Here is a 112,885-nt window from a genome sequence, read left to right as displayed (position 1 = left end):
GTGGGCGAGACTCGGCTGCAATGATCGAGCTTGGCTTTGATGCCGTGGCTACTGATGGGTCACCTCAAATGGCAGCCGAGGCTTCGAAGCGGCTTGGCCGTCCTGTCAGAACGCTGCTTTTTGGCGAGCTGGACGAGATTGCAGAGTATGACGGCGTTTGGGCCAACGCTTGCCTCCTTCACGTGCCTTTTGCACATCTCCCCGACATCATCCGACGCATCCATTGCGCTTTGCGTCCCGGCGGTAGCTTCTACGCCAACTATAAGACGGGCCGAGCGGAGGGACGGGATAAATTCGGTCGCTACTATAATAACCCGACAGAGGCTGCTTTATTGACTTGCTACGCAGAGGCGGCTGATTGGGGCGCAATTGAGATCGATAGCAGCACCGGGTTAGGATATGATGATCAGCCGACAGATTGGCTGGCCATTTTCGCGAAACGTAATTCCAACGTATAGTCTGCAATTTGGAATCCCGCTGCAGAAGCTGCCATTCCGCAATCCACCCTCGATCGCCATTCGACCGTCCGAATCGCACCGAACAGCCCTAACAGTAGCCCGTCCGGTTTCGGACGGGAAAGCGGACTGGGCAAAATCGACCAGAAACGGACATAAGTAGGGCCACTTTTTATTCGCGTTATCTGCCGTTGTCCTGTCATATGGTAAGATGAAAAGCGCGCGATCTTACTTTGGTTTGTTGGTCGTGATCGTCTCGATAGCCTGTGCTTCTTGCTCTGAGCGGGCTGACCAAAACGGCGCAGAGAACGGCGGCATCGAAAAGCCGGTGACGCTCTACGCTCATCAAGCCAACGGCTTAGTGGCGGGTTTCGCAACGCCGGGATTGGAAGAATGCGATCCTAATGTCGCTGCTCGTCAAATTAGACGAGTGGATACGATGCAGATGGAGGCGCTATCGCGCTGGCATGACAAGCATCTTCCACTTGAGGGTTATCGCGAATTGGAACGACGCGACCTCATACGGCTATATGAAACCACTTTTCTGCCGCTTTCCGACGCCGACTGGGCTGAGGGCAGGAGATACACGACCGAGCAACAGAAAAGAGCAGACATTGCCATCGGTTTTGCGCGACAGCATAATCAAGCGGCGTTCCAAACCCGCAAAGCCCAAATTCTCCGTCTCTGTCCTGAGGTGCGGTTAGCACAAGGCCGTGACAAATCATCAGTCGCTGCGGATTATTGAGTCTACCCCCCCCGGAATGGCAGCTATCTGCCGAGATTTATTGCAAAGCCGCCATTCCGCTCCCCACCCACGATCGTCATTTTCCATGGCGCTTGAGCGTTGATCGTCGCGATGGCAGCCTGTCCGGTTTTCGACGGGAAAGCTGACCGAAAAAAAGCGACCAATGATGGTCATTAATACTCTTGTTGCCGGTGTCCGAAAGCGGCCGTGCTTCCGGAGATCATGGCTCTTCCATGCCAAGTTTGAAAGCGACGTTGTTGTCACGGTCCTTCGGTGGTGTCGTCAGCCAATCAAACAGGCCTTGAACGGAACGACGCCAAGCCTTCCACTTGCTACTGGCAAAGGCTCTAGATTTGTATGATTCCCATGTCGGCCCCGCTCCTCGCGGTGAATTCATCATCTCATCATTCAAGGGAAAACCCTTAAATTCTGCCAAATGCAATTTTCCGACTTGAATAGTTGCCGCTGCGCTGTTGACGTCAAGATGTAAATCTTGATCCATAAGTACAAAACCTACCTTTGTTTTGGGATTGTAAATGCGATCGGCATAAATATGAATAAATTTTATTGTTCCAATATTTCCTTTTGCAAAATTTGGACGTGCGTCAAATATATTATTTACGTTTAATTGAGGTATACTATTTATGCCATAAGAAAATGTTCCAACATGGACAGTGCCCGGGCATTCTACCTCATGCACGTTTGGCTGACCGATACGGCTCCACATCTTCCAATAGCCAGCAGATCCGGTTTCTTCGATTCCCGCGAAGCCACCTGCGCGCTGTGCTTCCCACTCGAACCAGTTGAACGGGATATAGAAAGTCGTTTCCCCGTCCCTGAATATCCGTACGTCCGCTATGCGTCCGTCTTTCAGAATCAGATTGGCGAGTTCAGGCAGGGGCGGGCAGTTCGGCGGTTTAGGGGGCGGGTTGTCCTGTCTAGCTGTCTGTTGAGTATCCTGCGCACGTCCACATGCACCCAGCCCAGAGACCGCCCCCACAAGCCCTAAGAGCAGCACTCCATTTCTCACATTGCGTACCTTCTCATCGCGGCGACGGTTATTGCTTACTGAACTGCAATCTGTACCCGTACTCAAAACAGCGGCCGCTCCGAAGCTATTCCATCACCAAAGCAGACATTCCGCTCCCCATCTGTGGACGCCCCGATTAACGCAAGTGGTATTTGGAGGTAGGCACGTAGTCGGATGCTGCCATCTGTCCGGCCTCTGATGCAGCGATGATAGCTGCGGGCCCGTATGGGAGTTCGCGGACCGGAACCACATCACCCGTAGCGTGCTGATGAAGCACGGTGGGAAGCCCTGGTTCTTCCGATCCCGTCTCGCCGACCGTTGTGCCATACCCTCCTTTGACCGACTACGTTCCGACGACCTCTGGCCTGCCTTGGCTTACGCCGTGGCTGCGACCGGAGCTTTGTAAACTTCATCCTTCGTCAGCAGCGCCCAGACGATCCGTGCCGTCTTGTTCGCCAGCGCAACCGTCACCAGCATGCGTGGCTTGCGGGCCAGCATCTGCTCGAGCCACGATCCCTTCGCCGCGCCGCGTTTGCTCGCCTGTAGGACTACTGCGCTGCTGCCGATAATCAGCAGCCTTCGCAGCGTGCGCTCGCCCATCTTCGAGATGGATCCCAGCTTCTGTTTGCCCCCTGTCGAGTGTTGGCGCGGCGTAAGGCCGACCCAGGCGGCGAAGTCACGCCCCTTGGAGAACGTCCCCGACGGCGGAGCAAGCGCGGTGATCGCCGTTGCCGTGATCGGTCCGATGCCTGGGATCGTCATCAGGCGGCGCGCGACTGCATCCTCGCGAGAGCGCCGCACAATCTCCTTGTCGAGTAGCGCGATCTGCCGGTCGAGCATGGCCAGATTATCAAGCAACACCATGCATACCGACCGCACCCCTTCGGGCACCGCCGATCGATCAGAGAGCAGCGCCCTGAGCTTTTCCAGATGCGCCAAGCCCTTCGGTGCGATCCAACCATATTCTGTCATGTGCCCGCGCAAGGCATTGCTGATCTGAGTACGCTGGCGAACCAGTAGATCTCGACCCCGGAACACCATCGCCGCTGCTTGCTGTTCCTCAGTTTTCACCGGCACGAACCGCATGCTGGGGCGCTGTGCCGCCTCGCAGATCGCCTCGGCATCGGCCGCGTCGTTCTTTTGGCGCTTTACAAACGGCTTCACATAGGCCGGGGCTATCAACCGTACATCATGACCGAGCTTGAGCAACTCGCGCGCCCAATGATGGGCTCCGCCACATGCCTCCAACACAACCAGGCAAGGCGGATGAGCGGCAAAGAATGGCAGCAGTTTAGACCGGGCAATCTTCCTGCGCAAAATCGCATGGCCTGATGCATCTACCCCATGCGCCTGAAAAACATGCTTGGCGATATCCAACCCAATTATGCTAACTTCCGACACGGACGCCTCCCTCAAAGTGGTGTTCAACACCTCCACTGTGGCACATCGATGCCGTCGGGGGGCGTCCACCCCATCACCCATGCCGGCGATTTGACCGGGTCAAAGGCGTGGCGATTTGCGCCAGTGCTGACGGTCCGGTCTATATCTGCATGAAATCGAACCCGAGAACGGCGCTGACGGGTGGATTTCGGACTGACAGCTATCGAACGCAATTTTACGATTAGCTGCCGACCTAGATGTTCGGACCGTGCGGTCGCTGCCCGTCCCATTCGGTTCCCTCTGCACAACCACCGTTCTTGCACTCAAGGGAATGATCGATCATCGCTCGAACCCGGACGATCTGGCGACAGTCCGCGCCGATTGCAGGCCTAAACACTACAATAGGCCGAATGGGGAGTTCGGATATCGCGGCCAAACGGGAGCGCAATTCAGGCCACGGGATGTCTTCGCCATCGAACAGGACTTGGTTTTCCGTTGTCAGTTCCAACACGCTTAATGCGGATAGGCCGGTGTCCCATTGAAGCTTTGTGTCCCAATGCCCCGCACGGCAAGCATTGGAAGCAGATGAGGCGATGGCGAGGCAAGCAGCTAGAGCCATCAGCCAAAACACCCCGCCTAAAATCTTCTCGCGCCGACCCACGACATTTCTCCTTGTTGGATTGGGCACTATTTACCGAATGGCCAATTTACGGCGGGCTAACAACAGAATCCGAGGACCGTTTCTGGTCGATGGGCGACAGACAGCTATTTCCGCCCTCAATCGTGCCGACTGCCCGGAAGAGGACCGGCGGCTATCGCCGCTTGCCTGCCCGTAAGCCGACATTCCGAAATCGGCCAATGTGCGACAAACGGGCTTTGCCGACAGCGACCGCTACGCGACCGCCTGCAATCCCTTGCGTTGGATAATGGACAGAAGCCGCAGGGCAGGGCCGCCGGGGCGCTTAACGCCTCGTTCCCAATCCGACACGAGATTGCGCGAGACGTTGAGATAGGCGGCGAACACAGGCTGCGAGACATGCTCGCGCTCGCGAATCGCCCGAATTTCATCGCCTGCCAGCGCAGGGGCGGGGGCAAGGCACGCATCATCGAATGTACGCAGCGTCGCGCGCGACACCACGCCCGCGTCGTGGGCGTCGCTCATCATTTCATGGATCGCGCCCGCAATCTCGCTGCGATAGCCCTTATCCTTCATCACGGTTCCCATCGTCTATCTCCACCAGAGTTCCCGACGCCACCAGTCGGTCTAATTCCCCGGCGCTCCACTCCAGCGCCTCGCTTGCCGCGTCGCGAAGCAGGGCCAGGTCCGCCTTTGTTATGTTCGCCTGCGCACTTTTGGCGAACCCGAAAGTGAATATCGCCCTGTCACCCTGCCGGAACAGGATCAGCGTGCGATAGCCGCCCGACTTTCCTTGCCCGGTGCGCGCAACCCGCTGCTTGATGACACCGCCGCCAAGATCGGCATCCACCAGACCGCTTTCTGCGCGCTCCACGGCTTCACGAAGCGAGGCATCGGTAATCCGCTCTTTTCGGGCGAAGCGCTCGAACCAACCATTCTTGAAGATGCGCGCGATGGCGGTTCTCCTATTTTCTGAGGCCGCATATAACACTGAGCGTTATATTTCAACCTGGATGGGAAGGAACGACACGGTATCGGCCTTCTTGACAGCGCATAGGCTTGCGGGTGAGCATGGGTTTGCTTCACGACGCTACCGACGGTGGTCCTTTCAAAGGAGCCTCCAATGAACGACTCGACCTAACGCCTGCTGGCTGTCCCCTGAAACGGGGCGGATGCGAAGGCTTGGCGTGAAACTTTGGTACAGGCTGGGAAAAAAACTTCGCTGATTGTCATCAGCGAGAAGCCTACGCCAAATTCCGCCGTCTTCCGCCGCCGACCGCCAACTGCCGCCAGCGTTCACCGATCCATGAAAGCGTAGCTGCCAGCACGCCCGGAACACTCTTGTCCGGGACGGCAAGGCATCCAATGCTCGTGGCCGGGGGCGCGTGCAACATCCTGATTTGAAGAGACTGCCCCATGACCAACAGTGATCGTATCATCCGCCTGAAAACAGTACTCGCCCGCACAGGGCTTTCCCGCACGACGCTTTATCGCAAGATGGGCGAAGGCACTTTCCCGCGCCAAGTGAAGATCAGCGTCCACGGCGCTGGCTGGCGCGAGTCCGCCATCAACCGATGGATTGCCGATCCGGTAAGCTATCGCGAAGAGTTGGGCGTTTGATCATGTTGCCGTGCCCAACCTGTTGCAGGCATGGGCACGGCAACATCGACGGCTTGCGATCAGGCGGCTTGGCTCTTCGCCTTACCGAACTTTCCGGTTACGACCTTCTGTCCGTCCCGCAGGAAGTCGAGATGGTCGGACCAATGCTGCATCATGCGGACCCGCTCATCCCAATATTCGCCCCGCGTGTATGCGCGACGCACGGCGTTGTTGTCGCAATGGGCAAGCTGCCGCTCGATCGCGTCGGGATGCCATAGTCCCATTTCGTTGAGCAGTGTCGCGGCCATCGCCCGGAAGCCGTGGCCGGTCATTTCATCCTGTGCGAAGCCCATGCGCCGCAAGGCGGCGTTGATGGTGTTCTCCGACATGGGCCGGTCCACCGAGCGGAGCGACGGGAACAGGTAGCGGCTATAGTCGGCATCATGTTCGATGGTGCCAAGGATCGCCAATGCCTGCCGGGAAAGGGGGATAGTATGGGCGCGGCGCATCTTCGTCTTGTGCGCCGGGACTGTCCACAGCGCCTTGTCGAAATCTAAGTCGGCCCATTCTGCATGGCGTAGCTCACCTGGGCGCACGAACACGTGCGGAAGCAGTTGCAGCGCCGCTTTGGTATTTGCAAAGCCCTCGAACGCCTCAATGGCGCGCAACAGTCCGCCCGCATTATCCGCGCTGGTGATCGCGGCGCGGTGAACTGGCTTGGGTGCGATCAGCGCCCCGCGCAGGTCCGCTGCCACGTCACGCTCCGCGCGCGCCGTGGCGATGGCGTAGCGGAATATCTGGCTGCAGGTGCTGCGCAGGCGCTTGGCCGTCTCGTAGCGGCCCTTGCCCTCCATTTTGCGCAGCATGGTCAAAACCTCCTGCGCGGTGATGGCGGAGACTGGGCGTTTGCCCAGCGACGCATTGATAAAGGCCAGCAGCCAACGCAGCTTCTTCATCGTGACGGAAGAGCGGCCTTCACGCTCGACTTTCACCAGCCATTCGTCGGCAACCGCCTTAAAGCTGTTGGACGCGGCCACGGTCGCGGCAATCCGATCAAGTCTGATCTTTTCGGCGGGATCGTTACCCTTCGCCAGTACCTTGCGGGCGGCGTCGCGCTGCTCGCGGGCGTCGGCAAGACCGATGTCGGGATAAATCCCGAAGGCCAGCGTCTTTTGTTTGCCAAGGTGGCGATAGTTCATCCGCCAATAGCGCCCACCATTGGGTGCCACATAGAGGAAAAGGCCATCGCTATCGGTGAGTTTATAGGGCTTGGCTTTGCCCTTGGCGTTTTTGATCGCAGCGGCAGTGAGCGCCATGATGGTATCTCCTTTTCGAGGAGGGCCGCGCTACCATCAGACATACCATCAAGTTGCTGGTATCCGGTGGTCCGAGACCGCTCCGTATGGGATACCTATACCATGAAAAACCGCAGAAATCCGCCGTTCCCGGCACCTTCTGATACTCTCTGGGAGAGTATTTTGGTGACCCCTACGGGAATCGAACCCGTGTTTCAGCCGTGAAAGGGCCGCGTCCTAACCGCTAGACGAAGGGGCCGTTCGTTGTCGCTACCGTGGCAGCGCTGCGAAGCGAGGGCGCAATTAGGCGGGGACGGCGAAACGGTCAACCCCCTTTGCGCAAGAAAAATGCAATCTATCTCAATCGGCCCAGGCGGCGTCCTCCAGATGCAGCTCTGCGGCGGGGCGGCTGCCCCAATCGTCGATCTTCACCTTGCCCGCGATCCACAGCCGCCGGTCGCGCGGCGCGCCCAGGATCGCCTGACCCAGATCGGTCTCGGCCTGGCGGAAGGCGATGGTCTTGATCGAGCGGCCGTCATCGCCCGCCATGATCGCGCGCAGATGGCCGTTGCCCACGACATCGGCCTTGATCACGCGCATCTTGCCCGCAGCGATCAGGGGTGCGGGCCAGCCGGCGCCATAGGGGCCACCCTGTTCGATCGCGGCGACGAAGTCCGGGTTGACGCCTGATGGCGCCAGCACCGCGTCGATCAGCAGCGCGCGGTCGTCCCGCGCCTTGGCGACGGCGGCGGACAGGCGATCGTCGAGATAATCCGCCAGCGCGTCGATCCGGTCGGCCGCGACGGTAAGGCCGGCCGCCATGGCATGGCCACCGCCCGCGACCAGCAGGCCGCTATCCTTGGCCGCCAGCACCGCAGCGCCCAGATCGACGCCGGAGATGGAGCGGCCGGAGCCCTTGCCCACACCCGCTTCGTCCACGGCGATGACGATGGCCGGGCGGCCAGCCTTCTCCTTGATGCGGCCGGCGACGATGCCGATGACGCCGGGATGCCAGCCTTCGCCCGCGATCACCGCGACGGCGCGATTGCCTTGCGCGGCGAGCAGCGCCTCGGCCTGTTCCTGCACCGTCGATTCGATGGCGCGGCGTTCTTCATTATATTGGTCCAGTTCGGCGGCGATGCGGGCCGCTTCGGCCGGGTCCGTCGTCGTCAGCAGGCGCACGCCAAGGTCGGCCTGTCCCACGCGGCCGCCGGCGTTGATGCGCGGCCCCAGTGCGAAGCCCAGATCATGGCAGAGCGGCGCGCGGGTCAGGCGGCTGGCGTCGATCAGGGCAGACAGGCCGATATTGCGGCGTTTGGCCATGACCTTGAGCCCCTGCGCTACGAAGGCGCGGTTGAGGCCCCTGAGCTGCGCCACGTCCGCCACGGTGCCCAGCGCGACGATATCCAGCAGGTCCAAGATGTTGGGCTTGGCCCGAACGGCGAACCAGCTGCGCGCGTCGAGCGCCTTCAACAGCCGGGCACCGAGCAGGAAGGCAACGCCAACGGCGGCCAGATGGCCGTGCAGGGCGGCGTCGGGATGTTCGTCCAGCCGGTTGGGGTTCACCAGCGCGAAGGCTTCGGGCAACTGGGTCGCGCATTTATGATGATCGACCACGACGACATCGACACCGGTCTGCTTTGCCATGGCGAGCGCTTCGAACGCCTGCGCGCCGCAATCGACGGTGACGATCAGCGTGGCGCCTTCCCCCGCCAGCCGGACCAGCGCCTCACCCGAGGGGCCATAGCCCTCCATCAACCGATCGGGGATATAGGGTCTGGCATTGAGGCCCAGATCACGCAGCAGCAGGATCAGCAGGGCGGCGCTGGTCGCGCCATCGACGTCATAATCGCCGAAGATGCGGACGTCTTCCCCGCGCTGGACGGCATCGGCCAGTCGCTCGGCAGCGGCATCCATGTCGCGGAACAGGCTGGGGTCGGGCATGAACTGCCGGATGGTGGGGTTGCGATGCGCCTCCAGCCCGTCGCGCGGGCAGCCGCGCGCCAGCAGCAATTGCGTCACCAGATCATCGGGCAGATAGGTCGGGTCGCGCGCGTCGGCGCCGCCCCCCCGCCAGCGCCAGGGCTGGCCGGAAATGGATCGCGAGATATTGAGCGCAAATGTCATGTTCCGCCTCTAGACCGGGTGACGTCATGAGGGAAGCCGCGCCAAATCATGTCGCAGGCGGAACCGTCGCAACAGCTTGAGCGTATTGCCTCTTTGCCGCGCATGTGGAATGCGCGGTGTGAAAGGGGCATCGCAGGTTCATGATCAGACGACAGGCATATCATGTCCGGCGCATGTTGAGCCTGTTCCTGCTGACGGCATCGCCACTGCCCCTGATGGCGCAGACGGCGCCGTCGACGGCGGAGCCCGCGACCGAAGAGCCGATCCTGCCCGATGACCAGTTTGATGCCCGCCTGCCCAAGATGGAGGGCACCGATCCCAACGCGCCCCTGCCGTCGATCGACAACTGGATCGACCAGCAGATGCCCGCGCAGGGCAGTGCAGCGACCGAACTGCCGCCCGCCACCGACCCGGCCGAAGAACAAGAACTGGCGCAGCCGCTGCCGCCGCTCGACAGCGTGACGGTGCCCGCCAATGCGGCCGCGAATAGCGATCCCAATGCCAAGCTGCCCGATATCCGCTATGCCACCAGCATCGAAGGGTTCGGCAAGACCGGGCTGGAGGATGAATTCCGCGCCGAATCGGCCCTGATCGATGGAAAGGGCAAGGCGGAAACCGCCGCCATGGTGCAGGCGCGCGCGCATGAGGATGAAAAGCTCGCCACGCGACTTTTCTATTCGCAGGGCTATTATGATGCGACCGCGCTCGCCAGCCTGGATCAGGCGGGGGACGGGACGCTGAAGGCCGTCATCTCCGTCACGCCGGGCAAGCGCTACAAGATCGGCGCGATCGTCGTCACCGCCGATCCGACCGTGCCGCCGACGCTGATCCGCGATAGTCTGCCGCTCAAGACCGGCGACTATATCATCGCCACCGATGTCGAGGGGGCGGAGGCCAATGTTGCGCTGAAGCTGCCGGAAAATGGCTATGCCTTCGCCAAGGTCGGCGAACGCGACATATTGCTGGATGCCGCGACGGTAACGGGCGACTATACGCTGCCGGTCGATGTCGGCCCGCGTGGCACCTTCCGCAAGATAACGACCAGCGGCGAGAAGCAGGCGTTCGGCGCCGACCATATGGAGGTCATCAAGCGCTACAAGCCGGGCCAGATCTATGACAGCCGCAAGGTGGACGACCTGCGCAAGGCGCTGGTGGCGACCGGGCTGTTCTCCACCGTCGGGGTCGATCCAGTGCGGACGGGCGAAGTTGCGCCGGATGGCACCGAATATGTCGACCTGAATGTCGAACAGGAAGCCGGCCCGCCACGCACGCTGGCGGGTGAGGCGGGCTATGGCACGGGGCAGGGTTTCCGCGCGGAAGGGACATGGACCCATCGCAATCTTTTCCCGGCGGAAGGTGCGCTGATCGGCGGCGTCATTGCGGGGACGCAGGAGCAGGGGGTGTCGGGCACGTTCCGCCGCTCCAATGCGGGCAAGCGGGACAAGACCTTCCAGACCGGCATCACGCTCAATCACCAGAATTACGACGCCTATGAGGCCTTTACCGCTGGCCTCAACATTGGCTGGTCGCGGGCGTCGACGCCGATCTTCCAGAAGCGCTGGACCTATAGCTATGGCGGGGAGATCCTGCTGACCAACGAACAGGTCGTGATCAATCCGGCGACGGCGGACAAGACGCGGCGCACCTATTTCATCGGCGGCCTGCCGGTGCAGATCGGCTATGACCGGTCCAACGACCTGCTGAACCCGACCAAGGGGTTCCGCGCCACGCTGCGGGCCGAACCGGAAGGATCGCTTCAGGGCAATTTCTCCCCCTATCTGCGCGCCAGTTTCGACCTGACCGGCTATTATCCGGTGTCCGACAGCCTGGTGATTGCGGGCCGGGCGAAGGTCGGCACGATCACTGGTGTCAGCCGCGACGATGTTGCGCCGTCACGGCGCATCTATGCCGGCGGCGGCGGATCGGTGCGTGGCTATGGCTATCAGGAACTGGGGCCGAAGGACGCCAATAACGATCCGATCGGTGGCCGGTCGGTCAATGAATTCGCGGTCGAGAGCCGCTATCGCTTCGGCAATTATGGCGTCGTCGCCTTTGTGGATGCCGGTCAGGTCTATGAAAGCTCCATGCCCAAATTCTCCGACATGCGCTATGGCGTCGGCCTGGGTGGCCGTTTCTACACCAATTTCGGCCCCTTCCGCGCGGACATAGCCATGCCGATCAACCGGCAGCCCGGTGAATCCAAATTCTCCATCTATATCGGCATCGGACAGGCCTTCTGATGGCGCAGGATGACACCCCGCCCGCCGCCACCGAAACCGTGGTGATCCGCACGAAGCGGCCCTTGTGGCAGAAGATCGCGATTGGCGCGGTCGCCCTTGTCGTGGGGCTGGTCGTGCTGGTCGCGGGCCTGTTGCTGGGCCTCAATACCCAGCCGGGCAAGAAATTCCTGATCCAGCAGATTGCCGCGCTCCAGATGGAGTCCGGCATGAAGATCGAGGTCGGCCGGATCGACGGGTCGATCTACAGCGACATGACGATCCACGATCTGGTGCTGCGCGATCCCAAGGGCGTGTTCGCGGTCAGCCCGAAGGTGCATGTGATCTGGCGGCCGTTCCGCTACATCAACAATCATATTTCGGTCAGCCTGCTGGAAACGCCGCTGGTCGTGCTGGCGCGCAGCCCGCAATTCAATGTGGTGGAAAGCGATCCCAACGCGCCGATCCTGCCGGATCTGGACATTGACGTCAACCGGATGAAGATCGGCAAGTTCATCCTGGCCAAGCCGGTGATCGGCCAGAAGCGCGAAATCGCAATCGATGGCGTTACCCATATTGCGGATGGCCGAGCGATATTGTCCGCCGACGCCATCGTCGACAGCGGCGACCGGTTACAGGCGAAGCTGGATGCGGTGCCCGCGCAAAATCGTCTGGCGATGAGCGGCACGCTGACGGCGCCCAAGGGTGGTGTCATCGCCGCCATGTCGGGCCTGACCGACGGCATGACCGCGACGCTGGCTGGCAAGGGCAGCTGGCAGGCGTGGGACGGCCGGATCATCGCCCATACGCCCAAGGGTGAGCTGGCGAACATCGCGCTGGCGGCGCGTAACGGCAATTTTACCGCCAAGGGACCGGTGCGACCCGGACTGGTGTTCGAGGGGCCGGTGGACCGGCTGACCGCGCCGCAACTGGACGTGGACCTGTTCGCCGGGCTCAACGAACGGCGCGTGAATTTGAAGGGCACGGTGCGTTCGCCCGCCATGACGGCGGATGCGCAGGGCCTGATCGACCTTGGCAAGAGCCAGTTCAGCGCGCTGAAGATCAACGCCGCGCTGCTGACCCCCGGTGCGATCATGGAAAAGGTGAAGGGCAGCGACGTGCGTGCCTCCATCATCCTCGATGGGCCGATGGCGACGCCTTTCATCGACTATGACATCACGGCCAAGAGTATCGCGTTCGACGCGACCGGGATCGAGAATCTGAAGGCCAGCGGCCGGGCGGTGATCGATGCCGATCGCATCCGCATTCCGGTGAACGCCACCGCGACCCGTGTGACCGGCCTGAACGCCGCGGCCGGCGGCCTGCTCCAGAATCTGCGGGTGAAGGGCGATTTCGCTTATGCCGCGGGCAAGCTGATCAGCGATAATCTGAAGATCGACAGCAACAAGATCGATGCCACCGCCATCGTGCTGGCCGACCTCGACAACGCCATTTATCGCGGCGCGCTCAAAGGCCGGGTCAATGATTACAAGATCGACGGCGTCGGCATCGTCAACCTCAATACCGATGTCGAACTGATCCCCGGCCCCAAGGGCGGTTTCGGGCTGGGCGGACGGTTCGGCGTGCGGACCGCACGCTGGGAGAACGCCTCCGTCCGCGACTTTCTGGGCGGCAATGCGGTCATGTCCGGCCGCATCGGCATGACGCCGGAGGGCAAGTTCACGCTGGCGGGTTTGAAGGGCGCAGCGCCCAACTTCACCATCCACCGTGGTTCGGGCAGTTACGACACCGACGGGCAGGTTGCGTTCGACGCGACGGCTTCGTCCAAGCAATATGGCCCGCTCGCGCTGACGGTGCGCGGGACCATGGAAAGACCGCAGGCGGTGTTGCGCGCGGCGCGGCCCAATGTCGGCGTGCAACTGACCGATGTGGTTGCCAAGCTGAACGGCGAAGCGGCGGGCTATCGGCTCGAAGCCACGGGCGGTTCGCCCTATGGGCCCTTCTTCGCCAATGTGCTGATCCGCACGGCACAGGGGCCGCTGACGATCGACGTGACCAAGGCCCGCTTCGCCGGGATCGACATGAATGGCCGCATCCAGCAGAACGCCGCCGGTCCCTTTACCGGGCAACTGGCGATGAACGGCTCCGGCATCAATGGCGCGGTCAGACTGGCGGCGGTCGGCAAGGTGCAGGGCGTGGACGTCAACGCCACCGCCAGCAATGCCAAGCTGCCCGGTGAGGCCGATATCGTCATCGGCCGGGCGATCGTCACCGCCTCCATGCTGCTGACCGACCAGCCGCAGATCAAGGCCGACGCGCAGATCGCCAATGCCGCCTATGGCGCCTATGTCGTGCGCAAGGCGCGGGCACGGGTCGACTATCAGGGCGGTCGCGGGCGCGCGCAGATGGTCGCGGATGGCTCCAGCGGGGTACCCTTCTCGGTCGCGGTCAATGCGGCGCTGCGGCCCGATCTCTATGCCGTGCATATGCAGGGCAAGGCCGCCAATATCGACTTCAAGCTGGCGCAACCGGCGATCATCCGGGTCGAACAGGGCGGCTATCGTCTGGAACCCGCAACGCTGGTCCTGCCGCAGGGCAAGGTCGATCTGGCGGGTCGCTTCGGTGACACCACGACCGCGCAGGCGCGGTTCAAGGATTTCGATCTGGCGATCGTCAATCTCGCTTCGCCGGGGCTGGGCATTGGCGGGCGGGCGACCGGCACGCTGGATTATAGCCAGCAGGGCAGCGCCTTCCCGACCGCGACCACGCGGCTGGCTATCGCCGATTTTCGCCGGTCGAGCCTGAGCGCCGTGTCCGATCCGGTGTCGATGAATGTGGAAGGCAAGCTGTCTTCGGCGGGCGGCGACATGCGCGGACTGATCCGCGAAGGCAATAGTACGCTCGGCCGTTTCGTCGCGACGCTGGCGCCTCCGGGATCTGGCGCAAGCTGGGCGGAACAGTTGCAGAATGCGCCGCTGGGCGGTGGCATCCGCTATGCGGGGCCGGCCGATGTGCTCTTCTCCTTCGCGGGAATGGCGGATCAGCAACTGACCGGCGGGCTGGCGGTTGCCGCGGACTTTAGCGGGAAGCTGGCCGATCCGCGTCTGAATGGCGTGGTACGGGCCAATGCGCTGACCTATGAGAATGAGACATTCGGCACTCGCGTCACCCAGATGAAGCTGGATGGCCGCTTCACCAACGATCATCTTGAAATCCGCGACTTCTCCGGCCGGGCCGGTGATGGCACCGTGCAGGCGTCCGGCAATGTCGGGCTGGCGGCGGACAGCGGCTTCCCGATGGCGATCGCGGTCAAGATGGACCATGCGCGGCTGGCGCGCAGCGAGGATATCACCAGCGTCGTCAGCGGTACGCTGAACATCACCAACAGCGCGCAGACCGGCGGCCTGATCAAGGGCGACCTGTCGCTGCCCGAAACCCGGTACAAGGTGGCCTGGCAGGGTGGCACCGAGATTCGCGAGCTGACCGGCATCCGGCGCAAGGGCGCTGGCCCCGATGCGCTGGACCAGCGACTGGCGGCGCGCAAGGCGGAAGCCAAGCCGGCCGACTGGAAGCTCGACATTCGGGTGCGGGCGGACAATCAGATCTATGTCACCGGCATGGGGCTGGATTCCGAATGGAAGACCGACATGCGCGTTACCGGCACCACCGCCGCGCCGCGTGTCATCGGCAAGATCGAGGTGCTGCGTGGCCGCTACAGCTTCTCGGGCCATCAGTTCGATCTGGAGCAGGGCATCATCACCTTCAACGGGCCGATGCTGAACCCGACACTTGCGATCAAGGCGGAAACGACGATCGACAGCGTGACGGCGGGCCTGCAGGTGACGGGATCGGCGCAGCAGCCGGAAATCGCCTTCATCTCCACGCCGACCTTGCCTCAGGATGAAATCCTGTCGCGCATCCTGTTTGGGGAGAATGTCGCCAACCTGTCCGCCACGCAGGCGATCCAGTTGGCTGCTGCGCTCAACGGATTGCGCGGGGGCAGCGGTGGCCTCAATCCGATGGGCAAGTTGCAGGGCGCGACCGGGCTAGACCGCATCGGTATCGTTGGTGGCGATGAAGCGACCGGACGCAGCACGTCGCTGGCGGTCGGGCAGCATATCTCCAACAATATCTATGTGGAGGTGATCACCGATTCGAAGGGCTTCACCGCAACGCAGCTGGAAATCGCCCTGTCGAAGACGCTGAGCCTGTTGTCGAAGACCGGCACCAATGCCGGGTCGTCAGCGAACCTGCGCTATTCGAAGGATTATTGATCCCGCGTCGGTGTAGCTTAACGGTGGCTGGGTAAGGCGATCATCGATATCTGCCGCCCATAATCGCTTTCCTGCGCGTGGCAGGCGCGACGATAGCTGTAGAAGCGGTCGGGCTGGCTATAGGTATCCTCGTCCAGCAGGGCGATCCGTCCGATGCCGGCACCGGCAAGGCGTGTGGCCACATAGGCGGCGATATCGAACTGGTGGTGGCCCGGCCGTCCGGGGGTGAAGAAGCGTTCATTGGCGCTATCGTCCTGTTCGAAGCGGGCAGCAAAATCGTCGCCCACTTCATAAGAGGCGCGGCCGATGCAGGGGCCGATGGCGCAGGCGATTCGCGCCGGATCGGCGCCCAGCGCGACCATTGCTTCGATCGTCCGGTCGGTCACGCCGCCGATCGCGCCTTTCCACCCGGCATGGGCCGCGCCCACGACGCCCGCATTCGCGTCGGCGAACAGCACTGGGACGCAGTCTGCGGTCAATATGCCCAGAACCAGCCCCGGATGGTTCGTCACCATCGCATCGGCGGCCGGCCGTGCGGTGTCGGCGATCGGATTGATCACCGTCACCACATCGGGGGAGTGCACCTGATGCACCGTCACCAGAGTCGCGCCCGGCAGCAGCGCATCCCGCGCCAGATCACGGTTGCGCATCACGGCTTCGCGATCATCCTGCGATCCAAGGCCAACATTCAGTCCGGCATGCACGCCCGTCGATACGCCGCCGCGCCGCCCCGCAAAGCCGTGCGGCACGTCTTCCAGCCCGTTCGCGCGCAGCAATTCGATCATAGGTCAGCTCCTTGTCAGTCTGCGCCGCTATTGGACGAGCATGTCTCATCCACGCAACATACTTGCGCGTGGCGGATTAGGCGATAGTCTCGCGTTCATAGCTCAAGGGGGGCGGCGTTACGCTGCCCGAGCAAAACAGATTGAGTGTAAAGGGCATCATTCATGATTTTCGGGCGCGTTAAGCCTCTCGACGCCATATTGGCGACGGCAGAGAAAAAATCGCTGCACCGGTCGCTGGGCGCATTCCAGCTGACCATGCTGGGCATCGGCGCCGTCATCGGCACCGGCATCTTCGTGCTCACGGCGGAGGCGGCGCAGAAGGCCGGCCCCGGCATGATGCTTTCCTTCGTCATTGCCGGCTTCGTCTGCGCCGTAGCGGCGCTGTGTTACGCCGAAATGGCGGCGATGGTGCCGGTGTCCGGCTCCGCCTACACCTATAGCTATGCCGTGATGGGCGAACTGATCGCCTGGATGGTCGGCTGGGCGCTGATCCTGGAATATGCGGTCGCGGCGGGCGCCGTGTCGGTCGGTTGGTCCGGCTATGTCGTGGGCCTCATTGAACATACATTCCATCTCGACATACCCGATCTGCTGACGCGCGGGCCGTTCGATGGTGGCATGGTCAACCTGCCCGCGATGCTGATCGCCAGCCTTGTGACCTGGCTGCTGGTCATCGGCACCAAGGAAAGTGCGACCGTCAACGCCGTGCTGGTGCTGATCAAGGTGTCGGCGCTGACCCTGTTCATCGTTCTGGCCCTGCCGGTCATCAACATGGACAAGTTCACGCCCTTCGCGCCGCTGGGCTTTTCGGGCATTTCGGCCGCGGCCGCCTCGATCTTCTTCGCCTATGTCGGTTTCGACGCTGTTTCGACGGCTGCGGAAGAAACCAAGAATCCGCAGCGTAACATGCCGATCGGCCTGATCGGTTCGCTCGGTATCTGCACCATCTTCTACATGCTCGTCGCCGCTGGCGTCATCGGCACCGTCGGTGCGCAGCCGGTCGCCGGCCCGGCCGGTGAAGTGCTGGCGCCCGGCTCCACCGCCCTGTCGCAGCAATGCGCCGCGCTGGCCGCCGCTGGTACGGAAGCCGTCACCTGTTCGAAGGAAGCGCTGGCCTGGACGCTGCGTGAAATCGGCTGGCCCCAGATCGGCAACCTGCTCGGCCTCGCCGCCGGTCTGGCGCTGCCCTCGGTCATCCTGATGATGATGTTCGGCCAGACTCGCATCTTCTTCGTCATGAGCCGTGACGGCCTGCTGCCTGCGGTCTTCTCGAAGGTGCATCCCACCTATAAGACGCCGCATGTCATCACCATCCTGACCGGCATCTTCGTGGCGCTGTTCGCCGCCTTCTTCCCGGTCGGCATCCTGGCGGACATCTCCAATTCGGGCACGCTCTTTGCTTTCGCCGCCGTGTCGATCGCGGTGATGCAGCTGCGCAAGACGGATCCGAACCGCGCCCGTCCGTTCCGCACCCCCGCGATCATGGTGACCGCACCGATCGCGATCCTGGGCTGCCTCTATCTCTTCTGGAGCCTGGGCGTCGAAACCAAGCTGATGTTCGTCGGCTGGGCCGCCGTCGGTCTGATCGTCTATTTCGCCTATAGCCGCAGCCGCAGCCATGTCGGCCGGGGCGTGGTGGATGTCGCCGAAGATGATGCGGGCATCCCCCCGCAGCCGGTGCCGCCGCTTCCCGGCGCGCATACGCCGGGCGGCAAGGACGCCTGATCGGAACAAAAAAAGGGGGCGGGAAACCGCCCCTTTTTTAATGCTCCATTTTAATGGAAGTCGACGTCGGCGTCGCGCAACGAACCCAGATTGGGGCGCGTGAACAGTTTGCCATGTTCCGCCCAGATCACGATCAGGAAGGATGCGGAGCCAAAGACCAGCAGGCCGATGGTGAAGGGCAGGGTCGTCCCGTCAAAGGCGCGCCCGACGATGCTGCCCAATGCACTCGACAGCGCCGTGGTCAGAAAGGCCTGGAAAGACGACGCAACACCGGCGCCCTTGTGGAAGGGCTCCATCGAGATTGCGCTGAAATTGGATGCGGTGAAGGCGACCGTCATCATCGTCATCGCCTGAAGCACCATGAATGTCACCAGTGTCTCATACCCGGTCAGGATCACCGCCAGATGGACCGCTGCGATCAGGATGAAGGCCAGCAAGGCGCTCTGGCTCATCCGTCGTGCGCCGAAGCGGGACACCATCCGGCTGTTGATCAGGCTGCCCAATCCCATGCAGCCGGCGATCATGGCGAACCCGATCGGAAAGATCTTCTGCGCGTGAAAGACGTCGAAGAAAATCTGCTGGATAGACAGTATGAAGCCGATCAGGCCGCCCATCACCACGCCGCTCGCCAGCATATAGCCGATCGAACTGCGCGTGCGGATGACGGTGCCGATGGTGTGGAGCAGTGCGCCCGGTGTGATGCGGATGCGATTTTCGGGCTTCAGCGTTTCGGGCAGACGCGTGATCATCCAGCCTAGGATCAGGCTGGCCAGAATTACCAGCACCCAGAAAATCCAGCGCCATGGCGCAATCCACAGAATCGCTTGACCAAAGCTGGGGGCCATCACCGGGATCAGCATGAACACGGCAAAGATCAATGACATGACTCGCGCCATGGCGTCACCCTTGAACTGGTCACGGACGATGCCGACGGTGATGACCCGGCTAGCCCCGGCGAAGAAACCGGCGCTGCCCCGCGCCACCAGCAGCATGAAGAAGCTCTGCGCGCTGGCGCAGGCGATGGTGGACAGGATGAACAGAGCCATCGCGCATCCCAGGACCCGCTTGCGCCCGAACCGGTCGGACAGCACGCCGAACAGCAGCGATCCGAACCCCAGCCCCAGAAAATAGATGCTGATGATCAATTGCCGGTCATTGGGATGCGGAATGGCCAGATCACGGCCGATATCCGGCAGCGCCGGCAGCATGGGATCGATCGACAGGGCGTTCATCGCCATGAGGCAGGCGCACAGCAGCACGAATTCGCGGAAATGGATTTCTCGCGATGGGGCGGCGGTGGAAGGTATCTGGGTCATGCGGGCGGCTATGGGGGCAACAGGCCCCTTGTTCCAGTCTTTATCTGCCACGCAATGCCGTAACGGCACCCGATCATCCCAAGCAGAGGCCCGTTTTGTCCTATGATATCATGGAAAATTTCGTGTTAACCATTTTTTATCGGTTCCCGGTCCAACCTGCTGCTCGTGGAAAAGGGGGTCCAGATCCATTGATTTAGGATTGAACAGGGGCAGACATCATGGGTAACAGCATCAAGAGCGCACAATTTCTGATGGAAGCCCGCCTGTCGCGGGCGGCTTATGGAACGGCGGACGACTGTTTCGATCTGGGCGTCGCTTATAGCTGCGGCGAAGGCGAACTGCCGATCGACCTGATCGAGGCGCATAAATGGTTCAACCTCGCCGCGCTGCGTGGCAGCGAGCAGGGGCAATCGATGCGGGCCGAGATCGCCGAGGAAATGACGGCGCGGGAAATCGCCGAGGCGCAGCGTCAGGCGCGCGCCGTGATCGCCTTCACGCAGATGCGCGCGGCCTGATCAGCCGTCTTTCCGAAACGGGGTTCGTTCGTTGAGCCATAGCCGATCGCGCTGCACGCCTTCGCGTTCGGCCGCGAGGAAATCGGCGATCGCCCGGCGGAAGCCCGGATTGGGGATATGGTGCGCCGACCATGTCGGCTCTGGCGCATAGCCGCGTGCCAGCTTGTGGCCGCCCTGCGCGCCGGCTTCGACCCTGGCCAGTCCGCGGGCGATGGCGACGTCGATCGCCTGATAATAGCAAAGCTCGAAATGCAGGTTGGGAACGTCTTCGGTACAGCCCCAATAGCGACCATAAAGCGTGTCCGCGCCGATCAGGTTGAGCGCGCCGGCGATCGGCTGTCCGTCGCGTAGAGCGAGCATCAGCAAGACCTTGTCCGCCATGCTTTCACCCAGGATCGAGAAGAAGGCGCGGGTCAGATAGGGCTGGCCCCATTTGCGGGCGCCGGTATCCTGATAGAAAGCCCAGAAAATATCCCAATGCGCTTCGGTCAAGTCGCTGCCGGTCAGGTGGAGTATCTCCAGCCCCTCGACCGCGCGCCGCCTTTCCTTGCGGATATTCTTGCGCTTCTCGCTCGACAGGTCGGCGAGGAAATCGTCGAAACTTCCATAGCCGCGATTGGTCCAGTGGAACTGGCTATCCTCGCGGATCAGCCATCCCGCCGCTTCGAATAGCGGCACCTGATCGGCATCGATGAAGGTCGCGTGGGCCGATGACAGGCCGTTGCGCTCGACCAGCATCTCCAGCCCGGCGATCAGCGCGGGCGCCTGTTCCGGATCGCGGAGCAGCAGGCGCGGGCCGGGTACGGGGGAGAAGGGGGCAGCGATCTGGATCTTGGGATAATAGCGTCCGCCGGCCCGCTCCCATGCGTCGGCCCAGCTATGGTCGAACACATATTCGCCCTGGCTGTGGCTCTTGCCATAAGCGGGGGCGGCGGCGGCGATGCGGCCGTCCGGGCCATCGATGACGAGGGGGATGGGCTGCCAGCCGCTGGTGCCGCCCACGCTGCCCGATCGTTCCAGCGCGACGAGGAAATCCCAGCTGACGAAGGGATTGGCGTCGCCCGCGCAGGCATCCCATTGCGCGCGATCGAAATCCGCCACGCCCGCGGCGATACGCGCCGTCACATCAGCCATGGGCGATCTCGAAAATGATCTGGTCGGCATGGGCCGCGGCCTGATGGCGGTCGCCCTCGCTGCGCACCGTCCATGTCAGCACGGGCAGGCCCCTTGCGCGGGCATGGCGGGACAGGGCGGAAGGCAGGTCGCGAATGTCACAGGCGATAAAGTCGGGTTTCGCGAGCCAAAGCGCAAGGGTGCGTTCGATCCGGCCGCGCAGCCAGCCCTTGCCCTGTTGCGTCACGACCAGACCGCGTATCTGTTCCGGCCGATGGCACGCAAACCAGCGCATCGTCCGCGGATTGAAGGACATCACCGCTACAGGCGCATCGGGCCAGAGTGTGAGGTCATGGGCTACCGCCCGGCAAATCGGATCGATATCGCGGCCATCCGACTTGATTTCGACAAGGAGCGGAACTCGTCCGTCGCAGCGGGCCAAGAGGGTGGACAGGCGCGGGATCATGCTGCCATCGGGCAATGCTACGCCATCCAGCGTGGCGCCTTCCAGATCGGCCAGCTTGTCGTCCCGGCCGGCCATGCGGTTCAGCCCGGCGTCGTGAAAGACGAAGGCGATACCATCCCGGCTTGGCCGGACATCGCATTCAATACCATAATCGCCAGCAATGGCGGCTTCGAAGGCCGCCATGCCGTTTTCGCTGATCCCGCCCCCATGCAGGCCCCTATGGGCGAAGGGGCGGGCGGTCAGCCAGTCGGTCGGGCGATCAGGCCGCCGGGCGGACAAGGACGACCGCGTCGATTTCGACCACCGCGCCCAGCGGCAATACAGGCACGCCCACGGCGCTGCGCGCATGCTTGCCGGCTTCACCGAAGATTTCGACCATCAGTTCGGACGCGCCATTGGCGACCTTTGGCTGGTCGGTGAAGGTCGGGGCGCTGGAAATGAAAGCGCCCAGCTTCACGATCCGCTCGACCCGGTCGAGGTCGCCCAGCGCCGCCTTCATCTGCGCGATCAGGTTGAGGCCACAGACGCGCGCAGCGGCGACGCCATAGTCCAGGTCGCGATCTTCACCCAGTCGGCCGGTCATCAGGCCATCGGGCGCCAGCGCAATCTGACCGCTGATATGCAGCAGGCCATTGGCCTCCACCGTGGGCACATAGGCGGCAACCGGTGCAGCGGCCTGGGGCAGGGTGATGCCGAGTTCGGCGATACGGGCTTCGATGCTCATGCGATAACTCCATCGGATAGGGGTGATTCGATCGGGGCTGGCCCTTGCGCCAGTCGCTCCATGATCCAGTGTTCTGCCGTGGCCCAATCATCGATCCGGGCATGGGCATAGGGCGCGGTCGGCACATGGGCGGCGATTTCGGGCTCGCCCACCAGATGCAGCCGCCACACGCCGGGAGCATGGGTGGCGACCGAATGATGATGTTCGGCCAGATCGTCGATGAACAGAGCGACGCTGGGCTGCCGTTCCGCCACGATCGCCGCCAGTGGCCGGCCCTTGCCACCCTGATTCCAGTGGACCGGCAGGGTCAGGCCATGGGTGGCGAGTTGTTGTGCCCGCGCCCCCTGATGCCGCTCGGTAATGTTGGTCAGCACTTCGATATCAGCGATGGCGGACAGCCGCAGCAAGGCTTCGACCGCGTTCGCGATTGGAGCTTGCCGATGCATTTCCGTTTCGAAAAAAGCCAGCAGCAATTCCCAGACATGCTGCCGCTCCAGCGGTTCGCCGCTATCCTTGTGCCGCAGCGCCTCGACAAAGCCGCGCTCGCGCATGTCGAAATGCACGCCATGGGTTTCGTCCAGCCATTCCCGGAACGGCACGACCATGTGCAGCAGCACTTCGTCGCAGTCGGTGATGATCAGGGGACGGGTCATGCGTTCAATCTCTGCTGCGCCGCGATCAGGGCGGCGGGGGTGGTGTCGATCGCTTCGGCGCAGGCGATCAGGTCAGGCTCATGGTCGGACAGGAAAGTGAGGACCGCGCCCAATATGGCGGGATTGTCTATCCCCGCGCGCAGGGCATCGACATCCAGGCCCGTCAGCGCCAGCAAACGATCCGCCCGGCCGCCATCGCTCAATGTCCACCCCAATGCCATCAGCGCCAGCGTTGCCGCCTCTTCAGCGCTATCCTGTCGGCTATCCGGCTTGCCATTCTCGGCTGTGGGTCGCATGATGGCCTTTCGGGGCGGGGCGGCTGACGAGTGCGCTCCAATAGGCATTTCGGACCGCGGGTGACTGGTGGCAAAGCGCGTGCTCGTTGTCGAGGACAACGAACTCAATCTCAAACTTTTTTGCGACCTGCTGCGCGCGCACGGGCATGAAGTGTTGCCGCTGCGCGACGGGCGCGACGTGCTGGCACAGGCGCGTGAGTTTCTGCCCGACCTTGTCATCACCGACATTCACCTGCCCCATGTCAGCGGGCTCGACCTGATCATTTCGCTGAAGGCCGACGATCGGCTGTCTGCCGTCCCGATCATGGCCGTTACCGCCTATGCCGGGCAAGGGGATGAGGAGCGGATTCGGGCTGCTGGCGCGCAGGCCTATGTGTCCAAACCGATTTCCGTACTGCGCTTCGTGGAGCAGGTGAACGCCTTGCTGTAACGATCGGGCAAGCTGCTTCACATTATCGTCATACAGCTTTCATTGCGTTTACATCGACCCGCCCTTTAGGCGTCATCCTCGTCTGCCACCCCCCGCAACGCAGCGGCGCGGCGCATTGCCGACAGCCGGAACGCACAGGGGTAATATTCATGTCTCATCTGACCGACGAGGCGCGCGCGGCCTATCGCGACGCGCAGCCGACCATCGATATGGGCGACAACAGCCTGGAATCGATCGTCGCGGCCAATCCGGCCCGCCGCACCATCCTGAAGAACGGCCTGCTGGGCCTGTCGATCCTGCCGATGCTGGGCGCGCTGTCCGCCTGCGGTGATGACGATGATTCGAGCAGCCCGACGCCGACCCCCACGCCTACGCCGACCCCGACGCCCAGCTATGGCATCGCCTTCACGCCGGTCGCCGCCAACATGAACGACACCGTCACGGTGCCCAACGGCTATACCGTCGACATCCTGCTGAAGGCTGGCGATTCGATCGAAACCGGCACCGCCTATTCGGGCAGCTATCCGACCCCGGCCGATGCCGAGAAGTGGGCTGGCGGCAATCATGACGGCATGGAATATTTCGAACTGTCGGGCACCGACGCCAATAGCGGCGGTCTGCTGGCGCTGAACTTCGAATATCCCGACTTCAACATCCTGATGGCGGGCGGCTATGACGCCGCGACCGCGACCGCCGACCAGAAGGCGCTGGCCCTGTCGGCCGTCGGCATCGGCGTGGTGGAAATCGCCAAGGCTTCCGACGGCAAATGGTCGGTCAAGTCGGGCTCCAAGTACAACAAGCGCTACACCGGCAACAGCAGCTACAAGGCGACAGGTCCTGCCGCTGGTCTGCTGTCCGGCACGATCAAGGGCATGCTTAACAATTGCTCGTCGGGCCGTACCCCGTGGGGTACCTATCTGACCTGCGAGGAATCGACCGACAATTATCTCGATCCGACGCAGCCGGAGGAAAATTACGGCTGGGTGGTCGAAATCGATCCCTATCAGGAACTGGATGTGCCGACCAAGCGCACCGCGCTGGGCCGTTTCGACCATGAAAATGTCGCTCACATGGTCGATAGCAATAGCCGCGTCGCCTTCTATATGGGCCATGACGGCACGCCGGGCTGCGTCTACAAGTTCGTGTGCGATCGCGCCTTCAGCAGCAGCAACCGCGCCAGCAATCGCGACATGCTCGACCATGGCACGCTCTATGTCGCCCGTTTCAATGCGGACGGCACCGGCGAATGGCGCGCCCTGGTTCAGGGCCAGAATGGCCTGACCGCCGGGGCTTCCGATCCGGGCAACACCAGCCAGAGCGCGACGCCGATCACGCCGACGACGGTCGACTTCAACAATCAGGCCGATGTCATGATCAACACCATCTCGGCGGCGCGCGTCGCCGGTGGTACGGTGATGGATCGCCCGGAATGGATCACGGTTGCGCCCGACAACAGCGCCATCTTCGTGACGCTGACCAACAACAGCAGCCGCCGTTCGACCGACGCCGCCAACCCGCGCACCGTCAACCGCCATGGCCATATCGTGAAGTTCAAGGAAACCGGCAATTCGCCGCTCGCCATGACCTTCACCTGGGAAATCTTCCTGCTGGCGGGCGATCCGTCGCTGGCCGGTTTCGGCGACAAGCTGGAAGGCAATATCAACGGCGACACCTTCTCCAGCCCCGACGGCATCCGCATCGACCCGCAGGGCCGCCTGTGGGTTCAGACCGACCATTCGGTGCCGGGCAGTTCGGGCGATTCGTCGCGGACGATCGAGCAGGTCTTCGGCCAGAATGCGATGTTCTACATTGACCAGTCGACCAAGAAGTCGATGCGCTTCCTGGTGGGGCCTGAAGGGTGCGAGATCACCGGCATCGCCTATACGCCGGACCTGACCAACTTCTTCATCAATATCCAGCATCCGACCGGTGACTGGCCGGTGTCGGGTCAGGAACCGCGTTCCTCTACCATCGTCGTGCGCCGTACCGACGCCAAGCCGGTCGGCAACTGATATCGGAAAAGGCCCCTGTCCTTCGAAGGGCAGGGGTTTCATGGGGGCGCTCCGACAGGAGCGCCCCTTTTTTCGTATCCGGCTGGCATCCGGCATTTCCGGCCAACAGCAAAAGGCCCGCTCCCTTGCAGGGACGGGCCTTTGTCCGTTCCGAAAAAGCCGGAAAAATCAGGCGCGCGGGCGAAAGGCCCGCAGCGGCTTACTTGATCTTGGCTTCCTTGAATTCGACATGCTTGCGCACGACCGGGTCATACTTGCTGAAGCTCAGCTTTTCGGTCTTGGTGCGCGGATTCTTCTTGGTGACGTAGAAAAAGCCAGTGTCAGCCGTGCTGACGAGGCGGATCTTGACAGTTGCTGGCTTGGCCATGGCCTTATTCCCTGGTCGTAAAGAGCGTAAAAAATAAAGCGGCTCGCCAATGGTGAGTGGCGGACCGCCCGTTTCAGCGGTCGCCCATGGGCCAGATTCGGTCCGCTGTCAAGGCTGGGACGATTGGAGCTTCAGGCTTTACGCGCCCTTAACCCGGGTAAGGCTATGAAGAAACGGGGCGAAACAAGGGGAGTGCATCCCATGCGACATGATCCGATGCTGGCGATTTTGACGGACCTGATGCGGCGGGTCGATGGGCTGGCGGGGCAACGTGGCCATTTGTCGGTCGCCCGCTTGCAGGATGAGGTCGACCAGATTCGCCACATCGCCCGTGCTTTCGGTCTGGACGCGGTGGAGGGGCTGGCTGCCACATTGGGGTCCGCCACCTCTCTTCATGGTCTGGGGCCGGTGGTGCTGTCCTATCTCGACCTGATGCGCGATGCGATTGCGGCCGACATGCCATTGGCCGATATCGTGCCGATCATTCCGCGCACTATCGCCACCGTCACAGCCTTGCGCGCCTGACACCGGTCGGCCGATGGACGCCCTGTTGATCGCGTTGCTCGGCTGTCTGCTTGGCGAAATGGGGGGCAAGAGCCAGTTGCTCCTGCTTGCGCTGGCGACACGCTATGAGCGCAATGGCGCGATCATCGCCGGCGTCGTCGTGGCTGCTGTCGCCAATGCGGCGATATCCGCCTTTGCGGGGGCCTGGATCGGCCCGATGCTGGGGAGCGACGCGCGGCTGCTGTTCCTGGCGCTTTCCATCCTGTTTCTGGGCGTGGGCCTGTTCTGGCGGGTGTCTCCGCCCGATATACTGGGCGGCTGGCGGACCGGCGCCTTCCTGACCACGGCGCTGGGCCTTTTCATCCTGGGCTTTGGTGACGGCCCGCAATTTCTGATCCTGGGCATAGCGACGCGCACGGCTGATCCCATCCTCGCTGGCATAGGTGGCGCGATCGGTGTCATCGTCGCCCTGGTGCCGGTGGTAGTGGTGCGCGCCCAGTTGCTGGAGGTCCTGCCACTGCGGACGATTCGCTGGGCCGGAGGGATCATACTGCTCGTCACCGGCGTCCTCATGGCGCTATCTGCGACCGGCTTGATCTGATCGAAGGCGTTGATCAGCCTGATCGGGATTTCCGTCGTGAAAAAATGGCACCAACTTGGCGCGCGATCATTATATGTCCGAAACCAGTTTCCCGAACAGGAGGACAGTGAATGACCGCGCCCGACCTCAAGACCCCGACCGACCTGAAGAGCAATGCGACCAAGTCCGTCGCCGAAGCGCTCAACGGCGCGCTGGCGGACAGCTACGCGCTGTATCTGAAGACCAAGAATTTCCACTGGCATGTTTCGGGTCCGCATTTCCGCGATTATCATCTGATGTTCGATGAGCAGGCGACCGAGATTCTGGGCGTGACCGACCTGATCGCCGAGCGCGTGCGCAAGACCGGCAATGTTACGCTGCGTTCCATTGGCGATATCGCCCGGCACCAGACGGTAAAGGATAATGACGCCGACTTCGTCAGCCCGGCCGACATGCTCAAGGAATTGCGCGACGATAATCTGGCGCTGGTCGAAACCTTCCGCGCGGTAAAGGCCGCCGCCACCGAAGCGGGCGACAACGCCACCGAAGGCATTGTCGACGACTGGACCGATCAGGCCGAACAGCGCGCCTGGTTCCTGTTCGAGGCGGCACGCGGCGCCTGATTGGCTATTACGGCAAAGAAAAAGCCCTCCGGTGGAAATCGGAGGGCTTTTTTTCATGCTTAGAGCATCGCGCGGAAAAGTGGGCACCGGTTTTCCGCATAAAGCGATGCGAAAACAAAAAACTAGAGCGCGCGACCTGCGTCAGATTTAACGCAGCGCGCTCTAATCTTCGTGGAGGACGTCGATCGCGACAATCTCGATCGCCTCGGCCTTCCCGGCGAAATCCACCTTCTCGTCGACTTCCGCATCCATCATCGCGCGGGCGAGGGGGGAGGAAAAGCTGATCCGGCCTTCATGGGGATCGGCCTCGTCGTCGCCGACCAGCGCCACCGTCTTTTCCTGCTTGTTCAGTCGATAGGTGACGCGCGTGCCGAAGGCGACCGCTTGCGGCCCCGCCACCGGTCGCAATTCCGCCGTCGCCAGCCGCATGCGCCAGTAGCGCAATTCGCGCTTATGCTTCTTGGCAGCCTCTTCCTCCATGGCGGCGGTGTCGGTGGCTTCCAGCGCCTCGACCTTGTCCCGCGTCAGCCGCAACCCGCGCGCCGTCACCCAATTGGGGCCGGGCGGGATCGGCAGCTCGAACTTGGGCTCCATATGCTCATCATCGCTCTCGCGACGAAAGGCGACACTCACGTCATCACTCTCCTGAAAACAACAATATGCCCCGCCCCGATCGATCACCGGGGCAGGGGCAAGCCACACCGATAGCGGGATCAATCTTCGTCGAACAAGCCTGCAAGCTGCTCGACCATCGTGCCGCCCAATTGTTCGGCGTCCATGATGGTTACGGCGCGACGATAATAGCGGGTGACGTCATGGCCGATGCCGATCGCCACCAGTTGCACCGGCGAGCGATTCTCGATCCAGTCGATCACCTGCCGCAAATGCCGCTCAAGATAGGTGCCGCTGTTCACCGACAGGGTGGAGTCATCCACCGGCGCACCATCGGAAATCACCATCAGGATGCGACGCTCTTCCTGGCGTGCGATCAGGCGGCTATGCGCCCAGAGCAGCGCCTCGCCGTCGATATTTTCCTTCAACAGCCCTTCGCGCATCATCAGGCCCAGATTCTTGCGCGCGCGGCGCCAGGGATCGTCGGCCTTCTTGTAGACGATATGGCGCAGGTCGTTGAGACGGCCCGGCATAGGGGGCCGTCCAGCGGCTAGCCATTGCTCGCGGCTCTGCCCGCCCTTCCACGCGCGGGTGGTGAAGCCCAATATCTCGGTTTTCACGCCGCAGCGTTCCAGCGTGCGCGCCATGATGTCCGCGCTGATCGCCGCGATGCTGATCGGCCGCCCGCGCATCGATCCCGAATTGTCGATCAGCAGGGTGACGACGGTATCGCGAAACTCGGTATCCCGCTCGATCTTGTAGGATAGCGACCGGGTGGGATCGATCACGATCCGCGCCAGCCGGGCCGCGTCCAGCATGCCTTCTTCCTGGTCGAAGTCCCAGGACCGCGACTGTTGCGCCATCAGCCGGCGTTGCAGCCGGTTGGCCAGTTTCGTCACCGCGCCCTGCAAGCTGACCAGTTGCTGGTCGAGGAAGCCGCGCAGCCGCACCAGTTCATCCTCGTCGCACAGATCCTCCGGCGCGACGACTTCGTCGAATTTGGTCGTATAGGGCTTATAGTCGAAGCCGGGCGGCAGGTCGGACATCGGGCGATTGGGGCGGACCGGCATCATGCCTTCCTCGCCCATATCGTCGGCGCCTTCGTCGCTGTCGGCGTCGAATTCGTCGCTATAGTCGGTTTCACCCTCTTCGGTGTCGCCGCCCTGATCCTCGGCACGCGCCTCGGCATTCATGTCGCTGTCGCCGGCCTCGTCCTGGCCGCTTTCGCCCTCTTCCTGCTGCTCTTCCTCGTCTTCGCCTTCATCCTGCGATTCGGGTTCTTCGGTGTCGGGCGGCACATCGGCATCGATTAACTGGAGATGTTCCAGCATCGTCGTGGTCAGCTTCTGGAAGGCGCGCTGATCGTCGATCGCCAGCATCAGCGCATCCAGATCGGTCCCGGCCTTGTCCTCGATCCACTGGTCGAGCATCGCCACGCCGGGCGCCGCATCCTTGGGGATCGCCTGCCCGGTCAATCGTTCACGCACCTTGAGCGCGAGCGCGGTCGACAGCGGTACTTCGTCAGCGGCGCGCGCGCGCCGGATCGCATCGGACTTCAGCCGCAGGTCCAGCGCATGATTGAGGTTGGCGCGCACGCCTTCCATCGCCCGCGATCCGATCGCCTCGACCCGGGCCTGCTCGACTGCGTCGAACACGGCGCGTGCGACCGCTTCCGAAGGCGTGGTGGCGGCATGAAGTTTTGCGTTATGATGGCGCAGCTTGAGGGCATGGGCATCGGCAAAGCCACGCGCCAGCGCCACCTGATCGGCGGGCAGGGCGCGGCCGGGCGTCGGCACCTTGATCGCCTTGCCCGCAGCATGAGGCGTATCGGCGGTGAAGCTGACCTCCACCTCCGCATCGCGCGTGATCGCGCGCGCCGCGCCGGACAGGACATCCTTGAAGGCATCGATGGGGGATCGTTCGGTCATGGCCGCTCCGGTTCGCCGACGCGCGGCACGGCGATCGTCTCGATCTGCGTCTCCACTTCGCTCATCAGCTTGTGCACCGGGCATTTTGCGGCCACGGCGATCAACTTGTCATGCTGCTCGTCGGTCATCGGCCCGGTCAGCGCGATGCGGGTGGTCAGCTTGTAGACGCCCTTGCGCTCCTCGCTCGCGTCGCGGACCAAGCCGACATGGATATTCTCCACCGGAATGCCGTTGCGCTGCGCATACCAGAGCATGGTCATCGCCTTGCATGCGCCCAGCGCGCTATCATACAGGTCGTGCGGGTCCGGCCCGGCGTCATGGCCGTCGGGCGCGGACATATCCGCAACGATCTCATGGCCCCGAATGCTGATCCGGTGGGCGGTTCCCCCAGCGGGGTCGATCCGTTCGACGACGATCATGTTTTGTCTTCCCGCCATGGAGGCAGGGCGAACATTCAGTTCGCCCGGCTCGCCACGCTCTCGGGAAGATCCTTCCCGAACACGCGCTGATAATATTCGGCGACCAGTGCCCGCTCCGCCTCATCGCATTTGTTGAGGAAGGAGAGGCGGAAGGCAAAGCCGACATTCTTGAAGATCAGCGCATTCTGCGCCCAGCTGATCACGGTGCGCGGCGACATGACGGTCGAGATATCGCCATTGATGAAGCCCTGCCGCGTCAGTTCGGCGACCTTGATCATATTCTCGACTTCCTTGCGGCCGCCCTCATGATCATATTCGCCGGACTTGGCCAGCACCACCTGCGCCTCGGTCGCGGCGGGCAGATAGTTCAGCGCCACCACCAGATTCCAGCGGTCCATCTGACCCTGATTGATCTGCTGCGTGCCATGATAGAGGCCGGTCGTATCGCCCAGACCCACGGTGTTGGCGGTCGCGAACAGGCGGAAATGCGGGTTCGGGCGGATCACGCGATTCTGGTCGAGCAGCGTCATCTTGCCGTCCGTTTCCAGCACGCGCTGGATCACGAACATCACGTCCGGGCGGCCGGCATCATATTCGTCGAACACCAGCGCGACCGGGCGCTGCAACGCCCAGGGAAGCAGGCCTTCCTTGAACTGCGTCACCTGCTGCCCGTCCTGCAACACGATGGCGTCGCGGCCAACCAGATCGATACGGCTGATATGCGCGTCGAGGTTGATGCGGATGCACGGCCATTTCAGGCGTGCGGCAATCTGTTCGATATGGCTCGACTTGCCGGTGCCATGATAGCCCTGCACCATGACGCGGCGATTATAGGCAAAGCCTGCGAGGATCGCGAGAGTGGTGTCCGCATCGAACACATAGGCAGGGTCCAGATCGGGCACACGTTCATCGGCCTGAGAAAAGGCCGGAATCTTCATGTCGACATCGATGCCGAAGACTTCGCGTGCGTCCACTTCGCGATCGGGTGCCTCCAGCAGAGTTTCGGCGCGGGTATCGGGCTGGACGTTGGAAATATCGGTCATCGGGTCGTCATCTTTCTGCGAGTCAATCGCGCCCTAACCCAAATTTGAAGGGCGTGTCGATAGAGTGGCGGCAGTTGCTGCGCGGATCAAGCCGCCCATTCCGCCAAATTGGCCTCCTCGCCGATCAGGGCCAGTCCATGGGCAATGGAGGTGAGTTCGCCACCGGTAGCGATGCGATCATCGCCGAAACGCTGGCGGAAGATGCGCCGGATTGCCGGAATCAGCGACGATCCCCCGGTCAGGAAAACCCGGTCGATAGTATCAGGCGTCACTCCGGCCTTGCTCAGCGCCCGGTCCACCGTCTCTTCGATTCGGGCGATGTCGGGCGCGATCCAGCTTTCGAAATCGGCGCGCGATACCGTCTGCTCGATATCGATCCCACCGCCGGAAAAGCGGAAGCTGGCGCTTTCCGCATCGGACAGGGCGCGTTTCAGGGCGCCGACCGCGTCATAGAGCGGATAGCCCAGTTCCTTTTCGATGACCGTGATCATCCGGCCGATCGCGACCGGATCCTTCGCCGCCTTTTGCAGACGGGCCAGTTCGTCCATCGTCCGCCGGTTGCGCATCAGGGCAAGGCGCGACCAGTCCGCAAAATCGGCGAAATAGCTGCGCGGTATCTCCAATTGCTTGCCGAAACTCTCGTAACTGCCGCCCTTGCCCAGCATCGGCAGCACCAGATGATCGACGATGCGATAATCGAACCGGTCGCCGGCAAGGCCGATGCCGACCGATCCCAGCGGCACGCAACGCCGCGCTGCGCCCGGCGCTTCGACCCGAACCAGCGAAAAGTCGCTGGTGCCACCGCCGAAATCGGCAACAAGGATCGTGGCCGCTTCGGTCAGCCGACTGGCGTAGCTGAATGCAGCGCCCAGCGGCTCATAGACATAATGCACCTCGCTGCCGAAGCTGCCGAACATGGAGTCATAGCGCTTTCGCGCTAGCGCCTCATCCGGGCGGGCGCCGGCATATTCGACCGGTCGGCCGACGACGATCCGTTCGGGTCGACGGTCGAGCATGCCACCAGCATGGTCGATCATCTTGCCCAGGAACATCTGTCCCAGTTCCTCGAACCGGAATCGTTTCTCGAACACATTGGCGGTTTCGAAGATCGGGCTGGCAACAACCGACTTGAACGACTGGATGAAACGGCTGTCTTCGGGAAATTCCAGATATTCTGCGATCGCCCATGGCCCCGCCTCATGCGCCATGCCGCCCTTCACATCGCTGTCATGCCAGAAGCACAGGGCCGAGCGGAACACATCGCCGGTCGCCTGCTTGCCCGCGAAGCTGACCAGTTGCGACTCTCCGCCATTCGCCAGTGCGGCGACACTGTTGGTCGTGCCGAAATCCAGCCCCAGCGCACGCGCGGTCTGTTGCATGATCTTGTCTCCGGGATTTGAGGGCCGGGCGCTATGACAATGGGAGGCCGTCTATGCAAGGCCGCATCAGGCGAAAGCGGCCGCCTTGCGCAAATGGCCATAGGCTTCGATCACGGCCTGCAAGGCGCTTTCATGGCTGCGATCGCCGCCGTTATGATCCGGGTGATAGCGGCGGAGCAATTCGGTATAGCGGCTGCGCAGCGCCTTGCGATCGGCGTCGATCGACAATTCCATCGTCGACAGCGCCTTGCGATCCTCGGCCGACAGAAATTGTCCGTCCTGCCGCATCTGGTTCTCGGCTCGCGCTTTGGCCACCCGTTCGCGAAACTTGGCGCCGATCGCGTCCAGCGGGTCCTGAAAGTCGGACCATTTGGGCGGCGGACTGGTGGCGTTTGAGGAGAAGGCGCGTGTTTCCCGCTCCCAGCCGGCATAGGGGCGCTGGGCGGCGGCGATTTCCTCCGCGCTCATGCCGGTAAAGAAATTATAGCCCTGATTGAAGGCGCGGACATGATCCAGGCAGAACCAGCGCCAGCGCGGCCCTTCATGGTTCGATCGATTGCCTTCTTCCAACGGCGCGCGAAATTCCCCCGGCTCGGGGCATCCGGGCACGGCGCACGGTCGGTCGCTTTCCACGCGGCCATGGAAACGGTTGAAACGGCGGTTCGAAAACGGGTCGGTGCTCAAGATTGTCCTGATGGCATGGCTGGCAAAGCAGCCTATATAGGCAATATGACCACCGACCTCAAAGGCCCCGTTGCCACCGAAATCGAGGCGCGCCTGCGCGCCGCCCTGTCGCCAGCCCATCTTGCCGTCATCGACGACAGCGAAAAGCATCGTGGCCATGCCGGCCATGACGGGTCGGGGGAAAGCCATTTCACGGTCGAGATCGTGGCCGATCGCTTTGCGGGGCAAAGCCGCGTCGGGCGCCAGCGTCTGGTCAATGCCGCGCTGGCCGACCTGTTGCGGGACAAGGTGCATGCCTTGGCGATCAAGGCCCGCGCCCCCGGGGAAGAGGGATGACGCCGGACGATTTCATCATTCAGGCGATCACACCGACCACCCATGATCTGGGTGATTTCAAGGTGCATCGGTCGCTGCCGGTGAAGGGACGGACCATGGTCGGCCCCTTCATCTTCTTCGATCAGGCCGGCCCGGCGAAGATCGGGGCGGGGCAGGGGATCGACGTGCGGCCCCACCCGCATATCAACCTCGCCACCGTCACCTATATGTATGAAGGCAGCTTTCTCCACCGGGATTCGCTGGGCACCGAGCAACTGATCGAGCCGGGCGCGGTCAATCTGATGACGGCGGGCAAGGGCATCGTCCATAGCGAGCGCTCGCCGGACGAGGATCGCGCGAAACTGTCGAAACTCTCCGCGATCCAGACCTGGCTCGCTTTGCCCGACCGGTTCGAGGAGATGGACCCGGCCTTCGAACATGTCAGCGAAGGCGGCCTGCCCGTGATCGAGGATGGCGCGGTGCGTGCGCGGGTCATCATGGGGTCGCTCTGGGGCGCGACTTCGCCTGTGACGACCTATGCCCACACCATCTATGCCGATATCCAGCTCGCACCGGGCGGGCGGATCGCTATCGATCCGTCGGCGGATGAGCGGGCGCTCTATGTGTCGGGCGGGGACGCAGCACTCGACGGGCTGCTGCTGGCGCCGCAGACACTCTATGTCCTGCGTCCTGGTGTTTCGGCGACGTTGATGAGCGTCGATGGCGGCCGGGTCGTGCTATGCGGCGGAGAGGCTTTCACCTCGCCGCGCCATGTCTGGTGGAATTTCGTTGCCTCGACGCCGGAACGGCTGATGCAGGCCCGCGAGGATTGGGACGCAATGCGCTTCCCGCTGATCCCCGGTGACGATCAGGAGTTTATTCCGATCCCGCAGGGGCGGCCCAAGACGGTCAGCTATCCCTGACCGATCGGGATCAGGGCACAAAAGTCAGCGAAAGATTCTCGGCATTTTTGGGAATGTCGATCCGGCTTTCGTTGATCGACGCTTCCTCGCCGGGCTTCAGTCGGCTCTTGTCCGCTTTCGTCGTCCAGCTGAACACCAGCCGGTTCTGCCGGTCGCGCAGTTGCACCAGCACTGGCGGCACGGGCAGCGTCTGTGCGCCGCTGTTCACGATCCGCGCGCCGAATGCGAAATATTCCTCGCCGGTCGGCAGCTTGCGGCGCTCGGCGGGCTTGGACAGATAGAAGAGCAGGTCCGGGTCGCCTTCTTCCGGGACGATACCCATGGCGACCATCCAGCTGGGCGGGCCGAAATAATAGAGCGCGCCACCCGCCGCTGCCACGAGCAGGAAGAAGGTCGCGGCTGCATAAGTCCACAATTTGATCGGATTGCGGCGTGGCTTGAAGGGCGGCGCGGGCGCGAAATGGCTTTCCTGTACCGGATCGACCGGCGCACCGGCATAGATGTCGTCGAAACGATTGTCGAACGGAGCGGCGCTGGCGGGGGGCGGCACGGCTTGTGCCTCTTCCGGTGCGCCCTCCGCCACGGGTGCCGGTTCGGCTTCCGGCTCGGGTGGCGCCACCGGAATGTCGGCTGCGACGGCCGGTGCAGGCGGCGGGGGTGCCGGTGGTTGCTCCGGGGCGACGGCAACGGGCGCGGCCGCGCTGACCGGCGCTTCTTCGCGCGGGGGCAGGACGGCGGGTTCCTGGAACCAGCTATGTTTGCAGGCCGCGCAGCGGACCTGGCGGCCATTCTGGCCTACGGCGCTGTCGGGGACGACATAACGGGTCGCGCAATTGGGGCACACCAGGATCATTTCGCTTCATAGGCATGGCAGGGACTCGCGCGCAAGCGGCAACAATCCGACATGCGATGCAATGCGACTCGCCTGATCGCGTGGCGCGGGCTTTACGTCGCCCTGCCCGCTGTGCCATGGCTGCGGCTTCGGGACGCAGGGAGCGCAGAGGCGCCAGATTTCAGACATGTCGGCCATCGTGCAGTTCGAAAATGTTGGCCTGCGCTATGGTCTGGACAGCGAAACCCTGTCCGACGTCAGCTTTTCGCTGGCCGGCGGCGGCTTTTATTTCCTGACCGGCGCTTCGGGCGCGGGCAAGACGTCGCTGCTCAAATTGCTCTACCTCGCCCAGCGACCCAGCCGGGGCGTCATTCGCCTGTTCGACGAAGACGTTGTGACGTTGCCACGCAAGCGACTGCCCGGCTTTCGCCGTCGTATCGGCGTCGTCTTCCAGGACTTCCGCCTCGTCCCGCATCTATCCGCTTATGACAATATCGCGCTGCCACTGCGGGTCGCGGGCATGGAGGAAAGCGAGATCGACGCGCCGGTGGCGGAAATGCTCAACTGGGTGGGGCTGGGCGATCGTGGTGATGCGCGCCCGGCGACCTTGTCCGGTGGGGAGCAGCAGCGTGTCGCGATTGCCCGCGCCGTGATCGGTCGCCCCGAAATATTGGTGGCCGACGAACCAACCGGCAACGTCGACGCGGACATGGCGCGTCGTCTGATGACCCTGTTCGAAGCGCTCAATCGCCTTGGCACCACGATCGTCGTCGCCACCCATGACCTGCCGCTGATCGCGCAGGTGAAGGGCGCGCAGATGATGAAGCTGGACAAGGGGCGGCTGGCCGATCCCACCGGCACGCTGCGTTTCCCGCCGCGTTCGCAGGAACGGCCATGATGGCGGGCCATGCCAATCGCAAGGCGGCTGCGGCCGCGCGGCATCGCCTGTTGCCCGAAGGCCGGGTGGCCGGGCCGATGCCGTGGATCATCGCGATCATGATGTTCCTGACCGTGCTGTCCGCCGCCGCCGGCCTTGGTCTGGGGGCAGCGGTCCGTTCGATGAGCGCCGACCTTGCCGGCCGGGCGAGCGTGCAGGTGGTGGAAGCGGATGCGGAGGCGCGCGATCGGCTTGCTGCCCGCACATTGCAGGCGTTGCGTGGGGCGGATGGGGTTCGCGCGGCCGATCCGGTCGATCCGGCGTTGCTGGCCGATCAGTTGCGGCCCTGGCTGGGCGATGCGGCGACCAGTGGCGACCTGCCAGTGCCGACGCTGATCGATGTCATGCTGACACCGGGCAATGCCGATGCCAAGGTCGATCGTCTGCGTCGCCTGCTCGGTGGCCTGTCGCCCAAGCTGCGGATCGAACCGCATGCGGCGTTTCTCCTGCCTTTGGCGGGTTTGCTGGGTGCGCTCGGCTGGCTGGCCGCCGGGGTCGTTCTGCTGATGATCCTGGCCACGGGGGCGGTGGTCGTGCTGGCGGCACGCGGCGCCCATGACAGCCATCGCACCACTATCGACGTGCTGCACCTGATGGGATCGACCGACGTGCAGATTGCGCGCCTGTTCCAGCGGCGCATAGGCCTCGATGCCTTTCTCGGCAGCGCATTGGGCTTCGCCTTCGCCATATTGGTGATCGTCCTGATCGGGTTGCGCCTGACGGCTATGGGGTCCGAATTGCTGGGCGCCGTGACGCTCGACACGCGCGGCTGGATCGTGTTGGCGACCTTGCCGCTGCTGGGTGTTCTACTGGCGATGCTCACTGCGCGCTGGACCGTGCTGCGAGCGCTGGGGCGATCGCTATGATCGTTCGCCTCTTCTCCGTGATTCTGCTCGGCTGGATGCTGGGCTTTGCCTGGTTCGCGATTTTTCTGCCCCAGCCGCTCGATGGGCGCCCGACCGATGCGATCGTCGTGCTGACCGGCGGGGCGGGGCGGATCGACCGAGGCCTGGCCCTGCTGGAGGATGGCGCGGCCAAGCGGATGCTGATTTCCGGGGTCGACCGGTCGGTCCGGCCGGTTGAACTGGCGGCGGAATATAAGGCGCCGGAGCAATTGTTCAGTTGCTGCATCACGCTGGGTCGGGAAGCGATCGACACCCGGTCCAACGCGATCGAGACGACGCGCTGGCTGGAGCGGCGCGATTACAAGACGGTGCGGCTGATCACCACTGACTGGCACATGCGCCGGTCGGCGCTGGAACTGCGCCAGGCGCTGCCCGCCCGCGTCACGCTGGTCTATGATGCGGTGCCCAGCCGCCCCAGCCTCAGGATGTTATTGCGCGAATATAATAAATATCTGCTGCGGCGGGTTGCCGCGCTGATCGGTATTTGAAGACAGGTCCTATGCTCACCGCCTTGCGTTCCCTCATTTTCATGGCGCTCTTCTACAGCGGCAGCTTGCTCTTCGTGCTGTGGGCGATGCTGTTCGGCTGGGTCACGCCGTTGACGGTGCAGCGCACCGCCACGGGCTGGAGCCGTTTCCATCGCGCCTGCGCCCGCTGGATATTGGGGCAGAGGGTGGTGGTGGAGGGCGACCTGCCGCACGGTCCCTATCTGTATATCGTCAAGCATGAATCGATGTTCGAGACGATCGACATGCTCTGCCTGCTCGACCGGCCGGCGATCGGCGCGAAACGGGAATTGTTCGACATTCCGCTCTGGGGCGGGATCGCGCGCCGCTACGGCCTGATCCCGATTGAACGTACGGCCGGTGCCAGCGCGCTGCGTACCCTGCGTGCAGAGGCGCGGGACCGTACGGCGCAGGGGCGGCCCATCTGCCTCTTCCCCGAAGGAACGCGCGTCCCCCATGGGGAATCGCCGCCGCTCAAGTCGGGCTTTGCCGGGCTTTACGGTCTGCTGGGCCTGCCGGTCGTGCCGATCGCGATCAACAGCGGCCGGGTGTCGCCGCGCGGCAAATTCCTGAAGCGGGCGGGCGTGATCACCTACAAGGTTGGCGAGATGCTGCCCGCGGGCCTCGATCGCAAGGAGGCGGAGATCCGCGTCCATGCGGCGATCAACGCCCTCAACTGAGAATCAGTGCGACCGGCCGAAGTCCGGCTTTGCGTCGTCCTGCCCCTGTTCGATGATCGACCGGCGGATCGCGCGGGTGCGGGTGAACAGGTTGAACAGCGCCTCGCCGTCATTCCAGCGGATCGCGCGCTGGAGCGCCGACAGATCCTCCGAAAAGCGCTGGAGCATTTCCAGCACCGCATCCTTGTTCGCCAGGAACACATCGCGCCACATGGTCGGGTCCGACGCGGCGATGCGGGTAAAGTCGCGGAAGCCGCCGGCCGAATATTTGATCACCTCGCTCTGGGTGACATTTTCCAGATCGCTGGCCGTGCCGACGATGGTGTAGGCGATCAGATGCGGCAGATGGCTGGTCACCGCCAGCACCATGTCATGATGCGCGGGGTCCATCGTTTCGACATCGGCGCCGACGCGACGCCAAAGTTCGACGACGCGCTCGACGGCGACCGGATCGGCATCGGCGGGGGGCGTGACGATCGACCAGCGGCCCTTGAACAGGGTGGCGAAGCCCGCCTCCGGTCCGCTATTTTCCGTGCCCGCAACCGGATGGGCGGGGATGATCCTGCGGCCGGGCAGCGCGGCGTTGAGCTGTGCCAGCACGTCCGCCTTGCAGGAGCCGACATCGCTGATGATCGCGTCTGCGGGCAGATCGTCGGCAATCTCGGCCGCCGCCGCACCCATGGCGCGCACGGGCACGCACAGGATGACCAGATCGGCGTCGGTCACCGAAGCACCCGCCGTGTCGGTAATGTCGTCGCACAGGTCGATGCGCCGGGCGATTTCGCGCACGGCGGGATCGGCATCATGGCCGGTGACGCGCACGGTCGGCATCTCCGCCCGGATCGCGCGGGCGAGGGAAGAGCCGATCAGCCCCAGGCCGATGATGGTGACGCGAGCGAAAGGCAGCATGGCGTCAGGCCGACTCCGCCATGGCGCGCAGCTTGTTGGCCACCGCGCGGGTCTGCGCCTTGGTGCCAATGGTGATGCGCAGACCGTTGGGCAGGCCCTGTCCGGGCAGCCAGCGGGTGGCATAGCCTTCGTCCCACAATCCCTTCATGGCCGCTTCGGCGGTCAGCTTGCCATTGAACAGGATCAACAGAAAGTTGGTCTTGCTGGGCACGACGCGCAGGCCGTGGTTGGACAGGGCGGTGATTTCACCGGCCAGCCATTCGCGCCAGCGGGCATTGTGCGTCCGGCTGGATTTGACCCATGCCGTGTCGCCAATCGCTGCGACGGCTGCGGCCTGCCCGGCGGTCGTCACGTTGAAGGGGGCACGGATGCGGTGGAGGATGTCGATCACATCGGCGCTGGCATAGCCCCAGCCGATGCGTTCAGCAGCCAGACCGTAAATCTTGGAGAAGGTGCGGGTGACAAAAACATTGGACGCAGTCCGCGCTAGTTCCAGCCCGCCATCATCCTCATCAGCGTCCAGATATTCGGCATAGGCCTGATCCAGCACGAACAATATGTCGGGGCGCAACCCGGCGTGCAGGCGCGCAATCTCTTCGCGGCTGGTCATGGTGCCGGTCGGATTATTGGGGTTGGCTAGGAAGACGACCTTGGTCTTTTCCGTCACGGCGGCGAGCAGGGCGTCCACGTCGGTCGCATAGTCGGCGTCCGGTGCCTCCACCGGGGTTGCGCCCACGCGGCGGGCGGCGATGTCATAGACCGAAAAGCCATAGCGCATGAACAATATTTCGTCGCCGGGCCCGGCATAGGCGGAAGCGGCGATATGCAACAGTTCGTCTGATCCGGTGCCATAGATGATCCGCGCGGGATCAAGCCCGTGCGCCGCGCCGATCGCTTCGCGCAGCTTCGTTGCGCCCGGATCGGGATAGGTGGCGAGATCGGCGGTGGCTGCGACCAGCGCCGCGCGTGCGGCCGCGCCGGTGCCGAGCGGATTTTCATTGGCGGACAGCTTGATCAGCGGACGGCCATCATCCGTCGCGGCCTTGCCCGGCACATAGGCGTGAATGCCGAGAATCCAGTCCTTGGGGGCGGGTTTTGCTGCTGCCTGAGTCATGGGGCGCGGCTTTAGCGGCTTTGGGGCCAAAGGCAAAGCCGCAGGATGCAGCGCCTGCGTGCTGTTATGTTAGCTCGCCCAGATTATGGAGCGGGCGGATTTCGATGATGCTGGGGCCGGGCATGGGGTTGGGGCAGCGCTTCACCCAGGCGATCGCTTCGTCGATATCCCTGACCTCCCATAGCCAGAAGCCGGCGACCAGTTCATTCGGCTGGGGAAAGGGGCCGTCGATGACGGTGCGGCTGGTGCCATCGAAGGCGACGCGCTTGCCCCGCGCGGATTCGGTCAGGCCATCGGCCATGATGAGGATGCCCGCATCCTGAAGCGCGTCGTTGAACCGGCCCATCGCCTCCATCATCGCGTCCGTTTCCGGCGATCGCTGAAAGCCCTTTTCGCTCTCCTCGGTCGCCTTCACCAATATCATCACCCGCATCATTGCCTCCTCGCCGGGGTCTGCGTCGACAGAGAGAAATGTCCGGCAAGCGGTGCGCCGACGCAAATGATTTTCGACCGGCTGACGGAACGTCGCGGGGGCGTTCCGTCAGTTGATAGGCAGCCAGTCCAGATCCATATCCTTGTGCCGATTGGTATAATGGCCGATTTCCTCCAGTCGGCCCATTTCCTTCAGCGTGATGCGGCCATTGGACCGGCTGATCAGGCCTTCCTGTTCCATCTGCCGGATCATGCGGTTCACATGGACGGACGTCAGGCCGATAGAATCGCCGATTTCCTCCTGCGTCAGCTTCAGGTCGAAACTGTCGACGATGCTGTCGTCGGTGACGCGCAGCCGGTCGAACATGTCCAGCAGGAAGGAGGCGACCCTCGCCTTGGCCGAAGTGCGGCCCAGTGCGGCAAGTCGGTCGGTCATCGACACGCGCTCCGCATTGGACAGCAGGAACAGTAGCGCGGCGACGCGCGGATATTCCTCCAGCAACCGGCGAAGCGCATGTTTGTCGAACGGACAGATGATCGCATCCGACAGTGCGACCAGAGATTCCGGGGCCTTGCTATAGATGGTGCTGGCCGATCCGATGAAGTCGCCGGGGAAGTAGACGCGCAATATCTGCCGACTGCCATCGGGCAGGATGACGAAGCTCATCACCCGGCCTTCGCGCAGCACGAATAATTCCGTGACGGTATCGTTGACGCGCTGGATCATGGCGCCGCGCTTTACCTTGCGGGGGTTTTCCTCAAGTCGGGCCAGCGCTGCCTTTTCCGCTTCCGACAGCGGCACTTGCTTGGCCAGCCTTGCCGCGAAACAGCTTGTTGCCACCAAAAACACCTTTTTCCAAAATTGTCGTTACGATGGCAAAACGCCTGACCTGCCTTTTGGCTGCATTTTCAGAATCTGCACTAAACTCGATCAAGGGATGCGGTTGCTTTGCAAATATGTTGCATGGCGTTCCGCCACAGCGATTAACTATGCCAGATGGCCGTCGAGCCGCCTTGCACGGCGCGCGGGAGGCGTTATGAACGCTGTCCAATGGACCGTATTCATATTCGCGGCGGTAAAGCCCTTTCCGGCCGCCTTCCCATCTCCGGCGCGAAGAACGCCGCCCTGACGCTGCTGCCCTGCGCGTTGCTGACCGACGAGCCGGTGACGCTGCGCAACCTGCCGCGTCTGGCCGATGTCGACAGCTTTGGCCATCTGCTGAACCAGCTTGGCGTGTCGACCATGATCGAAGGCGCAAGGCCCGAGGATTTCGGCCGCGTCATGACAATGCGGGCGGGCCGCGTGACCTCGACCGAAGCGCCCTATGACATCGTGCGCAAGATGCGCGCTTCCATTCTGGTGCTTGGCCCCTTGCTGGCCCGTGCGGGCGAAGCGCGCGTGTCGCTGCCCGGCGGCTGCGCCATCGGCAACCGTCCGATCGACCTGCATCTCAAGGCGCTGGAGGCCTTTGGCGCGATCATCGAGATCGCGGCCGGCTATGTCCGTGCCAGCCTGCCCGACGGCGGTTTGCCCGGCGGCACCTATACTTTCCCGGTCGTATCGGTCGGTGCGACGGAAAATGCGCTGATGGCGGCCTCGCTCGCCAAGGGCACCTGCATCCTTGAAAATGCCGCACGCGAACCGGAAATCGTCGACCTGTGCAATCTTCTGGTCGCCATGGGCGCGGAGATCGAGGGCATTGGCAGTTCGCGTCTGGTGATCCATGGCAAGGACCGGCTGCATGGGGCGACCTATCGCGTCATGCCCGACCGGATCGAGGCGGGCAGCTATGCCTGCGCCGCTGCCATTACCGGCGGCTCGCTCGACCTGATCGGCGCCAATGCCGAGGACATGCAGGCGATCCTGTCTGCCATGCGCGACGCGGGCGTGCAGGTAGATGTGCACAAGGAGGGCATTCGTGTCGCTTCCGATGGCAAGCTGAAGCCCCTGACGCTGTCGACCGCGCCTTTCCCGGCCTTCCCGACCGACATGCAGGCCCAGTTCATGGCGATGCTGACGCTGGCCGATGGCGCATCGGTGCTGACCGAGACGATCTTCGAGAACCGCTACATGCATGTGCCCGAGTTGGCGCGCATGGGCGCTGATATCGCAGTCAACGGCCGCACGGCGATCGTGCGCGGCGTGAACGGCCTCGTCGGTGCGCCGGTGATGGCGACTGATCTGCGCGCATCGATGAGCCTGATCCTGGCGGGTCTGGCGGCCGAAGGTGAAACCCAGGTCAACCGCGTCTATCATCTCGACCGCGGCTATGAACGGCTGGAGGAAAAGCTCTCCGCCGTCGGCGCCGATATCGAGCGGGTCAGTGATGGCTGAAGGGCGGGGGCTGGCAACCGATCGGGCAGCGCTGCTGGCGCTCTATGATCTCGACGCCGGTGGATTCCGCACGCTCGACGATATTACCGCCTTTGCGGCGCAATTATGCGACGCGCCGATTGCCCTTGTCAGCATCGTGGAGGATGTGCGCCAGCGCTTTCTTGCGCGCACCGGACTGGATGCGGAGGAGACGCCGCGCGATGTCTCCTTCTGCGCGCTGGCGATGCTGGGCGATGCGATCTTCGTCGTGCCCGATGCAACGCAAGATCCCCGTTTCGCCGACAATGGGCTGGTCACGGGTGCGCCGCATATCCGTTTCTATGCCGGCGCGCCGCTGACGGATGCGGATGGCGAACCTTTAGGTGCGCTCTGCATCATTGATACGCAGCCGCGTGCCGATCTGACGCCGCTTCAGCGTCAGGGGCTGACCCTGCTGGCGCGGCAGGTCATGGTGGAACTGGAAGGGAGGCGTCGCGATCGCGACACGATCCTCCAGCAGCGGCTGGATGCGGCGGCGGTGGCCGACAGCGATCGTATGTTCCGCACGCTGGCCGACACCATGCCGCAAATGGTCTGGTCGACGCTACCGGACGGCTATCATGATTATTATAATGCCCGCTGGTACGAATATACCGGCGTACCGGCCGGATCGACCGATGGAGAGGCATGGAACGGCATGTTCCATGTCGATGATCAGGCCCGCGCGTGGGACAAGTGGCGCCACAGCCTGAAGAGCGGCGATCCCTATGAGATCGAATATCGGCTGCGGCATCATAGCGGCGAGTATCGCTGGACGCTGGGTCGCGCGCTGCCGATCCGCGATGTCGATGGCCATATCGTCCGCTGGATCGGCACCTGCACCGATATCCACGAACAAAGGCTGATGATGGAAGAGCGCGAGATGATCGCGCATGAACTGTCGCACCGGATCAAGAATATCTTTTCGGTCATCGCCGGGCTGATCGGCCTGTCGGCGCGCCAGCATCCTGAAATCGGCGATGTGGCAGAGGATCTGCGCGATCGCATATTGGCGCTGGGCCGTGCCCATGATTTCGTGCGTCCCCACAGCGCTGAATCCGCGCCGCAGGTCGGTCAGGGGCAAGGGCAGCTATGGGGCATTCTCGATCAGATATTCGCGCCCTATCGCAACGGTCAGGAGTCGCGCATCCTGTTGTCGGGTGACGATCCGCGGATCGACGATCGATCGGCAACGCCGCTGGCGCTATTGTTCCATGAACTGGCGACGAATGCGGCGAAATATGGCGGCCTGTCTACCGCCGAGGGCCGGATTCACGTCCATATCGTGCAGGAAGGCGCCGATGTACGGATCGAATGGCAGGAAACGGGTGGTCCGACCGTGTCGCCATCCGGGGTGGCGGGCTTTGGCAGTCGTCTGATGACGCTTAGTGTCGAACGGCAACTGGGCGGCCGGATCGTGCGAGACTGGCAGCCGGACGGGCTGTGCCTCAGCCTCTGGATTCCATCCCGCTCCATGAGCCGGGTGGCGGGAAGGGCGTAAAGCCCGCGATTTCGGCGGCAAGAAGATCGGGTGCGTCGGTCGCGGCAAGTTTCAAGGCGGCGGTAATGCTGTGGGCCCGGAATGGCTTGGTGATGACACCGAGAGCCGCGACGGAGGCTTCGCCGATCTGGGCCGGGTTGGCGGTGACATAGATGACCTTGATGCCATGCTGGCTGGCCAATTCGATGCCGATCTGCGGCCCGGTCGGGCCGTCACGCAGGTTCAGGTCGACAAGGGCGATCTCGCAATCGGCGGCGCTGGCAAGTGCCGCTTCCCGGTCAGCAGCGATGGCGCCGACATCGAATCCGGCATCCTCGACGATTTGCTCGATTTCCAGTGCGACGAAAATTTCGTCTTCTACGATCAGAACCTTCTTACTCATTCCACAGCTCATCAAACCCGGTCAGGGATAAACCCGTGTGGCGGGTTAGGTTCCCTCTTTCGAGGAAAAAATGACAGGGTTCGACAGAATTGCCGGATTCAGTCCTGAACGCTGGTCCATAATGTGTCGAAAGCCGTACCTTTCATCAGCAGGACCGAGGCTGGATAGCCGGCCTCGCTTGCTTTTTTTGCCGTGTCCGTGGCGGTATCGACCGCTTCTTGTTGGGTCGGGAAGGGGCCGTAATAACTGTTGTTCAGATTGATCTTCCAGGCGCTTTCATGTTCGAGAACGATGTAGCGGGCATGGGGCAGGGGCATATGCGAAACCTCGATATCACCCGGCGCTGGTCGACTTCATGCCAGACGGCGGGTGCTGGAAGGAAAGATGATGCCGCTGGATGCGCTTCTCTTCCCCCATCGGTCAAGCGCCCGCTCGTTCCTTCTGGTTCAGGCTGTCACGCTGTGGACGAACATATAGCCTTCGTTGCGGATGGTGCGGATGACCGGTCCCTTGAGGCCGCTGGCTGACAATTTGCGACGCAGGCGGCAGAGCTGGACATCGATCGACCGATCGAAATGCTCGCTTGCCGATCCATAGACCCGATCGAGCAGGACGGCGCGATCCAGCACCTTGCGGGGGTGCTGGACGAAGACGCGCAATAGCTGAAATTCGCCGTCAGACAGGGAGATCGGCGCGCCGACCGGATTGAAAAGCTGTCCGGTGGTCAGGTCGACACGCCAGCCTTCGAAAGAGGCGAAGGCGCGGGCCGGGGTCTCCATCCGTGGGGCCGCGCCCTTGCGCCCACGCAGGGCGGCGCGGATGCGGGCCAGCAATTCGCGGGGATTGGCCGGTTTGCACAGACAATCCTCCGCGCCCATTTCCAGTGCAGCGATCCGTTCCGGCTCGCTACAGGCAGTGGAATGGATGATCACCGGCAGGCGGCGCTCGATCGCCAGTTCGCGCAGTAGGGCGGGCGCCTCATCCGGCACGGCCAGCGTGTCCAGGATCACCAGATCATACTCCTCCCGCGCCAGATGCTCGCGCATCAACGGAGCGGTCGGCGCAGGGTCAATCGCAAAGCCATAGGGCGCGAAATCATCTGCCAGGCTGGCCAGCAGGGTGGTGTCCTTATCGACGATAAGAAGGCGACTGTTGAGGCCCGTCATGAAGGTGAGGACGCTGCCGCCAGCGCAAAACCGTCTTATCTTCCTGATCGGTCCGCGCCTGCCACTGCAACCGGGCGGCGAGCAACTGTTCGCCCGGTGCGAAATGGGCGCGCAGGCGGCTGGCAAGAGCCGGATCGAGCAGGTCTTTGGTGGCCAGCGGGCGCCCGAAGCGGCCGCTGGCATTGGCGGCGCGCAGCAAGCGGCGGCTGAGGCCGTACCAGCCGGGAATATGCACCAGCCAGCCCTTGTCGGCGACCGCGCGGCGGGTGAACAGGTTCAGGCCTCTGGCCAGCCACAGCAAAGGGCGGCTGAGCGACGGATTGCGTCGGCCCCAGTCGATATGGGCCAGATCGACGTCCAGTCCGAAGCGGGCGGCATAGGCGGCGGCAAAGCCGCGCGGATCGGCCCGAAAATCCTCATAGCGAAAGACATGGACCTGCCGGGGTCCGAACAGGTTGTCATAATGATTGATCAGCCGGATCGTGTCGAAATGATCGAGGCGGAAGCCGGGCGCTTCGTCCCGCTCCGGCGCGACAGGGCTCAGGCGATCGCGCCCGAACATATAGCGTTTCAGGCTGAAGGTGCCGCCGCCCTTCACATATTGCAGCCAGGCGGAAATGATGGCGGACAGCGGATCGCGGACGAAGATGACGATTTGCGCGTTGGGCAGGGTGCGCAGGATGCGGTCTGCGACATCTTTCGACAGATTGCCGGCCAGGCCGCCATTATGCAGCCCGCCGCTCAGATTTTCCTCGCACAGGATCAGCTTGTCGGGCGCCTCGCCCAGTCGCGCGCGGGCTTGCGCCGGATCGAAATGCAGCGCGCCTGCGTCGAGGAAGGCCGAGCGGACGGTCGCGCGGGGGATATAGCGGCGGTTGCGGACGGCGGGATAGAAGCTGTCCTGAAACCAGGTGGTGCCTGTCTTGTGGTAGCCGATATGGACGATTGGTCCCATCAGGCGGCCTCCGCCAGCGAAGCGGGCGGTGGGCTGGCGGCTTCGCCCAGCGACAGGCTGCAATGCCGGTCCCAGGACAGATTTTCCGCGGCCCATTGGCGTGCCCGGTCGCCCAGGCGGCGGCAGAGCGTCGGATCGGCGACCAGCATGTCGATCGCCGCCTGTATCGCCTCGACCGAACGGCCATCCACGACAAGGCCGGTGACGCCGTCACGGACCAGTTCGGACGGACCGCCATCCTGCCCGACGATGCACACCAGCCCCTGCGCCATGGCATCGGCAATGGACAGGCCGAAGCCTTCGATTTCCGCGCCATCCTCCAGCGCGATCTGGGGGTGGAGGAAGATGTCGGCGCCGGCATAGGCGGCGGCCAGTTCCGCGTCCGAGACATAGCCCGCCATCGTCACCACGCCATCCAGCCCGCAATGGCGGATGGTTTCGCGCACCCGCACGGAATCGACGCCGCGCCCGATGATGACATGGCGCAGGCGCGCGCCACCCTGTACGCAACCGGCAATGGCGCGGACGGCGGCGGAGACATTCTTGCGCGCGACGAGGCGGCAGACGGTGAGCAGTTGCGCGCCGCCATTGCCGCGCGCGAAGGCGGTGGCGGGGCGTTCGGCCGGCATCACCACGCCATTCCAGGCAGTGACGGTGCGGCTGGCAAGATCGGGCAGGCGCTCCAGCAGCAGGGTGCGGGTCACGTCGCTGACGGCGACGATGCGGCGTGCCCGCTTCAACGTCATGCGCAGCAGCGCGAAGGCGATGCCGCGCGGGCGACCCACTTCCCGGCCATGGATGGTCACGACCAGCGGGCGGGGAAAAAGCAGAGCGGGCAGCGCCGCGCGCCAGGTACAGGCGTGGATCAGATCGGGCCGCTGGCCACTGACCCAGGCCAAGAGCATCGCGCGGAACAGGCGCCAGTAGACAGTCAGCATCGACGCATCACCGACGTCGATCAGGCTAATGCCGCTCTCCTGCACGCGGCGGGGACCGGCCGAGCTTTTGGCGAAGATGGTGGCGCGTCGCCCCTGCATCGCATAGGCGCGGCCGACTTCGCGGGCATAGGTCTGCACCCCGCCTTCATCGGGTTCATAGACGCGCGCGACCAGCCAGATATGAGAGAGTGCAGAGGCGGGTGTTTCAGCCATGGGCGAACTCCAGATGCGGAAGGCCTTCGACATGGGGCCGGGAGGATGGGGCGGTGCGGGCCAGGAATGCGGCTACTGCTTGCGCGGCGCGGGCACCGGCGCGATCCAGGGTGGGATCGAACGTATGGGCGACGCCCTGATATTGCGCGGCTTCGTAGCTGGCATGATCGGCGATGGCGCGGGCGGCTGCATCGACAATGCCGTCCGGCGTTTCCAGCACCGGGCCGTAGCGCCAGTGGCCGTAGCTGCGGTCTTCCTGCCAGTCTGCGCGGTGACTGTTCAGGAACAGGCAGGGGCGCGGGCGGGCGAGATATTCGTAAATCTGGCTGCTGACATCGCCCAGATAGAGCGAGGCCATATGGACATAGCGCATGTCGACGCTGGCCCGGCTGCCCAGATCGATATGGACATGGGGCAGGCACGCAAAGGGGGCCAGCCGCTTTTCCATGGCGGCCCTTTTGCGACGATTGTCGAACAGGCGGATGTGCGGCGCGACGATCAGGTTGAAACGGTCGTCCTGCGCGAACTGGCGGATGATATCTTCGCCCATCGACGCCCAGGAGGAGAGGCTGGTCGAAAAATGCGGGTTGTAGAGGATGGTGGGGCGTTCCTGCGGGAAGAGCCGTTGCCGTTCGCCATGGCGGCGGGTCAGGTCGAACTTGCTGTAACCGGCGATGGCATAATGGCCTTCGCGGATCAGTCCTTCCTCCAGCATCCGGCGCCGCTGCTTTTCGCCCGCGAGCAGGACGAAATCGAACTGGGCGATGCGCCGGTCATAGCCGACCGCCCGGTCGCCCGCGCCATGGCAGGTGTGGATGAAGCGGGTCTGCGACAGGCCCAGTCGCTTGAGCAGCAGTGAGGTGCGTTCCGGCACTACGATGGCGTCATAGTGGCGCAGCGATCGGCGGGCGGCGAGCAGGGCGGCGATCTTGGGCGGGGTCGATCCGCCAGTGACGGCGGACAGCGCATCGAGCCAGCGGCCGCCACAGCGCAGGAAGCGGATCGGGCCTGCGCCGCGAGTGGTGGCGATGTCGCGGGCCAGCGCAAGATGGTCGTCGGTCGCGGCCATGACGTCGATCGCGAAGCCGGGGTCGCGCGACAATTCGATCGCCATCGGCAGGGCGTGGAATATCTGGTGGATTTGCGCGTTGAAGAAAAAGCACAGCCGTTGCGGCCGGAACTGGGCGACGGGCGCGGTTTCGCTGTGGACGAGCCAGGGGCGTCCCATATGTTTCTCCGTTGGTGCAGACCCGAACGGAGAGAATGAACGGCGATTATCGCCGGGGGATTTCAGAGTGCGTCAGTGCGCAGGAGGCTTGCAACAAAGCGGCTACGGAATGGCCGGGTCGCGTAATAAAATGCGCGCCCGGCCGATCCGTCCGTTACATAGTGAAGTCGATGGTGCCCGACTTCATCGCGATCATCAGTCGCGCAGCAGTTCGTTGATGCCGGTCTTGGATCGGGTTTGGGCGTCGACGCGCTTCACGATCACGGCGCAATAGAGGCTGGGGCCGGGCGTGCCGTCGGGCAGGGGCTTGCCGGGCAGCGAGCCGGGGACGACGACCGAATAAGGCGGGACTTCGCCGATGAAGATTTCGCCGGTGGCGCGGTCGATGATCTTGGTCGACATGCCGATGAACACGCCCATCGACAGCACCGAACCCTTGCCGATGCGCACGCCTTCCACGACTTCCGAACGGGCGCCGATGAAGCAGTCATCCTCGATGATGACCGGGTCGGCCTGAAGCGGTTCCAGCACGCCGCCAATGCCGACGCCGCCCGACAGATGGACATTCTTGCCGATCTGGGCGCAGCTGCCCACCGTCACCCAGGTGTCGACCATCGTGCCTTCGTCCACGAAGGCGCCGATGTTGACGAAGCTGGGCATCAGGATGACATTCTTGGCGATATGCGCGCCGGCGCGCGCGAAGCTGCCCGGCACGGCGCGGAAGCCGGCAGCGCGGAAGGCGGCCTCGTCCCAGCCGGCGAACTTGCTCGGCACCTTGTCCCACCAGTGGCCCGCGCCCGGACCGTTATCGATCATGGCATTGTCGTTGAGGCGGAAGGACAGCAGCACGGCCTTCTTCGCCCACTGATTGACCTGCCAGCCTTCCGCGGTCGGTTCAGCCACACGCAGTTCGCCCTTGTCGAGCAGGGCGAGCGCGGTGTCGACCGCCTGGCGGACGTCGCCCTGGGTCTGGAGGTTGACGTTGGCGCGGTCTTCCCACGCGGCGTCGATGGTGGCGATTAGGTCCTTTGGCAGGTCGGTGCTCATGGTTCAGTCCCCAATGATGTCGGCCAGAAATGGCGTCAGATGGTCGGTTTCGAAATCGATGAAATCGGGATGATGGTCATGGTCGCCCGCTTCGGAGCCGTTATTGACCCAGATGGTGGTCATGCCGATCGCCTTGGCCGGGCGCAGGTTGCGGGCCATATCCTCGAAAAAGGCGGCGCGGGTCGGATCGATGGCATGCACGCGGCAGAGCTGGTCATAGCCCGACGGATCGGGCTTGGGCACATATTGGCAGGCGTGGATGTCGTGGATCAGCTCGAACGCGCCGGCGAGGCCGAGCTTGTCGAGCACGCGCCCGGCATAGGCGGCGTCGCCATTGGTAAAGATCAGGCGGCGGCCGGGCAGCGCGGCGATGCGGGCGTTGAGATCGATGTCGACCGTCAGCCGCTCCATCGAAATGTCATGGACATAGTCGAGAAATTCGCGCGGCTCGATCCCATGATGGTGCATCAGCCCCGACAGGGTCGTGCCATGCTCCATGAAATAGCGCTTCTGGGTCTGGCGCGCGATCACCGGATCGCAGCCGAGCAGGCCCTGAATATATTCGCCCATCTTGACGTCGATCAGCGCGAACAGGTCCGCCTTCGCCGGATAGAGCGTATTGTCCAGATCGAAGATCCAGCTATCGATATGGGCCATATCCGCGCGCATGGCCGCGCCCTAGTCTTACCGGGCGGGGAGGGCAAGGGTGCGCGTATTCCTTCTCTCCCACCACCGTCATCCCCGCGGAAGCGGGGATCCATCTCCCGGCCTTGCATCAATCGGAGGGGTTGGGAGATGGGTTCCCGCTTTCGCGGGAATGACGTTGCTATATTGTTAGCCGCAGGCCGGGGTCTCGCTGTCCTGATAGAAGCGCTGGACCGCGGCCCAGGCGTCTTCGGCGCTTTCGACCCATGTCAGCAGATTGAGGTCGCTCGGCGCGATCACGCCTTCGTCGGCCAGCGCTTCGAAATCGACCACCCGGTTCCAGAAATCCTTGCCGAACAGCAGGATCGGGATCGGCTTCATCTTGCCGGTCTGGATCAGGGTCAGCAGTTCGAACATTTCATCGAACGTGCCGAAGCCGCCGGGGAACACCGCCAGAGCGCGGGCGCGCAGCAGGAAGTGCATCTTGCGCAGCGCGAAATAGTGGAACTGGAAGCTCAGCTCCGGAGTGACGAAGCGGTTGGGCGCCTGCTCGTGCGGCAGGACGATGTTCATGCCGATGGTGGTCTGGCCGACATCCTGCGCACCGCGATTGGCGGCTTCCATGATGGAGGGACCACCGCCGGAGCAGACGACGAAGTGGCGGCACCCCGCCTCGTTCACCGGATATTGGGCGGCGATGCGGGCGAGTTTGCGGGCTTCTTCATAATAGACCGCCTTCTTGCCCAGATTTTCGGCGATGCGCTTTTGCTGCGGGGTGGTGGCGGCGTCGATCCGCGCCTCCACCTGTTCGGGCTGGGGGATGCGGGCGGAGCCGTAGAAGACGAAGGTCGATTCGATCTTGGCTTCATCCATCAGCAATTGGGGCTTGAGCAATTCGAGCTGGAAGCGGACGGGGCGCAAATCCTCGCGCAGCAGGAATTCGGCATCCTGAAAGGCCAGCTTATAGGCTTCACTGCGGGTCTGGGGGGTGCCGGTCTGTTTTGCGGCATCATCGGCCTCTTCGCGGGCCGGGCGGAACTTGCGTTCTTCAATCTCTTTTTTCGTCATTTGCACAAACTTAGTAGCGGACAATGGCAAAACCAAGTCCGCAATGGCGCGGGGACGGAAATAGGATTGCGCGGGCTTAACTTCGCATATGTCCCGCGAATCGTGAAATATTGTTACGGTGACGTGATCCTATCGGAAAGTCGGCTGCTGGGCGGGCGATGGTCCATTCATCGCAAAATCCGGCCGTGTAGGACAGAAATGGCCGCGTCAGCGACAGAATCCCCCACGCCCACCCATGTCGAAATGGAAATGGTCGTGGTGCGCGGCGTTGTAATTGGGGCTGAGCACCGTGTTGAACCGCTTGCAGGCGCTGGCATGGACGACGGCGAGGAACTGGCGCGTCTGCTTGTCGCCGTGCCAGTCCTTCTGGATGCTGATGCGGCGTCCGTCGGACAGGACGAAGGCGGATACGTCGATGGCGTTGCTGTGCGCATGTTCGCTCAGCTTCCCGCTGCCCGCGATCGGGCGGCAATTATAGGTGCCGAACGTTTCGATCTTCTCGATCTCCGCGCCCAGAATCAGGCGGGCGGCAGGTTGCACGCCATAGCGCGCCCAGGCGGCGAAATTGGCGGCAAGGTTGCAGGTCATGGCGCCCGCGCCCGACACGGGGACGCCGATATCGGTCAGCTTGACACTACTGATGGCGCTGCATCCGCCGCCGAAATTCCGGTCGGGCAGGGGGGTGAAGCTGACCGACTGCGATTCCAGCTTCGCGAAACATTGGCGGGTTTCCATGGCGGGTTGCGTCGGCGCGCGCACGGGCTTTGACGCCTGCACCACCCGCCCGCGCGGGACCAGGTCGCCACCGCATGCACTCAGCATCATTGCGCTCAGCACGGCCAGGGCCGCGCCGCGCAGAAAGCCTGTTTCTGTCACCCGCTCTTCCATGAATCGGATGTTTACCATCGCGAATCTTTACGAAAGTTAACCGCCCTTTTCGCCTCGTCGCATTTCCACAAACGGCTTGACTCTTTTTTCGCGGACATTAGTGCGGCCGACGGGCCACGCGGTCCCAACGCCGCGCGTGCTCTCTGTAAGGAGAAGCATTACATGACTGATTTGACTGCCGTTGACGCCACCATTGCGCCTGTCGCAAAGCCTGTAAGCCGTCCGGCCCGCCCCTTTTTCTCTTCCGGTCCCTGCGCCAAGCCTCCGGGCTGGGATGCCGCCAAGCTGGCCACTGAGTCGCTCGGCCGTTCGCACCGCGCCAAGATCGGCAAGACCCGCCTTGCCTACAGCATCGACCTGATGCGCGAGCTGCTGAACCTGCCCGACACGCACCGCATCGGCATCGTGCCGGGTTCCGACACCGGCGCTTTCGAAATGGCGATGTGGACCATGCTGGGCGCCCGCCCGGTGACGACGCTGGCCTGGGAAAGCTTCGGCGAAGGCTGGGTGACGGATGCCGCCAAGCAGCTGAAGCTCGACCCCACCGTGATCCGCGCCGATTATGGTCAGCTGCCTGACCTGTCGACCGTCGACTTCTCGAACGACGTGCTGTTCACCTGGAACGGCACCACGTCGGGCGTGCGCGTGCCGAACGCCGACTGGATCCCGGCCGACCGTGAAGGCCTGACCTTCGCCGACGCGACTAGCGCCGTGTTCGCTTACGATATCGACTGGGCGAAGATCGACGTCGCCACCTTCTCCTGGCAGAAGGTGCTGGGCGGTGAGGGCGGCCATGGCGTGCTGATCCTTGGCCCCCGCGCGGTCGAGCGTCTGGAAACCCACACCCCCGCATGGCCGCTGCCCAAGGTGTTCCGCCTGATGGCGAAAGGCAAGCTGGCCGAAGGCGTGTTCAAGGGCGAAACCATCAACACGCCGTCCATGCTGGCGGTCGAAGATGCGATCTTTGCGCTGGAATGGGGCAAGTCGCTGGGCGGTTCGGCCGGCCTGATCGCGCGCAGCGATGCCAATGCGGCCGCGCTGGGCAAGATCGTCGCGGAACGGGATTGGTTGGGCCATCTCGCCGTCGATGAGGCTTCGCGCTCGAAGACCAGCGTCTGCCTGACGGTGGAAGGCGCGGACGAAGCCTTCATCAAGGCGTTCGCCGCCCTCCTCGAAAAGGAAGGCGCCGCCTATGACGTTGCGGGTTACCGCGATGCCCCGGCTGGCCTGCGCATCTGGTGCGGCGCGACCGTCGAAACGGCGGATATCGAGGCGCTCGGTCCGTGGCTCGACTGGGCCTATGCGACCGTCAAGGCTGCTTAACTCTCTTTAAGTCGTCATTCCCGCGAAAGCGGGAACCCATCTCCCGACCGTCCCGCTTGATGCTTCTTATGGGAGATGGGTCCCCGCCTTCGCGGGGATGACGGGACTATTTTCCAAAGGAAATACAGATGCCCAAGGTACTTATCAGCGACAAGATGGACCCCCGCGCCGCTGCGATCTTCAAGGAGCGCGGTGTCGACGTCGACGTCATTACCGGCAAGACCCCCGAAGAACTGATCGCCATCATCGGCGACTATGATGGCCTCGCCATCCGTAGCTCGACCAAGGTCACCAAGGAAATCCTCGACGCCGCGACCAACCTGAAGGTCATCGGCCGCGCCGGTATCGGTGTCGACAATGTCGACATCCCCTATGCCAGCTCCAAGGGCGTGATCGTGATGAACACGCCGTTCGGCAACTCCATCACCACCGCCGAACATGCCATTGCGCTGATGTTCGCGCTGGCCCGCCAGCTGCCCGAAGCCAATGCGCAGACCCAGCAGGGCCTGTGGCCCAAGAACGGCTTCATGGGCGTGGAAGTCACCGGCAAGACGCTGGGCCTGATCGGCGCGGGCAATATCGGTTCGATCGTCGCTACCCGCGCGCTGGGCCTCAAGATGAAGGTCGTTGCCTTCGATCCCTTCCTGACGCCGGAACGCGCCATCGAAATGGGCGTGGAAAAGGCCGATCTCGACACGCTGCTGGCGAAGGCCGACTTCATCACGCTGCATACGCCGCTGACCGACCAGACGCGCAACATCCTGTCGAAGGAAAATCTGGCCAAGACCAAGAAGGGCGTGCGCATCATCAACTGTGCGCGTGGTGGCCTGATCGACGAAGCGGCGCTGAAGGAAGCGCTGGATTCGGGGCAGGTGGCTGGCGCCGCTCTGGACGTGTTCCAGACCGAACCGGCCAAGGAATCGCCGCTGTTCGGCACGCCGAACTTCATCTGCACCCCGCATCTGGGCGCGTCGACCGACGAAGCGCAGGTCAATGTGGCATTGCAGGTCGCTGACCAGCTGTCCGATTATCTGCTGGACGGTGGCATCACCAATGCGCTGAACGTGCCGTCGCTGTCGGCCGAGGAAGCGCCCAAGCTGAAGCCCTATATGGCGCTGGCGGAAAAGCTGGGTTCGCTGGTCGGTCAGCTGGAAGGCGACGCGATCACCGGCGTTGCCGTGGAAGTCGAAGGCCATGCCGCCGAACTGAACCAGAAGCCGATCACCGCCGCCGTTCTTGCCGGCCTGATGCGCGTCTATTCGGACACGGTGAACATGGTCAACGCGCCCTTCCTGGCGAAGGAACGCGGCCTCGACGTGCGCGAAGTGCGACATGACCGCGAAGGCGATTACCAGACGCTGGTGCGCGTCACCGTATCGACCGCCAATGGCGACAAGTCGGTGGCCGGTACGCTGTTCGGTCACGCCCAGCCGCGTCTGGTCGAGCTGTTCGGCATCAAGGTGGAAGCCGATCTGGACGGCACCATGCTCTATATCGTCAACCAGGACGCACCGGGCTTCATCGGTCGTCTGGGCTCGAAGCTGGGCGAGGCCGAAGTCAATATCGGCACCTTCCATCTGGGTCGTCGCGATCAGGGCGGCGAAGCCGTGCTGCTGCTGTCGGTCGACGGCACCGTCACCGAACCGCTGCGCTGGGAAATCTGCAACCTCACCGGCGTGAAGCAGGTGAAGCTGCTGCGCTTCGCCTGACGCTTATGCTCTTCCCTCTGCCCAGAAGGCGGAGGGAAGAGCGCATCGGGCGCGCCGTCACACCGGCGATATGACCTGCACGTCCTGCATGTCGAGCGTGACGCCCGGCTTTACGGCAAGGAAGGAGCGGATGTTCCGGTCCCGGTAGATGTAGACATCCTCTGCTGCACTGCCCAGAATTTCATAAATCTCGACGAAGCCGGCGGCCCTGAGCAGGTCGATGATCGCGCGATATGTGGGGACAAGCTCGATCGCATTGTCGCCTTCAAGGCTGTTATTGACGTCGCGCCCGCCATAGATGTGGAAGCCGGAAAAAGGATGTTTCTGGCAGAGGCTGTCGAAAATCAGGAATTTTCCTGTGGCGTCGAACAGATCTGCGAGCAGTTCGACCGGGAAAGTTACATGGTAGAGCAGGCCGCCGCAGAAAACGACGTCGGCCTTATACCCTTTCAAATTCCGTGCATTTTCGATCTTGAAGTCGACATTGTCGATTTCAAACGTGCTTTTCAGGAAGTTGGCCTGATCGATATTCTTCTTTCGCAAGTCCAGGCCCAAGACGTGCCTGAACCCGTGGCGGGCAAATTCCAGCGCGATGACGCCGCAATGGCAGGCGACATCCATGACGGTCAGCGCGGATTTCTCAACGCCTGCCAACTTCGCGGCCAGGGGTGGGAACATGGAGCCGCGATGGCGGTGGAAGGGCCATTCATTGTCGCGGCGGACGCCCATGGTTGAAACATCGCCCCATTCGACCTGATATTCCCAGGGCGCATGATGCGCTATTTGCTGCTGGGTCGGACCCACTTTCCCCTGCGCGGCGAACTCGCGTTCGAACAGGAAGGGTTCGAGCTCATTTTTCAGCTGGATTTGCGGGAGCAGAAACTCTGCCGTGTTGAAGTCATTGGCGTCTGCCCAGAGGCAGAAGCGGGTGAAGAACTGATTATTTGTTTCTACCGGATGGCTTATATTGCGCGGAAACAGCAATGGATTGCGCTGATACGGCGTGACCAAGTCGGCTGAAGGGGGCAAGGGCGCCGCCAAAGGCGCAGGTGTTTGGGTAACAGAACTTGTGTCGTGCCGTTGCTTGAATATTTTTTTGATGAAATTCATGTCATTCTCCAATGGCACGGCGTTGACCGATGCAACGGCAAGGTCGATTGCCGACACATTAGTCAACCTATTCAAAGATGATCAATCGCTTGCGGAAATTTTCCGAAGTCAGCGTTGAGCCGTGCATACGCGGTCAAGCAAGCCCTAAAATTGCTCGCGCAGCCCGATGGAGCGCGTTAAGGGCCTGTCCCATGACCATGATCCCGCCCGGCCTTCTTCCCGAAGGATTATCCGACCGCCTGCCGCCGCAGGCCGAAGCTTCTGCGCGTCTGGCGCGTCGCGTGCTGGATACGGTGGCGACCCATGGTTATGAACGGGTCATGCCGCCGCTCGCGGAGTTTGAGGATACGCTGACGCAGCGGCTCAAATCGATGCGCGCGCAGGATCTGGTGCGCGTGGTCGATCCGGTGTCGCAGCGCACTTTGGCTTTTCGTCCGGACATGACGGCGCAGGTCGGACGGATCGCCGCCACTCGCCTGCGCGCCGCGCCGCGGCCGTTGCGGCTGTCCTATGCCGGGCCGGTAATTCGCCAGAAGGCGAGCCAGTTGCGCCCCGAGCGGGAGAAGATGCAGCTTGGCGCCGAACTGATCGGTAGCGATAGCGCGGCCGCTGCGGTCGAGATCGTCAATATCGCGATCGAGGCGTTGCAGGCGGCTGGCGTGATCGGCATCACCATCGATTTCACCTTGCCCGATCTGATCGACGCGCTGGCCGCCGGGCCGCTGCCGCTGGCCCCCAATGAGGTGGAGGCTGTGCGCACCGAACTGGACGCCAAGGATGCGGGCGCGCTGGTGGCGATCAGCCCGGCGGCGGCGGCCTATCTGCCGCTGATCGAGGCGACCGGTCCTTTCCATGCGGCGATGGAGCGGCTGGAAGCGTTCAGCGCCAGCATCGGCGGCGCAATCGACAGCCGCATTGCGGGCCTGCGCGCGATCGCGAAGCCGATCGGCTGGGACATCACGCTGACGCTCGATCCGACCGAGCGGCATGGCTTCGAATTCCAGAACTGGTTCGGCTTCTCCATCTTTGCCGAGGGATTCATCGGCGAGATCGGCCGTGGCGGCAGCTATGCCATTGCGCGGGCCGATGGGGCGGACGAACCGGCCATGGGCTTTTCGCTCTATCCCGATCCGCTGATCGACGCGGGCTTTGGCGGCGATAGCCCCAAGCGCCTGTTCCTGCCGCTGGGGGCCGATGCCGTGCGCGCCGCGCAATTGCGGGCCGAAGGTTGGCACACGGTCGCGGCCTTGTCCGAAGGGGAAGATGGTGCGGCGCAGCGCTGTTCGCACTGGCTGGATGGGGCGGAGCCGCGCGCTTACTGATCCGGGTTCAGCGTTCGGCCAGTTGACGGCGGATGGGTGGCACCGTGGCGCAGGCGGGGGTGCCGTCCTTGCCGGTGCCGTTCACCATTATTTCGATGATGCCGCCTGTCTCGATCGCACGGGCCAGCAGCGTCTCATCCAGATCGTGAATGTCGATCTTCATCCGGCGGGACCAGTCTGAGGCCGGATCGCCAGCCAACTGGCCGATGCGGATATAGATAAAGCGCCGCACCGGCCCTTCGCGACGGACCTGATCACCGAAAAATTTCGGGCCGGGCGCGATGCGGATCGGCAGGTCGAAGGACAGCGGTTCGCCGGCCTGCGAGGTCTTCGGATCGAGCGGTTGCTCATCCTTCGCTTGCAGGCTGTGGCGCACGCCGATCACCGGTTGTTCGATGATGATGCGCAAGCGGATTGCGATCTGCTCTGCCTTCGCCATGCATTTTTTGTAGCCCGCGCGGCGCGGGAAAGCGAGGGGGCTAACCCAGAAGCTGCTTCAGCCATGCGTCGACTATAGCCGTGCCCGGATAAGCGGGGTCGCCCATCGATCGGTTGATCTGCATATGGCCGCGCAGGCCGCGCCCTTCCAGCGCATGGACCTCGGCCGGGGTGCCGGCTTGCTTGAGCGCGGCGGCGAGAGCGTTGGACTGGGCGGTGCCGTCCGTCCGGTCGACATGCAGGATCAGGAAGGCGGGGGCGTTGGGCTTTGCTGCCTGCAATGTTGGCGACAGCGATTTCTGTCGGGCCGGATCGGTGCCAAAGGCCTGTTGATAAGTTCCGGCCATGGCGCGGCCGCCTTCCTGCATCTGTCGGGCAACATCATAGGCGGCGCCATCGAGCGGGATGACGCCTTTCACCGCATCGGGCTGTAATCCGGCCTTGGCGAAATAGCGCATGTCGGTGCCGACCAGCGCCACCAGATGCGCGCCCGCGCTGTGGCCCATCAGGACGATCCGATCGGGATCGAAGCCCAGTGCTCCCGCCTTGCCGCGCAGATGGGCGATCGCGTCCGCCACATCCTGTGCCTGCTGCTCCACCGTGGCGTCGGGCACCAGCCGATAATTGATCGAGGCGAAGGCATAGCCAAGGCCGGTATAATGATCGACCTTGGTCGTGCCGGTGGCATTATCCTTGTCGCCGCGCTTCCAGCCGCCACCATGGACGAACACAAGGAGTGGCGGCTTCATGCCCTTGCCCGGCCAATAGTCGAGCGACTGGAGCGCATCCTTGCCATAGGCCATGGCCTGCCCGCCCGGTGCGCTTTGTTGCCCTTCGGCCAGACGCGCGCGCCAGCGTTCGCGCAGCGTCTGCGCGTCGGCGGCGCTGGCCGTCAGCAGCGCAGGGATCAGGAATAGGGAAAGTCGTCCACGCATCATCTTCGTCCTCATGTCCGCCCCGCGCCTATGATTGTCGGGTGACAAGCCGTCGTAAACCCGCTGCGCTGTATCAAAGTGTAATCCCTCCCGCCTTGACGCGCCGCGCCCGTGCGGGTAACGCGCGCCCCGCATAGGGTGCCCATGACCAAGGTCGGCGCGCCCGCTCTATCCTACCGGCATGCCGAGTCCCGTCGAAGGGCATGGCCGGTCCGCGCGGCGGGCGGAGGACTGTATCTGTGGCAAATGTGACCGTGATCGGCGCTCAGTGGGGCGACGAAGGCAAAGGCAAGATCGTCGACTGGCTGTCGGAACGCGCCGACGTCGTCGCCCGTTTCCAGGGCGGCCATAATGCCGGCCATACGCTGGTGGTGGGCGAGAAGGTCTACAAGCTGTCGCTGCTGCCGTCGGGCATCGTGCGCGGCACGCTCAGCGTCATCGGTAATGGCGTGGTGCTGGACCCCTGGCACTTCCGCGACGAGGTCGCGAAGCTGAAGGGGCAGGGGGTCGAGATCAATCCCGACAATCTCCAGATCGCCGAAACCTGCCCGCTGATCCTGCCCTTCCACCGCGACCTTGACGGCCTGCGCGAAGATGCATCGGGCGCGGGCAAGATCGGCACCACCCGTCGCGGCATCGGCCCGGCCTATGAGGACAAGGTCGGCCGTCGCGCCATTCGCGTGTGCGACCTTGCCCACCTCGACGATCTGGACCTTCAGATCGACCGTCTGACCGCGCATCATGATGCGCTGCGCGCCGGTTTCGGCGAAGCGCCGATCGATCGTGCGCAGCTGATGGCGGACCTGACCGAAATCGCCGAATTCATCCTGCCCTTCGTCAAGCCCGTCTGGCTGACGCTGAACAAGGCGAAGGCAGCGGGCCAGCGCATCCTGTTCGAAGGCGCGCAGGGGACTTTGCTCGACATCGACCATGGCACCTATCCCTTCGTCACCTCCTCCAACACGGTGGCGGGCACGGCGGCGAGCGGCACCGGTCTTGGCCCCAATGCGGCAGGCTTCGTGCTGGGTATCGTCAAGGCCTATACCACGCGCGTCGGCTCCGGCCCGTTCCCCAGCGAGCAGGAAAATGATGTGGGCCAGCGTCTGGGTGAGCGGGGCCATGAATTCGGCACCGTCACCGGCCGCAAGCGCCGCTGCGGCTGGTTCGACGCGGTGCTGGTGCGCCAGTCGGTCGCCGTGTCGGGCGTGACCGGCATCGCGCTGACCAAGCTGGACGTGCTGGACGGCTTTGAAGAGCTGCAAATCTGCGTCGGCTACAAGATTGGCGACCAGACGTTCGACTATCTGCCCGCCCATGCGCAGGATCAGGCGAAGGCCGAGCCGATCTATGAAAGGATCGGTGGCTGGAGCGAGACCACGGCCGGCGCGCGCAGCTGGGCCGAATTGCCGGCGCAGGCGATCAAATATATCCGCCGCATCGAGGAACTGATCGGTTGCCCGGTCACGCTCGTGTCCACTTCTCCCGAACGCGACGACACGATCCTCGTCCGCGATCCGTTCGCGGATTGATCTTTTTGGGTTTCAGCTAAGCTGAAACGGATCGGCACCGGCCCTCACCCCCACCCGACCACCCATATGATACTGCCGTTGGGTGGTCGGGTGGGGGAGAGGGCCGGTGCGGCGACAAAGGAAAAAATCATGGCAGGCGATCGCTTCGAACGGCACAAGCAGCCCTGGACTCAGGAAGAGATCCAGAAGCTGCATACGCTGGCCAAGAAGGGCATGGCGCTCAAGGCGATCGCCAAGGCGCTGACCCGCAGCGAGGAATCGACCAAGGCCCGTGCCAAGCAGGACGGGCTGAACATCGCCAAGCTGCGCTGACACCATAATCGTCATTGCGAGCGCAGCGAAGCAATCCATGGGAGCGCCATTGGATTGCTTCGCTGCGCTCGCAATGACGAACTGTTGCGCGCTCGACGCGGCGATGCGAAGACCACTCCTTCACATCAGGGAAGGCTTGGCATGGCGCTCGATATCCTCGTTCTTTACGGTTCCTATCGGCGGGGGCGGCTGGGCATAAGGCTGGCCGACTATCTGATCCGGGGTTTCGAAGGGCTGGGCCACAAGGCCGATCTGGTCGATGCCAAGGCGATCGACCTGCCGATGCTCGACCTGCGCTACAGTGACTATCCCGCCGGTGAGGCGCCCGCCGCCATGACGCAGATCGCCGATCGCCTGTCCGCCGCGGATGCCTTCGTTTTCGTGGCGGGCGAATATAATCGCGGCATGCAGCCGGGTCTCAAGAATCTGGTCGATCATTATCTGAAGGAATTCGATCGTCGCCCCGCCGCCATCGCCAGTTACTCGATGGGGCGCTTTGCCGGTGTGAACAGTCATGCCGACTGGACGGTGACGCTGTCGGCCATGGGCATGGCGGTAGTGCCGGAGCGGCTGAGCGTCGGCCAGATCGGTCAGACGCTGGACGAACAGGCGCAGCCGCAAGGGGATAGCGGCGCGGCGCTGGAACGCGGCTTTGCCGGTTTTGCGAAAAACCTTATCTGGTGGAGCGAAGCCGCGAAGGCGGCCCGCTGAACCGTCCGTCGATCCAGACCAGCGCATAGCCCGCCAGCACGAAGCCGGTCGCGATCAGCAGCGCGTTGATCGCGACCTGCCCACCGCCCAGCTTCGTGACATTGATGAACGGGTAGGCATAGGCCCCCTCCGCCATGCCGCGCACCAGGGCGTAGGGCAGATAGGCGGCCGGAAAGATTGCCCAGATCCAGGGATCGCGGCGGCTCAGTTGCCCCTTGCGGGCAAAGACGATCCACCAGAGCGGCGCCAGCAGCGGCGTCACCTTGTGCAGCAGCGTGTCGGCCAGCAATGCGCCACCGCTGAGCGACAGAAGGCCGCGCAGCAGTAGACCATAGATGATGCCGACCAGCAGGATCGCCAATACCGTGCCGCCTACATGGCGAGGCGACACATGCCGCCCGAGCACGATCGACCCGAATGTGATGACGACCAGGATATTGGCCCAGATGGTGAAGAAGCGCAGTAGCGTCCACAGCGTTTCGCCGATCGATCCGGTCTGCGCCAACGTGGCGTCGAACTGGACGCAGAGGCCCGCCAGCGCCGTCAGCGCGACGATCGCGGCGGCGAGGCGCGCCATCATGCTTGCGCCGCCAGTCGTCCGTCTTCTTCACCGGCGGATATCACCGTAGCAGCCACCAGATCGCCCGTCACGTTGAGCGCGGTGCGGCACATGTCGAGGAAGCGGTCGACGCCCAGCACCAGTCCGATCCCTTCGGGTGGCACGCCGACCATGCCCAGGATCATCGCCACGACCGGCAGCGATCCGGCGGGCACGCCCGCCGTGCCGACGCCGCCAAGGATGCACACCAGCATCACCATCAATTGCTGGCTGAGCGACAGGTCGACGCCGAAAAATTGCGCAAGGAAGATGACGGTAATCCCCTCGAACATCGCCGTGCCATTCTGGTTGGCGGTTGCGCCGATGGTCAGGACGAAGCGGGCGATGCGGCGGGGCAGGTGCAGCTTGTCCTCCGCCACGCGGATGGCGGTGGGCAGGGTGGCGTTGGAGGAGGCGGTGGCAAAGGCCATGACGCTGGCTTCCTGCACCGCCGCGAAGAAGCGCAGCGGCGACCGGCGCGCCACGAAGGCGATCAGCAGCGAATAGACGCCGAACATCTGGAGCGCGAGCGCCAGCAGCACGACGCCGACATAGGCGGACAGGCGGATCAGCAAATCCCAGCCGAATTGCGCGGCAAGGTTGAACATGAAGCAGGCGATGGCGATCGGGGCCAGCCGGATGACGATGCCCATCAGCCGCATCGTCACCTCGAACAGCCCCTCCATCGCGCTGAGCAGCAGCTTCGTTTCCTTCGTCTGTACCAGCACCAGTCCGATGCCGAAGAAGAGGGCGAAGACCATCACCGCCAATATGTCATTATCGGCCATGGCCTTGATGATGTTCTGCGGGATGATGTTGAGCAGGGCTTCCATGCCCGACGGGGTTTCGCCGCCCCGGTCGAGGATCGCCTTTGCGCCTTGCCCGGCATCGGCGAGCAGGGCTTGCGCCTGGGCGGGATCGACCCCGGCGCCGGGGCGCAGCAGGTTCACCAGCAACAGGCTGACCACCACGGCGATGCCCGACACGATCAGCGTGTAGATCAATGTTCGCACGCCCACGCGGCGGAGCGATCGCAATTCGCCCATTTCCGCGATGCCCACGATCAACGCGGAGACCAGCAGCGGAATGACCAGCATGAACAGCAGCCGCAGGAAAATCTGCCCGATGGGGCCGGTGACATAGGTGGTGACGGCATCGACCCAGCGAGCGTCGGGCGCGGTCATATAGACGATGAGGCCGACGATCAGGCCGGTCAGAAAGCCGGCCAGCATCTGCCACTGGAGCGACAGGGCCGCTTTCTTTTCGCCTGCTTCAGTTGTGTCGCCGGTCATGCCTGTCTCCCGCTCGATTGTTGTTCAACGACCCGCAACTGTGCAGGTTGCAGTCGCAGCAATGTTTCGTTTCGCTATGGCATCAAGGGAGCATTTGCGGGCCATTAGGCGTTGCGCCGGTTCACTATCAGGAGTTTTGCATGATCGTCGATGCCGTCCCCAGTATGCGCCGGATCGCTTCCGAAGTGTGGAAGCCGCTGACCGCGCTGTTCGTCTGGGACTGTGCGGTTACGATCGCTTATTATCTGCTGCCGTTCAAGGCGCCCTCGCTGCCGCTGACCATCTTCGGCTCGGCGCTGGCGCTGTTTCTGGGTTTCCGGTCGAACAGCAGCTATCAGCGCTGGTGGGAAGGGCGGATATTGTGGGGGGCGATGATCAATGCGTCGCGCAGCCTGTCGCGCGCCGCCCGCAATTTCCTGCCCGACCCGGAAGGCCGCGACCTGAAGCGCGAGATCGTCAAGCGCCAGATCGCTTATGTGAATGCGCTGCGCTGTCAGCTGCGCCGCCAGCCGATCGGTGAGGAAGTGACCGGCTTCCTGCGGGACGAGGATAAGGGCAAGGCGCTGGCCCGCACCAATCCGGCGAACGGCCTGCTGGACAGTACCGGGCGGCGGATCGACCTGGCCCGTCGGGAAGGCTGGATCGACACTATCCAGCAGGCGCAGATGGAGCGCGTGCTGGTCGACATCGCCAATGCGCAGGGCGGCATGGAGCGGATCAAGAATACGCCGCTGCCATACCAATATCGCTTCATCCCGACCGCCTTCACCCATCTGTTCTGCATCCTGCTGCCGATCGGGCTGGTAGAATCGCTGGGGTTCGCGACGCCGCTGGGTTCGACGGTGGCGGGCTTCATGTTCATGACCGTGCTGCGGATCGGCGACGACCTGACCGATCCCTTTGCCGACAGCGTGCATGACGTGCCGCTGACCGCCATGTGCCGCACGATCGAGATCGATCTGCTCCAGTCGATCGGCGATCCTGCGCCGGAACCGATGCAGCCGGTGCGCGGCGTGTTGTGGTGACATGAAAAGCGCCTCCGGTCGATGGGACCGGAGGCGCTTTTCATTTGGGCCGTAGGGCGGTGCCTTATCCCTTGCGGCTGTCGTCCACCATGTCCGACGCCAGTTCCAGTCCCGCGCGGCCATGGGCGACGGTATGGGCCGGGGCCTTGGGATGGGGCACGTCGATATCTTCCTCGACCTCCAGCATGCCTTCCCACTTGGTGATGACCGACGTGGCGATGGCGTTGCCCAGCACGTTGGTCGCGGTGCGGCCCATGTCCATGAAGTGATCGACGGCGAGGATGAAGGCGATGCCTTCGACCGGCAGGTCGAACTGGCCGAGCGTTGCGGCGACGACCACCAACGAAGCGCGGGGGACGGCGGCGATGCCCTTCGACGTGACCATCAGGACGAGCAGGATGGTGATCTGCGTCGCGATCGGCAGGTCGATGCCATAGGCCTGAGCGATGAAGATGGTGGCGAAGGTCGAATACATCATCGACCCGTCGAGATTGAACGAATAGCCCAGCGGCAGCACGAAGCTGTAGATGCGGCGGGGGATGCCGAACCGGTCGAGCTGCTCCAGCATCTTGGGATAGGCGGCTTCGGACGAGGCGGTCGAGAAGGCGATCAGGATCGGTTCGCGGACATAGCGGATCAGCTTGAACATCCGCTTGCCGAGGAAAATCGCCCCCGCGCAGAAGAGCAGCACCCACAGGCAGATAAGCGCGATGTAGAATTCGCCGACCAGGGCGCCATAGGTTTTGAGCACGCCAAGGCCCTGCACCGTCACGGACGAGGCCAGCGCGCCGAACACCGCGAAGGGGGCGACGCGCATGACATAGCCGGTCACTTGCAGCATCAGTTCGACCATCGCCTCGATCATGGTGACGATGGGCTTGCCCTTCTCCCCGATCGCGGTCAGCGCGACGCCGACGAACAGCGAGAAGACGACAATCTGGAGGATCTGGTTATCCGCCATCGCCCCGATCATGGAGATCGGGAAGACGTGGAGGATGAAGTCGCGGAAGTTGAGCGCTTCGGTGCTGACGCCCGAATCGACGCCCGAACGGACGAGGTTGAGGCCAGCGCCCGGTTCGAAGAAGTTGACGAAGATCAGGCCCAGCGTCAGCGAAATCAGGCTGGCGATGATGAACCAGGCGAGCGCGCGCCCGCCGATGCGGCCCAGCGCGGCGCTGTCGCCCATATGGGCGATGCCCGCGACCAATGTGGAAAAGACCAGCGGCGCGATGATCATCTTGATCAGGTGGAGGAAAATGTCGGCCAGCAGGTGGAAATAGCCTGCCACATCCTTCGCCAGCGTAGCGTCGCCACCGACGATCTGATTGGCCACGAAGCCCGTTAGCACCCCAAGGACCATGCCGATCAGGATGAAGGCCGTCAGTCTGTTTCGCATCAAATTCCTCATGGGCCGCGCAGGCGCAGCCCCCACCTATTGTACGTCTGTCAGGCTGACGCCTAACAGGCGAAGAGGCGGCCCGCAATCGGCGCGCAACCCAATCCGCATGGACAAAGACGAAGCAGGATGGTCTTTCCGCCCCCGATTTTTCCGCACCTGCCGATAGTGACGGGAAATGTCAGGGATAGAGCAGGCCTTCGTTCCAGCCATCGGCCGACCGTTCGAACAGGCGGCGTTCATGCAGCCGATGCTCCCGATCCTGCCAAAATTCGATGCGTTCGGGCGTCAGGCGAAAGCCCGACCAATGGGGCGGGCGGGGCACCGGGCCGCCGTCGAAACGGGCGCTGACCGCATCGAACCGGTCCATGAAGATATCGCGCGAGGGCAGGGGGCGGGACTGGTCGGAGGCCCAGGCGCCCAGTTGGCTGTCGCGGCTGCGGCTGGCGAAATAGGCGTCGGCGGTCGCATCGTCGACCGGGCTTATGGCACCCTCGATCCGAATCTGTCGCCGCAGCGATTTCCAGTGGAACAGCAGCGCGGCATGGGGATTGGCCAGCAATTCGCCCGCCTTGCGCCCTTCGAAATTGGTGTAGAAGACAAAGCCGTCCGGCCCATGGCCCTTGAGCAGCACCATCCGCACCGAAGGACGGCCGCGCGCATCGGCGGTCGCCAGCGCCATGGCGTTGCTGTCATTGAGTTCGGTGTCACGCGCCTGCGCGTACCACTCGTCGAAAAGGGCGAAGGGATCGGTCATGCCTGCTTCTTAGGAGAGGGGGGCAGGCGTGTCGATAAGGGGTGCCCTGCGTCCTGCCTGCGATCCTCTTCTTGAATGTATGCGTCGCATCGTCCACATAGTCGACAAGTGATGCTTTTCTGCAACAGGTAGACGATGGCCGACCCCTATTCCACGCTGGGCATAGCCCGCAACGCCAGCGAAGCGGAGATCAAGTCCGCCTATCGCAAGCTGGCAAAAGAGCTGCACCCCGACCGGAACAAGGATAATCCGCAGGCGGCGGAGAAATTCTCGGCCGCGACCAATGCCTATGATCTGCTGTCGGACAAGGATAAGCGCGCCCGTTTCGACCGGGGCGAGATTGACGGCGACGGCAATCCGACCTCGCCCTTCGGCTTTGGCGGTGGTGGTGGCGGCTTTCGTGGCCAGCCAGGCGGCGGTTTCGAGAGCGGCGGCGCGGATTTCGGCGATATTTTCGAAGGGCTGTTTGGCGGCGCTGGCCGTCGCGCGGGCGGCGGCGGAGGTGGCGGCTTTGGCGGTTTCGGCCGGCAGGCGCCGCCGCAAAAGGGCGCGAATGTCGCCTATCGGCTGGCCGTGCAGTTCAATGATGCCGCGACGCTCAGCCCGCAGCGCATCACCTTGCAGGATGGCAAGACGATCGACCTGAAGCTGCCGGCTGGCGTGGAGACGGGCACGCAGATGCGCCTGTCTGGCCGGGGTCAGGCCGGGCCGGGCGGTGCGGGCGATGCGATCGTCACGATTGAGGTGAAGCCGCATCCCTTCTTCAAGCGGGATGGGGACAATGTGCTGCTGGACCTGCCGATCACGCTCGATGAGGCGGTGAAGGGCGGCAAGGTCAAGGTGCCGACGGTCGATGGTCCGGTGATGCTGGGCGTGACGCCGGGCGCCGCATCGGGCAAGACGCTGCGCCTGCGCGGCAAGGGCTTTACCGGCAAGGATGGCCAGCGCGGTGATCAGCTCGTCACGCTCCTGATCGATGTGCCGGCCGATGATCCGGCGATTCAGGCTCTGGTGGAAAGCTGGCAGGACCAGCGTGCCGTGCGCGCCCATCTGGGCGTTTGAGGCGTTGGTCGGCTGATGCCGATGCCGTCGCCCCTTTCGCCCGAACAGCGCCGTCACATGGCGCAGGAGGCGCGCGAGCATTTCCATCGACAGATGGACCGGGTGCGGCCGGGTTCCCATGTCTTCGAAGTGGCGAAGCGGGTCGCGGTCGGCACCTATAGCGACGGTTTCATCCATGCCGGGAACCTCGCCTATCTGTCGCTGATGACGCTGTTCCCCTTCTTCATCGTCGCGGCGGCGGTGGCGAGCATCTTCGGCCGGACCGAGGATGGGGTGCAGGCGGTCAACGCTTTCCTCTACACGGTGCCGCGCGGCGTGGCCGATGTGGTGCGCCAGCCGATCAATGAGGTGCTGACCGCGCGCAGCGGGCCGCTGCTGTGGCTGGGCGGGCTTGTCGGCCTGTGGACCGTAGGCAGCCTCATTGAGACGATCCGCGACATTCTCCGCCGCGCTTACGGCACCAAAAGCACCAAGCCTTTCTGGCGTTATCGGCTTGGTGCCATCGGCATCACGCTGGTCAGCGTCTTTCTGGTGATGTTCGCCTTCTCGCTTCAGGTGGCGATCACCGGCGTCGACCAGTTCCTGCACCAGATATTGCCCTGGGCCGATGAAGCGATCGCTCTGGTCGCATCGGCCAAACTGGTGCCGATGGGCATATTATGCGTCGCGCTCTGGTCGCTGTTCGTGGCCTTGACCCCCACCGCCTACAAGCCGCGCCGCTTTCCCAAATGGCCCGGCGCGGTGGCGACATCGCTCTGGTGGTATGGCACGACATTGTTGTTGCCGCCGACGCTGTCGCTGCTGGGCGGCTATGGCCGGACCTATGGCAGTCTGGCGGGTGTCATGATCACCCTCATTTTTTTCTTTCTCGTGGGGCTTGGCGTGGTAATTGGCGCGGAATTGAACGCGGCGCTGGCAGAATTCCCCGAAGAGGATGCGCAGCCGATCGCGCAGGACGAAGGGAACGGAATAAGATTATGACAGGCTTGATGGCAGGAAAGCGCGGGCTCATCATGGGGCTGGCGAATGACAAGTCGCTGGCTTGGGGTATCGCCCAGCAACTGCACGCACAGGGTGCGGAACTCGCCTTCTCCTATCAGGGCGATGCGCTGGCCAAGCGTGTCCGCCCGCTGGCGGAACAGGTCGGGTCGGATTTCCTGATCGATTGCGACGTGTCCGACATGGACAAGCTGGACGCTGCCTTTGCCGAGATCGAGGCGCGCTGGGGCAAGCTGGACTTCGTCGTCCACGCCATCGGCTTTTCCGACAAGAATGAGCTGCGCGGCCTTTATGCCGACACCAGCCTCGACAATTTCCTGCTGACCATGAACATCTCGGTCTACAGCTTCGTCGCCGTCACGGCACGCGCGCGCAAGCTGATGAAGGACGGCGGCAGCCTGCTGACGCTGAGCTATTATGGCGCGGAAAAGGTGATCCCGCACTATAATGTGATGGGCGTGGCCAAGGCGGCGCTGGAAACCAGCGTCAAATATCTGGCGATGGACCTGGGTCCGGAAAATATCCGCGTCAACGCCATCTCCGCCGGTCCGATCAAGACGCTGGCCGCCAGCGGCATCGGCGACTTCCGCTATATCCTGAAGTGGAACGAACTGAACTCGCCGCTTCGCCGCAATGTGACGATCGAGGATGTGGGCGGCGCTGGCCTGTACCTGTTGTCGGATCTGGCATCGGGCGTGACCGGCGAAATCCATCATGTCGACGCGGGCTATAACGTCATCGGCATGAAGGCCGAAGACGCGCCTGACATCGCGCTGGATAAGGCATAAGGCATAAGGCGTTAACGCGACCGGATCGGGAATTTCATGAGCTTCAACACATTCGGTCGCGTTTTCCGCTTCACCACCTGGGGCGAGAGCCATGGTCCTGCCATCGGCGCAGTGGTGGACGGCTGTCCTCCGGGGCTGGAACTGAGCGAGGGCGACATTCAGCCCTGGCTGGACCTGCGCAAGCCGGGCACCTCCAAATTCACCACGCAGCGGCGCGAGCCGGACGAGGTCCGCATCCTGTCCGGCGTGTTCGAAGGGCGCACCACGGGCACGCCGATCAGCCTGATGATCGAGAATACCGACCAGCGTTCCAAGGATTATTCGGAGGTTGCCAAGGCATATCGCCCCGGCCATGCCGATTATGCCTATGACGCCAAATATGGTTTCCGCGACTATCGCGGCGGCGGGCGGTCCTCGGCGCGGGAAACCGCCAGCCGGGTCGCGGCGGGGGCGGTGGCCCGTGCGGTCATCCCGGAAGTCGATATCTTCGCCTATGTCAGCGAAATTGGCGGCGATGCGATCGATTACGCCAATTTCGATGCGTCGCAAATCGGCCAGAACCCCTTCTTCTGCCCCGATCCGGTCGCGGCGCAGCGCTGGGAAGCGCTGGTCGATGGCGCGCGCAAGGATGGCTCCTCGATCGGGGCGGTTGTGGAATGCGTCGCATCGGGCGTGCCGGCTGGCTGGGGCGCGCCGCTCTATGCCAAGCTGGACAGCGAACTGGCGAGCGCGATGATGAGCATCAACGCGGTCAAGGGCGTGGAGATTGGCGACGGCTTTGCGGCCGCCCGCCTGCGCGGCGAGCAGAATGCGGATCCGATGCGGCCGGGCAATGACGGCCCGGTCTTTCTGGCCAACCATGCCGGCGGCATTGCGGGCGGCATTTCCACCGGGCAGCCGGTCAAGGTCCGGGTCGCCTTCAAGCCGACCAGTTCGATCCTGATCCCGGTCGAGACGGTCACCCGCGACGGTGAAGCGTCGGACATCATCACCAAGGGGCGGCATGACCCCTGTGTCGGCATTCGCGGCGTGCCTGTGGTGGAAGCGATGATGGCGCTGGTGCTGGCGGACCAGAAGCTGCTGCATCGCGCCCAATGCGGCGAATGAGGCGCTGATCGTCCGATAAAATCGGCAAGGCGGACCGGTCATGCAACCATGGCCGGTCCGTTTCGTTTCACCTCTGTAAGAGTCTGTTTGGAAAATGCGCGGAGGAGCGCATTTTCGATGCGGCACCGGCCCGCACCCCCACCCGACCACCCATCAGGGTACCATGTCTGGGCGGTCGGGTGGGGGTGCGGGCCGGTGCGGATGCGCCGAAGGCGCATTCCAAACAGACTCTAAGGAGACGCGACCACGCGATCTTTCAGGGGGATGGCCAGACATGCATTTCATCACCGCGCTGCTGGGCATTTATCGCGCGGAAATCGGGCTGGTCATTCTGGCGGGCATGTTCGTGGCCTTCGTGCGCGAACGCTATTCGCCCACCGTGATCGCGGTGGTGGGCGCCTGCGCCTATGGCGTGCTGGGCATGCTGAACGAAAAGGCGATGTTCTCGGTCTTTTCCAACAGCGCGCCGCTGACGGTGGGGGCGATGTTCGTGCTGTCGGGCGCGCTGATCCGCACCGGGGTCATCAGCCGTGTCGCGGACCTCATCATGACGCGGGCGGAGCGCTACCCCCGTATCGCTCTTGCCGAAGTCGGGCTGGGCGCGTTGCTCCTGTCGGGCTTCCTCAACAATACGCCGGTCGTGGTGCTGCTGATCCCGATCATGTTCAAGCTGGCGCAGGCGACGGGCTATCCGGTCAAGAAGCTGCTGATCCCGATGAACACGGTTGCGGTGCTGGGCGGGTGCCTTACGCTGGTCGGCACGTCGACCAATCTGGTCGTCGCGGGCATCGCGGCCGAACAGGGGCTGCCGCGTTTCGGCATTTTCGACATCAGCCTTTATGGCGCGGCGGGCGCTGCGGCGGGGATCGTGGCGCTGCTTTGCCTGTCCTTCCTGCTGCCCAGTGATCCGCCGTCCATCGCGGGGGAAGATGGCGGAACGGCGGTGCAGGATTATCTGACCGAACTGGTGGTGCCGCAGGAGAGCGAGGATATCGGGCGGGAGATCGGGTCGCTGGGCCTGTTCGGCCGGTCGGTGCAATTGCTGGGGCTGAAGCGCGCGGGCGATGTGCGGCGTCATGATCTGGAGGCGGAGGAACTGCATTCGGGCGACCGGCTGATCGTGCGGGCGGATGGCGCCGCGATCATGACGATGCGGGAATCGGGCCGGTTCGAGCTAGGTGTCGCAGCCGATTCGCGGACCAGTGCGCAGGATGGAACCGTGGTGGAGGCGATGGTCGCGCCCAGCCATCCGTCGATCGGCGAGCGGCTGCTGGACATTCCCTTTCTCCATGCGCTGCGGGTGCGGATCATCGGCATTCACCGTGCCCGCCATCTGCCCGGTCCCGATCTGGCCGATACGCGCATTCGCGGCGCCGACCGACTGCTCATTGCGGGCGGCGATGATGCGATGCGGTCACTCAAGGATAACCCCCATCTGATTGGTGTCGATGTCAGCCGCACCCGCGCCTTTCGTCCGCGCAAGGCGTGGATCGCCATCGCCGCCATGGCGGGGGCGGTGTTTCTGGCCGCCTTCAATGTCGTGGGCATTGGCATGGCGGCGGTGATCGCGGTGGGGCTGATCCTGATCACCCGCTGTATCGACCCGGAGGAGGCCTGGGGCGCGATCGACGGCGATACGCTGATCCTGATCTTCGCCATGCTGGCCGTGGGGCTGGCGCTGGAGCAGGCGGGCAGCGTGGCGCTGATGGTCGGGTGGATCACGCCGCTGATGCAGGTGGCGCCGGCCTGGAGCCTGGTGTTCATCGTCTATTTCGCCGCGCTGATATTGTCTGAACTGCTCAGCAACAATGCGGTGGCGGCGCTGTTGACGCCGATCACCATCGCGCTGGCGCATCAGCTGGGCGTCGATGCCCGGCCGCTGGTGATTGCGCTGATGATCGGGGCGTCGGCCTGTTTCGCGACGCCGATCGGCTATCAGACCAATGCGCTGGTCTATGCTGCGGGGGATTATCGCTTCGCCGATTTCGTGCGGATCGGGGTGCCGATCAATATCGTCGTCGGGCTGGCGGTGTGTAGTGCGCTGGTGCTGCTGGGGTGAAAGCCAATCCGGCGGGGGCGGCCCTGTTCGTGCCGGTGCAGGCTGGGCATCAGGGTGCAAATGATGAGGATATGTCCATGACCAGCCTGCCCTTTACCCAGGTCGATGCCTTTGCCGACGCGCCCTTCACCGGCAATCCTGCGGCCGTGATGCCGCTGGAGGCGTGGCTGGACGATGCCATGCTTCAGGGAATCGCGGCGGAGAATAACCTGTCCGAAACCGCCTTCACCGTGCCGACGCCCGATGATCCGGAGGCGGATTATGCGCTGCGCTGGTTCACCCCGGCGGTCGAGGTGAAGCTGTGCGGCCATGCCACGCTGGCGAGCGGCCATGTGCTGATGGGGGATCGGGATGCGGTGCGCTTTCGCACTCGCCATGCCGGTGTGCTGACCGTGGCGCGCGATGGCGATGGCTATACGCTGTCGCTGCCCGCGTGGGGCATGACGGAGAAGGCGATGCCGGAACTGGCCGCAGGGTTGGGCGGGCAGGTGCTGCAATCCTATTGGCGCAATGGCGGCTATGCGCTGTTCCTCTATCCGGACGAGGCGGCGATCCGCGCGCTGACGCCGGACTTTGCCGCGCTGAAGGCGCATGGCGACCTGCTGCTGATGGCCAGCGCGCCGGGCGAGGGCAGCGATATCGTCAGCCGCGTCTTCGTGCCGGGCGGCGGGATCGATGAAGATCCGGTGACCGGGTCGGCCCATTGCCTGCTGACGCCGGTCTGGGCGGAGCGGCTGGGGAAGACGCGCCTCCGCGCCTATCAGGCTTCGGCGCGGGGCGGGTGGCTGGGCTGCACGCTGGAGGGCGATCGGGTCATCCTGACCGGTGCCTGCCGTACCATGATCGAGGGTCGGTTTTTCCTGTAACCGCCATCGTCACCCCCGCGCAGGTGAGATCCCCCCTCCGTTCGTGCTGAGTAGGGGCTGAGCGAAGTCGAAGCCCCGTATCGAAGCACCGATCCTTCGATACGCCATTTCGACTTCGCTCAATGGCTACTCAGGACGAGCGGAGAATATTGGGAACGCGAAGGGGCTGCTTTACCCCGGAAACAGGCCGATCAGCCTGGCCAGCGCACCACGCACCGCGCGACGCTGGTCCTTGTCGGGGGACATGCCGATCCGCACCACGGTCAGCCGCTGGGACGGAGAAATGAGGATATATTGGCCATTATGGCCGACGCAGCCGAACAGGCTCGCGGGCGCCTGCCCCGGCATTAGCGCGCTTTCGCTGCTGTCGCGGTTGAGCCAGATGTGCAGCCCATAGGCGGCGTTGCGCGCCGACGGGGTGGTCATCAGGTCGATCCATTTTTCCGGCAATATCTGATGCCCGCTGGGCGACCGGCCCCGGCGGCGCAGCAGGTCGCCGAAGCGGCCATAGTCCCGCGCAGTCATGTGCATGATGCTGCCGCCGATCATCGTGCCGTTGGCGTCATATTCGGCCGTCAGGCTGGGCAGATTGCCCGGCGCCTTCAGCCGCCCGTCGATGAACATCTGCATCGCCCGCCGCCGCACGTCCGGATCGGCGCTGTTGGTCAGCATCCGCGTCATCAGGTCGGACAGGATCATGCTGCTGCCGGTGGAATAGGCGAATTCCTCGCCCGGCGCATGGGCCAGCGGTTTGGATTCGGCATAGGCGGCCATGTCCTGTGCGCCATCGGCAAAGAGCATGCGCACCGTATCGCCATTCATGATCGGTTCGCCATCCTCGACATGGTCGAGGCCCGAACTCATCGTCAGCAATTGCCGCAGGGTGATGCGGCCGCGCGGGTCGCCCGGCTGGCTCCAGGCGGCGACCGGCACCGGCGCGTCGAGCGCCAGCCGCCCGTCGGACACCATCAGGCCCACCAGCACCGACGTCACCGTCTTGGCCATGGACCAGGACAGCAATTTCGTGTCCGGCCCGAATCCGGGGGCATAGCGTTCGGCAATCACCTTGCCATCGCGCATCACCAGCAGCGCGCGGGTCTGGCCCATGGCCTTGTCATCGAACAGCGGGTCGATCGCGCCGCGCAGCGCGCTGGCGCCGACGACGGCATCCGAGGCGACGCTGTAGACCGGATCGGGGGCCTGCTGCGCGCGCCCGACCAGCGTGCCCGCCACGACAAGCGCGGCGATGCCCGCGCCCAGGCCAAGGCGCTTTACGATTCGACTGTCGATCTGCATAAGCCGGCGCCCTTACACAGTGGAATCAGAAAGAGCCATGGCGGTTCGGCGAAAATGGTGGATAGTGGTGGCGCTGGTCGCCGTGGCATTGCTCGGCTTGTTGGCATGGAGCTGGGCGAGCCTGAGTGCGCGCGCGGAACTGGGCGCGGCCTATGGCGCGCGGCTGGGCTGTTCCTGCCGCTATGTCGAAGGGCGCGCCATGGGTAGCTGCGCCGACGACAAGGAGCCGGGCATGGCGATGGTGCGCCTGAACGATGCGCCGGAGGAACGCGCCGTCCGCGCCAGTGTGCCGCTGCTCGCCAGCCGCACCGCGCGGTTCAAGCCGGGCTGGGGGTGTCTGCTCGATCCGGTGGGGTGACGGCGGTTTGCAGATATATTGGTTCCATGAGAGAGTGGCGACATGCTGCTTTTCTGGGTTATTCTGCTCTTCCTTATTCCAGCACTCATTGTCTGGTCGCCGGTTTTTACGATCGCTTTTTGGTTGCGCCCACTTGGTAATGTCGGGCGCCACGTCTGGATTTGGGCGTGGATAGGCACAAGCCTTGGGACCGTGCTGATCCTCGCGTTGACTGGTGTCATTCATGAAGTGCTGAGCTGGCAATAATGTGCGCGCGCTAACGGTGCCATGCCTCTGGTTTCAGGGGGCTGGTGACGGCGATTTGCTGGCAGCCATGATTTGAGTCATAGTCAGCGAATGAAGTTTGCCGAGCGTATCCTCTATGTCGCTGCCGGAGCCTATTTTGCCGCCGCATTTGTGGGGCAGGGCGTTGCATGGCGCGGCATCTATTATGGATCATTCATCGTCGGCGGTCTGGCTGCATTGTCGCTGGCCATATCGTGGCTTCGTAGCCGTCAGACGACGCCGGGCGGCAATTAGCTGTCGTCTCGCTGCTTCGGTTAGCATCAGCATCCTTCAACAGGCTGGCCCCATGAGCGACTAGCCGCTAAGGCCACCCCATGGCGCGCGATATCCCCACGCTTCTGCACGATATATTCGGTTTCACGGCCTTTCGCGGGGTGCAGCAGCAGGTGGTGAGCCGCGTGATGGCGGGGCAGCCGACGCTCGCCATCATGCCGACCGGCGCGGGCAAGTCGCTCTGCTATCAATTGCCCGCCGCGGCGCTGGATGGCTGCTGCGTGGTCGTGTCGCCGCTGATCGCGCTGATGCATGACCAGTTGCGGGCGGCCAATGCGGTGGGGCTGCGCGCCGCCAGCCTGACCAGCGTGGACGCAGACTGGCGCGAGACGCAGGACCGGTTGCGAAGCGGCGATCTCGACCTGCTCTATGTCGCGCCGGAACGGGCGAGCCAGGAGAATTTCCGCAACCTGCTGCGCGCCACGAAGGTCGCGCTGTTCGCGATCGACGAAGCGCATTGCGTGTCCGAATGGGGGCATGATTTCCGCCCCGACTATCGGCTGTTGCGGCCGTTGCTGGACGAATTTCCCGATGTGCCGCGTCTGGCGCTGACCGCCACGGCGGACGCCCATACGCGCAAGGACATTTTGGTCCAGCTTGGCATTCCCGATGATGGCCTGATCATTTCGGGCTTCGACCGGCCCAATATTCGCTATGCGGTGCATCCGCGCGATGGGCTGTCGCGGCAACTGGCCGATCTGGTCGCTGCCAATCCCGGTCCCGGCGTCGTCTATGCCCAGACCCGCGCCGCGACCGAGAAGCTGGCCGAGACGCTGGGGCGCGGTGGCCGGTCGGTGCGGGCCTATCATGCCGGTCTCGATCCGGCGGTGCGCGCGCGCAATCAGGCCGCCTTCATCGCCAGCGAGGATATGGTGATGGTCGCCACCGTCGCATTCGGCATGGGGATCGACAAGCCGGATGTGCGCTTCGTCGCCCATGCGGGCCTGCCCAAGTCGATCGAGGGCTATTATCAGGAATCGGGGCGGGCGGGGCGCGATGGCGAACCGGCGGTCGCGCATCTCTTCTGGGGGGCGGAGGATTTCGCCCGTGCCCGCATGCGCATCGCCGAACTGGAGCCGGCACGCCAGCAGGGCGAGCGGGCGCGGATATCGGCGCTGGGCGCGCTGGTCGAGACGGCGACCTGTAGGCGGGCGATATTGCTGCGGCATTTCGGGGAAGATCCCTCGCCGACCTGCGGCAATTGCGACAATTGCCTGAGCCCGCCGGCCAGTGTCGATGCGACCGAGACGGCGCGCAAATATCTGTCGGCGGTCTATCGTACCGGGCAGAGTTTCGGCAGCGGCCATATCGAGCAGGTGCTGAGCGGCGCGACCACCGACAAGATCCGTGAGCGCGGCCATGACAAGATTTCGGTCTATGGCATTGTCGACGGGGAGGAGACGGCGCTGCTACGGCCCGTCTCCCGCGCGCTGCTGGTGCGCGATGCGCTGGAGACGACGGAGCATGGCGGGCTGATGCTCGGTCCCAATGCCCGGCCGATCCTGCGTGGTGAGGAAGAGGTACGCATCCTGATGCCGCCCAAGCGGGAACGGCGCAAGCGCAGCGCCCGCAATGGGGCGGAGGCCAATCCGGTCGGCGATCCGCTGTTCGACGCGCTGCGCGCCTGCCGCCGGGAACTGGCGCAGGATCAGGGGGTGCCGCCCTATGTCATCTTCCATGATTCGACGCTGCGGGAAATGGCCGAGCAGCGCCCGTCCAGCATCCGCGAACTCAGCCATATCAGCGGGATCGGGCAGAAGAAGCTGGATGCCTATGGCGATGCTTTCCTGAACGCGATCCGGCCGTTTTTGTGATTTCCGTCGGTGCTCCTGCGAAGGCAGGAGCCCAGGATCGAGGGTGTGACGGTTTGCTCTGGGCTCCTGCTTTCGCAGGAGCACGGTGCTGTGACTTGAATCCTGATCCGCTGTGGCGCATGGCTCGCGGCGAAGGAGAAGCCCATGTTTCGCAAGCTCACCGACCGCGTCCTCGTCGCCCCGCAGATCAGCCTGGATCAGATCGCCGAAGCCAAGGCGCTGGGCGTTACCGTCATCATCAACAACCGGCCCGATGATGAGGAGCCGGGGCAGCTGAACGGGGCCGAGGTCGAGGCGGCGGCGAAGGAGGCGGGCATCGCCTATGTCGCCGTGCCGGTGGCCCATGGCGGCTTTGCGCCCTGGCAGCTGGACGGCATGGCGGCCGCGCTGGAGCAGGCCGGGGACGGCAAGGTGCTGGCCTATTGCCGGTCGGGCACGCGCAGCACGCTGCTGTGGTCGCTGACCCGCGCGCGGGCGGGCGACAATGCGGATGTGCTGGCGGCGCAGGCGGCGGCGGCCGGATATGACATCACGCCGGTTCGCCAGATCATGGATGCGCTGGCCGGGCAGTAAGGCGGGCGAATAGGAAAATCCGCGCTTAACTTCGCATATGTCCCGCAGATTTTGACAGGATCGAACAGGAGTTGGAAATCTTGTTGCGGGCCGGTCAGGCTGCGGGCGATGGGAAAGAGCCGGTTCGCACCATGGCGGGATTGGCCCGGATAGGACAGGTGTGGGCTATCCAACGAAACATAAACCGTTCGTGCTGAGTGGGGGCTGAGCGTAGCCGAAGACCCGTATCGAAGCATCCGTGCAGCGCATGGTCCTTCGATACACCACTTCGACAAGCTCAATGCCTGTCCTGAGCGCCTGCCTTAGCAGGCAGTCGAAGGGGCTACTCAGGACGAACGGGGTATTTCTGATGTAACGCAGGTTGCCTTACCCGCATTCCACCGTGACATGCTCCATGCGGGGCAGGGCGCGGACGCGCTGGCGGACGGTGGGGCCGTCGGCGCCGGGGGCCAGGCTGACGATGGCGGCATGGGCGTGCGGGCCGATGCGCCAGACATGCAGGTCGCGGATGGTGGCGCCTTCGGCCTCCACCACGCGGCGGACAGTGGCCATCAGCGCGGGTTCGGCGGTGTCGAGCAGGATGGCGGCGGTGTCCTTCATCAGGCCCCAGGCCCAGCGCGCAATCACGACCGCGCCCAGCAGGCCGACCGCCGGGTCCATCCACCACCAGCCCAGATACCGGCCCGCCAGCAGCGCGCCGATCGCCAGCACCGACGTCAGTGCATCGGTCAGCACGTGGATATAGGCGGCGCGCAGATTATTGTCGGTGTGGCCATGCTTGTGGTCTTCACCGTGCCCGTGGCTATGCCCATGATCATGACTATGGTCGTGGCCCAGCAGCAGCGCGCTGATGATGTTGATGATCAGGCCCGCCACCGCGACCAGCGTCGCCTCGCCAAAGGCGACATGGATCGGCTGGAAGAAGCGCATGATCGATTCGACCGCGATGAAGAGGGCCGTTAAGCCTAGCAGCAGGGCGGAAGCGAAGCCGGACAGGTCGCCGACCTTGCCCGTGCCGAACGTATAGCGCGGGTTGCGGGCGTGCCGCTTGGCATAGCTATAGGCGGCGGCGGCCACCGCCAGCGCGCCGGCATGGGTGGCCATGTGGAAGCCATCGGCCAGCAGGGCCATCGATCCGGTCAGCCAGCCGAAGAAGATTTCGACCACCATGGTCGCGGCGGTCAGCCAGACGACCCAGAGCGTGCGCTTGGCATTCTGATCATGACCGGCGGCCAGATAGATATGGTCGAAATAATGGCTTTCTTCCGCATCGTCCGGGCCGATGGCGGGGGCATGGCCGTGGCCGCCATGATCATGATCGCACCCATGATGATGGTCATGCCCCTGATGATCATGCCCCTGATGATCATGCTTGTGGTCGTCGTGCATCGTCATTTCCCGTACCGGCGGATCAGGGCCAGCATTTCTTCGGTCGCGGCGGCGCGTTCCTGATCGGTCAGGCCGGGGCGGGCGACATGTTCGCGCATATGCTGCTCGATCAACTCTTCCATCAGGCTGCCGACCGCGCCGCGCACCGATGCGACCAGTTGCAACGTTTCCGAACAGCCCGCGTCGCCCGTCAACTGACGGTCGACGGCGGCGACCTGCCCGGCGATCCGGCGCACCCGCGCCAGCAATTTGTCTCTGTCTGCGACGATATGCATAGGGTACCCCCCTATATTATATTTGATGGAACGCCAAGGGGTGGATCGATCGGGGCGATCTGGCCTAACAGGGGAGAATGACAAGCGATCTGGACTGCGATCTGGCGATTATCGGCGGCGGCCTGTCCGGCGGGCTGATCGCGCTTGCCTTTGCGGCGTTGCGGCCGGAGGTGCGGTTGCTGTTGATCGAGCAGGGGGATCGGCCCGGCGGCAATCATATCTGGTCCTTTTTCGACGGCGATGTCGCGGCGGCCGATCGCTGGCTGGTGGAGCCGCTGATCGCGCATCGCTGGGCGCAGGGGCATGAAGTGCGCTTTCCCGATTATCAGCGCCGTCTGGATACGCCCTATAATAGCGCGACGAGCGACCGGCTGGCGGCCGTGCTGGAGCGGCAACTGGGCGATCGGCTGCTGACCGGGGTGGCGGTTGCGGCGGTGGCGCCCGATCGGGTGAGCCTGTCCGATGGACGGGCGATCCGCGCCGGGGCGGTGATCGATGCGCGGGGGGCGGGGGATTTGTCTACCCTGCGCTGTGGCTGGCAGAAGTTCGTGGGGCATGCGCTGCGGTGCGAGGCGCCGCATGGGATCGATCGGCCGGTGATCATGGACGCCACGGTCGATCAGATCGATGGCTATCGCTTCGTCTATCTGCTGCCGTGGGACGATCGGACGGTCTTCGTCGAGGATACCTATTATAGCGATACGCCCGATCTGGACGGGCCGACCATCGATGCGCGGATCGCGGCCTATGCGCAGGCGGAGGGGTGGCGCGCCGAAGTGATCCACCGCGAACAGGGCGTGTTGCCTGTGGTGCATGGCGGGGATTTCGATCTCTATTGGCCGAAGGATGATGTGGTTGCGCGTGCGGGCGTGCGTGGCGGGCTGTTCCAGCCGATGACAGGCTATTCCTTGCCAGATGCCGTGCGATTCGCGTTGTGGCTGGCGGGGCAGCCGCTCGATGGGCTTGCCGGGGCCACGCGCGCCTATGCGATGGCACATTGGCGGCGAGGCGGCTATTATCGGCTGCTGGGCAAGATGCTGTTCGGCGCGGCGCGGCCGGAGCAGCGCTGGCGCATCTTCGCGCGCTTCTACGCCCTCAATCCGGGGCTGATCCAGCGCTTCTATGCCGGGCGTTCCACCATCGCCGATCGCATCCGCATCTTGTGCGGGCGGCCCCCCGTGCCCATAAGGGATGCCATGCGAACATTGTGGAACCCGCCCGCCTGATGAACAGGCCAAATCCCAAAAACGCGATCGTCATTGGTGCGGGCTTTGGTGGCCTTGCGCTCGCCATCCGCCTGCAATCGGCCGGGATCGATACCACGCTGGTCGAGGGACGGGACCGGCCGGGCGGGCGCGCCTATATGTGGGAGAAGGACGGCTTCACTTTCGACGCGGGGCCGACCGTCATCACCGATCCCGATTGCCTGAGCGAATTATGGCGCCTGTCGGGCCATGACATGGCGCAGGATGTGACGCTGATGCCGGTGTCGCCTTTCTATCGGCTCAACTGGCGCGACGGCACCAATTTCGATTATTCGAACAACGAAGCGGCCCTGCGGGCGGAGATCGCCAAGCTCGATCCCAATGATGTCGCGGGCTATGATCGCTTCTGCGATTATGCCGCGGGCGTCTATGAAGAGGGCTATCGCAAGCTCGGTTCGGTCGCCTTCCTCGACTTTGCATCGATGATCAAGGCGGCGCCCAGCCTCGCCAAATATCAGGCCTGGCGATCGGTCTATTCGGTCGTGTCGTCGCATGTGAAGAATGAGAAGCTGCGCGAGGCGCTGTCTTTCCACACGCTGCTGGTCGGCGGCAATCCGATGAAGACCAGCGCCATCTATGCCCTGATCCACAAGCTGGAAAAGGATGGCGGGGTGTGGTTCGCCAAGGGCGGGACCAACCGGCTGGTGCAGGGGATGGCGACGCATTTCGAGCGGCTGGGCGGCACGTTGCGGCTGGGCGATGCGGTGACGCGGATCGAAACCTATGGCGACCGGGCGACGGCGGTGCACACCGCATCGGGATGGCGCGGGGAGGCGGATGCGATCGCCACCAATGCTGACCTGATGCACAGCTATCGCGATCTGCTGGGCCATCATCCGCGCGGGGTGAAGCAGGCCGATAGCCTGAGCCAAAAGCGCTGGTCGCCCAGCCTGTTCGTGATGCATTTCGGCATCAAGGGCAGCTGGCCGGGCATCCCGCACCATATGATCCTGTTCGGGCCGCGCTACGAAGGGTTGCTGACCGACATTTACGATCATGGCGTGCTGCCGCAGGATTTTTCGCTCTATCTGCACCATCCCACCGTCACCGATCCGTCGATGGCGCCGGACGGGCATTCGACCTTTTATGCGCTGGCACCGGTGCCGCATATGGGCAAGCTGCCGATCGACTGGGACCAGTTTGCGCCGGCCTATGCCGAACGGATATTGGACGAGATTCAACATCGGCTGATCCCCGACATCCGGTCGCGCATCGTGACGCGGTTCCATTATGCGCCGAGCGACTTCGGGCGGGATCTGAACGCCCATCTGGGCAGCGCTTTCAGCCTGGAGCCGCTGCTGACGCAGAGCGCCTGGTTCCGCGCGCATAATCGCGACGATGTCATTCCCAACCTCTATCTGGTAGGGGCCGGCACCCATCCCGGCGCGGGCATCCCCGGCGTGGTGGGCAGCGCCAAGGCGACCGCGGCGCTGATGTTGCAGGATTTGGGTTGAAGATATGAAGAGGGCGATGTGAAGAGGCTGGCGGTTTATTGTGGTTCGGCGACGCCGGCGGACCTGACCTATATCGACGCGGCGCGCCATGTCGGGCGCACACTGGCGGAGCGGGGCATCGGCGTCGTCTATGGCGGCGGGCGGCTGGGCCTGATGGGCGCGGTGGCGGATGCGGCGCTGGAGGCGGGCGGCGAGGTGATCGGCGTGATCCCCGAAGCGCTGGTCGGCGCGGAAGTGGCGCATCGCGGCTGTACGGAGCTGCATGTCGTGCAGACGATGCACCAGCGCAAGCAGCTGTTCACCGACCTGTCGGACGGGTTCGTGACCCTGCCGGGCGGCGTGGGCACGATGGACGAATTGTGGGAAGCGATCAGCTGGGCGCAGCTGGGCTATCACAGCAAGCCGGTGGGGTTGCTGAACGTGGCGGGCTTTTACGACCAGCTGATCGGCTTCAACCGGCAGATGGTGGAGGCGGGCTTCATCCGCGCCCAGCATGCCGGCATCCTGATCCATGAGGATAGTATCGAAGGGCTGGTCGACGCGATGGCGGCCTATCAGCCGCATGAGACGATCTTCGCGATGAAGGCGGGGCGGCTTTAAGATAGGTGCTCCTGCGAAAGCAGGAGCCCAGTTGAGACGGCAGAACTAGGCTCCTGCTTTCGCAGGAGCACGTTGTGCTGTTGCAGGCAGGTCATGGGACGGGCATGTCTGACCGATGTCTTCCACTATTCCAGACCGCGTCACCCTCGTCGCCCATGCCCGTGACAGCATCGCGCGTGGCTCCAAATCCTTCGCCATGGCGTCGAAACTGTTCGACCGGGTGACGCGCGAGCGAGCCTGGCTGCTCTATGCCTGGTGCCGCAAATGCGACGATATTGCCGACGGACAGGATCATGGCGGGGCGATGACCAGCGTCGCCGATGCGCAGGCACGCCTGTCGATGATGCGGGTGCTGACGCACAAGGCTCTGGCCGGGGAGGCGACCGGCGATCCGGCGTTCGACGGCTTTGGTGTGGTGATGCGCGAATGTGCGATTCCCGCGCGCTATGCCCATGACTTGATCGAGGGGTTTGCGCTGGATGCGCGCGACTGGCGGCCGCGCAGCGAGGCGGACATGCTGCGCTACTGCTATCATGTCGCGGGCGCGGTGGGGTGCATGATGGCGGTGCTGATGGGCGTCGACCCGGATGACCGGGCAACGCTGGATCGGGCGTGCGATCTGGGGCTGGCGTTCCAGCTCGCCAATATCGCGCGCGACATCAGCGAGGATGAGGCGGCGGACCGCTGCTACCTGCCGGTCGAATGGCTGGTGGAAATGGATATTCCGCCGGGCGAGCATATGAAACCCTGGGTCCGGCCGCGTCTGGCGATGCTGGCGCGGCGTCTGGCCGACATGGCGGCCGCCTATGAGGCGAGCGCGCGGCATGGTACGGGGGCGTTGCCGCCGCGCGCGGCCTGGGCGGTGCTGGCGGCGGCGGGCATCTATGGCGACATCGCGCGCGAAGTGGCGCGCCGGGGCGAGCAGGCCTGGGACCATCGCGTCGTCACGCCGAAGCGCGAGAAGCTGGGCTGGGTCGTGCGCGCGGGGAGCCAAGTGCCGGGTCGGGCGCGGCGCTGGCCGGGAGAAGTGGCGCGGGCTGAGGGGCTATGGATGAGGCCGGACTGAGGTTGTGGGGGACGATTGAAGACGCATCATTCCTACACCGTCATCCCCGCGACCCGAAGGGCGGCCGTAGGTCAACGCGGGGATCCATCTCCCGCCTTTTCACTTTGTTGGCAGGCGGCGAGATGTGTTCCCGCCTTCGCGGGAATGACGGAGAAGGGTGGTTCGCGGTTTGTCGGATTTCGAAGCATCAGCTATTGAAGTTGTCGCTTATTTCTGATCCCGCGCCGCTTTGATCACAGCAGCCATGATGCCGTTGGCCTTGGGGAAAGGGCGGAAATTACCGCAGGTGTCTAACGTGCGTTGTTTCCCTATCGGCGCTTCAAACACCTCTCCGGAGACAAATGCCAATATCTCCTCATCTTTATTGAGCCAGAACCTATTCGTAGCGTTTTCGCTGAATACCCTGAAAGTCGCAGGTGGAGTACCTTTGAAAACCCGCTGTACCTGAAGATCGTAGAAGGCGCCTGCATACGGATCAAAACCCCAGGGGCGCGGAGAATCATTTTGGAACGGTGGCTGTAGTGCCCGTTCCTTTCCATCCTCTCCAATCCACGTTTCTTTGAGCACCTTGGCCTTTACCACCCACTCTGACCTACGAAACTCGTGGGCAACGGAGTAATAGCGAGGATCATAGTTGGGGAGAGTTTTGTCCCAGCCGGTGCAATAGGCGAACGCGGCGGACGGAATAAATCCAATCGCTAAAATGGCCGAGTTTAGGACTGCGCTGGTTCGTATTCCCATCCATCCAGCATAGTCAGCTTTCGGACGTTTAGTAAGGCATTCTGATTGACCGAGTTTGATCGCCAGTAGACGCTTTAATCGTCATGCCAGCTTTCGCTGGGGTGATGGAAGGAGGGACGCGCTTTCAAGTATAGGCATCCCATATCGCTTGGCTCCCACCCTTCATCCCATCACCCTCCAATACTCCGCCCACAAAAATAGGGCCGGTGTTTTCACACCGGCCCCAAGGCATGTTCGCAGGAGGAACATGGGGAGGCGGGCGGCCCTTGCCCGTCAGGCGGGCCGCCCTGCCAAACTTAGAGGTTGTAAGCGCGCTCGCCATGTTCGCCGAGGTCGAGGCCTTCATATTCGACCTCCTGGCTGACCCGCAGACCGGTGACGGCCTTGGCAATGAAGATGGCGATGGCGGTGCCGATCGAGGCCCAGATGATGGTCACGACGACCGCTTCGATCTGGACGATCAGCTTGGCGCCGATTTCATAGTCCGCAGCGCCGGGGCCACCAAAGGCAGGCGAGTAGACGATGGCGGTGCCGATGGCGCCGATCATGCCGCCGATGCCGTGGATGCCGAAGGCGTCCAGGCTGTCGTCATAGCCGAGCTTGGGCTTGAGGACGGTGACGGCATAGAAGCAGACGATCGAAGCGACGGCGCCCAGGATGATCGCACCGAACGGGCCGGAGTTGCCCGCAGCTGGGGTGACGGCGACGAGGCCGGCGATGATGCCCGAGCAGAAGCCCAGAGCCGAACCCTTGTGACCGTTCAGCTTTTCAGCAAGCATCCAGAAGAGGCCGGCAGACGCGGTGGCGACGAAGGTGTTGATCATGGCGAGAGCCGCCGAGCCATTGGCTTCCAGCGCCGAACCGGCGTTGAAGCCGAACCAGCCGACCCACAGCAGGCCGGTGCCAACGCCGGTCAGAACCAGCGAGTGCGGGGCCATCGGTTCCTTGGGATAGCCGATGCGCTTGCCCAGGATGATGCAGGCCACCAGAGCCGAAACACCCGCGTTGATGTGGACGACGGTGCCGCCCGCAAAGTCGAGCGCGCCGACCTTGAAGAAATAGCCCGAAGCCGCCCATACCATGTGCGCGATCGGGAAATAGACGATCGTCAGCCACACGGCGGCGAACACCATCACGGCCGAGAATTTGATGCGTTCGACCACCGAACCCAGCACCAGCGCAACGGTGATCGCAGCGAAGGTCATCTGGAAGCTGATGAACACATATTCGGGGATTTCGACGCCGGCGGTGAAGGTCGCGGCCTGTGAAGCGGGCGTGACACCCTTCAGGAACGCCTTGTCGAAGGTCGAGACGAAGTTGCTGAGGCCGCTGGTATAGTCGGGGCCGAAGGCCATCGAATAGCCGTAGATCACCCAGATCAGCATGGCGAGACAGGCGGCGGCGCCGATCTGCGTCATCACCGACAGCATGTTCTTGCTGCGGACCAGACCGCCGTAGAAGAGGGCCAGGCCCGGCAGGATCATCGCCAGAACCAGAACGGTGGAGGTCATCATCCAGGCGACGTCGCCCTTGTCGACCGTGGCGGCAGGCGCGGCAGCGTCCTGCGCCCAGGCGGGCAGGGCGGTGAAGAGCGACAGGGCCACAGCCCCCGCCACGCCGCCAAGTTTCTTGGAAAAGGTCATTATTTCCCCCTTCTTACAGCGCGGTTTCGCCGGTCTCGCCAGTGCGGATACGCACGGCCTGACCGACATCGAGGACGAAGATCTTGCCATCGCCGATGGCGCCCGAATTGGCCGCCGCCTGGGTCGCTTCCACGACGCGGGGTGCCAGATCGTCGTCACAAACGACCTCGATCTTGATCTTCGGGACCATGTTGGTGGAATATTCGGCGCCGCGGTAGATTTCGGTCTGCCCCTTCTGGCGGCCGAAGCCCTTCACTTCGCTGACCGTCATACCAGCGATGCCGAGCGAGGAGAGTGCCTCGCGGACATCGTCAAGCTTGAACGGCTTGATGATAGCCATGACAAGTTTCATGTCGCCCCCTTATTTGGTGTGCGGGGGACTACCAGCAAGAGGCGTGCCAAATTGCTAAAGACGGGTTAATGCGGGCTTTGGGCGCGACGGCCCATGCTGCACCGCCAAAAAAATGGGCAGGCTGGCGTCGGTGCCTAATTTTTGGGCAGCTTTGTTACCAGCGCGCGCCTTCAGCCACCGCCTCGGCTTCTGCGGGCAGGGTAGGGCGCCCAAGGGCGGCGTTGCGATGCGGGAAACGACCGAAGCGGGCGATGGTTGCATGATGTTCGCGCGCAAATTCCAACGATCGCGCATCGCTTGCCCCTTCGAACAGGCTGAGCGACAGATCCTGATCCTCCAGCGCTTCGCTATGCTGGAAAGGCATGTAGAAGAAGAGTCGGCCCGCGCCGCCGATCTGAATGTCATAGCCCTGCGCGATGGCGCCGCGCGCAATGTCGCGCGCCAGCGCATCGGTCGAGAAGGCCTGCGCCGTGTCGCGATACATGTTGCGGGGTAGCTGGTCGAACAGCAGCACGGCGGCCAGCGCATCGTCGGCCCGATCGAGAAAGGCGTCGGCGGGGAGCGCCTGCTTTTCGCGCCACAGCCGGTCGAAGCGGGTGATGCAGGTCCGGTCGAGCGCGGGATCATGGCTATACCATCCCGCTTCGCCGACCTGGTTGAACCAGAAGTCGAGCAAAGCGGCCGCCCAGTCGGCGGTCACGGCATCATGGCTGTCGGTCAGCATGTTCATATAACCCCAATGACGAAGCGGCGGGTCGGTTCCCGCCACTCATGGGGGGAAAGGCTCCGGTCGCCGCGTGGCGGACCGGAGCTTTATTGCGTCAGGTCGCCGTACCGCCGACCGTGAGGCCTTCCACCAGCAAGGTAGGCTGGCCGACGCCTGCGGGCACGCTCTGTCCACCCTTGCCGCACATGCCCACGCCTTCATCCAGCGCCCAGTCACTGCCGATGCCGACCACCTTGGTCAGGGCGGTCGGGCCGTCGCCGATCAGGGTCGCGCCCTTGATCGGATCGCCCAGCTTGCCATTTTCGACCTTATAGGCCTCCGTGCAGGAGAAGACGAACTTGCCCGAGACGATGTCGACCTGACCGCCGCCGAAGCTCTTGGCGAAGATGCCGGATTTCATGCGGCTGAGCAGCTCTTCGGGATCGTCATTGCCGCCCTTGATGAAGGTGTTTGTCATGCGCGGCATCGGGGCGTGGGCATAGGATTCCCGCCGCCCGTTGCCGGTGGGGGCGACCCCCATCAGCCGGGCGTTCAGGCGATCCTGCATATAGCCTTTGAGGATGCCGTCCTCGATCAGGATATTTTCCTGCGTCGGCGTGCCTTCATCATCGATCGAGAGCGAGCCGCGACGGTCCATCATGCTGCCATCGTCGACCACGGTGACGCCGGGCGCAGCGACGCGCTGGCCGATGCGGCCGGAGAAGGCGCTGGTGCCCTTGCGGTTGAAATCGCCTTCCAGACCATGGCCGATCGCTTCATGCACCAGCACGCCGGGCCAGCCGGAGCCGAGCAGCACGGTCATCTCGCCAGCGGGCGCGGCGACCGAGCGCATGTTGACGCGGGCCTGCGCCAGCGCTTCGTCGATGGCGCGGTTCCAGACGGCCGGGTCCATGACCTGATCATAGAGATAGCGGCCGCCAATGCCGAACACGCCGGTTTCGCGGCGGCCATTTTCCTCCAGGATGACGGAGACGTTGAGGCGGACGAGCGGGCGGATGTCGGTGGCGGTAAAGCCGTCGGCGCGGACGATTTCGACCACGGACCAGCTTCCCGCGATGCTGACCGACACCTGCGCGACGCGCGGGTCGCGGGCGCGGGCGGCAGCGTCGATCTCGGCACAGAGCGCGACCTTCTCGGCGAAGGGCACGATCTCCAGCGGATTGGCGTCGGTATAGAGGTGGCGATTGGTGCGCTGCGGCGGCGGGGCGGGCTGGCCCTTGGCCGGATCGAGCAGGGTCAGCGTCTGCGCGGCCTTGCGGATTGCCGCTTCGCTGAGGTCATTGGCATGGGCGAAACCGGTCATCTCGCCCGACACGCCGCGCAGGCCGAAGCCCGCGTCGGTCGAATAGTCGGCGGTCTTCAATCGGCCATCGTCGAAGCCGAAGCTCTCGCTCGCCCGATATTGCAGATAAAGTTCGCCATCGTCGCACTGGCCGAGCGCCTGTGCGGTCAGGCGGCGCGCGCCATCGGGATCGAGCAGACCCGGACGATAGAGAAGGCCACGGGCATCAGTGAATTGCGAAGCGAGATCGGTCATGCCGCCCGATATAGGCGGGAGGTCGCGTTCGCCCAAGGGCAAAAACAAGGCCGCGATGCGGCTCTCGAAATGGCTTTGCGTTCTCTGCGCCTCTGCGCGCAAAAATTTATTCGCGCAAAGGCGCAGAGAACGCAGAGTTTTTCATAAGCGGCAGCGCCGCCGATAGAGTTAGAGGCTGGCGCCCGAAGCGATGTCCGGCTTGGCCGCGGCGTCGGGGGTGTCGGCCGCGCCGCCGATCAGCACGAAGCGACGATCGCAATAGCCGCAGTCGACATAGCCATGTTCGTCAATCTCCAGAAAGACGCGCGGATGGCCGAGGGCGGCGGGAATGTCCCCCGAACCGTCGCAGGAGACGCGGGACTTGGAGACTCGGATGGTTTCGGGCGGCTGGATCATGGCCCATGGCGTTAGCAGCGGCACGGTTGCGCTGCAATATGCGGCTTTACATCAGCGGCGGACGGGCGCGGGTGCAGGGAGTGTCGCTGCTGGCCTTTGCGACTTTGGCGGCCGGTTTCCAGACGCCGCAATCCTTCGCCGCCATCACCGCGAAGGGCGACAGCATCAACAGGACCGGCGCGACCGTGCCGCCAAGGAAAGCTGCAAATGGCATGCAGCATCATCTGCCGCATTCATGCTTGCTGGAGCATGAACGTTACGCAGGCGGATTGGATGTCGGAACGTGAATGAGGACGAACGATAGTCGTCCATGCTGCACTGTCCGGGCATGCGTTCAGCCGCGATCCGGCCAGTCCGGTCGCGCGATCCAATTGCCGACCTGATGTGACGCCAGCGCGGCGGCGATGAAGCGCACGCCCTCCAGCCCGTCCTCGATCCCCGGCAGTGCCGGAACCGGGGAGGGATGTCCTGCACCCAACGCCAGAATCTGGTCTGCGGCATCGCTGTAAAGTTACGCAAAGGCTTCAAGATAGCCTTCGGGATGATGGCCGGGAAGGCGTGTGATGTAGCCGCCAATGCCCATCAGATCATTGCCGCGTTCCAGAATGCGGCTCGGTTCGCCGACGCGGGTGTGGCGCAACTGATTGGGGAGTTCCTGATCCCATTCCACGTCGCCCGCGCTGCCGAACAGGCTGAGGCGGAGCTGATTGCCCTTGCCGATGTTGCCCAGCGCGCCGCCACCGCCTGAGCGGGCCGGATCGGTGCGCCATGCGGCCTGTTTATGATCCTGCTGCTCCAAGGGGGTGGCGAGCCAGTCCTGCGCATAATGTGCCTGAATGATCCGCAACTGGCCCAGCAGGCCGGACTGCACCATCGCCCGCATCTGACGCACCATCGGATAGCCTGCATAAATGTGGGTCAGGATGAAGGCGCGGCCGGACGCCTGCGCCGCGCGTGCCATGGCCTGCGCTTCGCCCAGACTGGATGCCATGGGCTTGTCGCAGATGACGTGGAAGCCGGCCTCCAGCGCGGCGATGGCGGGCGCGGCATGGAGATGGTTGGGCGTGATGGTCCTGATCGCGGCTCGCTTCCGCCGCGATCAGGCTTTGCCAGTCGGCACAGCTGCGATCCGGGGCGATGTGGCATTCAACGGCGCCCTGTGCCGCCCGCTATGTCACTGATGGCGCGTGCATGACCGCCACCGGCAAAGTCAATCCTACGCTCACCTCTATGGCGCTGACGGCCCGTGCCGCAGAGCATGTGGTGGCGCAATTGAAGGCGGTGGGGGGCCTGAATCTGCCAGACGCAAATGGTAGGTTGAAAGTCTGGATGTGGCAGGCCTGTCTATGCCGGAGGGGCAGAATGATCTGTTCGCTGGTCAGCCATGGTCAGTCTTGCATGACTTCGACCATGGTGCCCTGCATCAGGACATAGGCCGCCCGCTGACCTTCGACGCCACCAGCAAGAATGTCGAGCAAAGAGATGGGGCTGATGTGCTTCTAGTTCCATCCCGTTCGGTTCGCAGGCGCGCCTCGCCGTCAGAATGGGCAGATCGTGACCCTTGGCATCCCCGCCGCGTCGCGATAGCCCGTCAACCATGACAGCGCCCACCCCCTCCCGTCGCACCGCCGCGATTCTCTTCATCCTGATCACGGCGCTGCTCGATGTGATGTCGATGGGCATCATCATCCCGGTGTTGCCGCATCTGATCGAAACGCTGTCCGGCTCCGACGCTGCGGCGGGCATGTGGAACGGCCTGTTCGTCGCACTCTGGGCGGGGATGCAGTTCATCTGTTCGCCGCTCATCGGCTCTCTATCTGATCGTTTCGGCCGCCGCCCGGTGATCCTGATTTCAGTGGCCGGGCTGGCGCTCGATTATGTGCTGATGGCACTCGCGCCCAATCTCTGGTGGCTGGCATTGGGGCGCATATTGGCAGGTGTCACCTCGTCCAGCTTCACCTCCACCTTCGCCTATATGGCCGATATCACCCCGCCGGAGGAGCGCGCCAGAGGCTATGGCCTGATCGGTGCGGCATTCAGCGCCGGCTTTGTCGCGGGACCGCTGCTCGGTGGCGTATTGGGCGAGATTTCCCACCGCGCGCCTTTCTGGGCGGCCGCAGCGCTGTCCGGCCTCGCCTTCCTCTATGGCCTGTTCGTGCTGCCCGAATCCCTCAGCATCGAAAAGCGCATGGCCTTCAGCTGGCGCCGCGCCAATCCCTTTGGCGCCTTGCAGTTGCTGCGCTCCCATCCCGAATTGTCCAGCCTCGCCGTCGGCAATTTCCTCCTCTATTTCGCGCATCATATCTTCTCGGCCATCTTCGTCCTCTATGCCGGTGACCGCTATGGCTGGGGCGCCTGGCAGGTCGGCACCCTGCTGGCGCTGATCGGTGTGCTCGACATGGCAGTGCAGGGATTGCTGGTCGGGCCGATCGTCAAGCGGCTGGGGGATCGCGCCACCATGGTCATGGGCCTCTGCTTCGGCGCCATCGGCCTTGGCGCGATGGGGCTGGCGCCCAATGGCCTGTTCTTCGTCGCCGCCATGTTCCCCAACTGCCTGTGGGGTCTGGCCATGCCGACCATCCAGTCGCTGATGACGCGCCACGTCTCCGAATCCGAACAGGGCCAGTTGCAGGGCGCCAACAACAGCGTCGGCGCGATCGCGGGCATCGTCTCCCCGCTCTTCTTCGGCGCCATCTATTCGCTGTCGGTCGGGCCGAAACCGGCCCTGCCCTTCATCGGCAGCGGCTTCCTGATCGCGGCCACCATCCTCGCCGGCGCAGCACTGATCGGCTGGCGCGCGGGCAGGCAGTTCAAGGCCTGACTGGACTTATCGGGACGGTACGACTAACCGGGCGCGAATCCCTTCCCACGCTCGATATAAAGGCGATTCGATGACGCTGCCCCTTCAGGATTTCATCCTCATCGTGGATTTCGGCAGTCAGGTGACACAGCTCATCGCCCGCCGCGTCCGCGAAGCCGGCGTCTATTCCGAGATCGCCCCTTTCAACGCCGCCGCCGAAGCGTTCGAGCGCATGAAGCCCAAGGGCATCATCCTCTCGGGCGGCCCCTCCTCGGTCATGTGGGAAGACAGCCCCCGCGCCCCGCAGCATTTCTTTGACGCTGGCATCCCGATCCTGGGCATCTGCTACGGCCAGCAGACCATGATGCAGCAGTTGGGCGGCAATGTCGAAGGCGGCGAAAGCGGCGAATTCGGCCGCGCCTTCATCGAGGTGAAGAAGGGCTGCGCCCTGTTCGACGGCCTGTGGACCACCGGTGAAAACCATCAGGTCTGGATGAGCCATGGCGACAAGGTGACGCAACTTGCGCCCGGCTTCGAGGTCGTGGCGACCAGCGAGGGCGCGCCCTATGCCGTCACAGCGAACGAAGCCAAGCGCTTCTACGCCACCCAATTCCATCCCGAAGTCGTCCACACCCCGGACGGCGCCAAGCTGCTCGCCAATTTCGTCCGCCATGTCTGCGGTCTGGCCGGTGACTGGACCATGGCCGAATTCCGCGCCACCAAGATCGCCGAGATCCGCGCGCAGGTCGGCGAAGGCCGGGTGATCTGCGGCTTGTCCGGCGGCGTCGACAGCGCGGTCGCGGCCGTCCTCATTCACGAAGCGATCGGCGACCAACTCACCTGCGTCTTCGTCGACCATGGCCTGATGCGTCTGGGCGAAGCCGAACAGGTGGTCAGCCTGTTCCGCGAACATTATGGCATCAAGCTGGTGCATGTGAACGCGGAGGAACGCTTCCTGGGCGGCCTGGCCGGCCTCACCGATCCGGAAAAGAAGCGCAAGTTCATCGGTGGCGAATTCATCGCCGTGTTCGAAGAGGAAGCCGCGAAGATCGGCGGCGCCGATTATCTGGCGCAGGGCACCCTCTATCCCGACGTCATCGAAAGCGTCAGCTTCACCGGCGGCCCTTCGGTCACGATCAAGTCGCACCATAATGTCGGCGGCCTGCCCGAACGCATGAACATGAAGCTGGTCGAGCCTTTACGCGAACTGTTCAAGGACGAAGTGCGCGTGTTGGGCAAGGAACTGGGCCTGCCCGACATCTTCGTCGGCCGCCATCCTTTCCCCGGACCCGGCCTTGCCATCCGCATCCCCGGCGAAGTCACCAAGGAACGCTGCGACATTTTGCGCAAGGCGGACTTCATCTATCTGGAGGAAATCCGCAACGCGGGCCTCTATGACGCCATCTGGCAGGCCTTCGCCGTGCTGCTGCCGGTCCGCACCGTGGGCGTCATGGGCGACTATCGCACCTATGACAGCGTCTGCGCCGTCCGCGCCGTCACCTCGACCGACGGCATGACCGCCGACATCTACCCCTTCGACGCCGCTTTCCTCAGCCGCGTCGCGACCCGCATCATCAATGAGGTGAAGGGCATCAACCGCGTGGTGTATGATTACACCAGCAAGCCCCCCGGCACGATCGAGTGGGAATGATTTTGGCCTTCCGGGGCCTATCGCGGTCTTTCAGGTCTTTCGGCTAAGCCTCTGATAGAAAATATTTTATTATCGCAGTCTTTCGCTGTCTATCGCTATCCAGCGCTTCAAAATGACGGTATCCGAGACGGTATCCGCTAGTCTTGCCACTCTCCAAAAACGTGATACCGTCAGCACATAGACGCGGTTGACGGTATTGGTTTCGGCCTTAAATGACTGAAATGTAACCAAGAAATCCTCTCCGAGCCTCAAAAATCGCCTGACGGTATTACGCCTCCGGGAGTGCCTTGCTGTGCTTACTGATTTCGCTCTTAAGCAACTAAAACCAAAGGAAAAATCGTACAAGGTTGCAGACAGGGACGGGCTCTACGTCCATGTGAGCATCACAGGCGTGTTGTCCTTCCGTTTCGACTACCGTCTGAACGGCCGTCGGGAGACGCTAACCTTTGGAACTTACGGTGGTTCTGGCTTGTCTCTCGCGTTGGCCCGGGAGAAACTCGTTGACGCGAAGCGGACGGTTTCAGAGGGGCGATCGCCCGCTCAAGAGAAGCAGCGCGAGAAGCGGCGACAGAGAGGGGCAAAGACCTTCGGAGAGCATGCCGAGCAGTGGTTCGCGAAAGCGCGCATGGCTGACAGCACCAAAGCCATGCGCCGTGCCATCTACGACCGAGAACTCAAGCCGGCATGGGGGAAGCGGCAACTTGGCGAGATCACGCCCGATGATCTGCGTGCATTCTGCGGCAAGATCGTCGATCGGGGCGCTCCTGCTACCGCGATCCATGCCCGCGACATCTTGAAGCAGATTTATGTCTTTGCTCGCCTAAATGGATCGAAGGCGGCCAATCCCGCAGACGAGGTCGGCCCCGCCGCCATCGCTACGTTCGTCCCGAAGGATCGATCACTCTCGCCCACGGAGATCCGCATCATGCTGCGCGAACTCGAGCATGTTGCTACGCTCCCCACCATCAGGCTTGGCATGAAATTTTATCTGCTGACCATGGTTCGAAAGAGCGAGCTCCAGGACGCGACCTGGGATGAGGTGGACTTCGAGAACGCGGTCTGGAGTATTCCAAAGGAGCGGATGAAGCGTTCCAAGCCACACAATGTCTATCTATCCCGTCAGAGCCTAGATATCCTCATCGCTCTCAAGACCTGCGCGGGCAATTCCCCTTATCTTCTGCCGTCGCGCTACGAGGCCGGCGCTCCCATGTCGCGCGCGACATTCAATCGCGTAACCTACGCGGTGGTAGAGCGTGCCAAGAGGGACAAGCTTCCGCTTGAGCCTTTTACGGTCCACGATCTTCGAAGGACCGCGTCGACGCTTCTCAACGAACTTGGCTTCAACAGCGACTGGGTGGAGAAGTGCCTTGCGCACGAGGACGGCCGGTCGTCCAGAGGCGTGTACAACAAAGCGGAATATGAGCATCAACGTCGACACATGATGCAGGAGTGGGCGGACATCGTCGATGCCTGGGTCGCCGGGAGGAAGCGGGTGGCTGTCCTTATTCCTCCGTCGATATCGTTGCCGGAGTTTGATCCCGCCCTTTCACCGGGCGAGTCCGGCGACTACGAACATCAGGTGCCGGCCTTGGAGCGGACGCTTTGAGTTTGCCGGCCGCCATTCGACTTTGAAGCCAAGCTTCCACTTCTGCGAGATCCCAAACGATGCATCGCGGTGTGAGCGGAAATCGGCGGGGGAATTCTCCCCGTTGCTCAAGCTCCCAAATGGTAGTGTCTCCAAGCGGCACTAACCGATGTAGTTCTTTTCGCGTTACTACGCGCCGCGGTGTATCATCCAGTTCGCCGGGCACTGCGTTGCTCCGAAGTTCCTCCGTCCGATACTGCAACACATCGGCTCGGACGCTGCAATGACTAGGGTATAGCTGTGCCGATCTCGGCATTAACGTGCCGGTCAATCGTGCAGTTCGGGGTCAACGAGCCTCGGTAAACCAAGCGATTTAGCGGTTCGAGTTTGCGAAAAGGGGAGCCCTACGGGAATCGAACACCCCTTTTTTACAAAGATCTTTACTGTCATAATTTGGCATCCGAGCCGGCCTAAAAGCCCGATTAGGGCAGATGTGTCGGGCACAACGATCTCCATTCACGTTACGGGAAAGTCTGTGCCGGAGTGGCTATTTGGCACGAACACTCACGACGAATTGGGTTGTCTAGAAGAGTGTTGAATTTCACGGCAATTGATCGCGAACTATTCTAGCCTCGCGATCGGCCCCGACAAATTCGCATAATCCCAGATGCCGGAGATAGTATGCTAGATGGTCCTCGTATCGCACGCCGGAGTGCTTTTTCGGATGGCCTCGTCGAGGAGGCGCGGGTGCTCTTTCAGGCTCGAATTGGGCGCCCTGTTTCAATAGGTGAGGCCCGAATAATGCTGGGAGATCTCACGGACTTCGCTCAAATCTTGATCGATAGCGCTCCGACAGATCCAGCAGCGACCAAGAAGGAAACCGACGGGTCCTAGGCGCGCCAAGCACGGCGAATTCGATTCAGTGAGTTGAAGCGACACCTGCCTTGAGACGGCCGGGTGACAGTCCCTCGCAGGATCGCCAAATCTAGATCGTCGATCCGACCGAATATCGTGCCGCACACGAATGCCGTCTCGATTTCAAAAGCGGGCATTGTCATCGAGAGCCGCGGGTTGGGAATATGGGGTCATCGCATCTGTTTTTGGCTCTGGGTTCGGGCCCGATGTGAGGCGGCCACTGCTAGGTTCGTAACCATGATAGCGTGTGCTCCGAATTGACTCCCATCATGTTGCAACGCATCAAGAGACCGTGCTGAAGCTACTTCGCCATCTGCTGTGCCTCGGGCTGCTGTTCGGTCTTGCCGGAAACGGCGTGGCCGTGGCCGCACCGTGCATCCTTATGACGCAGGGCCAGTCGGCCATTGCGATGGCGGACATGCCCGATTGCTCGATGGCTAAGAGCTGCGCCGACTGCAGCGCAAAGAGCGATGCCAGTCACAAGTCCGGCAAAGACAAGGCGCCCGGCTGTATGGCGATGACGGCGTGCGCCGCGATGCTGGCGATGAAGACGCCAGACTCGGCTGGTGCGACCCGACATCAGGCTACCGCGCACCAATTCTCGCCGTCGACGGCGATGCTCGCCGGGCGCGACGTCGCACCCGAACCGGAACCACCCACGCTCCTTGGCTGAACCTTCGCGCTCGCGCGGCTGACCGGCTGTGCCGTCTTCGGACGGCGGCCGCGATCGAACCGCGCGTGCATCGACTGCGATTCACTCAAGGAAATCTCAATGACCAAGACGATCATGGCTGCCGTGCTGGCAGCGACAATGCTGGCCGCACCGGCCGTTTATGCCCAATCGAGCAAGGGCATCCCCACGATCTCGGCACAGGAGCGTCAGGCACAGCAAGCCTGGTGGGCGGCACGCACCCAGCGACACGCCGAGCAGCGCATGGCCGCGTGCATGGCGATGCCTGAATGCAGTGACGGCCGGATGATGTCAGCCGCCCCCTCCAACAAGGGCTGACAGTCTCCGCCCGCTGCTTGCGTTTCGGCGCCGGCAGCGGGCGGTCGATCCGAGTCCGTCCGCGAGGAGGCTATCATGAGACTCTCCATGTATTCGGTCCTGTTGGGGAGCGCGGTCATCGCGCTGCCGTCAACGGCATTGGCCGACCCCTTGACCTATGCCGAAGCGCTGACACGCTCGGCGGCCAATGCGCCCAGCCTCAAGGCGCGCGCCGTGTCGACCGACGCTGCCCGCTCGTCGGCGATCGCAGCCGGCCGGCTGCCCGATCCGACGCTCGACCTCGGCGTCTCGGGCTTCCCGGTGACCGGCCCCAATGCCGGCAGCTTCACACGCGACGATTTCACCACGGCGACAATTGGGTTCAGCCAACAGTTTCCCAACCTCGCAAAGCGCCACGCGCGCGCCGAACGCGCCACCGCCGATATCGGGATCGCGGAAGCTGGCGAACTGGTCGAGGCACGCACCGTGCAGCTCGAAACAGCACTCGCCTGGATCGATCTCTATTATGGCGAGCGTCGGCTCGCGCAGCTCGATCTGCTGACAGCGAGCCTCGACGATCTCCAGAAGACAGTGACCGCGCGGCTTGCTTCGGGAAGCGCGCGGCCGAGCCAGGCACTCGAACCCGAGCAGCTTCGCGCTGCGGTCGCCGACCGCCGCGCCGAGATGGTCGCGGTGATCGCCCAGGCGCGCGCACGGCTAGCGCGCTACACTGGCGATCCGAACCCCGAGGTTTTGGGCGATCCGCCGATGCTCGACGTCGACCCGGCCGCCTTGCGTGCCGGGATCGATGCGCTGCCAGCGTTGCGCGCGCAGGATGCGCGGATTGCCGGCGCCGACGCCGATGTGCGGCTCGCCCGTGCTGACAAACGGCCTGACTGGCGGGTCGGCGCCTCCTATGGCCGGCGCGATCCTCGGTTTGGCGACATGGCATCGGTTGGCGTGTCGATCGACCTGCCGCTGTTCGCCGGCAAGCGTCAGAATCCGAAGATCGACGCCAGCACGAGCATGGCGCGGGGCAGCCGGCTCGACCGCGAAGCGCTGCGGCGCGAACTAGCGGCGGCGCTCGAAGCTGATCTCGCCGACCATATCATGCACCATGAGCGGTGGAGCAATGCGCGTACGACGCTTGTGCCGCTGGCGAAGCGCCGCGCCGAGCTGGACCGGGACAGCTATGCCGCGGGCAAGCTCGATCTCGGTACCGCGCTCATGTCGACCCTCGCGCTCGCCGAAGCCGAGGTCGAAACGCTCAATCGCGAAGCCGATGTCGCGCGCGACGCGATCCGGATCACCATCACTTATGGGGAGGAGCGGCCATGACGCTCGACAGAAATCAGGCGTTCCGATGGTGCGGATCGCTGCTGGCGATGGCGCTGGCGGCGGGCGGGGCGGGCTATTGGATCGGCAACCGTGGCCAAGCCCCGGCACCCGCCACCACGGTCAGCGCGGATGGCCAGAAGGTCCTCTATTATTACGACCCGATGTTCCCGAACCAGAAGTTCGACAAGCCGGGCAAGTCGCCGTTCATGGACATGCAGCTGGTCCCCAAATACACCGATGACGGAAGCGCTGGCGCCGCGCCGGGCGTGACCATCGACCCGGCGGCACGCCAGAACCTTGGGCTTCGTGTCGTCGAGGCGAAGATGGGAAGCCTCGCTGCGACGCTCGACGTCACGGCTACGGTCGACTTCAACCAGCGCGATGTTGCGATCATCCAGGCGCGCTCAGGCGGGTTCGTCCAAAAGGTCTATGCCCGCGCGCCGGGCGATGTGGTGCGCGCGGGCGCGCCGATCGCCGACCTGTCGCTGCCCGACTGGGGTGGCGCGCAAACCGAGTTCCTGAGCGTGCGCAAGCTCGGCAAGCCCGACCTGACCGCAGCCGCCCGCCAGCGGCTCAAACTGCTAGGGATGTCGGACGGGCTGATCACGACTGTCGAGCGGACTGGCCGGCCGAACGGCGTGGTAACGATCACCACACCGATCTCTGGCGTCATTCAGACGCTCGACGCTCGTCCGGGCGTTACGCTCGCCATGGGCCAGACGCTGGCGCAGATCAGCGGCCTTGGCACCGTGTGGCTCAACGCCGCCGTGCCCGAGGCGCGTGCGGGCGATGTCCGCATCGGCCAGAATGCCAGTGCGACGCTGACCAGCTTCCCGGGAGAGACATTTGGCGGGCGGGTGATTGCGATCCTGCCGACCGCGCAGGCCGACAGCCGCACGCTGACGGTCCGCATCGAATTGCCGAACCGCGGCGGTGGGCTCCGCCCGGGCATGTTCGCGGCCGTAGTGCTTGGGGGCGATGCCAAGCCAGCGCTGCTGGTGCCGAGCGAAGCGGTGATCCGCACCGGTACGCGCACGCTCGTCATGCTCGCCACCGGCGACGGCCGCTATCACCCGGCCGAAGTCCGCATCGGCCGTGATGCCGACGGACAGACCGAGGTTCTTGCCGGACTGTCGCCGGGCGAGAAGATCGTCGCCTCGGGCCAGTTCCTGCTCGATTCCGAGGCCAGCCTTACCGGCATCACGGTTCGGCCGATTGGCGGTGGCCAATGATCGAACGCATTATCCGTGCCTCGGTCAGGGCGCGCGGCTTCGTTCTGCTGGCCGCGCTCGCGCTGGTGGCGATTGGTATCGGTGCCGTGAGAACGACGCCTGTCGATGCTCTGCCTGACCTCTCCGACGTCCAGGTGATCATCCGCACCTCCTATCCGGGCCAGGCGCCGCAGATCGTCGAGAACCAAGTCACCTATCCGCTGGCGACCACGATGCTGTCGGTGCCGGGCGCGCGTGTCGTGCGCGGCTATTCGTTCGTCGGCGACAGCTTCGTCTATGTGCTGTTCGATGACGGCACCGACCTTTATTGGGCGCGCAGCCGCGTGCTCGAATATCTGAGCCAGGTGCAGGGCAAGCTGCCGCCGGGCGCGACCGCCTCGCTCGGCCCTGACGCGACAGGGGTCGGCTGGATCTACGAATATGCGCTGGTCGACAGGACCGGCCGCCACGATCTTCAGCAACTACGCAGCTTGCAGGACTGGTTTCTGCGCTACGAGCTCAAGTCCGTCCCAGGCGTCGCCGAGGTCGCCAGCATCGGCGGCATGGTCAAACAATATCAGGTGGTGGTCGATCCGCAGAAGCTGATCTCCTACGGAGTCACTCAGGCTGAGGTGACCGAGGCATTGAAGCGGGCCAATTCGGAAACGGGCGGCTCGGTGGTCGAGATGGCCGAGGCTGAATATGTTGTGCGCGCGACCGGCTATCTCGCCTCGCTAGACGATTTCCGCAATGTACCGATCCGCACCGCCGCTGGCGGCGTGCCGGTGACGTTGGGCGATGTGGCGACGGTCCAGATCGGTCCGGAGATGCGGCGCGGTGTCGCCGAGCTGAACGGCGAAGGGGAAGTCGCCGGCGGCGTCATCGTCATGCGCCAGGGCAAGAATGCCCGTGAGGTCATCGAGGGCGTCAAGGCCAAGCTGGACGAGCTGCGCAAGAGCCTGCCGCCCGGCGTCGAGGTGGTCACCACCTATGACCGCTCGGGGCTGATCGACCGCGCCGTCGACAATCTGACCGGCAAGCTGTTCGAGGAGTTCCTTGTCGTCGCACTCGTCTGCGCGCTGTTCCTCTGGCACGTCCGCTCGGCACTGGTCGCGATCCTCACGCTTCCGCTCGGTATCCTCGCCGCGTTCGTGGTGATGCGCGTCCAGGGGGTCAACGCCAACATCATGTCGCTTGGTGGCATTGCCATCGCGATCGGGGCGATGGTCGATGCCGCAGTGGTGATGATCGAGAATGCCCACAAGCACCTCGAACGCTGGGTGCATGATCATCCTGGCGAGGAGTTGAAGGGCGACGAACGCTGGCGGGTGATCACCGGCGCCGCCGCCGAAGTCGGCCCGGCGCTGTTTCTCAGCCTGCTCATCATCACCTTTTCGTTCATCCCGATCTTTTCGCTCCAGGGGCAGGAAGGCCGGCTGTTCGCGCCGCTCGCTTTCACCAAGACCTATGCGATGGCCGGCGCAGCGATCCTCTCGATCACGCTGGTACCGGTGCTGATGGGCTGGCTGATCCGCGGCCGCATCCCGGGCGAGGACGTCAATCCGGTCAACCGCTGGCTCGCGCGGGGTTATCGGCCACTGCTCGACTGGGTGCTGAGACGCCCAAAAACGACGCTGCTGATCGCGGGCCTGGTGTTCGCCTCGAGCATCATTCCGATCAGCCGAACGGGCGGTGAATTCATGCCGCAGATGAACGAAGGCGACCTGCTCTACATGCCCTCGGCATTGCCGGGCATCTCGACGGCCAAAGCCGCGCAACTGCTCCAGCAGACCGACCGGCTGATCAAGACCGTGCCCGAAGTGGACAGCGTGTTCGGCAAGGCCGGGCGGGCCGAGACCGCGACCGATCCGGCGCCGCTCGAGATGTTCGAGACGACGATCCGGTTCAAGCCCAAGGATCAGTGGCGGCCAGGCATGACCCAGACGAAGCTGATCGACGAGCTCGATGCCCGCGTGAAGGTGCCGGGTCTCGCTAATTTCTGGATCCCGCCGATCCGCAACCGCATCGACATGCTCGCGACTGGTATCAAGAGTCCGATCGGTATCAAGGTCTCAGGCTCGAACCTCGCCGAGATCGATCGCACCGCCCAGCAAATCGAAGCCGTGGCCAAAACTGTTCCCGGCGTCAGCTCGGCGCTGGCCGAGCGGCTGACCGGTGGGCGCTATATCGACGTCCAGATCAATCGTGCCGCAGCGGCGCGATACGGCATGAATGTCGCCGACGTGCAGGACGTGGTGTCGGGCGCGATCGGCGGCGAGGCAATCGGCCAGACGGTCGAGGGGTTGGCGCGCTATCCGATCAGCGTGCGCTATCCGCGTGAGTTGCGCGACAGCCCCGACAAGCTGGTCAATCTGCCGGTCCTGACCCCATCACGCCAGCAGATCACCTTGGGCACGGTGGCCGATATACGCATCGTCGCGGGTCCGCCGATGCTTCGCAGCGAGAATGGCCGCCCCGCCACCTGGATCTATGTCGATGCACGCGGGCGGGCGCTGACCGATGTGGTCGGCGATCTCCAGCACGCCATCGCGGCAAAAGTCCCGCTCCCGACCGGCGTCAGCATCGCGTTCACCGGCCAGTTCGAATTCCTCGAACGCGCGATGGAGCGGCTCAAGATCGTCGTGCCGGCAACGCTCGCGATCATTTTCCTGCTGCTCTATTTGACCTTCCGGCGGCTCGATGAGGCGGTGCTGATCATGGCGACCTTGCCGTTCGCGCTCACTGGCGGAGTCTGGCTGTTGTGGCTGCTCGGCTTCAACCAGTCGGTCGCGACCGGGGTCGGATTCATCGCGCTTGCCGGCGTCGCTGCCGAGTTCGGCGTGGTGATGCTGATCTATCTGAAGCAGGCGCTCGCCGAGCGTGGCGACGCCCCCGGGGCAGAACAGGTCGAAGGTGCGGTGCGCGAGGGCGCACTGCTTCGCGTCCGGCCCAAGGCGATGACGGTCGCGGTGATCCTCGCCGGCCTGCTGCCGATCCTGCTCGGCACCGGCACCGGTTCGGAAGTGATGAGCCGGATTGCCGCGCCGATGATCGGCGGCATGCTTACCGCCCCGCTGCTGTCGATGTTCGTGATCCCCGCCGCTTATCTGCTGATGCGGCGGCGGTCCGCACCCGTTCCCACTGTAGAAGGAGAAGACCGATGAAGCCTCTATACCTGACCGCTGCTTTTGCCGCAGCCGTCCTGCTGTCCGCGTGCGGCCAGAAGGGGGCGACCAATGATACGGCTGCAAGCGAACCCAACGCGACCAATGCTGCCGCCAACATGGGCAATATGGCGATGCCTGCGGAGGCCAAGATTGGCAAGGGCACCGGCACGGTGACGGCGATCGACAAGTCGGCGGGCAAGATCACGCTCAGTCACGGACCCATTCCCGAGGTTGGCTGGCCGGCGATGACGATGACGTTCGCAGCAAAGCCGGAACTGCTGAGCAGCGTCGCGGTCGGCGACAAGGTTGCCTTCGACGTGACGGTCAAGGGGACCGCCGGCGAAGTGACGGCGATCACGAAGCAATAAGGTCAGCTGGCCCCAGCGCCTCGATGATGCAGCATTCGGCAACGGTGCCGCCATCGCACGACGCAATGACCGCGCTCAACTCGCGCCGGAGCGCGGTCAGGTCGGCAATCTTGCGGTCGACCTCGCGCAGATGCTCGCTGGCAATGTGATCAACCGTCGCGCAGTCACGCGTGCGGTCATCTGACAGGTCGAGCAGCGCGCGCACCTGCTCGATCGAGAAACCGAGATCGCGCGCGCGGCGGATGAACGATAATCGGGCGAGATCATCGGGGCCGTAGTTGCGATAGTTGCCATGCGTCCGGGCCGGAGCGGAAAGCAGCCCTGATTGCTCATAATAGCGGATCGTCTCGACCTTCGTCCCGGTCGCGTTCGCCAGTTCGCCGATTTTCATCGCTTGACCCTATAGTTGCTAGAGGGTGCATAGGGGAGGCCGAAGCGGAAATCGCGCAAAGGATTCCGGATGGCCGATGATTGCTGCGCCAGCGCTTGCGGTACCCAGAAAACATTGAACGACCCGCGCTGGCGGAGGGTGCTGTGGATCGCGCTTGGCCTCAACGCCGCCATGTTCGCGGCGGAGATCGTGGCCGGCGTGATGGCGCACTCGCGGTCGCTCCAGGCCGATGCGCTCGATTTTCTTGGCGATGCCGCCAACTATGCGATCAGCCTCGGAGTGGCCGGCCTCACCGCGCAGTGGCGGGCACGATCCGCTTTGGTGAAGGGCGTGACCATATTGTTGTTCGGTTTCGGGGTGCTGGCGTCAGCGGTCTGGGGCGTCGTGCATGGCGCAACGCCAGATCCCTTCGCCATGGGAATCGTCGGGTTCATCGCATTGCTGGTCAATCTCTCGGTCGCTCTGATGCTCTATCGCTACCGAACTGGCGATGCGAACATGCGCTCGGTCTGGATTTGCTCGCGCAACGACGCGATCAACAACGTGCTCGTGATTGCTGCGGGCATGGCCGTGCTCTGGTCGGGCAGCGGCCTCCCTGATCTGTTGGTCGCCTTCGTCATGGCGGCTCTGGGGATCAGCGGCGGATGGCAGATTGTGCGGCAGTCGGCTGACGAGCTGCGCGCAGAGCGGCCGGGGCCGGCGCAATCAGGGTGACGGGGGAATAGCGAAGAACGAGAAGCGATACGCCTATAGTTAGCGTTCGGCACCGAAAGCGCGGCCATCCGGTCGATGAATTCCGAAGAGCAGCCAAAACGCTTCGGCGATTGGCATCAAGGCAGCATCGTCGATGCGCTCGATGATGTTTTGCCCAAGTAGGACATGATCGCGGAAGGCAACATTGGTCGGATATCCGTCGCCAAGGATCATATTGTAGCCTTTCACGCCATAGACGCTAGTAAGCACCACCCAAGGGCCATCGATCCCGAATTGATGGAGTTGCATTTGGGTTGCAGTCGCCATCGCTCGTAACCCCTGTTCAAAGGTCGCCGGCCACACCACGTGAAGCTCCTGGCCGCCGTTGCCCTGTCGCACCCCGCCGATCACGAAGGCAGAGTCGGTGCGACCAGCGCGATAGGTGAGAGCGTAAGCGCCGACCGATCCGGTCTCATCGACTGGAGCGTGCATCAAAACGCCTTCTATCGTGTCGAGCGCCGTGAAGGCACCGACGCGTACCGGCACAACCGCCTGGTCACGTGTAATCGGGATCTTCCGATCCTCGCGGAACAGGCCTAGCGGCGCGACCGACACGACAGCCGTTGGCGCCCTTTCGACTGTGAACGGCATATCGATGCCCTGCGACGCGGCGATCGCTTCCGCATGGAGCTGACGAAATTGTTGGGGCAACTGCGCCGATTGCGTGAAGGCATGGCGCAGGTCATGCACATCTAGTGTTATGATCGTGAAGTTTCTGCCATTCTTTAGTGAGGATTGAGCGGAGGCGAGGCGATGAAGGGCAAGGCGGTTTCGATTGAGGTGGACGAGGCCGAGCGGGCGGAGTTGGTAGGGCTGACGCGAGGCCATAAGACGGCGCAGGCGCTAGCGCGGCGGGCGCGGATCGTATTGTTGGCATCGGAAGGGCAGACGAACCGGATGATCGCCGGCCGGCTCGGAGTGTCGCCGCACACGGTCGGGACGTGGCGGGCGCGCTTCGCTGCGCGGCGGCTGGACGGGCTCTATGACGAGCCGCGGCCCGGCACGCCGCGCAAGATCGGGGACGAAGCGATCGCCGAGACGATCCGCCTGACGCTGGAGACCATGCCTGAGGGAGCCACACACTGGAGCCTGCGCTCGATGGCCAGGGCGACGGGCTATGCGCCCTCCACGATCCACGACATCTGGAAGGCGTTCGGGCTGCAGCCGCACCGCAGCGAGACATTCAAGCTGTCCACCGATCCCTTGTTCGTGGAGAAGGTGCGCGACATTGTGGGCCTCTATCTCGACCCGCCAGACCGGGCGATGGTGCTGTGCGTCGACGAGAAGTCGCAGATCCAGGCGCTCGACCGTACTCAGCCGCTGCTGCCGATGCGGCCAGGTCAAGCCGAGCGGCGCAGCCATGACTATAAGCGCCACGGCACGCTGTCACTGTTCGCCGCCCTCGATGTGGCGGCTGGCTCGGTGGTGGGCCGCTGCTTCGCGCGTCATCGCGCCAGCGAGTTCCGCAAGTTCCTCGACACTGTCGAGGCCCAGGTTCCGAGCGACCTCGACATCCACGTCGTCATGGACAACGCCGGAACCCACAAGACCGCCTTGATCCGCAACTGGTTCGCCAAGCGACCCAGATGGCATGTCCACTTCACGCCGACCTCGGCTTCCTGGATCAATCAGGTCGAGCGGTTCTTCGGCTTGCTCACCGACAAAGCCTTGCGCCGCGGCGTCCATCGCTCCACCGCCGAACTCGAGGACGCCATCGCCGCTTACATCGCCGCCACCAACGCCGAGCCAAAGCCCTTCCGGTGGACCAAATCCGCCGACGACATTCTCGCCAGCATCAACCGTTTCTGCCTACGAACCCTCAAAATGCCAAAGACTTCGGAATCAGGACACTAGCTCGTATTTGCCGCGACTATTGCGCCCCCAGAAGCGGGAGCTGCCCTTATAGGTCACCCGGTGCGGGGCGCTTAAGCTACCCGGGATGCGCATTATCATCGCGCCCCGACCATTCGCGAGCTGCACCCAATGTGTCTGGACTCCGATGAGGCGTGGATCGACGCCAGTTTGCAACTTACCCTCGAGCCGCAATATTTGCGCGTCCGGGTCCGCGACCTCGAGGCCGGGCAGTCGCACGGCCAGGCCGGCGTCTTCCTCAATTCCATAAATTATGTGACCGCCCTGGGCGTTGGCCATAGCGGTCACGTCGGCAAGAAACTCTCGAGTTTCCTCATCATTGCCGCCAGGTAGGTCCCGTTTAAAATCAAGATCGCGCCCCTCGGCAACCTGATTGTCGATCAGGCGGAAAAGCGAGGCCTCGTCGATGGTGTCGATGGGCTGTTCAAGCATGAACCTGTATTCCTACAAAGCTGCGAACTCTGTCGGTCCGCGCTTCGCTACATGTAGAAGCTGTAGCTGACCTGCGGCTTTTCCGTCGGGCTGACATACTTCATGATGTCCCCGATCTTCCTGGCACATTCCAGCGTGATGGGCAGCCGGCCGTCCATCTGCGTATTGTTCCAGTTCATTTTTGTAAGCCCCAGAACCTCGTTGCAGAGCATCTCCAGCGACGAGTCTTGGTCGTAAACGGTGATCTTCAGTGGATTCGGCACGTACATGCCCGGATAGGTCTTATAGAAGTCGACGGTACCGCGCGTATAGAGCACACCCTCGGTTTCCGAGATCGTCAGCAATGTCCCCCGCTTCGGCGGATAGTCCTTGTCGCCGAACAGTCTGATGTCGGTGTCGGTGATCGCGACGAAATCCTTCGAGCGGATGCCCTTCTCGTCCAGGGCGCGCAGGAAGCCCTTGCGCTCGCTGTCCCGGAACTGGCTCGATTTGTGGATCACGATGCGGGCTGGCATGTGTTCAAGCGCGCGATCATATTCGTCGAGCGCGTCTCGGAGCAGCTCATATGCCTGATCCTCGTTGAGGTAGGGATGGCGGTTTTTCTTGTCGATCGACACCGGGGTGCCGCGCAGGATAATCCCGTGACCAAACTCATCGAAGACCTGAGCCAGGCTCGACGAGACTGTCTCGCCGTCGCGGCTCTTATAGAAACCGACGCCGATGTAGCACGACCGCAGCTTCGCCGTGTCCTCGACCAACCGCCACGGGATGGTCCGGTTGCCCTTGTAGTAGAGCGCCGTGCAGAAATTCCATGCCTTCGTGGCTGGATCCTGCTGATCGCCCGCCTGCTTGGTGATCAGGATGGTCTTTTCGCGGACGAGCTGCAGTGGCGTGCCGAGATGCATGCACTTCGCCTTGAGGATGCGTCTGAAGTTGTGCTCGAGCTCGCTCTCGTCCTTGTCGTCTCCGGCCGCCGAGGTCGTGACGGAGTCGAACATCTCGTTCGGCATCACGCAGACGATGACGTCCACGGACCGGTTTTCGGCGAGGAAGCGAATCTGCTCGTAATAGAGTTCGACGGCCCGCTCCACACGTTCGGCGCGCGATGCGAGCTTCACGATGCTCGAGATCTCCGACATCTTCAGTGTGCGGGTATATTGGGGAGAGTCGATGAGCCGCGTCAGGAAACCATGGCTTTGGTTCATGCCGCCGAAGCCTCGGAACAGGTTCAGCAGCTTCGACTCCTTCTTGCGCTCGATTCCGTCGCGGCATTTCGCGAGCCATTCGTCGAGGAGATCGACGCCCTCGCCACGGCCGACCACCCCGATCCGCAGCTCGGTCCGGCGCAGTTCATCCCGCTTGTCGTAGACACCCATGTGCTCGATTCCCGTGCGGGGGCAGATGTGAGTGCCGGTGCCGAATTCCAGAAGCGGTTCCGCAAGTGTCGTGAGCCTCATGCCGCCGCACCTTCTGCCATATCGTTGGCGGGAGCCTCGGCGTCCGCAACATCTTCCTCATCGGCATCGAGTGCGTTGAACTCGACCAATGACTGGAAATGAAGGAGGTCGCTCTCGGCATCGTCGCTCGTTGAAAGGAAGTATGCGACGAAGCGCACCATGTTCCTGACGCTCGAATTGTGCTCGAGCCGTTTCTGCTGCGAAAGCAGATCGTCGTGCCAGTTGGACTGCCGGTAGCCGTCGTATGAATAATACCAGCTGGGCACGATCTGCGCATACCATTCGTCGCCCAACCTCGTGAAGGTGAGGTCGAACGACAGGTGCTGGTGGTGGGCGACCTTGGTCGGGCCCTTGCGCTGGTGCTTGACCTCGTAGACCCGCCGGATCGCGGACTTCTTACCGATCCAGGTCTCCTTGCGCTCGAGTTGGCCATCGACGGTGGGGCCGAAGAAGAAGAACCCGAGCTTTGTTTGCATGCGGACATGGCGCCGCTTGAGTTGCTCGCGCGTCTCGGCAGAGAGCAGTTGCTTGAGGATGTTGACGTTGTCGAGCTCGGTGGAATCGGCCAGATCGGACACCTCGAGCCGCTCGATCGATCCTTCGTCCACCACGCTGACCAGCCCGCTCCGCTCGATATCGTGGAACGAGAAGATCTTATTGTCGTGTTGGACCCAGGCGTCGGTGTGCACATCGTTCAGCAGCAACGCCATCTTGACGATCGGCCTTCTGCCGCGCGCCTTTCCGCGGTAGCCGAGCTGTGCCTTCGCTTGCGCGATCACCGCCTTGTCGTCGATCGTCAGCTCGGCGACGTAGACCGCTTCGGGCAGGTGGATCTGCTGCAGATTTGTCGTGATCGCCGTTGGCGCGGCGATGCTTTCCGAACTGAAGCTGACGTAGGCATCGACTTCGCCAAGGATGCGCCGGAATTCGTCGAGCACCCGTTCCTGCGCCGCGAGCCGTAGCCCCGCTACGAGACCGAGCAAATCAGTAAGGTCAATGATGTGCTTCTTGCAGTTAAACGCGAACTGGTCGGTCAGGAGTTCGTTCACGGATGCCTGACTGTAGGACGATTGCTTTCGGGCGAGCATCAGGATGAACAGCTCGTCGAACGAATTGAAATAAGAGCGCTCCATGAACTGGCGCACGGTGAATTTCACCTTGTCGAGCGTCGTCGTGGACGTGAGCTGGAACGCCACACGGTCGTGGTCATCCCCCAGGTCGATGCCAGGAAAATTCTTGTGCTTTCGGTTCAGGTTGACGAGGTGCGGGAGGTTGTAGACCGACTTGAGGATCGGGATGAAGGCATCCTCGAGCGCCAGGTTAATGTCCGTCCGCCCTTGTGCCGTGGCAAGCTCGACCTGAACGATGATGCGGCTCACCAGGTCCCGAAGCTGGTTTTCAATCTCGAGCTGCCTCATTTCAGCGTAGGCATTCGGTGAAGGCCGCGGATCAGGCGGCTTCGCGTTGATCTTCGGCGGCGCGCCAATTCCATGGCAGCAGTTCATGGAGACGGTTCTGAGGGATGTCGGCGATGCGGCTGAGCACATCGGCAAGCCAAGCCTGCGGATCGATGTTGTTGAGCTTCGCCGTGCCAATGAGGCTCAGCATGAAGGCGGTGCGCTGGCCACCACGATCTGAACCAGCGAAGAGCCACGATTTTCTTCCAAGGGCTATGCCTCTGAGCGCGCGTTCCGCCGCGTTGTTCGAGAGGCAGATGCGGCCGTCATCGAGGAACGCGGTGAAGGCCGGCCATGCCTTGAGCATGTAATCCATGGCCTCGGCCACATCGCTGTTCTTTGACAGCTTTGACCGGTTGTCGCGCATCCATTCTTCCATATCGGCAACTAGCGGTGCGCTGAGTTCCTGCCGAAGGGCGAGGCGCTCCTGTGCCGGCTTGCCGTTGATGGCGCGTTCGATATCGAAAATCGCGTCGATACGGCGAACCGCCTCCACCGCCAGCGGCGAGATAACGGCCTTTTTTCGGCGCTTCTTGAGCTGCGCGGCGATATCGGCCAGCTCGAAGAAATAACGGCGCGCGTGGCTCCAGCAAAGGGCGCGGGTTAGCGGCGCCGGCAGGCGGTCGCCATGGAACAGGGCATTATAGCCGGCATAGGCATCAGCCTGAAGAATGCCTCTCCAACCGCGCAGATGGCCCACAGGATGCTCGCCCCGCCGGTCGCGGGAATAATGGAAGATCGCTGCGGGCGGTGCCGGTCCGCCAAAAGGTCGATCATCCCGAACATAGGTCCAGATCCGGCCCGTATCGGTCTTGGTCTTGGCCAGCACTGGCACCGTCGTATCGTCGCCATGCAATCGCTCGGCGGCAAGGACGTGGGCTTCGATCAGCAGATAGAGCGGCATCAGCGCGGCGGTGCAGATGCCGACCTGATCGGCCAGAGTGGAAAGGCTCAGGTCCACGCCTTCCCGGGCATAGCGATCACGCTGGCGGTTAAGCGGTTGATGCGCACCGAACTTCTCGAACAGCAGCATCGCCAGGAAGCTGGGACCAAAGAGCCCGCGGGGCGTCACATGGAACGGCGCCGGCGGTTGCGTGATCTTCTCACAATCCCGGCAGGAGAACTTCTCCCGCACGGTCTGGACCACCTTCCACTGTCGCGGCACGACCTCAAGCGTCTCGGTGATATCCTCGCCCAGCTTGCACAGCCGTTCCGAGCCGCAGCAGGGGCAGGCATCGGGCGCGGCGATGACGACGCGCTCGCGCGGCAGATGCTCGGGCAAGGCCTT

116 protein-coding genes and 1 tRNA gene (1 of these 117 cut by a window edge) are annotated in these 112,885 nt (G+C 63.4%); 55 read left to right on the top strand and 62 right to left on the bottom strand.

Going from position 1 to position 112,885, the window contains the following annotated elements:
* Together BMY84_RS06480 and BMY84_RS06475 are read left to right on the top strand one after the other, a co-directional pair.
* A protein-coding gene (locus BMY84_RS06480; RefSeq protein WP_093082089.1) for a class I SAM-dependent methyltransferase crosses the window boundary here: on the top strand, positions 1–458 show its 3' portion. Its footprint begins 145 nt before the window's first position; 458 of the gene's 603 nt are visible here — the last part of the coding sequence; its start codon lies off the left edge, out of view; its stop codon occupies positions 456–458.
* 208 nt (positions 459–666) lie between these two features.
* A complete protein-coding gene (locus tag BMY84_RS06475; RefSeq protein ID WP_093082086.1) occupies positions 667–1,200 on the top strand; it encodes a hypothetical protein in 534 nt (177 codons plus the stop codon).
* A 220-nt stretch (positions 1,201–1,420) separates the two neighbouring features.
* Here the strand turns inward: BMY84_RS06475 and BMY84_RS29015 are convergent, their stop codons facing one another.
* From BMY84_RS29015 to BMY84_RS06455, 5 genes are all read right to left on the bottom strand, one after another.
* The gene (locus BMY84_RS29015; protein ID WP_143074996.1) at positions 1,421–2,296 is read right to left on the bottom strand and encodes a hypothetical protein; all 876 of its coding nucleotides are present in this window, start codon (positions 2,294–2,296) and stop codon (positions 1,421–1,423) included.
* A gap of 309 nt (positions 2,297–2,605) precedes the next feature.
* Entirely contained in the window at positions 2,606–3,631 is a 1,026-nt protein-coding gene (locus BMY84_RS06470; protein WP_093082084.1) for an IS110 family transposase, read from the bottom strand.
* A gap of 232 nt (positions 3,632–3,863) precedes the next feature.
* Entirely contained in the window at positions 3,864–4,271 is a 408-nt protein-coding gene (locus tag BMY84_RS06465) for a hypothetical protein (protein ID WP_093082081.1), read from the bottom strand.
* 231 nt (positions 4,272–4,502) lie between these two features.
* Positions 4,503–4,823, bottom strand: coding sequence for a helix-turn-helix domain-containing protein (locus tag BMY84_RS06460; RefSeq protein ID WP_093082079.1), 321 nt, complete (start codon positions 4,821–4,823; stop codon positions 4,503–4,505).
* Positions 4,813–5,238, bottom strand: coding sequence for a type II toxin-antitoxin system RelE/ParE family toxin (locus tag BMY84_RS06455; RefSeq protein WP_371262404.1), 426 nt, complete (start codon positions 5,236–5,238; stop codon positions 4,813–4,815). Before BMY84_RS06455 ends, BMY84_RS06460 begins: the two co-directional genes overlap by 11 nt.
* Positions 5,239–5,663: 425 nt before the next feature.
* Here BMY84_RS06455 and BMY84_RS06450 point away from each other — a divergent pair, with 425 nt between their 5' ends.
* A complete protein-coding gene (locus BMY84_RS06450; RefSeq protein WP_093082076.1) occupies positions 5,664–5,867 on the top strand; it encodes a helix-turn-helix transcriptional regulator in 204 nt (67 codons plus the stop codon).
* 59 nt (positions 5,868–5,926) lie between these two features.
* On the opposite strand, the gene BMY84_RS06445 is transcribed toward BMY84_RS06450, so the two are convergent.
* From BMY84_RS06445 to recJ, 3 genes are all read right to left on the bottom strand, one after another.
* Entirely contained in the window at positions 5,927–7,162 is a 1,236-nt protein-coding gene (locus BMY84_RS06445; RefSeq protein WP_093082074.1) for a tyrosine-type recombinase/integrase, read from the bottom strand.
* A gap of 163 nt (positions 7,163–7,325) precedes the next feature.
* Positions 7,326–7,400, bottom strand: a tRNA-Glu gene (locus tag BMY84_RS06440).
* Between the two features lie 101 nt (positions 7,401–7,501).
* Positions 7,502–9,268, bottom strand: a complete 1,767-nt coding sequence (gene recJ / locus BMY84_RS06435) for a single-stranded-DNA-specific exonuclease RecJ (protein WP_093082071.1) — start codon at positions 9,266–9,268, stop codon at positions 7,502–7,504.
* Between the two features lie 140 nt (positions 9,269–9,408).
* On the opposite strand from recJ, the gene BMY84_RS06430 reads away from it, so the two are divergent.
* Positions 9,409–11,508, top strand: a complete 2,100-nt coding sequence (locus tag BMY84_RS06430; protein WP_093082069.1) for an autotransporter assembly complex protein TamA — start codon at positions 9,409–9,411, stop codon at positions 11,506–11,508.
* Entirely contained in the window at positions 11,508–15,719 is a 4,212-nt protein-coding gene (locus BMY84_RS06425) for a translocation/assembly module TamB domain-containing protein (RefSeq protein ID WP_093082066.1), read from the top strand. Before BMY84_RS06430 ends, BMY84_RS06425 begins: the two co-directional genes overlap by 1 nt.
* 17 nt (positions 15,720–15,736) lie before the next feature.
* Here the strand turns inward: BMY84_RS06425 and pgeF are convergent, their stop codons facing one another.
* Complete coding sequence (pgeF, locus tag BMY84_RS06420; RefSeq protein ID WP_093082063.1) at positions 15,737–16,504, bottom strand: peptidoglycan editing factor PgeF; 768 nt, start codon at positions 16,502–16,504, stop codon at positions 15,737–15,739.
* A 162-nt stretch (positions 16,505–16,666) separates the two neighbouring features.
* Between pgeF and BMY84_RS06415 the strand changes: the two genes are divergently transcribed.
* On the top strand, positions 16,667–18,229 hold the full coding sequence (locus BMY84_RS06415; RefSeq protein ID WP_093018560.1) for an amino acid permease: 1,563 nt from the start codon (positions 16,667–16,669) through the stop codon (positions 18,227–18,229).
* 50 nt (positions 18,230–18,279) lie between these two features.
* Here BMY84_RS06415 and BMY84_RS06410 read toward each other — a convergent pair whose 3' ends face one another.
* A complete protein-coding gene (locus BMY84_RS06410) occupies positions 18,280–19,545 on the bottom strand; it encodes a multidrug effflux MFS transporter (RefSeq protein WP_093082061.1) in 1,266 nt (421 codons plus the stop codon).
* Between the two features lie 218 nt (positions 19,546–19,763).
* Between BMY84_RS06410 and BMY84_RS06405 the strand changes: the two genes are divergently transcribed.
* The gene (locus tag BMY84_RS06405) at positions 19,764–20,060 is read left to right on the top strand and encodes a hypothetical protein (RefSeq protein WP_093018564.1); all 297 of its coding nucleotides are present in this window, start codon (positions 19,764–19,766) and stop codon (positions 20,058–20,060) included.
* Here the strand turns inward: BMY84_RS06405 and BMY84_RS06400 are convergent, their stop codons facing one another.
* From BMY84_RS06400 to BMY84_RS06380, 5 genes are read right to left on the bottom strand one after another with little or no spacing between them, the layout of a single operon-like run.
* A complete protein-coding gene (locus BMY84_RS06400) occupies positions 20,061–21,194 on the bottom strand; it encodes a GNAT family N-acetyltransferase (RefSeq protein ID WP_093082058.1) in 1,134 nt (377 codons plus the stop codon).
* Complete coding sequence (locus BMY84_RS06395; RefSeq protein WP_256215108.1) at positions 21,187–21,918, bottom strand: glycerophosphodiester phosphodiesterase family protein; 732 nt, start codon at positions 21,916–21,918, stop codon at positions 21,187–21,189. The genes BMY84_RS06400 and BMY84_RS06395 overlap by 8 nt, the downstream gene beginning before the upstream one ends.
* On the bottom strand, positions 21,899–22,363 hold the full coding sequence (locus tag BMY84_RS06390; RefSeq protein ID WP_093018570.1) for a RidA family protein: 465 nt from the start codon (positions 22,361–22,363) through the stop codon (positions 21,899–21,901). The genes BMY84_RS06395 and BMY84_RS06390 overlap by 20 nt, the downstream gene beginning before the upstream one ends.
* The gene (locus tag BMY84_RS06385; RefSeq protein WP_093082053.1) at positions 22,360–23,016 is read right to left on the bottom strand and encodes a hypothetical protein; all 657 of its coding nucleotides are present in this window, start codon (positions 23,014–23,016) and stop codon (positions 22,360–22,362) included. Before BMY84_RS06385 ends, BMY84_RS06390 begins: the two co-directional genes overlap by 4 nt.
* Complete coding sequence (locus BMY84_RS06380; protein ID WP_093082050.1) at positions 23,013–23,312, bottom strand: DUF3572 domain-containing protein; 300 nt, start codon at positions 23,310–23,312, stop codon at positions 23,013–23,015. Before BMY84_RS06380 ends, BMY84_RS06385 begins: the two co-directional genes overlap by 4 nt.
* 67 nt (positions 23,313–23,379) lie before the next feature.
* Here BMY84_RS06380 and BMY84_RS06375 point away from each other — a divergent pair, with 67 nt between their 5' ends.
* Both BMY84_RS06375 and BMY84_RS06370 read left to right on the top strand, forming a co-directional pair.
* Complete coding sequence (locus BMY84_RS06375; RefSeq protein ID WP_177203926.1) at positions 23,380–23,742, top strand: response regulator; 363 nt, start codon at positions 23,380–23,382, stop codon at positions 23,740–23,742.
* A 149-nt stretch (positions 23,743–23,891) separates the two neighbouring features.
* Positions 23,892–25,754, top strand: coding sequence for a PhoX family protein (locus tag BMY84_RS06370; RefSeq protein ID WP_093082048.1), 1,863 nt, complete (start codon positions 23,892–23,894; stop codon positions 25,752–25,754).
* A 199-nt stretch (positions 25,755–25,953) separates the two neighbouring features.
* Here BMY84_RS06370 and rpmG read toward each other — a convergent pair whose 3' ends face one another.
* Positions 25,954–26,121 (bottom strand): 50S ribosomal protein L33, encoded by a 168-nt coding sequence (rpmG, locus tag BMY84_RS06365; protein WP_006959016.1) that lies wholly within the window; start codon positions 26,119–26,121, stop codon positions 25,954–25,956.
* Positions 26,122–26,322: 201 nt separating this feature from the next.
* On the opposite strand from rpmG, the gene BMY84_RS06360 reads away from it, so the two are divergent.
* The 3 genes from BMY84_RS06360 to BMY84_RS06350 all read left to right on the top strand — a co-directional run bounded on the left by BMY84_RS06360 (position 26,323) and on the right by BMY84_RS06350 (position 27,828).
* A complete protein-coding gene (locus tag BMY84_RS06360; protein ID WP_093082045.1) occupies positions 26,323–26,646 on the top strand; it encodes a hypothetical protein in 324 nt (107 codons plus the stop codon).
* 13 nt (positions 26,647–26,659) lie between these two features.
* Positions 26,660–27,226 (top strand): TMEM165/GDT1 family protein, encoded by a 567-nt coding sequence (locus BMY84_RS06355; protein WP_093082043.1) that lies wholly within the window; start codon positions 26,660–26,662, stop codon positions 27,224–27,226.
* A gap of 110 nt (positions 27,227–27,336) precedes the next feature.
* Positions 27,337–27,828, top strand: coding sequence for a Dps family protein (locus BMY84_RS06350; protein WP_093082040.1), 492 nt, complete (start codon positions 27,337–27,339; stop codon positions 27,826–27,828).
* A 162-nt stretch (positions 27,829–27,990) separates the two neighbouring features.
* On the opposite strand, the gene BMY84_RS06345 is transcribed toward BMY84_RS06350, so the two are convergent.
* The 6 genes from BMY84_RS06345 to BMY84_RS06320 all read right to left on the bottom strand — a co-directional run bounded on the left by BMY84_RS06345 (position 27,991) and on the right by BMY84_RS06320 (position 33,893).
* Complete coding sequence (locus BMY84_RS06345) at positions 27,991–28,461, bottom strand: GreA/GreB family elongation factor (protein WP_093082037.1); 471 nt, start codon at positions 28,459–28,461, stop codon at positions 27,991–27,993.
* Positions 28,462–28,541: 80 nt separating this feature from the next.
* Positions 28,542–30,368 (bottom strand): cobaltochelatase subunit CobT, encoded by a 1,827-nt coding sequence (gene cobT / locus BMY84_RS06340; protein WP_093082035.1) that lies wholly within the window; start codon positions 30,366–30,368, stop codon positions 28,542–28,544.
* Positions 30,365–30,787 carry an OsmC family protein gene (locus tag BMY84_RS06335; protein ID WP_093082032.1) on the bottom strand — a complete coding sequence of 141 codons (423 nt, stop codon included), beginning with the start codon at positions 30,785–30,787 and terminating at the stop codon, positions 30,365–30,367. The genes cobT and BMY84_RS06335 overlap by 4 nt, the downstream gene beginning before the upstream one ends.
* Positions 30,788–30,822: 35 nt before the next feature.
* Positions 30,823–31,830 carry a cobaltochelatase subunit CobS gene (cobS, locus tag BMY84_RS06330; protein ID WP_093082029.1) on the bottom strand — a complete coding sequence of 336 codons (1,008 nt, stop codon included), beginning with the start codon at positions 31,828–31,830 and terminating at the stop codon, positions 30,823–30,825.
* Between the two features lie 86 nt (positions 31,831–31,916).
* Positions 31,917–33,209 (bottom strand): Hsp70 family protein, encoded by a 1,293-nt coding sequence (locus BMY84_RS06325; RefSeq protein WP_093082027.1) that lies wholly within the window; start codon positions 33,207–33,209, stop codon positions 31,917–31,919.
* Between the two features lie 66 nt (positions 33,210–33,275).
* Positions 33,276–33,893, bottom strand: coding sequence for a J domain-containing protein (locus tag BMY84_RS06320; RefSeq protein WP_093082024.1), 618 nt, complete (start codon positions 33,891–33,893; stop codon positions 33,276–33,278).
* 45 nt (positions 33,894–33,938) lie between these two features.
* Here BMY84_RS06320 and BMY84_RS06315 point away from each other — a divergent pair, with 45 nt between their 5' ends.
* Positions 33,939–34,229 (top strand): BolA family protein, encoded by a 291-nt coding sequence (locus BMY84_RS06315; RefSeq protein ID WP_093082711.1) that lies wholly within the window; start codon positions 33,939–33,941, stop codon positions 34,227–34,229.
* Complete coding sequence (locus BMY84_RS06310; RefSeq protein WP_093082022.1) at positions 34,226–35,131, top strand: pirin family protein; 906 nt, start codon at positions 34,226–34,228, stop codon at positions 35,129–35,131. The genes BMY84_RS06315 and BMY84_RS06310 overlap by 4 nt, the downstream gene beginning before the upstream one ends.
* Positions 35,132–35,141: 10 nt before the next feature.
* Here the strand turns inward: BMY84_RS06310 and BMY84_RS06305 are convergent, their stop codons facing one another.
* On the bottom strand, positions 35,142–35,984 hold the full coding sequence (locus BMY84_RS06305; protein ID WP_093082019.1) for a zinc-ribbon domain-containing protein: 843 nt from the start codon (positions 35,982–35,984) through the stop codon (positions 35,142–35,144).
* A gap of 166 nt (positions 35,985–36,150) precedes the next feature.
* On the opposite strand from BMY84_RS06305, the gene ftsE reads away from it, so the two are divergent.
* The 4 genes from ftsE to BMY84_RS06285 are packed head-to-tail and all read left to right on the top strand — an operon-like array spanning position 36,151 to position 38,991.
* Positions 36,151–36,861: a cell division ATP-binding protein FtsE gene (gene ftsE, locus BMY84_RS06300; RefSeq protein WP_093082016.1), complete on the top strand. Its 711-nt coding sequence runs from the start codon at positions 36,151–36,153 to the stop codon at positions 36,859–36,861.
* Positions 36,861–37,766: a cell division protein FtsX gene (locus BMY84_RS06295; protein WP_093082708.1), complete on the top strand. Its 906-nt coding sequence runs from the start codon at positions 36,861–36,863 to the stop codon at positions 37,764–37,766. The genes ftsE and BMY84_RS06295 overlap by 1 nt, the downstream gene beginning before the upstream one ends.
* Entirely contained in the window at positions 37,763–38,293 is a 531-nt protein-coding gene (locus tag BMY84_RS06290) for a YdcF family protein (protein WP_093082014.1), read from the top strand. The genes BMY84_RS06295 and BMY84_RS06290 overlap by 4 nt, the downstream gene beginning before the upstream one ends.
* Before the next feature lie 11 nt (positions 38,294–38,304).
* Positions 38,305–38,991: a lysophospholipid acyltransferase family protein gene (locus BMY84_RS06285; protein WP_093082011.1), complete on the top strand. Its 687-nt coding sequence runs from the start codon at positions 38,305–38,307 to the stop codon at positions 38,989–38,991.
* Between the two features lie 3 nt (positions 38,992–38,994).
* On the opposite strand, the gene BMY84_RS06280 is transcribed toward BMY84_RS06285, so the two are convergent.
* The 4 genes from BMY84_RS06280 to BMY84_RS06265 all read right to left on the bottom strand — a co-directional run bounded on the left by BMY84_RS06280 (position 38,995) and on the right by BMY84_RS06265 (position 42,290).
* The gene (locus tag BMY84_RS06280; RefSeq protein ID WP_093082009.1) at positions 38,995–39,900 is read right to left on the bottom strand and encodes a prephenate/arogenate dehydrogenase family protein; all 906 of its coding nucleotides are present in this window, start codon (positions 39,898–39,900) and stop codon (positions 38,995–38,997) included.
* Between the two features lie 4 nt (positions 39,901–39,904).
* A complete protein-coding gene (gene hisC, locus BMY84_RS06275; RefSeq protein ID WP_093082006.1) occupies positions 39,905–41,014 on the bottom strand; it encodes a histidinol-phosphate transaminase in 1,110 nt (369 codons plus the stop codon).
* Between the two features lie 64 nt (positions 41,015–41,078).
* On the bottom strand, positions 41,079–41,447 hold the full coding sequence (locus BMY84_RS06270) for a YciI family protein (RefSeq protein ID WP_093082706.1): 369 nt from the start codon (positions 41,445–41,447) through the stop codon (positions 41,079–41,081).
* 108 nt (positions 41,448–41,555) lie between these two features.
* Positions 41,556–42,290, bottom strand: a complete 735-nt coding sequence (locus tag BMY84_RS06265; RefSeq protein ID WP_093082004.1) for a Crp/Fnr family transcriptional regulator — start codon at positions 42,288–42,290, stop codon at positions 41,556–41,558.
* A 207-nt stretch (positions 42,291–42,497) separates the two neighbouring features.
* Between BMY84_RS06265 and murA the strand changes: the two genes are divergently transcribed.
* Together murA and BMY84_RS06255 are read left to right on the top strand one after the other, a co-directional pair.
* Entirely contained in the window at positions 42,498–43,781 is a 1,284-nt protein-coding gene (murA, locus tag BMY84_RS06260) for a UDP-N-acetylglucosamine 1-carboxyvinyltransferase (RefSeq protein ID WP_093082001.1), read from the top strand.
* Positions 43,774–45,300: a PAS domain-containing protein gene (locus BMY84_RS06255; protein ID WP_093081998.1), complete on the top strand. Its 1,527-nt coding sequence runs from the start codon at positions 43,774–43,776 to the stop codon at positions 45,298–45,300. The genes murA and BMY84_RS06255 overlap by 8 nt, the downstream gene beginning before the upstream one ends.
* Here BMY84_RS06255 and BMY84_RS06250 read toward each other — a convergent pair.
* From BMY84_RS06250 to BMY84_RS06205, 10 genes are all read right to left on the bottom strand, one after another.
* Positions 45,248–45,682, bottom strand: a complete 435-nt coding sequence (locus BMY84_RS06250) for a response regulator (protein WP_093081995.1) — start codon at positions 45,680–45,682, stop codon at positions 45,248–45,250. The two genes, BMY84_RS06255 and BMY84_RS06250, sit on opposite strands and share 53 nt — an antisense overlap.
* Before the next feature lie 98 nt (positions 45,683–45,780).
* The gene (locus tag BMY84_RS06245; protein WP_093081992.1) at positions 45,781–45,999 is read right to left on the bottom strand and encodes a DUF2188 domain-containing protein; all 219 of its coding nucleotides are present in this window, start codon (positions 45,997–45,999) and stop codon (positions 45,781–45,783) included.
* A gap of 129 nt (positions 46,000–46,128) precedes the next feature.
* Entirely contained in the window at positions 46,129–46,848 is a 720-nt protein-coding gene (locus BMY84_RS06240; RefSeq protein ID WP_093081989.1) for a winged helix-turn-helix domain-containing protein, read from the bottom strand.
* Positions 46,811–47,803: a sulfotransferase gene (locus tag BMY84_RS06235; RefSeq protein WP_093081987.1), complete on the bottom strand. Its 993-nt coding sequence runs from the start codon at positions 47,801–47,803 to the stop codon at positions 46,811–46,813. The genes BMY84_RS06240 and BMY84_RS06235 overlap by 38 nt, the downstream gene beginning before the upstream one ends.
* A complete protein-coding gene (locus BMY84_RS06230) occupies positions 47,803–48,954 on the bottom strand; it encodes a glycosyltransferase family 4 protein (protein ID WP_093081984.1) in 1,152 nt (383 codons plus the stop codon). The genes BMY84_RS06235 and BMY84_RS06230 overlap by 1 nt, the downstream gene beginning before the upstream one ends.
* Positions 48,947–50,182, bottom strand: coding sequence for a glycosyl transferase (locus tag BMY84_RS06225; RefSeq protein ID WP_093081982.1), 1,236 nt, complete (start codon positions 50,180–50,182; stop codon positions 48,947–48,949). Before BMY84_RS06225 ends, BMY84_RS06230 begins: the two co-directional genes overlap by 8 nt.
* 195 nt (positions 50,183–50,377) lie before the next feature.
* On the bottom strand, positions 50,378–51,217 hold the full coding sequence (dapD, locus tag BMY84_RS06220; RefSeq protein WP_093082703.1) for a 2,3,4,5-tetrahydropyridine-2,6-dicarboxylate N-succinyltransferase: 840 nt from the start codon (positions 51,215–51,217) through the stop codon (positions 50,378–50,380).
* A gap of 15 nt (positions 51,218–51,232) precedes the next feature.
* The gene (locus BMY84_RS06215; protein WP_093081979.1) at positions 51,233–51,898 is read right to left on the bottom strand and encodes a pyrimidine 5'-nucleotidase; all 666 of its coding nucleotides are present in this window, start codon (positions 51,896–51,898) and stop codon (positions 51,233–51,235) included.
* Positions 51,899–52,063: 165 nt separating this feature from the next.
* Positions 52,064–52,942, bottom strand: a complete 879-nt coding sequence (locus tag BMY84_RS06210; protein ID WP_093081977.1) for an LOG family protein — start codon at positions 52,940–52,942, stop codon at positions 52,064–52,066.
* 207 nt (positions 52,943–53,149) lie between these two features.
* Positions 53,150–53,830: an extensin-like domain-containing protein gene (locus tag BMY84_RS06205; RefSeq protein WP_093082701.1), complete on the bottom strand. Its 681-nt coding sequence runs from the start codon at positions 53,828–53,830 to the stop codon at positions 53,150–53,152.
* Positions 53,831–53,992: 162 nt separating this feature from the next.
* Between BMY84_RS06205 and BMY84_RS06200 the strand changes: the two genes are divergently transcribed.
* Together BMY84_RS06200 and serA are read left to right on the top strand one after the other, a co-directional pair.
* Positions 53,993–55,153, top strand: a complete 1,161-nt coding sequence (locus BMY84_RS06200; RefSeq protein WP_093081974.1) for a phosphoserine transaminase — start codon at positions 53,993–53,995, stop codon at positions 55,151–55,153.
* Between the two features lie 128 nt (positions 55,154–55,281).
* Complete coding sequence (gene serA / locus BMY84_RS06195; protein WP_093081971.1) at positions 55,282–56,862, top strand: phosphoglycerate dehydrogenase; 1,581 nt, start codon at positions 55,282–55,284, stop codon at positions 56,860–56,862.
* Positions 56,863–56,919: 57 nt separating this feature from the next.
* On the opposite strand, the gene BMY84_RS06190 is transcribed toward serA, so the two are convergent.
* Positions 56,920–57,984 carry a class I SAM-dependent methyltransferase gene (locus BMY84_RS06190; protein ID WP_143074995.1) on the bottom strand — a complete coding sequence of 355 codons (1,065 nt, stop codon included), beginning with the start codon at positions 57,982–57,984 and terminating at the stop codon, positions 56,920–56,922.
* A gap of 179 nt (positions 57,985–58,163) precedes the next feature.
* On the opposite strand from BMY84_RS06190, the gene BMY84_RS06185 reads away from it, so the two are divergent.
* Positions 58,164–59,294 (top strand): ATP phosphoribosyltransferase regulatory subunit, encoded by a 1,131-nt coding sequence (locus BMY84_RS06185; protein WP_093081966.1) that lies wholly within the window; start codon positions 58,164–58,166, stop codon positions 59,292–59,294.
* 7 nt (positions 59,295–59,301) lie between these two features.
* Here the strand turns inward: BMY84_RS06185 and BMY84_RS06180 are convergent, their stop codons facing one another.
* Positions 59,302–59,733: a DUF5990 family protein gene (locus BMY84_RS06180; RefSeq protein ID WP_093081964.1), complete on the bottom strand. Its 432-nt coding sequence runs from the start codon at positions 59,731–59,733 to the stop codon at positions 59,302–59,304.
* Between the two features lie 40 nt (positions 59,734–59,773).
* Entirely contained in the window at positions 59,774–60,667 is an 894-nt protein-coding gene (locus tag BMY84_RS06175; RefSeq protein WP_093082698.1) for an alpha/beta hydrolase, read from the bottom strand.
* Positions 60,668–60,906: 239 nt separating this feature from the next.
* Here BMY84_RS06175 and BMY84_RS06170 point away from each other — a divergent pair, with 239 nt between their 5' ends.
* The 3 genes from BMY84_RS06170 (at position 60,907) to BMY84_RS06160 (ending at position 63,219) form a co-directional block, all read left to right on the top strand.
* Positions 60,907–62,196 (top strand): adenylosuccinate synthase, encoded by a 1,290-nt coding sequence (locus tag BMY84_RS06170; protein ID WP_093081961.1) that lies wholly within the window; start codon positions 60,907–60,909, stop codon positions 62,194–62,196.
* A 129-nt stretch (positions 62,197–62,325) separates the two neighbouring features.
* Entirely contained in the window at positions 62,326–62,508 is a 183-nt protein-coding gene (locus BMY84_RS06165) for a hypothetical protein (RefSeq protein WP_093081959.1), read from the top strand.
* Positions 62,509–62,649: 141 nt separating this feature from the next.
* On the top strand, positions 62,650–63,219 hold the full coding sequence (locus tag BMY84_RS06160) for an NADPH-dependent FMN reductase (protein ID WP_093081956.1): 570 nt from the start codon (positions 62,650–62,652) through the stop codon (positions 63,217–63,219).
* Here BMY84_RS06160 and BMY84_RS06155 read toward each other — a convergent pair.
* Together BMY84_RS06155 and BMY84_RS06150 are read right to left on the bottom strand one after the other, a co-directional pair.
* Positions 63,182–63,799, bottom strand: coding sequence for a Pr6Pr family membrane protein (locus tag BMY84_RS06155; RefSeq protein WP_093081954.1), 618 nt, complete (start codon positions 63,797–63,799; stop codon positions 63,182–63,184). The two genes, BMY84_RS06160 and BMY84_RS06155, sit on opposite strands and share 38 nt — an antisense overlap.
* On the bottom strand, positions 63,796–65,109 hold the full coding sequence (locus tag BMY84_RS06150) for a dicarboxylate/amino acid:cation symporter (protein ID WP_093081951.1): 1,314 nt from the start codon (positions 65,107–65,109) through the stop codon (positions 63,796–63,798). The genes BMY84_RS06155 and BMY84_RS06150 overlap by 4 nt, the downstream gene beginning before the upstream one ends.
* 140 nt (positions 65,110–65,249) lie before the next feature.
* On the opposite strand from BMY84_RS06150, the gene BMY84_RS06145 reads away from it, so the two are divergent.
* Positions 65,250–66,134, top strand: a complete 885-nt coding sequence (locus BMY84_RS06145; RefSeq protein WP_093081949.1) for a bestrophin family protein — start codon at positions 65,250–65,252, stop codon at positions 66,132–66,134.
* 64 nt (positions 66,135–66,198) lie between these two features.
* Here the strand turns inward: BMY84_RS06145 and BMY84_RS06140 are convergent, their stop codons facing one another.
* Entirely contained in the window at positions 66,199–67,530 is a 1,332-nt protein-coding gene (locus BMY84_RS06140) for a dicarboxylate/amino acid:cation symporter (RefSeq protein WP_093081946.1), read from the bottom strand.
* A 181-nt stretch (positions 67,531–67,711) separates the two neighbouring features.
* A complete protein-coding gene (gene pdxH / locus BMY84_RS06135) occupies positions 67,712–68,287 on the bottom strand; it encodes a pyridoxamine 5'-phosphate oxidase (RefSeq protein ID WP_093081943.1) in 576 nt (191 codons plus the stop codon).
* 135 nt (positions 68,288–68,422) lie between these two features.
* Here pdxH and BMY84_RS06130 point away from each other — a divergent pair, with 135 nt between their 5' ends.
* From BMY84_RS06130 to BMY84_RS06105, 6 genes are all read left to right on the top strand, one after another.
* Positions 68,423–69,349: a DnaJ C-terminal domain-containing protein gene (locus tag BMY84_RS06130; protein ID WP_093081941.1), complete on the top strand. Its 927-nt coding sequence runs from the start codon at positions 68,423–68,425 to the stop codon at positions 69,347–69,349.
* A gap of 15 nt (positions 69,350–69,364) precedes the next feature.
* A complete protein-coding gene (locus BMY84_RS06125) occupies positions 69,365–70,330 on the top strand; it encodes a YihY/virulence factor BrkB family protein (protein WP_177203925.1) in 966 nt (321 codons plus the stop codon).
* Entirely contained in the window at positions 70,327–71,136 is an 810-nt protein-coding gene (fabI, locus tag BMY84_RS06120; RefSeq protein WP_093081937.1) for an enoyl-ACP reductase FabI, read from the top strand. The genes BMY84_RS06125 and fabI overlap by 4 nt, the downstream gene beginning before the upstream one ends.
* A gap of 36 nt (positions 71,137–71,172) precedes the next feature.
* Positions 71,173–72,243 (top strand): chorismate synthase, encoded by a 1,071-nt coding sequence (gene aroC, locus BMY84_RS06115; protein WP_093081934.1) that lies wholly within the window; start codon positions 71,173–71,175, stop codon positions 72,241–72,243.
* A 274-nt stretch (positions 72,244–72,517) separates the two neighbouring features.
* A complete protein-coding gene (locus tag BMY84_RS06110; RefSeq protein ID WP_093081931.1) occupies positions 72,518–74,302 on the top strand; it encodes an SLC13 family permease in 1,785 nt (594 codons plus the stop codon).
* Between the two features lie 77 nt (positions 74,303–74,379).
* Positions 74,380–75,168, top strand: a complete 789-nt coding sequence (locus BMY84_RS06105; protein WP_093082695.1) for a PhzF family phenazine biosynthesis protein — start codon at positions 74,380–74,382, stop codon at positions 75,166–75,168.
* A gap of 171 nt (positions 75,169–75,339) precedes the next feature.
* Here the strand turns inward: BMY84_RS06105 and BMY84_RS06100 are convergent, their stop codons facing one another.
* Positions 75,340–76,464, bottom strand: coding sequence for a serine hydrolase domain-containing protein (locus tag BMY84_RS06100; RefSeq protein WP_093081928.1), 1,125 nt, complete (start codon positions 76,462–76,464; stop codon positions 75,340–75,342).
* Between the two features lie 37 nt (positions 76,465–76,501).
* Here BMY84_RS06100 and BMY84_RS06095 point away from each other — a divergent pair, with 37 nt between their 5' ends.
* The 5 genes from BMY84_RS06095 (at position 76,502) to BMY84_RS06075 (ending at position 79,767) form a co-directional block, all read left to right on the top strand.
* On the top strand, positions 76,502–76,822 hold the full coding sequence (locus BMY84_RS06095; RefSeq protein WP_093081926.1) for a hypothetical protein: 321 nt from the start codon (positions 76,502–76,504) through the stop codon (positions 76,820–76,822).
* 42 nt (positions 76,823–76,864) lie between these two features.
* Positions 76,865–77,068 carry a hypothetical protein gene (locus BMY84_RS06090; protein WP_093081923.1) on the top strand — a complete coding sequence of 68 codons (204 nt, stop codon included), beginning with the start codon at positions 76,865–76,867 and terminating at the stop codon, positions 77,066–77,068.
* A 90-nt stretch (positions 77,069–77,158) separates the two neighbouring features.
* A complete protein-coding gene (locus tag BMY84_RS06085) occupies positions 77,159–77,341 on the top strand; it encodes a hypothetical protein (RefSeq protein ID WP_093081921.1) in 183 nt (60 codons plus the stop codon).
* A gap of 80 nt (positions 77,342–77,421) precedes the next feature.
* Positions 77,422–79,194, top strand: coding sequence for a DNA helicase RecQ (gene recQ / locus BMY84_RS06080; RefSeq protein WP_093081918.1), 1,773 nt, complete (start codon positions 77,422–77,424; stop codon positions 79,192–79,194).
* A 144-nt stretch (positions 79,195–79,338) separates the two neighbouring features.
* Positions 79,339–79,767 (top strand): TIGR01244 family sulfur transferase, encoded by a 429-nt coding sequence (locus BMY84_RS06075; protein WP_093081915.1) that lies wholly within the window; start codon positions 79,339–79,341, stop codon positions 79,765–79,767.
* Between the two features lie 366 nt (positions 79,768–80,133).
* Here BMY84_RS06075 and dmeF read toward each other — a convergent pair whose 3' ends face one another.
* Positions 80,134–81,162 (bottom strand): CDF family Co(II)/Ni(II) efflux transporter DmeF, encoded by a 1,029-nt coding sequence (gene dmeF / locus BMY84_RS06070; protein ID WP_093081913.1) that lies wholly within the window; start codon positions 81,160–81,162, stop codon positions 80,134–80,136.
* Positions 81,159–81,431: a metal/formaldehyde-sensitive transcriptional repressor gene (locus BMY84_RS06065; RefSeq protein WP_093081910.1), complete on the bottom strand. Its 273-nt coding sequence runs from the start codon at positions 81,429–81,431 to the stop codon at positions 81,159–81,161. Before BMY84_RS06065 ends, dmeF begins: the two co-directional genes overlap by 4 nt.
* Before the next feature lie 77 nt (positions 81,432–81,508).
* Here BMY84_RS06065 and crtY point away from each other — a divergent pair, with 77 nt between their 5' ends.
* From crtY to BMY84_RS06045, 4 genes are all read left to right on the top strand, one after another.
* Positions 81,509–82,657 (top strand): lycopene beta-cyclase CrtY, encoded by a 1,149-nt coding sequence (crtY, locus tag BMY84_RS06060; protein ID WP_093081908.1) that lies wholly within the window; start codon positions 81,509–81,511, stop codon positions 82,655–82,657.
* Positions 82,657–84,150, top strand: a complete 1,494-nt coding sequence (locus BMY84_RS06055; RefSeq protein ID WP_093082692.1) for a phytoene desaturase — start codon at positions 82,657–82,659, stop codon at positions 84,148–84,150. The genes crtY and BMY84_RS06055 overlap by 1 nt, the downstream gene beginning before the upstream one ends.
* 18 nt (positions 84,151–84,168) lie before the next feature.
* Positions 84,169–84,750 (top strand): LOG family protein, encoded by a 582-nt coding sequence (locus tag BMY84_RS06050; RefSeq protein WP_093081905.1) that lies wholly within the window; start codon positions 84,169–84,171, stop codon positions 84,748–84,750.
* A 115-nt stretch (positions 84,751–84,865) separates the two neighbouring features.
* Positions 84,866–85,816, top strand: a complete 951-nt coding sequence (locus BMY84_RS06045; protein ID WP_093081904.1) for a phytoene/squalene synthase family protein — start codon at positions 84,866–84,868, stop codon at positions 85,814–85,816.
* A 207-nt stretch (positions 85,817–86,023) separates the two neighbouring features.
* On the opposite strand, the gene BMY84_RS06040 is transcribed toward BMY84_RS06045, so the two are convergent.
* The 6 genes from BMY84_RS06040 to BMY84_RS06015 all read right to left on the bottom strand — a co-directional run bounded on the left by BMY84_RS06040 (position 86,024) and on the right by BMY84_RS06015 (position 91,212).
* Positions 86,024–86,557, bottom strand: a complete 534-nt coding sequence (locus BMY84_RS06040) for a hypothetical protein (protein ID WP_093081901.1) — start codon at positions 86,555–86,557, stop codon at positions 86,024–86,026.
* 296 nt (positions 86,558–86,853) lie between these two features.
* On the bottom strand, positions 86,854–88,200 hold the full coding sequence (locus BMY84_RS06035) for an ammonium transporter (protein WP_093081899.1): 1,347 nt from the start codon (positions 88,198–88,200) through the stop codon (positions 86,854–86,856).
* 13 nt (positions 88,201–88,213) lie between these two features.
* Positions 88,214–88,552, bottom strand: coding sequence for a P-II family nitrogen regulator (locus tag BMY84_RS06030; protein WP_004209785.1), 339 nt, complete (start codon positions 88,550–88,552; stop codon positions 88,214–88,216).
* 154 nt (positions 88,553–88,706) lie between these two features.
* Positions 88,707–89,282, bottom strand: coding sequence for a DUF924 family protein (locus BMY84_RS06025; protein WP_093082690.1), 576 nt, complete (start codon positions 89,280–89,282; stop codon positions 88,707–88,709).
* Between the two features lie 91 nt (positions 89,283–89,373).
* Entirely contained in the window at positions 89,374–90,816 is a 1,443-nt protein-coding gene (gene tldD, locus BMY84_RS06020; RefSeq protein ID WP_093082687.1) for a metalloprotease TldD, read from the bottom strand.
* Between the two features lie 168 nt (positions 90,817–90,984).
* Positions 90,985–91,212, bottom strand: coding sequence for a zinc-finger domain-containing protein (locus tag BMY84_RS06015; protein ID WP_093081896.1), 228 nt, complete (start codon positions 91,210–91,212; stop codon positions 90,985–90,987).
* Positions 91,213–91,217: 5 nt separating this feature from the next.
* Between BMY84_RS06015 and BMY84_RS30090 the strand changes: the two genes are divergently transcribed.
* Positions 91,218–91,499, top strand: a complete 282-nt coding sequence (locus BMY84_RS30090; RefSeq protein ID WP_218146919.1) for a hypothetical protein — start codon at positions 91,218–91,220, stop codon at positions 91,497–91,499.
* Positions 91,500–91,546: 47 nt separating this feature from the next.
* Here the strand turns inward: BMY84_RS30090 and BMY84_RS29660 are convergent, their stop codons facing one another.
* On the bottom strand, positions 91,547–91,690 hold the full coding sequence (locus BMY84_RS29660) for a hypothetical protein (RefSeq protein WP_177203923.1): 144 nt from the start codon (positions 91,688–91,690) through the stop codon (positions 91,547–91,549).
* Positions 91,691–91,723: 33 nt separating this feature from the next.
* The gene (locus tag BMY84_RS06010; protein WP_256215141.1) at positions 91,724–92,239 is read right to left on the bottom strand and encodes a Gfo/Idh/MocA family protein; all 516 of its coding nucleotides are present in this window, start codon (positions 92,237–92,239) and stop codon (positions 91,724–91,726) included.
* Between BMY84_RS06010 and BMY84_RS29655 the strand changes: the two genes are divergently transcribed.
* The 4 genes from BMY84_RS29655 to BMY84_RS05990 all read left to right on the top strand — a co-directional run bounded on the left by BMY84_RS29655 (position 92,208) and on the right by BMY84_RS05990 (position 97,269).
* Complete coding sequence (locus tag BMY84_RS29655; RefSeq protein ID WP_177203922.1) at positions 92,208–92,393, top strand: hypothetical protein; 186 nt, start codon at positions 92,208–92,210, stop codon at positions 92,391–92,393. The genes BMY84_RS06010 and BMY84_RS29655 overlap by 32 nt on opposite strands.
* Positions 92,394–92,809: 416 nt before the next feature.
* Positions 92,810–94,033 (top strand): TCR/Tet family MFS transporter, encoded by a 1,224-nt coding sequence (locus BMY84_RS06000; RefSeq protein ID WP_093081888.1) that lies wholly within the window; start codon positions 92,810–92,812, stop codon positions 94,031–94,033.
* 70 nt (positions 94,034–94,103) lie between these two features.
* On the top strand, positions 94,104–95,663 hold the full coding sequence (guaA, locus tag BMY84_RS05995; RefSeq protein ID WP_093081886.1) for a glutamine-hydrolyzing GMP synthase: 1,560 nt from the start codon (positions 94,104–94,106) through the stop codon (positions 95,661–95,663).
* 292 nt (positions 95,664–95,955) lie between these two features.
* On the top strand, positions 95,956–97,269 hold the full coding sequence (locus BMY84_RS05990) for a tyrosine-type recombinase/integrase (protein WP_093081883.1): 1,314 nt from the start codon (positions 95,956–95,958) through the stop codon (positions 97,267–97,269).
* Here the strand turns inward: BMY84_RS05990 and BMY84_RS05985 are convergent.
* Positions 97,166–97,564 carry a helix-turn-helix transcriptional regulator gene (locus BMY84_RS05985; protein ID WP_093081881.1) on the bottom strand — a complete coding sequence of 133 codons (399 nt, stop codon included), beginning with the start codon at positions 97,562–97,564 and terminating at the stop codon, positions 97,166–97,168. The genes BMY84_RS05990 and BMY84_RS05985 overlap by 104 nt on opposite strands.
* Before the next feature lie 891 nt (positions 97,565–98,455).
* Between BMY84_RS05985 and BMY84_RS05975 the strand changes: the two genes are divergently transcribed.
* The 6 genes from BMY84_RS05975 (at position 98,456) to BMY84_RS05950 (ending at position 105,235) form a co-directional block, all read left to right on the top strand.
* Positions 98,456–98,836 (top strand): hypothetical protein, encoded by a 381-nt coding sequence (locus tag BMY84_RS05975; protein ID WP_093081876.1) that lies wholly within the window; start codon positions 98,456–98,458, stop codon positions 98,834–98,836.
* A gap of 99 nt (positions 98,837–98,935) precedes the next feature.
* Positions 98,936–99,172, top strand: coding sequence for a hypothetical protein (locus BMY84_RS05970; protein ID WP_093081873.1), 237 nt, complete (start codon positions 98,936–98,938; stop codon positions 99,170–99,172).
* Between the two features lie 87 nt (positions 99,173–99,259).
* Positions 99,260–100,489, top strand: coding sequence for a TolC family protein (locus BMY84_RS05965; RefSeq protein WP_177203938.1), 1,230 nt, complete (start codon positions 99,260–99,262; stop codon positions 100,487–100,489).
* A complete protein-coding gene (locus BMY84_RS05960; RefSeq protein ID WP_093081868.1) occupies positions 100,486–101,721 on the top strand; it encodes an efflux RND transporter periplasmic adaptor subunit in 1,236 nt (411 codons plus the stop codon). Before BMY84_RS05965 ends, BMY84_RS05960 begins: the two co-directional genes overlap by 4 nt.
* Positions 101,718–104,864, top strand: coding sequence for an efflux RND transporter permease subunit (locus BMY84_RS05955; RefSeq protein ID WP_093081865.1), 3,147 nt, complete (start codon positions 101,718–101,720; stop codon positions 104,862–104,864). The genes BMY84_RS05960 and BMY84_RS05955 overlap by 4 nt, the downstream gene beginning before the upstream one ends.
* Positions 104,861–105,235 carry a copper-binding protein gene (locus BMY84_RS05950; protein ID WP_093081863.1) on the top strand — a complete coding sequence of 125 codons (375 nt, stop codon included), beginning with the start codon at positions 104,861–104,863 and terminating at the stop codon, positions 105,233–105,235. Before BMY84_RS05955 ends, BMY84_RS05950 begins: the two co-directional genes overlap by 4 nt.
* Here BMY84_RS05950 and BMY84_RS05945 read toward each other — a convergent pair.
* Positions 105,222–105,626, bottom strand: a complete 405-nt coding sequence (locus BMY84_RS05945; protein ID WP_093081860.1) for a MerR family transcriptional regulator — start codon at positions 105,624–105,626, stop codon at positions 105,222–105,224. The genes BMY84_RS05950 and BMY84_RS05945 overlap by 14 nt on opposite strands.
* A gap of 69 nt (positions 105,627–105,695) precedes the next feature.
* On the opposite strand from BMY84_RS05945, the gene BMY84_RS05940 reads away from it, so the two are divergent.
* On the top strand, positions 105,696–106,340 hold the full coding sequence (locus tag BMY84_RS05940; protein WP_093081858.1) for a cation transporter: 645 nt from the start codon (positions 105,696–105,698) through the stop codon (positions 106,338–106,340).
* Positions 106,341–106,379: 39 nt separating this feature from the next.
* On the opposite strand, the gene BMY84_RS05935 is transcribed toward BMY84_RS05940, so the two are convergent.
* Positions 106,380–107,069, bottom strand: a complete 690-nt coding sequence (locus BMY84_RS05935; RefSeq protein WP_093081856.1) for a hypothetical protein — start codon at positions 107,067–107,069, stop codon at positions 106,380–106,382.
* Between the two features lie 63 nt (positions 107,070–107,132).
* On the opposite strand from BMY84_RS05935, the gene BMY84_RS05930 reads away from it, so the two are divergent.
* Positions 107,133–108,233: an IS630 family transposase gene (locus BMY84_RS05930; RefSeq protein WP_093081853.1), complete on the top strand. Its 1,101-nt coding sequence runs from the start codon at positions 107,133–107,135 to the stop codon at positions 108,231–108,233.
* On the opposite strand, the gene BMY84_RS05925 is transcribed toward BMY84_RS05930, so the two are convergent.
* From BMY84_RS05925 to BMY84_RS05910, 4 genes are all read right to left on the bottom strand, one after another.
* The gene (locus tag BMY84_RS05925) at positions 108,222–108,683 is read right to left on the bottom strand and encodes an AlbA family DNA-binding domain-containing protein (RefSeq protein WP_093081851.1); all 462 of its coding nucleotides are present in this window, start codon (positions 108,681–108,683) and stop codon (positions 108,222–108,224) included. The two genes, BMY84_RS05930 and BMY84_RS05925, sit on opposite strands and share 12 nt — an antisense overlap.
* Before the next feature lie 47 nt (positions 108,684–108,730).
* Positions 108,731–110,140 (bottom strand): argonaute/piwi family protein, encoded by a 1,410-nt coding sequence (locus BMY84_RS05920; protein WP_093081848.1) that lies wholly within the window; start codon positions 110,138–110,140, stop codon positions 108,731–108,733.
* Entirely contained in the window at positions 110,137–111,645 is a 1,509-nt protein-coding gene (locus tag BMY84_RS05915; RefSeq protein WP_218146918.1) for an SMEK domain-containing protein, read from the bottom strand. Before BMY84_RS05915 ends, BMY84_RS05920 begins: the two co-directional genes overlap by 4 nt.
* On the bottom strand, positions 111,590–112,885 hold a 1,296-nt coding region (locus BMY84_RS05910), incomplete at its 5' end, for an IS66 family transposase (RefSeq protein WP_143074994.1). The genes BMY84_RS05910 and BMY84_RS05915, both read right to left, overlap by 56 nt.

The organism is Sphingobium sp. AP50 (assembly GCF_900109095.1).
Classification (GTDB): domain Bacteria; phylum Pseudomonadota; class Alphaproteobacteria; order Sphingomonadales; family Sphingomonadaceae; genus Sphingobium.
The sequence above is the reverse complement of the archived record's forward strand: the minus strand, read 5'-3'. Positions and strand labels throughout refer to the sequence as shown.

Coding starts and splice junctions, on each gene's coding strand:
- BMY84_RS06405 (WP_093018564.1), top strand. CDS start 19,764: ATGGGTAACAGCATCAAGAGCGCACAATTTCTGATGGAAGCCCGCCTG.
- BMY84_RS06105 (WP_093082695.1), top strand. CDS start 74,380: ATGACCAGCCTGCCCTTTACCCAGGTCGATGCCTTTGCCGACGCGCCC.
- BMY84_RS06205 (WP_093082701.1), bottom strand. CDS start 53,830: ATGGAAGAGCGGGTGACAGAAACAGGCTTTCTGCGCGGCGCGGCCCTG.
- BMY84_RS05965 (WP_177203938.1), top strand. CDS start 99,260: ATGTATTCGGTCCTGTTGGGGAGCGCGGTCATCGCGCTGCCGTCAACG.
- BMY84_RS06290 (WP_093082014.1), top strand. CDS start 37,763: ATGATCGTTCGCCTCTTCTCCGTGATTCTGCTCGGCTGGATGCTGGGC.
- BMY84_RS06240 (WP_093081989.1), bottom strand. CDS start 46,848: ATGACGGGCCTCAACAGTCGCCTTCTTATCGTCGATAAGGACACCACC.
- cobT (WP_093082035.1), bottom strand. CDS start 30,368: ATGACCGAACGATCCCCCATCGATGCCTTCAAGGATGTCCTGTCCGGC.
- BMY84_RS06040 (WP_093081901.1), bottom strand. CDS start 86,557: ATGGGAATACGAACCAGCGCAGTCCTAAACTCGGCCATTTTAGCGATT.
- cobS (WP_093082029.1), bottom strand. CDS start 31,830: ATGACCGATATTTCCAACGTCCAGCCCGATACCCGCGCCGAAACTCTG.
- guaA (WP_093081886.1), top strand. CDS start 94,104: ATGACGCTGCCCCTTCAGGATTTCATCCTCATCGTGGATTTCGGCAGT.
- BMY84_RS06410 (WP_093082061.1), bottom strand. CDS start 19,545: ATGACCCAGATACCTTCCACCGCCGCCCCATCGCGAGAAATCCATTTC.
- BMY84_RS06460 (WP_093082079.1), bottom strand. CDS start 4,823: ATGAAGGATAAGGGCTATCGCAGCGAGATTGCGGGCGCGATCCATGAA.
- BMY84_RS06380 (WP_093082050.1), bottom strand. CDS start 23,312: ATGCGACCCACAGCCGAGAATGGCAAGCCGGATAGCCGACAGGATAGC.
- BMY84_RS06310 (WP_093082022.1), top strand. CDS start 34,226: ATGACGCCGGACGATTTCATCATTCAGGCGATCACACCGACCACCCAT.
- BMY84_RS06285 (WP_093082011.1), top strand. CDS start 38,305: ATGCTCACCGCCTTGCGTTCCCTCATTTTCATGGCGCTCTTCTACAGC.
- BMY84_RS06385 (WP_093082053.1), bottom strand. CDS start 23,016: ATGACCCGTCCCCTGATCATCACCGACTGCGACGAAGTGCTGCTGCAC.
- BMY84_RS06335 (WP_093082032.1), bottom strand. CDS start 30,787: ATGATCGTCGTCGAACGGATCGACCCCGCTGGGGGAACCGCCCACCGG.
- aroC (WP_093081934.1), top strand. CDS start 71,173: ATGAGCTTCAACACATTCGGTCGCGTTTTCCGCTTCACCACCTGGGGC.
- BMY84_RS06140 (WP_093081946.1), bottom strand. CDS start 67,530: ATGCGAAACAGACTGACGGCCTTCATCCTGATCGGCATGGTCCTTGGG.
- BMY84_RS06280 (WP_093082009.1), bottom strand. CDS start 39,900: ATGCTGCCTTTCGCTCGCGTCACCATCATCGGCCTGGGGCTGATCGGC.
- BMY84_RS06390 (WP_093018570.1), bottom strand. CDS start 22,363: ATGAGCATCGAAGCCCGTATCGCCGAACTCGGCATCACCCTGCCCCAG.
- recQ (WP_093081918.1), top strand. CDS start 77,422: ATGGCGCGCGATATCCCCACGCTTCTGCACGATATATTCGGTTTCACG.
- BMY84_RS06305 (WP_093082019.1), bottom strand. CDS start 35,984: ATGATCCTGGTGTGCCCCAATTGCGCGACCCGTTATGTCGTCCCCGAC.
- BMY84_RS06025 (WP_093082690.1), bottom strand. CDS start 89,282: ATGAACATGCTGACCGACAGCCATGATGCCGTGACCGCCGACTGGGCG.
- hisC (WP_093082006.1), bottom strand. CDS start 41,014: ATGACTCAGGCAGCAGCAAAACCCGCCCCCAAGGACTGGATTCTCGGC.
- BMY84_RS06185 (WP_093081966.1), top strand. CDS start 58,164: ATGACCATGATCCCGCCCGGCCTTCTTCCCGAAGGATTATCCGACCGC.
- BMY84_RS06475 (WP_093082086.1), top strand. CDS start 667: ATGAAAAGCGCGCGATCTTACTTTGGTTTGTTGGTCGTGATCGTCTCG.
- BMY84_RS06110 (WP_093081931.1), top strand. CDS start 72,518: ATGCATTTCATCACCGCGCTGCTGGGCATTTATCGCGCGGAAATCGGG.
- BMY84_RS05955 (WP_093081865.1), top strand. CDS start 101,718: ATGATCGAACGCATTATCCGTGCCTCGGTCAGGGCGCGCGGCTTCGTT.
- BMY84_RS06230 (WP_093081984.1), bottom strand. CDS start 48,954: ATGGCTGAAACACCCGCCTCTGCACTCTCTCATATCTGGCTGGTCGCG.
- BMY84_RS06255 (WP_093081998.1), top strand. CDS start 43,774: ATGGCTGAAGGGCGGGGGCTGGCAACCGATCGGGCAGCGCTGCTGGCG.
- BMY84_RS05930 (WP_093081853.1), top strand. CDS start 107,133: ATGAAGGGCAAGGCGGTTTCGATTGAGGTGGACGAGGCCGAGCGGGCG.
- crtY (WP_093081908.1), top strand. CDS start 81,509: ATGACAAGCGATCTGGACTGCGATCTGGCGATTATCGGCGGCGGCCTG.
- BMY84_RS05915 (WP_218146918.1), bottom strand. CDS start 111,645: ATGAACTGCTGCCATGGAATTGGCGCGCCGCCGAAGATCAACGCGAAG.
- recJ (WP_093082071.1), bottom strand. CDS start 9,268: ATGACATTTGCGCTCAATATCTCGCGATCCATTTCCGGCCAGCCCTGG.
- BMY84_RS06450 (WP_093082076.1), top strand. CDS start 5,664: ATGACCAACAGTGATCGTATCATCCGCCTGAAAACAGTACTCGCCCGC.
- BMY84_RS06145 (WP_093081949.1), top strand. CDS start 65,250: ATGATCGTCGATGCCGTCCCCAGTATGCGCCGGATCGCTTCCGAAGTG.
- dmeF (WP_093081913.1), bottom strand. CDS start 81,162: ATGACGATGCACGACGACCACAAGCATGATCATCAGGGGCATGATCAT.
- BMY84_RS06180 (WP_093081964.1), bottom strand. CDS start 59,733: ATGGCGAAGGCAGAGCAGATCGCAATCCGCTTGCGCATCATCATCGAA.
- BMY84_RS06425 (WP_093082066.1), top strand. CDS start 11,508: ATGGCGCAGGATGACACCCCGCCCGCCGCCACCGAAACCGTGGTGATC.
- rpmG (WP_006959016.1), bottom strand. CDS start 26,121: ATGGCCAAGCCAGCAACTGTCAAGATCCGCCTCGTCAGCACGGCTGAC.
- BMY84_RS06250 (WP_093081995.1), bottom strand. CDS start 45,682: ATGAGTAAGAAGGTTCTGATCGTAGAAGACGAAATTTTCGTCGCACTG.
- BMY84_RS06430 (WP_093082069.1), top strand. CDS start 9,409: ATGATCAGACGACAGGCATATCATGTCCGGCGCATGTTGAGCCTGTTC.
- BMY84_RS06055 (WP_093082692.1), top strand. CDS start 82,657: ATGAACAGGCCAAATCCCAAAAACGCGATCGTCATTGGTGCGGGCTTT.
- BMY84_RS05985 (WP_093081881.1), bottom strand. CDS start 97,564: ATGCCGAGATCGGCACAGCTATACCCTAGTCATTGCAGCGTCCGAGCC.
- BMY84_RS06090 (WP_093081923.1), top strand. CDS start 76,865: ATGCTGCTTTTCTGGGTTATTCTGCTCTTCCTTATTCCAGCACTCATT.
- ftsE (WP_093082016.1), top strand. CDS start 36,151: ATGTCGGCCATCGTGCAGTTCGAAAATGTTGGCCTGCGCTATGGTCTG.
- BMY84_RS06065 (WP_093081910.1), bottom strand. CDS start 81,431: ATGCATATCGTCGCAGACAGAGACAAATTGCTGGCGCGGGTGCGCCGG.
- BMY84_RS05950 (WP_093081863.1), top strand. CDS start 104,861: ATGAAGCCTCTATACCTGACCGCTGCTTTTGCCGCAGCCGTCCTGCTG.
- BMY84_RS06235 (WP_093081987.1), bottom strand. CDS start 47,803: ATGGGACCAATCGTCCATATCGGCTACCACAAGACAGGCACCACCTGG.
- BMY84_RS06210 (WP_093081977.1), bottom strand. CDS start 52,942: ATGACGAAAAAAGAGATTGAAGAACGCAAGTTCCGCCCGGCCCGCGAA.
- murA (WP_093082001.1), top strand. CDS start 42,498: ATGGACCGTATTCATATTCGCGGCGGTAAAGCCCTTTCCGGCCGCCTT.
- BMY84_RS06315 (WP_093082711.1), top strand. CDS start 33,939: ATGACCACCGACCTCAAAGGCCCCGTTGCCACCGAAATCGAGGCGCGC.
- serA (WP_093081971.1), top strand. CDS start 55,282: ATGCCCAAGGTACTTATCAGCGACAAGATGGACCCCCGCGCCGCTGCG.
- BMY84_RS06085 (WP_093081921.1), top strand. CDS start 77,159: ATGAAGTTTGCCGAGCGTATCCTCTATGTCGCTGCCGGAGCCTATTTT.
- pdxH (WP_093081943.1), bottom strand. CDS start 68,287: ATGACCGATCCCTTCGCCCTTTTCGACGAGTGGTACGCGCAGGCGCGT.
- BMY84_RS30090 (WP_218146919.1), top strand. CDS start 91,218: ATGGCGTTAGCAGCGGCACGGTTGCGCTGCAATATGCGGCTTTACATC.
- BMY84_RS06215 (WP_093081979.1), bottom strand. CDS start 51,898: ATGCGCGCGGATATGGCCCATATCGATAGCTGGATCTTCGATCTGGAC.
- pgeF (WP_093082063.1), bottom strand. CDS start 16,504: ATGATCGAATTGCTGCGCGCGAACGGGCTGGAAGACGTGCCGCACGGC.
- BMY84_RS06095 (WP_093081926.1), top strand. CDS start 76,502: ATGGCGGTTCGGCGAAAATGGTGGATAGTGGTGGCGCTGGTCGCCGTG.
- BMY84_RS06175 (WP_093082698.1), bottom strand. CDS start 60,667: ATGCGTGGACGACTTTCCCTATTCCTGATCCCTGCGCTGCTGACGGCC.
- BMY84_RS06165 (WP_093081959.1), top strand. CDS start 62,326: ATGGCAGGCGATCGCTTCGAACGGCACAAGCAGCCCTGGACTCAGGAA.
- BMY84_RS05960 (WP_093081868.1), top strand. CDS start 100,486: ATGACGCTCGACAGAAATCAGGCGTTCCGATGGTGCGGATCGCTGCTG.
- BMY84_RS06415 (WP_093018560.1), top strand. CDS start 16,667: ATGATTTTCGGGCGCGTTAAGCCTCTCGACGCCATATTGGCGACGGCA.
- BMY84_RS06075 (WP_093081915.1), top strand. CDS start 79,339: ATGTTTCGCAAGCTCACCGACCGCGTCCTCGTCGCCCCGCAGATCAGC.
- BMY84_RS05970 (WP_093081873.1), top strand. CDS start 98,936: ATGACCAAGACGATCATGGCTGCCGTGCTGGCAGCGACAATGCTGGCC.
- BMY84_RS06200 (WP_093081974.1), top strand. CDS start 53,993: ATGACTGATTTGACTGCCGTTGACGCCACCATTGCGCCTGTCGCAAAG.
- BMY84_RS06370 (WP_093082048.1), top strand. CDS start 23,892: ATGTCTCATCTGACCGACGAGGCGCGCGCGGCCTATCGCGACGCGCAG.
- BMY84_RS05940 (WP_093081858.1), top strand. CDS start 105,696: ATGGCCGATGATTGCTGCGCCAGCGCTTGCGGTACCCAGAAAACATTG.
- BMY84_RS06130 (WP_093081941.1), top strand. CDS start 68,423: ATGGCCGACCCCTATTCCACGCTGGGCATAGCCCGCAACGCCAGCGAA.
- BMY84_RS06245 (WP_093081992.1), bottom strand. CDS start 45,999: ATGCCCCTGCCCCATGCCCGCTACATCGTTCTCGAACATGAAAGCGCC.
- BMY84_RS06000 (WP_093081888.1), top strand. CDS start 92,810: ATGACAGCGCCCACCCCCTCCCGTCGCACCGCCGCGATTCTCTTCATC.
- BMY84_RS06295 (WP_093082708.1), top strand. CDS start 36,861: ATGGCGGGCCATGCCAATCGCAAGGCGGCTGCGGCCGCGCGGCATCGC.
- BMY84_RS06270 (WP_093082706.1), bottom strand. CDS start 41,447: ATGCGGGTGATGATATTGGTGAAGGCGACCGAGGAGAGCGAAAAGGGC.
- BMY84_RS06360 (WP_093082045.1), top strand. CDS start 26,323: ATGCGACATGATCCGATGCTGGCGATTTTGACGGACCTGATGCGGCGG.
- fabI (WP_093081937.1), top strand. CDS start 70,327: ATGACAGGCTTGATGGCAGGAAAGCGCGGGCTCATCATGGGGCTGGCG.
- BMY84_RS05945 (WP_093081860.1), bottom strand. CDS start 105,626: ATGAAAATCGGCGAACTGGCGAACGCGACCGGGACGAAGGTCGAGACG.
- tldD (WP_093082687.1), bottom strand. CDS start 90,816: ATGACCGATCTCGCTTCGCAATTCACTGATGCCCGTGGCCTTCTCTAT.
- BMY84_RS06445 (WP_093082074.1), bottom strand. CDS start 7,162: ATGGCGCTCACTGCCGCTGCGATCAAAAACGCCAAGGGCAAAGCCAAG.
- BMY84_RS06125 (WP_177203925.1), top strand. CDS start 69,365: ATGCCGATGCCGTCGCCCCTTTCGCCCGAACAGCGCCGTCACATGGCG.
- BMY84_RS06030 (WP_004209785.1), bottom strand. CDS start 88,552: ATGAAACTTGTCATGGCTATCATCAAGCCGTTCAAGCTTGACGATGTC.
- BMY84_RS06045 (WP_093081904.1), top strand. CDS start 84,866: ATGTCTTCCACTATTCCAGACCGCGTCACCCTCGTCGCCCATGCCCGT.
- BMY84_RS06160 (WP_093081956.1), top strand. CDS start 62,650: ATGGCGCTCGATATCCTCGTTCTTTACGGTTCCTATCGGCGGGGGCGG.
- BMY84_RS06015 (WP_093081896.1), bottom strand. CDS start 91,212: ATGATCCAGCCGCCCGAAACCATCCGAGTCTCCAAGTCCCGCGTCTCC.
- BMY84_RS06400 (WP_093082058.1), bottom strand. CDS start 21,194: ATGGCTGATGTGACGGCGCGTATCGCCGCGGGCGTGGCGGATTTCGAT.
- BMY84_RS06035 (WP_093081899.1), bottom strand. CDS start 88,200: ATGACCTTTTCCAAGAAACTTGGCGGCGTGGCGGGGGCTGTGGCCCTG.
- BMY84_RS06350 (WP_093082040.1), top strand. CDS start 27,337: ATGACCGCGCCCGACCTCAAGACCCCGACCGACCTGAAGAGCAATGCG.
- BMY84_RS06155 (WP_093081954.1), bottom strand. CDS start 63,799: ATGATGGCGCGCCTCGCCGCCGCGATCGTCGCGCTGACGGCGCTGGCG.
- BMY84_RS06100 (WP_093081928.1), bottom strand. CDS start 76,464: ATGCAGATCGACAGTCGAATCGTAAAGCGCCTTGGCCTGGGCGCGGGC.
- BMY84_RS06150 (WP_093081951.1), bottom strand. CDS start 65,109: ATGACCGGCGACACAACTGAAGCAGGCGAAAAGAAAGCGGCCCTGTCG.
- BMY84_RS06355 (WP_093082043.1), top strand. CDS start 26,660: ATGGACGCCCTGTTGATCGCGTTGCTCGGCTGTCTGCTTGGCGAAATG.
- BMY84_RS06325 (WP_093082027.1), bottom strand. CDS start 33,209: ATGCAACAGACCGCGCGTGCGCTGGGGCTGGATTTCGGCACGACCAAC.
- BMY84_RS05920 (WP_093081848.1), bottom strand. CDS start 110,140: ATGAGGCTCACGACACTTGCGGAACCGCTTCTGGAATTCGGCACCGGC.
- BMY84_RS06225 (WP_093081982.1), bottom strand. CDS start 50,182: ATGGGACGCCCCTGGCTCGTCCACAGCGAAACCGCGCCCGTCGCCCAG.
- BMY84_RS05925 (WP_093081851.1), bottom strand. CDS start 108,683: ATGCTTGAACAGCCCATCGACACCATCGACGAGGCCTCGCTTTTCCGC.